The sequence below is a fragment of the Rathayibacter sp. SD072 genome (assembly GCF_017355185.1).
Taxonomy (GTDB): Bacteria; Actinomycetota; Actinomycetes; order Actinomycetales; family Microbacteriaceae; genus Rathayibacter.
Map to the genome: position 1 here is coordinate 1 of NZ_JADILJ010000010.1, position 98173 is coordinate 98173.

Genomic DNA, 98173 nt, shown 5'->3' on the forward strand with positions numbered 1-98173 from the left:
CGGTGGGCAGGCTCGACCCGGTGACGTACGCCAGGCGCGTGCCGACCCAGGAGCTCACCGCGGCGAGGAGGTCGGCCCCGGCGAGGCCGGCGAACTCGGCCCGCGCGGTCGCCCACAGCACGTCCGACTCGGCGTAGCGGCTCGGGCGGAGGTAGCGCAGGCGGTCCACCTCCTCGCCCGCGATCGGCTCGAGGCGGCCGAGGATGCGGGCGGAGTAGTCGATGACGAGCTCGCCGACCCCGGGTTCGAGCACGTGCAGCCGGGTGCCGTGCTGGTCGAGCACCTCGCGGGGGCGCAGGGGCCGACCGTCGAGCGAGACGGTGAGCGACTCCTCGGCCGCGTAGGCGTCGGCCACCGCGATCGAGAGGACGAGCGACGCGGGTCGCGCCACGTCGAGGGTGAGGTGGGCGGTGACGTCGCGCTTCATGGTCGCTCTTCCCGGCTGATGGAGTGGACGGTGCAGGACGGTGCAGGTCTCTCGAGCGAGGCCGGGGCCTAGGGGCTCTGCTCGCCCTTGGGGGGCGGGGTCGGAGCCGCGTCGGGCTCCTGCACGAGCTGGAGTCCGCCGGAGGAGTTCGCCGAGACCGTCAGCAGATCGATCCACGTGCGGTTGATCGAGGGCACCCGGCCGCCGAAGTACTTGAAGTAGAGCGGCACGGAGGGATCGAGCCAGATGCTCGAGCGCCCGTCGCCGACCGCCGGGTCGTCGCGCCACGAGAAGAAGAAGCTCTCGCGGCGGCGCAGCTTGTTGGCGATGACGATCTGGACGTGCGTGAGCGTGCGGTCGTCGAATTCGATCTCGACGCCCGAGGCGCCGTAGAGCAGCTTCCCCATGGAGGTCTCCTGCCGCCCGTCTCCGGGCGGTGCGGTACGGTGCCCTGCGGCACGAGAAGAGGACGGAGCCGTACGGCCTCGCCCTCCGATGATACGGGCGATCCCGGCTCCCCGAGTGAGTGCGCACGCGCGATCACGGGCGTGGAACCGCCCGGCCACGACTCTATTCGAGAGGCACGGGGCGGATCCGGTGTTGACGGGCGGCGTCCTGACGGGTAGCCGCATCTGCACGCCGGCCCCGGATCCCCGGACCCGCCGAGCGGCGCCCCGGCGATGTCGGTGGTCGGACGTACGGTACCCGCATGATCGAATGCACGAGCTGTGGAACCGATGCCGTCGTCCTCGACCGCTCCGGAGCGGACGAGTCCTCCCCCGAGGACCTGGTGGTCCTCTGCGCCGACTGCGCCCCCGGCGAGATCACCGAGGTGCTCGCGGCGGCGCTCCTGGCCGGGTCACCCGGACTGCGGAGCGAGCACGCGCGAGCCGCCTGAGCGCGCATCGGTGCGGGCTCCCGGCCGCCCGGGCACCTGCGGTACGTCGACCTTCGGGTGGACCGGTGCTCGCCCCCGCCGAGACGATGTGAACCGGGGCCGGACATCCGGTCGAGGCCCATTCCGAGTCCCTTCGGTCTTCGGAGCACTCCTGAGACGACACGGACGGGGGTACGAGGTCCGGTCAGGGCCCGCCCCGAGTCGCTTCGGGCAACGGGACGTCTTCGAGACGTCACGGATCGGGGCCCGTCGTGAGGTCGCAGCCCGTTCCGAGCCCCTTCGGTCTACGCGCCGTCCCCGAGACGACAAGGATCGGGGCCCGACGTGAGGTCGCGGCCCGTTCTGCGACGCTTCGGCGAGCCATCCTCGAGACGACGCGGGTCGCGGCCCGGGGTGCGATCCGACGTGCGCCGGAACGTCCGCCGCCGCGGAGTCGGACGGAGAAGCGTCAGGACGGATGCGATCTCCACCCGCTCGGGCGACGATCCCTGGAGTGCCCCCACTGGGACTCGAACCCAGACTGAGACGATTTTAAGTCGTCTGCCTCTGCCGATTGGGCTATGGGGGCGGCTTCCGCGGGGCGCGATCAGTCACGCCCGGCGGGAGCGGGGGTCAGGACTTGGCGGGCTCTCCGCCGACGGTCACGGGCGCACCGGCGGGACCGGGGGTGCCCGCCGCGGGAGCGGCAGGAGCGGCGGCCGGAGCGGCCTTCGGTCGGGACGCGTAGGTCTCGAAGGAGCCGCGCGGGTACTCGCGCGCCTCGATCGACACGATGTCGCGGCCGAGCCAGAGGTTGTTCCACCAGCCCCACACCACGCGGAACTTGCGCTCCCACGAGGGCATGGCCAGGCCGTGGTAGCCGCGGTGCATCACCCAGGCGGGGAAGCCCTTGATCGCGATCTTGCCGGACTGGAAGACGCCGATGCCGATGCCGAGACCGGCGACGGCTCCGATGTTCTTGTGGAAGTAGTCCTTCGGCTTCTCGCCGCGGAGCACCGCGACGATGTTCTTCGCCATGAGCTTGCCCTGGCGCACCGCGTGCTGGGCGTTCGGGACGCAGTAGCCGCCCACTCCGCCGCCCGTGAGGTCGGGGACGGCGGTCGCGTCGCCGGCGCCCCAGGCACCCTCGACGAGGACGTCGTCGTGGCCGACGCGCAGGTCGGGGCGCACGCGCAGACGTCCGCGCTCCTCGATGGGGAGGTCGGAGTTCTTGATCGACGGGTTCGCCATGACGCCCGCGGTCCAGATGATGAGGTCGGACTCGAAGGTCTGACCGGTCGACAGCTCGATGACGCCGTCCTGGGCCGACTTCAGCTGCGTGTCGAGGTGGACCGTCGCTCCGCGCTGGTCGAGGTTCTTCAGCACCCAGTGGCTGGTCTCGAGCGCGACCTCGGGCATGATGCGCCCCATGGCCTCGACGAGGTGGAACTGCGTCTCCTCGAAGTCGATCTCGGGGTAGCGCTTGAGCAGCGCGCTCGCGAAGGAGCGGAGCTCGGCGAAGACCTCGATGCCGGCGAAGCCTCCGCCGACGACGGTGACGGTCAGCAGGCGCGAGCGCTCGGGACCGGCGGGCAGCGTGGCCGCCTTGTCGAAGTTGGTGAGGATGCGGTCGCGGATCGCGGTCGCCTCCTCGATCGTCTTGAGACCGATCGCGTTGTCGGCGACGCCCGGGATCGGGAAGGTGCGCGAGACGGACCCGGCCGTGACGACGATCTGGTCGTACTCGAACTCGTAGGGCTCGCCCACCGTGGGGGTGATCGTGGCGGTCTTCGCGGCGTGGTCGATCTTGGTGACCTTCGCGGCGAGGATCGCGGTCTTCTTCAGGTGGCGGCGGAGCGACACGATGGCGTGGCGGGGCTCGATCGAACCGGCGGCCACCTCCGGGAGGAAGGGCAGGTACGCCATGTACGGCAGCGGATCGGCGATCGTCACCTCGGCCTCGCCGGGGCGCAGGTACTTCTCGAGCTTCCACGCGGTGTAGAAACCGGCGTAGCCGCCACCGACGATGAGGATTTTGGGCACGGTGAACTCTCCAGAGGGATGGACTGTGCGAACACCCTACTACTCGCGAAGTGCCCGCTCTCGACGGCGGGTGGCAGCACTGACCCCGACGAATCCGAAGTCTAGCGAAGTGCGGGCCGATCGAGGCGGCCCGCCCTCCCTCCCCCCTAGGAGGCGGCGGAGTCGTCGAACGGACGGCAGACGCAGCGCTCGGGCGACCAGTCGGCGCGCGCGAGGGCGAGGTCGCCGATCGGGTTCACTCCCGGACCCGCGGCGAGCGAGTGGGCGGCCACTGCGTGCAGGCACTTCACGCGGGAGGGCATGCCCCCGGAGGAGATGCCCGCGATCTCGGCGACGGAGCCGACGCTCTCGCGGTCCGCGAGGAACGCGCGGTGCGCGGCGGCGTACGCCTCCCGCAGCTGCTCGTCCTCGGCGAGGAGGTCGTTGTACTCCGCCATCACCTGGGTGGCCTCGAGCTGGGAGATCGCGGCAGTCGCGGCGGGGTGCGTGAGGTAGTAGAAGGTGGGGAACGGCGTGCCGTCCGCCAGACGGGGGCTCGTCGAGACCACGGTGGGGTTGCCGCAGACGCAGCGGGCGCTGATGCCGACCACGTCGCGGGCGGGGCGCCCCAGCTGGGCGGAGACGACGGCGACGTCGCGCTCGCTGGGCGGATCGAAGGGGGGCGTGGTCACGAGGGCTCCAGGGGGACGTCGACCGGACGGAACGGTCCAGTCTACGCCGGGGCGCTCACGGGGCGGGCGGAGCCGGCTCGGCGGGCGCGAGCTCCTCGGTCGTCGGCTCCCCGAGGCCGGCCACCGCGATCGAGGACAGCAGCGAGCCCGCCCAGTCGACGGGCGTCTCCTGCACGGAGTCGCTCGCCGGCTGCTCCGCCTGCTGCGCCACGGCGATGTCGTCGAGCACCAGGTAGCTGACCTCGCCCGGCATGACGAAGTAGAGGCGCTCGCGGGCCTGCGCACGGATGAACGCGGGATCCGACCAGCGCGTGCGCTCCTCGTCGAGGTTCTGAGCCTGGGTCTTGGCGGCGTCGACCGTGCGCTGGAGCTCGGCGATCTCGGCGCGCTGCTCGACGAAGGTCTTCACGCTCGGGGCGAGCACCACGACGGCCATGATCATGATCCCCATCACGAGGAGGGTGAAGCCGGAGCCGCGGACGCCGGCGATCCACGCGGACGACGGCGCGGCGGGCGGCTGCTTCGGGCGGGCGGGACGGGACGCACCGGAGCGGCCCGGCGCGCCGGCGGGGCGGCTGCGCGTCGAGCCGGACGCCGCTGCGCTCCTCGTCCCCGAGGCGGGCTTCGACGCCGCGCCCGGCCTCTTCGCCGCTCCGGACTTCTTCGCCGCACCGGCCGACGACGCCGCACCGGACGCGGCGGCACCCGAGGACGCGGTCGGAGCCTCCGACTCCTGCCGACGCGGGGCGCTGCCGGGAGCGGAGGGACGGCGGGGCGGTCGAGCCATGGCGGAGGCCTCCTCGGCGGTGCTGGGGGAACGGGAGCGGCCCCGGTGCCCGCACCGAGGTGCGGGACGACCGGGGCCGCTGGGCGAGGCTACGCCGAGAAGCGCGGGAAGGCGGAGCGACCCGCGTAGGTGGCCGCACCTCCCAGGATCTCCTCGATGCGCAGCAGCTGGTTGTACTTCGCGACGCGGTCCGAGCGGGCGGGGGCGCCCGTCTTGATCTGGCCGCCGTCCACCGCGACCGCGAGGTCGGCGATGGTGGTGTCCTCGGTCTCGCCGGAGCGGTGCGAGAGGATCGCGGTCATGCCGCTGCGCTGGGCGAGGGCCACCGCGTCGAGCGTCTCGGTGAGCGTGCCGATCTGGTTCACCTTGACCAGGATCGAGTTGCCCGCCTTCTCGGCGATGCCGCGCGCGAGGCGCACCGGGTTGGTGACGTAGAGGTCGTCTCCGACGAGCTGCACCTTGTCGCCGATCTCGGCGGTGAGGTGGGTCCAGCCGGCCCAGTCGTCCTCGTCCAGCGGGTCCTCGATCGAGACCAGCGGGTAGTTGGCGACGAGGTCGGCGTAGTACGCGGAGAGCTCCTCCGCGGTCAGCTTCTTGCCCTCGAAGGTGTAGGCGCCGTCGTTGTAGAACTCGGAGGAGGCCACGTCGAGCGCCAGTCCGATGTCCTTGCCGGGGGTGAAGCCGGCGGCCTCGACGGCCTTGAGGATGAAGTCGAGCGCCTCGCGGTTGGTGGGCAGGTCGGGGGCGAAGCCGCCCTCGTCGCCCAGGCCCGTGGCGAAGCCGGCCTTCTTCAGCTGCGCCTTGAGCGCGTGGTAGATCTCGACGCCCCAGCGCAGGCCCTCCGAGAAGGACTCGGCGCCCAGCGGGACCGCCATGAACTCCTGGATGTCGACGCCGGTGTCGGCGTGCGCGCCGCCGTTGATGATGTTCATCAGCGGGACGGGCAGCGTGTGGGCGTTCGGGCCGCCGACGTAGCGGAAGAGGTCGAGGTCGGCCGACTGCGCGGCGGCCTTCGCGACCGCGAGGCTGACGCCGAGGATCGCGTTGGCGCCCAGGCGCGACTTGTTCTCGGTGCCGTCGAGCTCGATCAGCTCGGCGTCGACGAGGCGCTGGTCGGTGGCGTCGAAGCCCTCGATGGCCGGGCCGATCTCGTCGATGACGGCGTCGACCGCCTTCTGCACGCCCTTGCCGAGGTAGCGCTCGGAGTCGCCGTCGCGCAGCTCGTACGCCTCGAAGGCACCGGTGGACGCGCCGGAGGGCACGGCCGCTCGCGAGGACGCGCCGTCCTCGAGCAGGACCTCGACCTCGACCGTGGGGTTGCCACGGGAGTCCAGAATTTCTCGGGCGACGACTGCCTCGATAAGGGCCACAACTATCTCCTCTTGACGGGTGCGCCCCCGGAGGGTGGGAGCGGTCGGGAAGGAGTCTACTGACCGCCCCCGAACGGCAGGGGAACGCAGGGCGTGCGTAGACTTCCAGGGCCCTGAACACAGCAGCGCGCCCGCGCGCGAGCCGATCCGGAGGATCCCGTGACCACGACCGCCGCCGCCCTCGTCGAGCGCCTCACCGAGGTCGTCCCCGACTTCCCCGAGCCCGGGATCCTGTTCCGCGACCTCACCCCCGTCTTCGGCGACGGCGAGGCGCTGCGGGCGGTGGCCGACGCGCTGCTGGAGCCCTACCGCGGCCGGATCGACGCGATCGCCGGAGTGGAGGCGCGCGGCTTCCTGCTCGCGGCGGCCGCCGCCTACTCGGCGGGGCTCGGCGTCGTCACCATCCGCAAGCCCGGCAAGCTCCCTCGGGCGGTGCTGCGCGAGGACGCGACGCTGGAGTACGGCACGACCACGCTCGAGGTGCACGAGGACGCAGTGCCGAAGGGCGCGCGGCTCCTCCTCGTCGACGACGTGCTCGCCACGGGCGGCACGCTCGATGCGAGCCGGAAGCTGATCGAGCGGGCCGGCTGGAGCCTCGAGGGCATCGCCGTCGTCATGGAGCTCGACGGTCTCGGCGGCCGCGAGCTGCTCGCCGGCAGCCGCGTCGACGCGCTCGTCACCGTCTGAGGCGTCGGCGCCCGGGCGCGTCGCCCCGGGGCCGACGCGCGCTCAGTTGAGCGAGAGCGACATCCGCGAGAGCACGAAGGTCTCGATGACCTGCACGACCGTGTAGAGCACGAGCGAGACGCCCGTGACGAGCACGACCGCCGACCAGACGTCGTCGAAGCGCGCCTGCGCCGACCAGCCGGAGATCGAGCCGCCGATGCCGTTGCCGGTCGAGAGCCACTCGGCCAGCAGGGCGCCCGTGATGGCTCCCGGCACCGACACGCGGATCGCCGCGAACAGCGACGGCAGCGCGCCGGGGATCGCGACCTTGCGGATCGCGGTGAGGGTCGATCCTCCGTAGACCGAGACGACGTCGAGCATCTGCGGCGAGGCGTTGTTCAGTCCGAACGCGATCGTGACCAGGGCGGGGAAGAGCACCACGATGCCGCCGACGACCGCGACGGACGCGACCGTGCCCTGGCCGAACACCAGGATGATCAGCGGCGCCATCGCGATGAGCGGCACCGAGCGCAGCAGGAGCGCGAAGGGCATCAGGGCGTGCTCGACGCCCTTCGAGAGCCGGAACAGGATCGCCACGACGATCGCGACCGCGAGACCGGCGGCGAAGCCGATGAAGGAGTCCCACAGGGTGACCGCGAAGAGCGCGCCCAGCTCGGCGCGGTGCTCGGCGGCGCTCTCGCCGGTGACCAGGTGGTCCCAGACGTCCCACGGCCCCTTGATCACGTAGGGCGAGACGCCGCTGAAGAGGATGACGCCGATCCAGATCGCGAGCACGATCACGATCGTCGAGAGCGCGATCAGGGCGCTCTTGCGCAGGCTCTTGAGCGTTGCGCCCAGCGCCGCCGAGCGCAGCTGACGGCGGAGCTCGTCGACCGCGAGGATCGACGTGTCGGTCGACTGCTCGGTCCTGCCGCGGGTGAGGGTCATGAGCGCGCCTGCTTTCCGGAGGACCAGGGCGCGACGAGGCGGCCGATCAGTCCGACGATGCCGTAGCCCAGGAGCGCCACTCCCGCGCAGAGCAGGAAGAGCGCCCAGACGCGCGGCGAGTTGAGCGAGACCTGCGCGGCGACCAGGATCGGGCCGACTCCGGTCTCGATCTTGCCGAAGTACTCCCCCAGGATCGCGCCGAGGAAGGCCGCGGGGACCGCGATCTGCAGCGCCGAGAGGATGTTGGGCAGGGCCGCGATGATGCGCACCTTGCGCAGCTGCGTGAGCCTCGTGCCTCCGTAGACCGTGACCACGTCGAGCGAGGCCTTGTCGGCCGCCTTGAGCCCGAGGAGGCTGCCCACGACAGTGGTGAAGAAGACCGAGAGGCCGGCGAGGAACACCGCGGTGGCGCTCGGGAGGCCGGGAGCCTCGGCGCCGCCCATGATCAGGAGGACGAGGGTGCCGATCGCGACGATCGGGACGCAGTACGTGACGACCGCGAGCTGCGAGACGATCCCCTCCAGCCACGGCACGACGAGGACGAGGGCCGAGAGCACCAGGGCGATGAGATTGCCCCAGAAGTAGCCCACGGCCGCCTCGCCGATCGTGACGGAGAAGTTGCGCCAGTAGAAGCCGAAGCCGTCGTCGATCGCGACCTGCACGACCTGCACGGGCGTGGGTACGACGGCGTAGGTCGAGGAGCCGGTGGGTGCGCTGACGAGCGCGATGGCCCACCAGACGGCCACGATGCCGACGACCCCGAGGAGTCCGGACGCCCAGGGCGGGAGGGAGAAGGAGCGCCGCTCGAGCGCCGGAGAGGGGGAAGCCGTGGCCACGGTGCGCGTCCTAGTGCTCGTCGGCGGCCGCGCCGCCGTCGCCGAACAGCAGCTCGGAGGCCTGGTCGACGTACGCGTGGAACTCGGGGGTGCGCTGCATCTCGGGCGTGCGCGGACGGGGCAGGTCGATGTCGATGATCTCCTTGACCCGGCCTGGGCGCGGGCTCATCACGGCCACGCGGTCCGACAGGAAGATCGCCTCCGAGATGCCGTGCGTGACGAGCAGCGTGGTGGCGGGCTTCTCGGTCCAGATGCGCAGCAGCTCGAGGTTGAGCTTCTGCCGCGTCATGTCGTCGAGCGCGCCGAACGGCTCGTCGAGCAGGAGCACCTCGGGCTTGAGGATGAGGCACCGCGCGATCGAGACGCGCTGGCGCATGCCGCCCGAGAGCTGAGCGGGCTTGGCCTTCTCGAAGCCGCGCAGGCCCACCAGGTCGATGAGCTCGTCGATGTAGGACTGGTCGACCTTCTTGCCCGCGATCTCGAACGGGAGGCGGATGTTCGACATGACGCTGCGCCACGGCAGGAGCGCGTGGTCCTGGAAGGCGATGCCGAGCTTGTTGTCCCGGCGCAGCTCCTTCGGGGTGCGGCCGTCGACCCGGATGGAGCCGGACGTCGGCTCCTCCAGCCCCGCGAGGATGCGGAGGATCGTCGACTTGCCGCACCCCGAGGGGCCCAGCAGCGCGAGGAAGCTGCCCTGATCGGTGTGCAGATCGGTGTCCTGCAGCGCCGTGACGCTGCGGGCGCCCATCCGGAACGTCTTCGACAGGCCGTGGATCTGGATGCCGGTGCCGCCGGCGTCCTGCTCGCGCAGGAGGCCGGCGTCGGTCGTGTCGGTCACGGGTGGTGCCCTTCGTGGAGGTGGATCGGCGCCGGGATCAGGCGGCGTAGTCGACGAGCTCGGGGTTCTCCTCGTAGACCTCGGCGAGGAGGCTCATGTCGAAGAGGTCGTCGGCGGCGATGTCGATGCCGGCGCCCGCGAGCGAGGCGATGGTCTCGCTCTGCAGCTCGTCCGAGATCGTGAAGAGGCCGTTCGACGCGGTGTCGTCCGAGACCACGAGCTGCTCGGCCTGGATCGTCGCGCCCTCCTTCGAGGAGGCCTCGTCCAGACCCAGGTCCTTGCCGTACTCCTCGACGGCGAGCATCGCGCCCGCCTCCGGGTCCTGCACGGCGTCGGTCCAGCCCTTGATCTCGGCGACCAGGAACGCCTTCAGCGCGTCGCGCTTCTCGGCGATGGCCTGCTCGGTGACCGTGAAGGTCTCGGCGACGAACGGCAGTCCGTTGTCGGCGAAGGGCAGGTTGACGACCTCGTAGCCCTCGTTCGCGACGGTGATCGACTCGTTGGTCAGGTAGGCGATGAAGCCGTCGACGGTGCCGTTGATGAGGACGGAGGGGTCGTACTCGACCGGCACGACGGTGAGGTCGGACTCCGAGAGGCCGTTCGCGGCGAGGAGCGCCTGGAACAGCGACGTGTTCGACGCCTGGACGCCGATCTTCTTGCCGGCCATGTCGGCCGGGGTGGCGATGTTGCCCGCGGTCGCGATCGAGAGGACCGTGAAGGGGTTCTTCTGGTAGGTCGCGCCGATGATCTTCAGCGGAGCCTCCTGCTGGGCGATCACGGTGCCGACCGAGACGGCGTCGCTGAGCGCGACGTCGGCGGAGCCCGAGAGCAGCTCCGCGGTGCCGGTCGAAGGCCCCGCGGTGAGGGTGACGCCCGAGAGGCCCGCCTCGGTGTAGTAGCCCTTCGAGTCGGCGAAGAACTCGCCCGAGAACTCCTCGTTCTTGATCCAGGAGAGCTGGACCTTCAGGGTGCCGAGGTCGCCGCCCTCGCCGGCGCCGCCGGTCGAGCCGGAGGCGTCGGAGGAGCAGGAGGCGAGGACGGAGGCGCCGCCGAGGGCGAGGCCGGCCACGCCCGCCATGCGGAGGAGGCTGCGGCGGTCGAAGGCCGGGGTGCGGAAGGGCGACAGGGTCAAGGGGGACTCCTCGGGTCGAGATCGTCGGGGCTGCTGGGAGCGGCCGCGGTGATGCTGCTGCTGTGGTGCGCGGGTGGCGACGGGTGCCCGTCCAGGCGCGCCAAGTCGCGCCGATCGGGTGCCTCGACGCTATCCTCGGGAGATTTCTCGGGTGTGTCCGCAGATTTCGCGGGTATTAAGGCTCTCACGGATCCGCCAACGAATGCGCCACTCAGGCGAACCCGTCCGGCGGATCGGGTGGAGCCCCTCCCGAGTCCGCTCGATCAGCCCAGCGGCTTGAACGTCAGGGAGTCGACGTCCGCGCCGTCGCGCGGAACGAGGGCGAAGCGGGTGAAGCCCGCCGCAGCGGCCCGGTCCAGGAGCGGAGTGAGGTTCTTGCTGCGGCGCTCCAGCCGCACCCGGGAGCCGCGCGCGATCAGCTCCTGCTTGAGCGCGAGCAGCGTCTCGGGTGCCGCGTCGCGCTCGTGCACGAGCACGACCGCATCCGGGCGGTCGTCGACGGGCACGTCGATCAGCTCGACGATGCGCTCGAAGCCGATCGAGAAGCCGCACGCCGGCACGTCCTGGCCGAGGAACCGGCCGATCATGCCGTCGTAGCGTCCTCCTCCGCCCACGGAGGAGCCGGAGGACGGGTGCGCGATCTCGAAGATCGTGCCGGTGTAGTAGCCCATGCCGCGCACGAGGGTGGGGTCGAAGCGCAGCGAGACGCCCGCCGGCAGGGAGCGCAGCGCGCGCGCCAGGGCCTCGAGGGCGAGCACCGCCTCGGGGTCGACGCCCTCGGGCAGGATCCCGAGGATCGCGGACTCCTCCATGGGCACTCCCCCGCCGCTGACCGCCTCCTCGATGCGCGCGAGGTAGCCGCCGAGGACCGCCGCGGCGTCCGCTCCGTCGGCCTCGAGCTCGGCGACGACGCCCGCGGCGCCGATCTTGTCGAGCTTGTCGATCGAGATCAGGGCCGGCCCGAAGCGCTCGGGCGCGAATCCGCAGTGCTCGAGGATGCCCAGCAGGAGCCGTCGGTCGTTGATCCGGATCGTGCAGTCGCGCAGCCCCAGGGTGTCGAGCGCCGATGCGGTCGCGGTGATCAGCTCGACCTCGGCCAACTGGCCGGGCTCGCCGATGATGTCGATGTCGCACTGCACGAACTGGCGGTAGCGGCCCTTCTGCGGGCGCTCGGCGCGCCAGACCGGAGCGATCTGCACCGAGCGGAAGACGGTGGGGAGCTCGGCCCGGTGCGTGGCGTAGAAACGGGCGAGCGGGACGGTGAGGTCGAAGCGGAGCCCCAGATCGGCGAGCGCCGACGGGTCGTCGGACTCGGCGGCCGCGGCGAGGTCGTCGTGGGAGAGGCCGCGGCGCAGCACGCTGAAGGCGAGCTTCTCGTTGTCGCCGCCGAGGCCCGAGTGCAGTCGCTCGAAGTCCTCGACGACGGGGGTCTCGATCTCGTCGAAGCCGTGCGACGCGTAGACGCGGCGGATGACGGCGAGCGCGTGCTCGCGCTTCGCCTTGTCGGCCGGGAGGAAGTCGCGCATGCCGCGGGGCGGGGTGATCGAGGAGGCCATGGGCTCGATTGTCCCAGACCCCCGACCACGCGTCCGGCGCCGCCGAGCCGTCCGACACGGGCGTCGGCTAGGCTCGCCGCGCCCGGACGGTCGAGGGGACCCCCGGGCGGCGACGGACGGGGACCGGATGCACGCGGACCAGCACGACTTCGACCAGGACGGGTTCGACCAGGACGGGTTCGCCCGCTACGACGACGTGCCCGAAGCGGTGCCCCGCGGCTTCCGCTCCGGATCCGGGATCGGCGGCATCGTCGCCGAGGGCGTCTCGCGCTCCTTCGGGTCCGTGCACGCCGTGCGGGACGCGACGTTCGAGGCGCGCCCCGGCGAGGTGACAGCGCTGGTCGGCCCCAACGGAGCGGGCAAGACCACGCTCATGCTCCTGCTCGCCACGCTCCTCCGGCCCGACGCGGGCCGACTGCTCGTGGCCGGGCACGACCCGGTCGCCGAGCCGGCCGCCGTGCGGGCGTCGCTCGGCTGGATGCCCGACGTGCTCGGCTCCTGGGCGGCACTGACCTCGCGGGCGACGCTGCGCACCACCGGCATGCTCTACGGACTGCCCCGCGCCGACGCCGAGGCGCGCGCCGACGAGCTGCTCGGCCTGGTCGACCTCGTCGAGCTCGCCGACCGGCCCACCCGCGTGCTCTCGCGCGGGCAGAAGCAGCGCCTGAGCCTCGCGCGGGCGCTCGTGCACGACCCCGCCGTCCTCGTGCTCGACGAGCCCGCCTCGGGCCTGGATCCCGGGGCGCGGATCGCCCTGCGCGACCTCGTCCTGCGGCTCGCGGGCGAGGGACGGACGGTGCTCGTCTCCAGCCACGTGCTCGCCGAGCTCGACGAGATGGCCGACGCGGCCGTGTTCCTCGACGCCGGCACCACGGCGTCGCAGGAGGCGGTCTCGCACGCGGCGGGATCGCTCCGCACCTGGCGCATCGAGGCGGTGTCGATCGGCGGGCGCGAGCTCGCCGGCCTCGTCGCGCGGGTGACCGGCGCCGCCGCCCGGGAGGATCGCGACGCGGTGCTCGTGGCCGTCGCCGATGACGCGGCCGCCGCGGCACTCCTCGCGGCACTGGTCGGCTCGGGGGTCGCGGTCAGCCGCTTCGCCCCGGCCGTCGGGGAGCTCGAGCACACCTTCGCCGACCTGCGGCGAACGGGCACGGCGAGCACCGAGGAGTCCGCACGATGACCACGACGACCGCTCCCGAGCCCGTCCGCGCCCTTCCGTTCCTCCGGGGCGTGGGCCTCGTCGTCCGGCTCGAGCTCGCTCAGCGCGTCCGCGGCGTCTCGTCCTTCGTGCTGCTCGGACTGTTCTTCCTGCTCGTGGGAGCCGTCACAGGGCTCCTCGTCGTCGCGAGCGGCGTCCTGTCGGGCAGCGGCGCCCAGATCGGCGGCTGGATCTACTCCGTCCTCGTCTACTTCGTGCTGCTGCTGGGCAGCCTGGTCACGCCCGCGCTGTCCGGTGCCGCGATCAACGGAGAACGCGACGCGGGAACGCTGGCCACGATGCAGGTGACGCTCCTGACCACTCCGCAGCTGGTGCTCGGCAAGCTCGCCTCGGCCTGGCTGGTCGCCCTCGCGTTCCTGGTCAGCACGCTGCCGTTCCTGCTCGTGGCGGTGCTGGTGGGGGGCGTCTCGGCGGTCTCGGCGCTCGTCTCGGTGCTCGTGCTCGCCGTGCAGCTCGGAGTGGTCGCGGCGATCGGAGTGGGGCTCAGCGGGATCCTCGATCGGCCGCTCATGTCGGTGGTCACCACCTACCTCGTGGTCGCGGCGCTGAGCGTCGGATCGCTGATCGCGTTCGGCCTCCTCACGACGGTGACGACGTCCGAGACGCGGACCGTCTTCGTCGACGGCGAGGGGAACCCCGATCCCTCGTGCGGCTCGGGGTACGACAGCGTCGCTCCGCGCTACGACTACTACTGGGGGCTGCTGGCGCTCAACCCGTTCGTCGTCCTCGCCGACGCGGTGCCTCCGCGACTCGATGACTACGGGCAGCCCTCGGACCTGTTCGGGAGCATCGCGCTCGGGGTCCGCCAGGCGCAGATCCCGCCGGAGCTGGAGGTCGAGATCGACTGCACCGGGACGTCGGAGCAGGAGTACCGCGGGCCCGCGGAGACGTTCGCCGAGACGGTGCCGTCGTGGTTCGTCGGCCTCGCTCTGCAGCTGGTGCTCGCGGTCGGACTGGTGCTCGGAGCGATCCGGCGCACGGCGACGCCGGCCGCACGGCTGCCGAAGGGGCGCCGCGTCGCCTGACCGCGGCTAGTCGGCGGCGCGCTCGCGCTCGACGGCCCGGATCTCGTCCTGCAGGTCGCGGGTCGCGGTGCGGAGGGCGCGCTCGGCGTCCAGGCCCTGCGCCCGAGCGGAGGCGACGATCGCGAGCAGCAGGGGTCCGAGGTCGTCCTCGGACTCGATCGGCAGCGGCCCCTCCCCCGCGTCGACGATGCCGAGGGTCGTCGCCTTGCCGATCACCTTGTCGGCCAGGGCCAGCGCGGGCATGCCCTGCGGGATGCCGTCGAGGACACTGGTGCGGTGCGGCTTCTCGGTCCTCTTCAGCTCGTCCCAGACCGCGATGACGTCGTCGGCCGTCTCGGCCGTGGCGTCGCCGAAGACGTGCGGGTGGCGGCCGATCATCTTCGCGTTCATGTGCGCGGCGACGTCCTCGATGGTGAACGGCTCGGAGCCGTCGGCGGCGAGATCGGCGTGGAAGAGCACCTGGTAGAGCACGTCGCCGAGCTCCTCGATCAGATCGGCGCGGTCGCCCGCCTCGATCGCGTCGACGAGCTCGTGCGACTCCTCGATGAGGTAGCGCACGAGCGACTCGTGGGTCTGCTCGGCGTCCCACGGGCAGCCGCCCGGAGCGCGGAGGACGTGGACGGTGCGGATGAGCTCGTCGAGCCGGGGATGCGCGGTCACCCGGCCATCCTCGCATCCGCGGCCGACGGCGCTCCTCAGGCGTGGGCGAGGCGGTGCCGCGCGGTGAGCAGGCATGCCGGCACCGCGAGCGGCACCGCGACGGCGAGACCGGGGGCGGTCGCGACTCCGACGGCGGCGGCGCCCGTCACGAGCACGCCGGCCAGGTTCCAGAGCAGCACCATCGCTCCGGCGCCGTCGCCGATCGGCAGCGGCACAGGAGCCAGGAGCGCCGGGGGCAGAGACCCGCGCGTGGCGTCCATCGCGCGGGCGGCGACCGCCACGACCGCGACGGCGACGGCCGGGGCCGCGGGTCCGGAGGCGACGACCGCGGCGCCCAGGACCAGGGCCGTGACGAGGATCAGCGGCAGGATCCCGTGCAGCAAGAGCAGATCGAACGGAGCCGGGGCGAGCAGCGCGGGCTGCCCGGCCGTCGCGGCGGCGTGCCGGAATCCGTCGCTCCACACTCCTGCACCGCAGTAGGCGAGGATCCCGGCGAGCACCGCCGGGACCGCCATCAGCGAGGGCGGTGCGACGGTCGCGGCGGCCAGAGCGACGCCGGCGCCGGCGAGGGCGGCTGCTCCCGCGGCGGAGCGCGCCGGAGTGCGCAGGGCCCCGACGGCGTCCCGGATCGGCACCGCGAGGACGAACGGTGCGAGGCGCACCGCGGCGACGCGGCGGAGCCGGGCGGGCCGGGGCCGGTAGCCCTCGAGCGCATCGGCGAGCTCGCCGATCGCTCCCCTGCCCCGGGCCGCGCGCCACTGGCGCGACTGCGCCACCACGACCGGGCCACGCACCGTGTCGAGAAGGCGCGGAACGGCGGCGAGCGCGAGCACAGCCAGGGCGAGGAGCACCGCGAGGGTGCGCCCCTGCAGCGGCCCGGTCCCCGCGACCGCGCCGGCGACCAGCGCGCCGAGGACCGCGCCTGCGACGACCGAGACGGCGGCCAGTGCCGCGGAGGATCGCGGCGCCAGGCACTGCCCGGCGAGCCAGGCGACGGTGGCGAGGACGCCGAGTGCGGCGCCGGCTGCCGCGGCGAGCGCCCAGGAGGACCCGGTCACGAGGGCGGCCAGGAGCGCGGCGGCGACGCCCGCCAGGACGACGACGGCACCCGAGACAGCCACGGGCCGGCGGAGGACGAGGCGTCGGGGCAGCTCGGTCGCGAGCAGCACGGCCGTGGTGTGCGGCTCCCCCACCGCGGGGCCGCGGACCCGGCCCAGGAGGACCGCGGCGGGCAGGAGGAGCGCCGCCGCGACTCCGACGACCAGGGACGGATCCAGGGAGGCGAGGGCCGGTCCGGGGTCGCCGAGCAGCAGCACGAGGGCCCGCAGCACCGGCAGCACCACGACGAGGAGGGTCAGAGCTGCGAGGTAGCCGGCGTAGGCGCCGCCGCCGTGATCCGCTGCGGAGCGGGAGCGGTGCAGCGCGCGGACGGCGCGGATCCGGGACGCGCTCATCGGGCGCCCAGCTCGATCACCCGCGTCGCCAGCCCCTCGGTCATGACCGAGCTGTGCGTCGCGAGGAGCACAGCACGCCCGCGCGCGGCCTCGCGGAGCACCTCCACGGCGAGCGGCACGCGGTCGACGTCGAGCCGCTGCTCCGGCTCGTCGAGCAGCAGCACCTCGCTCGGGCGCGCGAGGACGAGGGCGAGCGAGAAGAGCTGGGTCTGACCCGAGGAGAGCTCGTGGGGGAAGCGGAGGGCGAGCGGAGAGAGTCCGAGGGCGTCGAGGCCCCGGGACGCTTCGGCGCGGGCGTGGTCCAGCGATGCGCCCCACGAAAGAGCGACCATCGCCAGGTGCTCCTCGAGGGTGAGGTCCCGCTCGACAGGCGGTGTGCCGAGGAGGGCTGCGACGCGGCGGCGGTGCTCACGGGAGCGCTCGTCCACCGGAGCGCCCGCGACCTCGACGGTGCCGGCGGTAGGAGGGGTGAGCCCGGCGATCACGCGGAGCAGGGTGGTCTTGCCGCTGCCGTTGGGACCGGTGACCGCGACGACCGCCCCCGCCTCGACCTCCAGCGAGAGCGGCGCCAGCAGCTCGGCCTCGGCCGTCCGCACGGCGACGTCGCGGAGCCGGACGAGCGGAACGCCGGCTGCCGAGGGGGCGGAGCGGCGACGACGGGCGAGCAGCGGCATGCCTTCATCCTGTCGGCGCCCCGCGGCCTCCGCATCCGCCGGTCAGCGGAGTCCACATCCGTCGGTCATCGGGCCGTAACACGACGCGGCTATCGTCGCCGCGGGGCGCACCCGGCGACCCGGAACAGGATCACCGTGCCCGACACCACTCCCCTCGACCGAGGCGCCCCGCCGAGCGCCGAGCTGCACATCCACATCGAGGGCACGATCGAGCCCGAGCACATCGTCGAGATGGCACGCCGCAACGGAGTCGCCCTGCCGACCGAGGACATCGACGCCCTGCGCGCCCGGTACGCCTTCACCGACCTCGGCTCGTTCCTCGACCTGCACTACTCGAACCTCACCGTGCTGAAGACCGAGCGCGACTTCTTCGAGCTCGCCACCGGCTACCTCGACCGCGCGAAGCTCGCCAACGTGCGCCGCGCCGAGATCTTCTTCGACCCGCAGACGCACCTCGGCAACGGGGTCGCGCTCGAGACCGTCATGGCCGGTCTCACGCGGGCTCTCGGGCCCAGCGTCGAGACGCACGGCATCTCGACGGACCTGATCATGTGCTTCCTGCGCGACCTCGGCGCGGAGGCCGCCGACGAGATGCTGACGGCGATCCTCCCCTACCGCGAGCACATCATCGGGGTCGGGCTCGACTCGAACGAGGTCGGCTTCGGACCGGAGCTCTTCGTCGACGTCTACGCACGCGCGGCGGCCGAGGGGTTGCGGCTCGTCGCGCACGCCGGCGAGGAGGGCGGCCCGGAGACGGTGGCGGCGACGCTCGAGCTGCTGAAGGTGGAGCGGATAGACCACGGCATCCGCTCGATGGAGGACCCGGCGGTCGTGGCGATGCTCCGAGTGCAGAAGGTGCCGGTGACCGTCTGCCCCCTGTCGAACGTCGCTCTGCGGGCGGTCGACACGATGAAGGACCACCCGCTGCCCGAGATGCTCCGGCAGGGCCTCGTCGCGACGGTCTCGAGCGACGACCCGCCCTACTTCGGCGGCTACGTCGATGCGAACTACCGGGCGCTCGTCGAGGAGCTCGGCATGGACGACGCGCAGCTCGAGCAGCTCGCGCTGAACTCGTTCGACGCCGCGTTCATCGACGCGGACGACCGCGACCGCTGGAAGGCGGAGGTCCGGGCGCACTTCGGGCACTGACACGCTCCGCGAGATGCCACTCCGGTACGCCGCCCACGGCGTGTCGCGTACCGGAGTGGCATCTCGCGCGGGCTCGCTAGGAGTGGTCGTCCACGTCGGGCTCGGCCCGGGCGAGGTCGGCGACCTCCTCCTCGGGGCGCGGGGCGACGGTCTCGTCGTCCTCGAGCTCGGGGATGCTGGGCTCGTCGGGCGCGGGGACGCGGGGCGGGACGGAGTGCTCGTCGGGTGCGGTCACGGTGATCCTTCGTTCGGGGTCGGGTGGCGGACGGTCAGCTCGCGACCGCGACCGGCTCGGGGAAGAGCGCCTCGAGGAGGTTCGCGACCCAGTCGATGAGGGCGCGGTCGTTCAGCGGCACGCCGTCGACGACGGGCATCGGGACGACGACCGCGTTCGCCTGCTGGAGGTACTTGGCGCTCGGGTACATGCGGCGCAGCCGGACCTGGATCGAGTCGGCGAGGTGCGCCGGCGCGACGCGGACGTTCGAGCCCATGGCGACGACGTCGCTGAGCCCGGCCTTCTGAGCGCGCATCCGCAGCCGCGAGACCAGGATGAGGTTCTCGACCGCCTCGGGCAGCTCGCCGTAGCGGTCGGTGAGCTCCTCGACGACCAGCTCGACGCTGCCCTGCTTCGCGGTGGGCGAGGACGCGGCCGACAGCTTCTGGTACGCCTCCAGGCGCAGCCGCTCGCTGTCGACGTACTCCTCCGGGATGCGGGCATCGACGGGCAGCTCGAGCCGCAGCTCGGTCTGGCCCTCGGCGACGTCTCCGCGGAACGTGTCGACGGCCTCGCCGATCATCCGCAGGTAGAGGTCGAAGCCGACGCCCTGGATGTGACCGGACTGCTCGCCGCCGAGCAGGTTGCCGGCCCCGCGGATCTCGAGGTCCTTCAGCGCGATCTGCATGCCGCCACCGAGGTCGGTGTTGGCCGCGAGCGTCTGCAGCCGGTCGTGCGCCGTCTCGCTGAGCGGCGTGGTCTCGTCGTAGAGCAGGTAGGCGTAGGCGCGCTCGCGTCCGCGGCCCACGCGTCCGCGCAGCTGGTGGAGCTGCGAGAGCCCGTACTTGTCGGCGCGGTCGACGATGAGGGTGTTGGCGTTGGGGATGTCGAGGCCGGTCTCGACGATGGTCGTCGAGACGAGCACGTCGAACTTGCGCTCCCAGAAGTCGACGATGATGCGCTCGAGCTGCGCCTCGCTCAGCTTGCCGTGGGCGACGGCGATCCGCGCCTCCGGCACCAGCTCGGCGAGCTGCGAGGCGACGCGGTTGATCGTGGAGACGCGGTTGTGCACGAAGAACACCTGGCCCTCGCGCAGCAGCTCGCGACGGATCGCGGCGCCGACCTGCTTCTCGGAGTACGGCCCGACGAAGGTGAGGATGGGGTGCCGCTCCTCGGGCGGGGTCGCCAGGGTCGACATCTCGCGGATGCCGGTGACCGCCATCTCGAGCGTGCGCGGGATGGGGGTCGCGCTCATCGAGAGGATGTCGACGTTCTTCTTCAGCGCCTTCAGCTTCTCCTTGTGCTCGACGCCGAAGCGCTGCTCCTCGTCGATCACGAGGAGGCCGAGGTCCTTGAAGGCGATGTTGTCCGAGAGGAGCCGGTGGGTCGCGATGACCATGTCGACCGTGCCGTCGGCGAGGCCGTCGATCGTCTCCTTCGACTCCTTCGCGCTCTGGAAGCGGCTCAGGGCGCGCAGGTGCACGGGGAACCCGGCGAAGCGCTCCTGGAAGGTCTCGAGGTGCTGGCGCACGAGCAGCGTCGTCGGGACGAGCATCGCGACCTGCTTGCCGTCCTGGATCGCCTTGAACGCGGCGCGCACGGCGACCTCGGTCTTGCCGAAGCCGACGTCGCCCGAGAGCAGGCGGTCCATCGGGATCGGCCGCTCCATGTCGGCCTTCACCTCGTCGATGACGGTCAGCTGATCGGGCGTCTCGGCGAAGGGGAACGCCTCCTCGAGCTCGCGCTGCCAGGGGGTGTCCGGCGGGAAGGCGTGGCCGGGCGACGCCATGCGGGCGGAGTAGAGCTTCACGAGCTCCACCGCGATGTCGCGGACCGCGCGGCGCGCCTTGCTCTTGGCCTGCGCCCAGTCGCTGCCGCCCATCTTGCTCAGGGCGGGCGCCTCTCCTCCGACGTAGCGCGAGAGGAGGTCGAGCTGGTCGGTGGGCACCAGGAGCTTGTCGCCCGGGAAGCCGCGCTTGCTGGGCGCGTACTCGAGCACGAGGTACTCGCGCTTGGTCTTCACCGCGTTGCGCCCGCCGCTGGAGACCTCGCGCTGCGAGAGCTCGACGAACCGGCCGATGCCGTGCGTGGCGTGCACGACGTGATCGCCCGGAGTGAGCTGCAGCGGATCGACGACGTTCTTGCGGCGCGACGCGAGCTTCTTCACGGCGCGGGAGTCGTAGCCGACGGTGCGCCCGTAGAACTCGGTGTCCGTGAGCAGCGCGAGCTTCGCCTCCGGCACCTCGAAGCCGTGGTCGACGGACGCCTGCAGCACGTAGGCGAGACCGGGCTCGACGCTCTCGGGCAGGTCGGGCACGATCCGCGCGGCGAGCTCGTGCTCGGCGAGGACCTGATCGGTGCGCTCGACAGTGCCCGTGCCGGGCGCGGTGAGGACGACGGTCCAGCCGTCGGCGAGGCGCGAGCGAACGTGCGCGAGCGCGCCCTCGACGTTCGCCCCGAACCCGGGGACGGGCTCGCCCTCGACGCGCACGGCGAGGATCTCGTCGATCCCGAGGTCCTCGGGGAGCACCTCCGCCTCGCCCGCGGCCGGGCCCTGGCGGAAGGTGCTCATGGTCCACCACGGGTGGTCGGGAGCGGCGGCACCGGGGGCGCTGAACTTCACGGAGTCGCGCAGCGCGCCGAGGGAGATGAACTCGCCCGACGCGAGGTCGATCGGCGCCTCCGCCCCGGCCGTGGCGGCGCTCCACGCGGCCTGCAGGAACTCGCGGTTGGTCTCGGCGAGGCTGATCGCGCGGGTGGCGACCCGCTCGGGGGCGAGGACGGCGACCGCCGCTCCCGCGGGGAGGTAGTGCGAGATCGGCACGAGGCGCTCGAGCAGCGCCGGCGCCAGGGACTCCATGCCCTCGACCGGGATGCCCTCGGCGATCTTCGCGAGCATCCCCGACAGGCTCGGGAACTCGTGCAGCATCTCGCGGGCACGCTGGCGGACGGCCGGGACCAGCAGCAGCTCGCGGCTGGGCGGCATGACGACCGAGTCGGACTCTCCGGGGAGCGAGCGCTGGTCGGCGACCGAGAACGCGCGGATCGAGTCGACCTCGTCGCCGAAGAAGTCGACGCGGCTGGGGTGCTCGGCGACGGCCGGGAAGACGTCGAGGATGCCGCCGCGGACCGCGAACTCGCCGCGGCGGGTGACCATGTCCACGCGCGCGTAGGCGAGGTCGACCAGCTCGGCGGCGATGCGGCCGAGGTCGTAGCCGCGCCCGCCCTTCTCGAGGCGGATCGGCGCGATGTCGGCGAGGTTGTCGGCGACGGGCTGAAGGGCGGCGCGCACGGACGCGACGACGACCAGCGGCTTCTCGGCGCTCCACGTCTTCATGCGGCGCAGGGCGTCGAGGCGGCGCCCCACGATCTCGGCGCTCGGGCTCAGCCGCTCGTGCGGCAGCGTCTCCCACGCGGGGAACTCGACGACGTCGGCGCCCGGCAGCATGCAGCTGAGCGAGGCGCGGACGTTCTCGGAGTCGCGGCCGGTGGCGGTGACGACGAGGGCGGCCTGGGGGCGGCCCGCCTCGGCACGGCGCTCGAGCAGGCCCGCGAGCAGGGGCACGCGGAGTCCGTCGGTCAGGGAGAAGTCGGCATCGCGCACCGCGTACGCCAGTGCGTCGTCGAACGTGGAGGCGCGCGAAAGCGCCGAGATGATCTCGTTGAGGGGCACTGTCCGAGTTTACTGCGGACCCCCGACAGGGAGCCGTGCTCGGCGGCGGCCGGTCCGTCCGTGAGGGAACCCCGGACGGTCGAAGGAGCCCGCTGCTCCGGGTTCCCCCGACGGTCCGGGGTTCCCTCGGTGAGGCAGGCTCAGGCGCTCGTGTGGAACTTGAGCTGCGCGGCGGCGAGGCCGGAGTCGGCGATCAGCTCGACGGCGTCGGCCGCGTCCTGGATCAGGATCGGCAGCGTCTCGCGCTCGGGGCCGGCGAAGTCCTTCAGGACGAAGTCGGCCGCGGGCTGGCGGCCGGGCGGGCGGCCGATGCCGACCCGCACCCGGAGGAACTCGGCACCGTCGGTCGCGGCGAGGATGTCGCGGATCCCGTTGTGGCCGCCGTGACCGCCGCCCTGCTTGAGGCGGAGGGTGTCGAAGGGGATGTCGAGCTCGTCGTGCACCACGATCAGTCGCTCGGGAGCGAGCGAGTAGAAGTCGAGCAGCTGCGAGGTGGGTCCGCCCGAGAGGTTCATGAAGCTGTTCGGCTTGCCGAGGACGAGCTTCGGTCCGCCGGGGCGGAGGAACCCCTCGGCCACCGTCGCGTTCGCCCGCGTGTGCCGGCGGAACGAGCCGCCGATCCTCGACGCGAGCTCGTCGAGCACCATCTGGCCCACGTTGTGGCGGTTCCGCGCGTACTGCGCGCCCGGATTGCCGAGCCCGACGACGAGCCAGGTGTCGCCCATGGTGGTCCTCTTCTCGTGCCGATGCGGGGGACTCCGGGGTGCGCCCCGGATGCGGAACGGGCCCGCTCGCTCTCGCGGCGGGCCCGTCCGGTGGTGCGGGTGGGGAGACTACTCGGCGGTCTCGGCGACGACGTCGCCCGAAGCCGGGGTCTCGTCCTCGTCGCCCAGGTCCTGCTCGACCTCGGCGGTGACGTTGACGACCAGCACGTCGGCCTCGGTGACGAGGGTCGCGCCGTCGGGCAGCACGACGTCGCCGGCGGCGATCTGCGTGCCGGCCTCGAGACCCTCGACCGAGATGACGATGTTCTGCGGGATCTTGGTCGCGTCGACCTCGAGCGAGAGCGTGTTGGCGTCGATCGACACGAGGGTGCCGGGAGCGGCCTCGCCCTCGACGTGCACGGGGATGTCGACCGAGACCTTCTCGCCGAGCTGGATGACCACGAGGTCGATGTGCTCGATGATCTGGCGCACCGGGTCGCGCTGGATGTCCTTGACCAGGGTGGTCTGGGGGGTGCCGTCGATGTCGAGCTCGAGGATCGCGTTCGCCTTGCGGGTCAGCAGCAGGACCTGGTGGCCCGGCAGCGTGACGTGCTGGGGCTCGGTGCCGTGGCCGTAGAGGACCGCGGGGATCTTGTCCTGGGCGCGGATCTTGCGCGCCGCTCCCTTGCCGAACGAGGTGCGGAGCTCCGCGACGACCTTGTTGGTGAGTTCAGCCATGATGTGTCTCCTTGGGCGGCGCAGCACGCCACCGGATCGGGGTCGTGGCCGGGGCCACGGACGGGGTTTCGACTCGAACGCATGTCAGCGTGAGGAAAAGTCCGCGGCGCCCCTCTCGGGGCCTCGCCTGCTTCCACCGCGTCGATCACGGATGCGTGGTGCATCCCTCGCCGAAGTTCAGCTGCCCACCCTACCGGCCGCTCCCCTCCTCCGCCACCCGCGGAGCCCTGACGGGAGGTGGTCAGGAGCACTCGTTAGCGTGCGGACCATGACTGACGACGACTTCGGCTCCTACGTGGAGAAGAACGGGTTCCACCGCGACACGAACTACATCCCCACGCGGATCACCGCCGACGGGAGCGACGGCTTCCCCGTCGAGGCGGGCCGCTACCGGCTCGTGGTGTCGCGGGCCTGCCCGTGGGCGAACCGCGCCGTGATCGTCCGGCGCCTGCTCGGACTCGAGGACGCCCTCTCGATGGGCATCTGCGGTCCGACCCACGACAAGCGCAGCTGGACGTTCGACCTCGATCCGGGCGGCGTCGATCCGGTGCTGGGCATCCCGCGCCTGCAGGACGCGTTCCTCGAGCGCTTCCCCGACTACCCGCGCGGCATCACCGTGCCGGCGATCGTCGACATCCCCTCCGGCGAGGTCGTCACCAACGACTACCCGCGGATGACCCTCGACTTCTCGACCGAGTGGACCGCGTTCCACCGCGACGGAGCGCCGGAGCTCTACCCGGACCACCTCCGCGACGAGATCGACGAGGTGGCCGAGCTGGTCTTCCAGGACGTCAACAACGGCGTCTACAAGTGCGGGTTCGCGGGGTCGCAGAAGTCGTACGAGCGCGCCTACGACGCGCTCTGGGCCCGTCTCGACTGGCTCGAGGAGCGCCTCGCCACGCAGCGCTACCTGGTCGGCGACACCATCACCGAGGCGGATGTGCGCCTGTTCACGACGCTCGCCCGCTTCGACGCCGTCTACTACAGCCACTTCAAGGCGAACCGGAACCTGCTCTCGGCGATGCCCGCGCTCTGGGGCTACGCGCGCGACCTGTTCGCGACTCCGGGCTTCGGCGACACCATCGACTTCACCCACATCAAGTCGCACTACTACGAGGTGCAGCGCGACATCAATCCGACCGGAGTGGTCCCGAAGGGCCCCGATCTGTCGGGCTGGCGGGTCCCCTCGCACCGCGAGGAGCTGGGCGGCCGCCCGTTCGGCGACGGCACCCCGCCGCCCCCGCCGATCCCCGCGGAGCGCGTGCCGGCCGACCACACGGTTTGAGCGGCCGCGCACGGCCGTGAATCCGGGCCGCGACCGATGTGCAGTCGCGGACCCGGGTTCCCGGAGGGGTGCTTCGGTACCCTGGGCGCGTCCCTGAACGCGTACGTCGAGGAGAACCGTGTCTGACAAGCCCACCGCCACAGCCAACATCGGAGTCGTCGGTCTGGCGGTGATGGGCTCGAACCTGGCCCGCAACCTCGCCAGCCGCGAGGGCAACACCGTGGCCGTCTTCAACCGCTCCTACGGGCGCACCGAGACGCTGATCACCGAGCACCCCGAGGCCGGCTTCGTCGCCTCGGAGACCATCGAGGACTTCGCCGCCTCGCTCGCCACTCCGCGGACCGCGATCATCATGGTCCAGGCCGGCCGCGGCACCGACGCCGTCATCGACCAGCTGACGAAGGTCTTCGAGCCCGGCGACATCATCGTCGACGGCGGCAACGCGCTCTTCACCGACACCATCCGCCGCGAGAAGGCGGTCCGCGAGACCGGCATCCACTTCGTCGGCACCGGCATCTCGGGCGGCGAGGAGGGCGCGCTCAAGGGTCCCTCGATCATGCCCGGCGGCTCGGTCGAGTCGTACAAGACCCTCGGACCGATCCTCTCCTCGATCGCGGCGGTCGCCGAGGGCGAGCCCTGCGTCACCCACATCGGCACCGACGGCGCCGGCCACTTCGTCAAGATGATCCACAACGGCATCGAGTACGCCGACATGCAGCTCATCGCCGAGGCCTACGACCTCCTCCGCACGGTCGGCGGCCACGAGCCCGCCGCCATCGCCGAGGTCTTCGACGCGTGGAACAAGGGCGACCTCGAGTCGTACCTGATCGAGATCACCGCCGAGGTGCTCCGCCAGGTCGACGCCGAGACCGGCTCGCCGTTCATCGACGTCGTCCTCGACCAGGCCGGCTCCAAGGGCACCGGCGTCTGGACCGTGCAGAACGCGCTGGACCTGGGCGTGCCCGTCGGCGGCATCGCCGAGGCCGTCTTCGCCCGCGCGGTCTCGTCGAAGCCGGAGCAGCGCGCCGCGGTGCAGAACCGCGTCACGTCGCGTCCGACCCCGGTCGCGCTCTACGACGGCTTCGAGGACGACGTCCGCGCCGCCCTCTACGCCTCGAAGGTCGTCGCCTACTCGCAGGGCTTCGACGCGATCATCGCCGGTGCCGAGAAGTACGGATGGGAGATCGACAAGGGCGCCGTCGCGAAGATCTGGCGCGCGGGCTGCATCATCCGCGCGCAGTTCCTCAACCGCATCGTCGACGCCTACGCCGAGAACGCGGGCATCACGACGCTCCTCGAGGACCCGTACTTCGCCGAGGCCGTCGCCAACGGCGAGGCCGCCTGGCGCCGCATCGTCTCGACCGCCGCGCTCTCGGGCGTGCCGATCCCCGGCTTCGGCGCCGCGCTGTCCTACTACGACTCGCTCGCCTCGAAGCGCCTCCCCGCCGCCCTCGTCCAGGGCCAGCGCGACTTCTTCGGCGCGCACACCTACCAGCGCGTCGACAAGCAGGGCACCTTCCACACGCTGTGGTCGGGCGACCGCTCCGAGGTCGAGCAGGACCCGTCGACGCACTGACCCCCTGACACGCCGGAGCGCCCCCGCACCTCGATCCTCGGATCGGGTGCGGGGGCGCTCTCGTCGTTCAGCGGTTCAGCGCAGCCAGACCGTGGTCTCGGGAGGCAGGACCCCGTCCGTCAGAGGTCCGCTCGCCAGCAGCACCTCGCCGGCGGGCAGGTCGACCGGGACCGCGCCCAGGTTCGTCACCGAGCGCCAGCCGTTCGGGCGCGCGAAGTGCAGCACATCGGCTCCGGAGTCGAGCCACTCGAGCTGCTCGCCGGACTGCAGCTCGTGCCGCAGCGCGAGCGCCCGGCGGTAGAGCGCGAGCGTCGACTCCTCATCGCGCTCCTGCGCCTGGACGGAGGAGTCCGCGAACCACTCCGGCTGCGGCAGGTGCGCGCCGCCGGAACCGAAGCCCAGCGACTCGCCCGTCTCCGCCCAGGGCAGGGGCACGCGGCAGCCGTCGCGGCCGACGTCGGTGCCGCCGCTGCGGAAGAACGTGGGGTCCTGGCGCTGCGCATCCGGGATCGCGGGCACCTCGTGCAGACCCAGCTCCTCGCCCTGGTAGAGGTAGGCGGACCCGGGCAGCGCGAGCAGCAGGAGCGTCGCGGCGCGGGCTCGGCGCAGACCCCGCTCGGCGTCCAGCTGGGGCTCCACTCCCCCGCTGAGCAGCCACTGCTTCGCGGGGGCGGTCGGAGCGTCCCCGCGGGCCGGCAGCCCGTAGCGCGTCGCGTGACGCACCACGTCGTGGTTCGAGAGCACCCAGGTCGTCGAGGAGCCCGACTCGGCGGCGAGCGCGAGGTTGAACGAGATCAGCCGGCGGAACTCCTCCGCATCGAAGTCGGCCTCCAGCAGGTCGAAGTTGAACGCCTGGCCCAGGCCCTCCGGGCTCGCGTACCGGGCGCGGCGCGACGCGTCGACCCAGGCCTCGGCGACGGCGGTGCGCGGCGGGTCGTAGGAGTCGAACAGCGCGCGCCACTCGGCGTAGACCTCGTGGACCTCGTCGCGATCCCAGAACGGGTGCGAGCCGTCGAGGCGCTGCTCCTGGATCTCGGCGGCCGCGGGGAGCGGCTCGCTGAGGTCCTTCACGAGCGAGTGCGCCACGTCGATCCGGAAGCCGTCGACCCCGCGGTCGGACCAGAAGCGGAGAGTGTCGAGGAAGTCGTCGCGGATCTCGCGGTTCGCCCAGTTCCAGTCCGGCTGCTCCTTCGCGAACAGGTGCAGGTACCACTGGCCGTCGCCGACCGGCTCCCACGCCGACCCGCCGAACACCGACTCCCAGTCGCTGGGCGGGAGGGAGCCGTCGGTGCCGCGGCCGTCGCGGAAGACGTAGCGCTCGCGCTCGGGCGAGCCCTTCGGTGCCGCGAGCGCCTCCTGGAACCAGGGGTGCAGATCGGAGGAGTGGTTCGGCACGATGTCGACGATCACGCGGATGCCCGTCTCGTGCAGCCGCCGCGTCATCTCGTCGAAGTCGGCGAGGGTCCCGATCCGCGGGTCGACGTCGCGGTAGTCCGCCACGTCGTAGCCGCCGTCGGCCAGCGCCGACGGGTAGAAGGGGCTCAGCCACACCGCGTCGATCCCGAGCTCGCGGAGGTAGGGGATGCGCGCGATGATCCCCTTCAGGTCGCCGATCCCGTCCCCGTCCGCGTCCGCGAAGCTCCGCGGGTACACCTGGTACACCGCCGCCTGCCGCCACCACTGCGCGTCCTGCGCCGTGCCGCTCCTGGTGAGCAAGGTCTCCGTCATGCCGTTCCTTCCGTTCGTTGTGTCGTGTCGGTTGCGCCCGCCGTCTGGCGGACGTGGATCTCGATACGCCCGCTCCGCGGGCTACTCGATCAGCAGAGGTGGGCCCCCGCTCCTGAGCAGCTGCTCGTACGCAGCACGGCCCCTCCCCCTCGGCTCGTGCGCAGCACGGCCCTCTCCGCGCCTCCAGCAGAGGTCGCGGGTCTCGGGGTGGTGAGCTGCAAGGCGGAGGAGGGAAGGCGTAGCGGAGCTACGACGACCGACGACAACGCCGCAGATCGCCGCTCCGAGGCCCGCGATATCTACTTGATCGCCCCTTGAGTCACGCCGGACATGACCCAGCGCTGGGTGAAGAGGTAGACGATGATCGCCGGCGCCATGGCCATCAGGTAGGAGGCGAAGGCGACGTTGTAGTCGTTGCTGAACTGCGTCTGGAAGATGCTCTGGAGCACCGGCAGCGTCTGCAGCGAGGGGTCGGACGTGATGAGCGAGGGCATCATGAAGTCGTTCCAGGAGGCGAGGAAGGCGAAGATGCCGACCGTGGCGCTCATGGGGGCGAGCAGCGGGAACACCAGTCGCCAGAAGACCTGGTTGGTGGTCGCTCCGTCGAGCCGTGCGCTCTCCTCGAGCTCCTCGGGCAGCGAGCGGAGGAACGCGGTGAACAGCATGACGCTGAACGAGAGCTGGAACATGATGTGCAGGATCGCGACGCCGATCGGGTTGTCGAGGCCGACGAGTCCGGTGAGCGAGACCTGCGAGAGCGCGAGGACGGGGAACGGCAGGAACATCGCGGCGAGCAGGTAGAAGAACGAGAAGCGGTAGAACCTCCTGCTCCAGTTGCGCGAGATCGCGTAGGCGGCGAGGGCGCTGAGCACGATGGTGCCGCCGACGGTGATCGCGGCGACGAGCAGCGAGATCGCGAAGCCGCGGGGGAAGTCGGTGAGGGTCCACGCCTGCACGAAGCCGTCGATCGAGATCGGGGCGGGGATCGAGAAGGCGTTGCCGTCCACGGCCTGAGCGGTGGTCTTGAACGCCATGGTCACGGTGACCCAGAGCGGAGCGATGACCGTCAGCGCGCAGATCGCCAGGACGATCGTGAGCAGGAGGTTCGAGCGGCTCCGGCGGCCACCGCGTCGGGCGTCCGCGTCGACGGCGGGGCGGGTGCCGGGCAGCGCCGGCGAGAGGGGGACCTGGCTGGTCATCAGAAGGCCGCCTTTCCGCGCGAGATGCGCAGTTGCACGAGCGCGATCACGAGCGCGATGAGGAAGAAGATCGTGGCGTTGGCCATCTGGTAGGCGTAGTCGCCGCTGGTGAAGCCCGAGAAGATCGTCATCGCGACGCTGCGGGTCGAGGTGCCCGGTCCGCCGTTGGTGAGGCCGACGATGATGTCGTACGAGTTGAGGAAGTTCTTGAAGCCGATGACGAGATTGATGACCACGTAGCCGGCGACGAGCGGCAGCGTGATGGAGCGCAACTGCCCCCACGTCGAGGCCCCGTCGAGCGACGCGGCCTCGTAGACGTCGCCGGGGATCGAGAGGACGCCCGCGATGTAGATCAGCAGGGCGGAAGGGACCGACTGCCAGGCGGTGACGATCACGATCGCGAGCCACGCGAGGTTCGGGTCGGCGAGCATGCTGCTCGCGAGCGGCGTGAATCCGATCGACGCGGCGAAGCCCGGCAGCGAGTTCGAGAAGAGGAAGTTGAAGACGAACGCGATGATGATGCCCGAGACGACCATCGGCAGGACGAAGACGGCGCGGAGGGCGACCTTGCCCCGGGTCTGCGTCGTGAGGGCGATGGCGAGCAGGAACGCGATCACGTTGACCAGGAGCACCGTCACCAGCGCCAGAGCGACCGTGAATCCGTAGGACGCGGCGATGGCCGGATCCGAGAACAGCGCCACGTAGTTCGTGAAGCCGATGAAGCTCCACTCCCCGAAGCCGATGGAGTCGGTGAAGCTGAAGAAGATGCCCATGAGAGCGGGCAGGGTGATCGCGAGCGTGAAGAGGATCAGCGCGGGGAGCAGGAAGAGCGGGAACGTGAGGTCCCGGCGCCGCTTCGGCGCGGTGCGCACGACGGGGCGGGCGGCGGCGGGGCGCCGCTCCCGCGTCCGTGCGGGGAGGGTGGTGGCCATGGTGTCTCGTCTCTGAGAGTGGTCGGCGGGAGGAGGGGGATCAGGAGCGGAACGCGATGCGCGCCCAGTCGGCGTCGATCGTGCGCAGCGTGCGGTCCGGGTCGGAGCCGAGGACCATGCCCTGCACGTAGTTCTGCAGTGGGATGTTCTGCGGGACGAGCTGCGAGGCGCCGAGGCTGAAGGCGGCGCGATCGTAGAACTCCTGGAGCTCGACGAGCGTGGGCTGGGTCACGGCCGGGGCGTCGGTGGTCACTCCGAAGGCGTTGTTGTCGGCGTTGTAGGCGTCGATGATCTCGGGCTGCATCAGGAACGCGAGGAACTCGCGCGCCGCCTCCTTCTTGGTGGAGGCCTCCGGGATCCAGAGGGCGAGGTCGACGTTGACGCGCACGCGGCGGTCCTCGGGGTCGTCCGTCATCGGCAGCGGGAAGGCTCCGACCGAGAGGTCGGGGGCCGTCTTCGCGATCTCGCTCAGCGCCCACGGCCCCTGGAAGTACATCGCGGCCTCGCCGTTCGAGAACGCGAGGTTCCCGTCTCCGTAGGCACGGCTGGCCGCATCGGGGTTCGAGTACGCGGCGATCTGCAGCATCTGCTCCATCGGCGCGGCGAGGTCCTTCTGGAACGAGACCGGCGACCCGGGTCCGACGTCCGGGCCCTGCTCCTTCAGCTGCGAGAAGAACGACTCGAGGTCGACGGTGCCGCCGACGGAGTAGTCGAAGAGGCCCTGCGAGACCGTCCACGGGTCCTTGTAGGTGCTGTAGAGCGGAGTGATGCCCGCGGCCTGCAGCGCGTCGCAGACCGCGAGGAACTCCGTCCAGGTCGTCGGCACCTCGAGCCCCTGCTGCGCGAAGATGTCGCGGTTGTAGAGCACGGCCGACATCATCAGCGAGTACGGCAGCACGCTGGTCCGGTCCGGGTACGACGCGGTCTGCTCGATCAGCGGCTGCAGCGCCGGGTTGATGCGCTCCGCCTCCGGCATGTCCGACAGATCGCTGAACGCCCCCCGCTCGACGAAGCGCGCGACCTCGAAGTTGTAGTTGAGGCAGCCGAGGTCCGGCGGGTTGGTCCGCACGAAGCCTGCCGAGAGGTTGGAGGAGAAGTCGTGGACGACCCGCACGCGCGACTGCGCGGCGTGGAACTTCTCGATCACCTCGTCGAAGTAGCCGATGACCTCGGGCTTGGACTGGTGGAACACGATCTCGGTCGCACCTCGGGCGCCCGAGGGGGACGCGCACGCGGCGAGGCCGAGCGCCGCGGCGCCCGCTCCTGCGGCGGTGAGGAGGGTCCGTCGGCGCAGGCCGCCGCTGAGTGGGGTGGTGAGGGGCACGTCGTCGTCTCCCGGTCTGGCAGGTGGATCTGGCGGGGATAAGTTGCTTCGTCGACTAAATCTAGGAAGAAAATCTAGTACGCGATGTACTGTTGCAGCCGATCCCGCTCGGGTCAAGAGGGAGGCGGAACCGATGTCCGAGAACGTGTTCTCGTTCCAGCGCCGGCGCAACGCCCTCGAGATCCTGCAGGGCGCGTGGAGCGGCGAGCCGATGACGGCGTCCGATCTGATCGAGCGCACCGGGCTCACGCGGTCGACCGTGATCGCGGTCTGCGACGACCTCATCGAGCTCGGCTGGCTCGAGGAGCTCGAGAACCAGCGCGCTGCGGGCGACTACGTCAAGGGCCGCCCCGCCCGCCGCTACGCGCTGCGGCGCGAGGCGGGCGTGATCGTGGGGGTCGACGCCGGTCAGCACAGCGTCGGAGTCGACGTCGCGGACCTCCTCGGCGACTCGATCGCGCACCGCGTCGAGCCGGTCGAGCACGAGCCCGTCGAGGAGCTCCCGCACGAGCGGCGCCTCGCCGACATCGAGCGGATCCTCGACCGCACACTCCAGCAGGCGGGAGTGGCCGATGCCGGGGTGCTGGCGATCACCTTCGGCGTCCCGGCACCGGTCGACGCCGACGGCCGCTCCCCCGCCGACGACAACGGCTTCTGGAGCGCGATGAACCCCGGTCTCGCCGACCGCTTCGCCGATCGGGGCTGGCGCCCGGTGGTCGACAACGATGCCAACCTCGCGGCCCTCGCCGAGGGCTGGCGGGGTGCGGCCGTCGGATGCTCCGACTATCTGACCCTGCTCTCGGGCGAGCGCCTGGGCGGCGGTGTCGTCCTCGGCGGCACGCTGCTCCGCGGCGCCCGGGGCCTCACCGGCGAGATGCGCTACCTCGACCTGGTAGAGGGGGTCGGCTCGGCAGAGGGCGTCGCCGCGCTCGCCCGGACCTGGGCGCAGGAGGCCCTCGCTACCGAGGACCGCGCGCCCTCGCTCCTGGATGCGGCGCCGCTCCCGGGCGCCGAGCAGGTGCTGGCCGCCGCGGCCGCCGGGGACGCCCTCGCCCTCGAGATCGTCGATCGGCTCGCCGTCCGCCTGACGAGCGTCGCCGCGACCCTCGCCAACCTGCTGGACGTCTCGCTCCTCGTGGTCGGCGGGGCTCTCGCCGAGTCGGCCGGCCCACTGCTGGCAGACGTCTCGGAGCGCATCGCGCCCCTCGTCCACGCCCCCGCGCCCCGGATCGTCCCCTCGACACTGGGCGACCGCGCCGTCGCGCTCGGCGCCGTCCGAGCGGGTCTGGACCGCGTCCGCGCGGATCCGCTCGCCCTCCGCCTGGCTGCCGCCTCGATCGACACCGCGGCCGCACCGCTCTGAGCTCGGGGCGCCGACGGGACTTCAGCGCCGGAACGCCCGCACGATCAGCAGCATCGCGAGCAGCACCGCCACCGCCGCCGCCGTCGCGGCCGGCAGCGCGAGCAGCAGCACCAGCGCGCCGACCGCCGACACCACCGCCGACCAGCTGCGCAGCTCGGCCTGGTCGATCCGGCGCAGGAGGAGCACCAGGAGGCCGGCGCCGACCGCGAACGCGAGCAGCGCATCCGCGTCGAGGATCACGACCGAGAGCACCGAGACCAGGCAGACGAGCAGCTGGGGAGCGACCGGCGCGCCCGTCCTGGCGCTGATGCCCGCGAGAGGACCGGGGATCTCGCCGGCGCGCACCAGTCGCACGAGGGCGCTCGCGTCGCGCCGGAGCAGCACGACGAGCGCGAGGACGCACGCGAGCACGGCGGCGATCGCCACGAGCGGCTGGGCCGCGGTCCCCGCCGCGGCCGCCAGCAGAGGGGTGGGCGTCGCGGCGAGGGCCGCGGGGCCGACGAGCAGCAGGAGCCCCGCACCGAGGGCGCTCGCGGCGAGAGCGACGGCGCCCGTCGTCACGAGTGCCGACCGGAGGCGCACGCGCACGCCGGAGGGAGCCGGTGCGACGAGGAACAGGGCGTACGCCGCGGCGGTGGTCGCCCCCTCCGCACCGCCGATCACCGTGTCGGCCGGAGGGACCACGGGCGGGGTGACGAGCACCGTCACGGCCGCCGCGGTCAGCAGGAGGAGGACCAGCAGTCCGAGCACCCGCGCGAGCGCCGGCCGCACCACGCCGCCGCGCAGGACGAAGACCGTGACCGCGACCAGGAGGAGCACCGCCGCGGGACGCGCGGCGGCCCCGAGGACGTGGTCAGCCGCCGTGAGGGCGAGGGCGGAGGCACCGAGCGCGCGGCCCGCGAGCGCGAGCCACTCCCCCGTGGGGCCGTCGTGCACCTCGCGACCGGAGTCGGCGATCGCCCCGATCACGGTCAGCGCGGCCGCGATGCCGATCCCGAGCAGCAGCCACCAGCCGGCCTCGAGCGCCGCGGGCGAGAGGACGAGGAACACTCCCGCGAGCGCGATCGCGCCGACGGGCTCCGCGGGACGCAGCGCATGCCGCTCACCGGTCTCGCGTCGCTCGGGCACCCGCTCACCCTAGGCCAGCACCCCTCGTGCGGGGGTTCTCCCGGTGGACACGGATTCGCGTGTCGCCCGGAACACGCCAGCCGCGCGGCTCGAAGACCTCGTCCGCAGGGCGCACGTGCACGCCACACTGGCGGTCGCACGCCCGAGGACGGCACGCCTCACCCGACCACCGGCACGGCTCGGAGGCGCACGCCCAACTCGACCGTCGGCGCGGCCCGGAGGCGTCGGCTGCAAGGCGGAGGAGGAAGCGATACCGGCGGTATCGCGCCCGACGACAACGCCGCAGACGGCGCCTCCGGGGCGTGCCGGCGCGGCTCGGAGGTGTCGTCTGCAAGGCGGAGGAGGAAGCGATACCGGCGGTATCGCGCCCGAGGACAACGCCGCGGACGGCGCCTCCGAGCCGTGCCGGGCTAGGCGTCGCCGTCGAACATGGAGGTGACGGAACCATCGTCGAAGACCTCGTGGATCGCGCGCGCCAGCAGCGGCGCGATCGGGAGGATCGTCAGGCGGTCCCACTTCTTCTCCTCCGGCAGCGGGAGGGTGTCGGTGACCACGACGGAGTCGATGAACTCGGAGCTCAGGAGCTCCCGCGCCGGGTCCGAGAACACCGCGTGGGTCGCGGCGACGACGACGCCGATCGCTCCGGCGTTCTTCAGCGCCTCGGCGGCCTTCGCGATGGTGCGGCCGGTGTCGATGAGGTCGTCGACGAGGAGGCAGACGCGGCCCTCCACCTCGCCGACGATCTCGTGCACGGAGACCTGGTTGGCGACCTTGGGGTCGCGGCGCTTGTGGATGATCGCGAGCGGCACGCCGAGCTTGTCGCTCCAGATGTCGGCGACGCGGACGCGGCCCATGTCGGGCGAGACGACCGTGAGAGTCGAGGGGTCGAGCTTCTCGCGGAAGTGCTCGAGCAGCACCGGCATGGCGAAGAGGTGGTCGACGGGGCCGTCGAAGAAGCCCTGGATCTGCGCGGCGTGCAGGTCGACCGACATGATGCGGTCGGCGCCGGCGGCCTTGAACAGGTCGGCGACGAGGCGGGCCGAGATCGGCTCGCGGCCGCGGCCCTTCTTGTCCTGGCGGGCGTAGGGGTAGAACGGCGCGACGACCGTGATCCGCTTCGCCGAGGCGCGCTTGAGCGCGTCGACCATGATCAGCTGCTCCATGAGCCACTCGTTGATCGGCGAGGTGTGCGACTGCAGCACGAACACGTCGCCTCCGCGCACGGACTCGCCGTAGCGCACGTACAGCTCGCCGTTGGCGAAGGTGCGACCCTCGGTGGTCACGAGCTCGGTGCCCAGCTCGTCGGCGACCGCTTCCGCCAGTGCCGGATGCGCCCTCCCCGAGACGAGGACCAGGCTCTTCTTGTTGCTGGCGGTGATGCCCGTCACTGTTCTCCGCTTCCTCCGGTCGGCTGGTCCGAGCCCTGCGGCTCCGCCGCCCCGGCGGCCTCGGCGGCGGTCGCCGCCGCGGTCCCGGGTCGATGGGTCTGCACCCAACCGGCCATGTTGCGCTGCGGAGCGACGGTGATGCCGAGGGCTCCAGCGGGGATGTCCTTGCGGACGACCGTGCCGGCGCCCGTGTACGCTCCGTCCCCGATTCTAACGGGGGCGACGAAGACGTTGTGCGACCCGGCGCGGACGTGGGACCCCACGATCGAGGACGCCTTGGTCATTCCGTCGTAGTTGGCGAAGATCGAGCCCGCGCCGATGTTCGACTCCTCGCCGATGGTCGCGTCGCCGACGTACGAGAGGTGCGGCACCTTCGATCCGGCTCCGATGACGGCGTTCTTCGTCTCGACGTACGTGCCGATCTTGCCCTTCGCGCCCAGCACGGTGCCCGGGCGGAGGAAGGAGAACGGCCCGACCTGGGCACCCGCGCCGATCACGGCGAGGGTGGCGTCCGAGCGCTTCACGACGGCGTCCTCGCCGATCTCGCAGGAGTCGAGGGTCGTGTCGGGGCCGATGATCGCGCCCGTCGCGATGACGGTCGGTCCCTTGATCTGCGTGCCGGGCAGGATCTCGACGTCGGGCGCGAGGACCGCGTCCACGTCGATCCAGGTCGTCGCCGGGTCCTGGATCGTGACGCCCTCGAGCTGCCAGCGGCGGACGATGCGGGCGTTCAGCTCGACGGCCGCGTCCGAGAGCTGCGCGCGGTCGTTGATGCCGGCGACGAGCCACCGGTCCTGCACGGGCACGGCCTCGATCGCGCGGCCGGCGGCCTTGAGCGCGGCGGCGGCGTCGGTGAGGTACATCTCCCGCTGCGCGTTGTCCGTGCCGATGCCGCCGATGACGGCTCGGAGGGCCGCGGCGTCGAAGGCGTAGACGCCGGCGTTGATCTCGGCGATGGCGAGCTGGTCGGCGTCGGCGTCCTTCTGCTCGACGATGGAGGCGAAGCCGCCGTCCTCGCCGCGGACGATCCGGCCGAAGCCGGTCGGATCCTCGAACACGCACGAGAGCATCGTCAGGGCGTTCGCCGCGCCGAGGTGCACGTCGACCAGGCGGCGCAGGGTCGGCGCGTCCAGGAGCGGCACGTCGGCGCTGAGGACCACGACGGTCCCGGCGAAGTCGGCGGGCAGAGCGGCGAGACCGAGCTCGACGGCGCGTCCCGTGCCCGGCACCTCGTCCTGGTCGACGACGAGCGCCGCGGGCGTGTGCTCGAGCACCGCCTCCGCGACGCGCTCGCGCTCGTGGCGCACGACGGTGACGACGTGCCCGGCCTCGAGCGAGGCCGCGGTGTCGAGGACGTGGCCGAGCAGCGGCCGTCCGGCCAGGCGGTGCAGCACCTTGGGTGTGCGGGACTTCATGCGGGTGCCCTGGCCTGCGGCCAGGATCACGACCGCGAGCGTGCTGTCGATGATCGCGTCTCCTCTTCGGCGGGCGCACCGGGACCGGTGCACCCTCGTCTTCCCCGCTCCGCCACCAGGATTCGAACCTGGACCGGACAGCTCCAAAGGCTGCCGTGCTGCCGTTACACCATGGCGGACCGCGCTCGCGCGCGTCGTCCATCCTGCCATCCGGCCGGGACCCCCATAGAACTCCGGAGCCGCCCGTTCACGACTCCCGGGGCGGACCCTCGCGGCCCGCACCCGCCACAATGGAGGGGTGAGCGCGAACGACGAGGTCGACGGCATCGTCGACGCCTGGGTGAGGGAACGACCCGATCTGGACTTCACGCCGCTGCAGGTCTTCTCCCGCATGCGGCGGCTGGCCAAGCAGCTCGAGCGCGCCCGCGGCATCGCCTTCGGCCGCTCGGAGCTCGAGACGTGGGAGTTCGACGTGCTGTCGGCGCTGCGCCGCGCCGGCGCCCCCTACCGCCTCTCCCCCAAGCAGCTGCTGCAGGCGACCATGGTCACCAGCGGCACCATGACCAACCGCATCGACCGCCTCGTCGAGCGCGAGCTGGTCGAGCGCCTCGACGACCCCAACGACGGACGCGGCGTCCTCGTCCAGATGACGCCGTCCGGGCTCGCGCGCGTGGACGCCGCGATCACCCGGCTGGTCGACGCCGAGCAGGAGCTGCTGGGCGCGCTGACGCACGCGCAGCAGGAGCGGCTGGCGCAGCTGCTCCGCAAGCTCTCGCTCGACTTCGGCTGAGGACGGGCCCGCCCCGGCTCAGCCCTCCAGCTGCTCCGAGAGCTCCAGCCAGCGCAGCTCGAGTTCGGCGGTCTCGTCCTCGTAGCCCCGGAGCGTCGCGTTGAGCGCCAGGATGCCGTCGTAGTCGTCCTGGTCGTGGGTCGCCATCTTCTCGTGCACCGTCTTCGCCAGCTGGGTCAGCTTGTGCAGGCGCCGGTCGATCGCCGACACCTCCTTCTCGGCGGTGCGCCGCTCGGCGCCGCCGAGTCCCGAGGGTGCCGCGGAGGCGGACGAGGACAGGGCCGCGGGCCCCGCCTTCTTGAGCGCGCGGCGCAGCTCCAGGTACTGCTCCACGCCTCCGGGCAGATGGCGGAACGCCCCCTCGAGCACGGCGTACTGCTGATCGGTGACCCGCTCGAGCAGGTACCGGTCGTGCGAGACGACGAGCAGCGTGCCCGGCCAGGAGTCGAGCAGGTCCTCGATCGCGGCGAGCATGTCGGTGTCGAGGTCGTTGGTCGGCTCGTCGAGGATCAGCACGTTCGGCTCGCTCAGCAGGATCAGCAGGAGCTGGAGGCGCCGGCGCTGACCTCCCGAGAGGTCCTTCACCGGCGTCGACAGCTGCGCGCTCGAGAAGCCGAGGCGCTCGAGCAGCTGCCCCGGCGTCATGTCCTTGCCGCCGATGGAGTAGCTGGTGCGCTGCTGCGCGATGATCTCGCGGACGGGCTGGTCCTGCACCTCCGTGAGCTCGCGCAGCTGCTGGTCGAGGATCGCGACGCGCACCGTGGTGCCGCGCTTCACCTTCCCGCTCGTGGGCTCGACGCTGCCGGCCACCAGGCCCAGGAGGGTCGACTTGCCCGCGCCGTTCACGCCGAGGATGCCGGTGCGCTCGCCGGGCGCGATCCGCCACTCGATGCGGTTGAGCACCGTCCGCTCGCCGTAGCGCACGGTCACGTCCAGCAGGTCGACGACGTCCTTGCCCAGTCGCGAGACCGCGAGCTGCGACAGCGAGACGGAGTCGCGCACGGGCGGCTCGTCCTCGATCAGCTGGTTCGCCGCATCGATGCGGAACTTGGGCTTCGCAGTGCGCGCGGGGGCTCCGCGGCGCAGCCACGCGAGCTCCTTCTTCATCAGGTTCTGGCGCTTGGCCTCCATGGTGGAGGCCATGCGGTCGCGCTCGACGCGCTGCAGGATGTAGGCCGCGTAGCCACCCTCGAAGGGCTCGACGATGCGGTCGTGCACCTCCCACGTGGCGGTGCAGATCTCGTCGAGGAACCAGCGGTCGTGGGTCACGACGGCGAGGCCGCCGGAGGCCGTGGCCCAGCGGCGCTTGAGGTGCTCGGCGAGCCAGGCGATGCCCTCGACGTCGAGGTGGTTGGTGGGCTCGTCGAGGAAGACCACGTCCCAGTCGCCGACGAGGAGCTTCGCGAGGGCGACTCGGCGGCGCTGGCCTCCCGAGAGCGAGCCGACGACTCCGTCCCACGGAACGTCGCGCAGGAGACCGGCGATCACGTCGCGGGTGCGCGCGTCGCCCGCCCACTCGTGCTCCTCGAGCCCGCCGACGACCGCCTGGGCGACCGTGAGCTCCTCGTCGACCGTGTCGGCCTGGTCGAGCATGCCGAGCGTGACGCCGCGGCGGTGCGTGACGCGTCCCGCATCCGGTTCGATGCGCTGCGCGAGCAGGCGCAGGAGGGTCGACTTGCCGTCGCCGTTGCGGCCGACGATGCCGATGCGGTCGCCCTCCTCGATGCCGAGCGAGACGTCGTCGAAGATGACCCGCGTGGGGTACTCGAGTCGCAGCGCCTCAGCGCCCAGGAGATGTGCCATAGGGATCGATTTTACGGGGCTCCGGAGCGGCCCGGCCGACCGCTAGGCGACGGTGATCGTCCTGAGGTGCCAGCCGGTGGCTCCGTCGGGAGCCGGCGGCGCCTCGTCCGAGGTCTGGGTGAGCCCCTCGGAGTCGGTGGCCCGCACGAGCAGTACGTGATCGCCGGGCAGGGCCTCCCACTCGTAGACCCACTGGATCCACGTGTCGGCGGTGACCGCCTCGGCCAGGCGAGCGCTCTGCCACACTCCCCCGTCGACCTGCACCTCGACCTTCGAGATGCCGGTGTGCGGAGCCCACGCGACTCCGGCGACCGCGACCGTGCCCGCGGCGACCGCCTGACCCTGGCGCGGCACGTCGATCCGCGACTCGACCTTGATCGGGCCGCGCTCCGTCCAGCCGCGCGTCGACCAGTAGGCCACGTCGTCGGCGAACGTCGTCACCTTCAGCTCGGTGACCCACTTGGTCGCGGAGACGTAGCCGTAGAGCCCGGGCACGACCATCCGCACCGGGAAGCCGTGCTCGACGGGCAGGGGCTCGCCGTTCATCCCGACGGCGAGGATGCTCGCCCGGTTCTCGTCGGCCAGCACCTCGAGCGGGCTCGAGGCGGTGAAGCCGTCGATGCTGCGCGAGAGGACCATGTCGGCGCCGACGGTCGGCCGTGCGCGGGCGAGCAGCTCGCGGATCGGGTAGCCGAGCCACAGCGCGGTGCCGATCAGATCGCCGCCCACCTCGTTCGAGACGCACGACAGGGTCACCAGGTGCTCCTCGAGCGGCAGGGCGAGCAGCTCGTCCCAGGTGAGCACGATCTCCTCCTCGACCATGCCGTGGATCCGGAGCGACCAGTCGGCGGGGTCGACGGAGGGGACCGACAGGGCCGTGTCGATGCGGTAGAACTCGGCGTTCGGGGTGACGAACGAGCTGACGCCCTCGACGTCGTCGAGGACGGCGGCGGCCGGGACGGGCGGGGCGGCGGCCGCGGCCCTCGGCAGCACCACGGCCTCGCGGACGGCGGTGACGGCCGCGGAGGCGGCGGTGGCCAGGCGGGCGCCGACGCCCACCACGACGGCGGCGGCTCCGGCGATGCCCACGAGGCGGAGGAAGGACCGCCGGTCGGTCCCACCCTGCGCGGGCTCCTCGTCCCAGGCGCGCAGCCGGGCCGAGGCGGTCCGGAGCACCAGCGCGCCGGCGACCATGCCCGCGATGCTCGGAGCGGCCGAAAGTCCGGTCGCACCCTCCCGTGTGACCGCGGCGAGGGCGCCGAGACCGGCGACGACCACGAGGAGCAGCGCGCCCAGCGGCGGGCGGCGGAACTCCAGCAGACCCGCCGCGACCGCGAGCAGCGCGACCGCGAACGCGAGCGAGGCGAGCAGCACGATCTTGTCGCCCGTGCCGAACAGCGCGATCACCGTGTCCTTCACGCCGGGCGGCACGATGTCGATGACGAAACCCCCGACCGCGACGAGCGGACCGCCTCCGGCGCCCGTGAACACGGCCACGAGCTCGGCGCTCGCGAGGGCGACGACGGCGGAGACGATCCCCGTGAGGATCGCGAGCAGTGCGGCTCTTCTGGGGGGCATGAGCCGCACTCTAAGCCACTGCGCGGGGTGCGGGCTGGGGCCCGCTCAGATCGAGAGGAGTCTCGCTCCGTGCACGGGGCCGGTCACGCGGAGGGCCTTGTAGCGCGCGGTCGTCAGCTCCAGCTGCAGCTCGAGCGCCGCATCCGCGTCCGCCGCGAGGAAGGCGACGGTGGGTCCCGAGCCCGAGACGAGCCCGCCGAGGGCCCCGCTCTCCTCGCCGCGCTCCAGGATCCGTGCCAGACCCGGCTGCAGATGCAGCGCCGGAGCCTGGAGGTCGTTGTGCATCGCGTCGGCGAGCATCGCCGCGTCGCCCGCCCTCAGCGCCTGCAGCACATTGGGGTCGACGCTCGGCGAGGCCGAGATGGGGCGGAAGTCGTGCAGGTGCCGCTCGCGGTGGCGGTCGAGCTCGCTGTAGACCTCCGGAGTCGAGAGCCCCTGCTCCGAGAGCACGAGCACCCACTCGAAGCGGCCCTTCGCGAGCGCGGGGCTCAGCTCGTCGCCGCGGCCCACTCCGATCGCCGTGCCCCCCGTGAAGGCGAAGGGCACGTCGGCGCCGAGGCTCGCGGCGATGCCGAGGAGCTGCTCCCGCGTGCAGGCCGTGCCCCACAGCGCGTCGCAGGCGAGGAGCGTCGCGGCCGCGTCGGCCGATCCGCCGCCCATGCCGCCCGCGATCGGGACGTTCTTCTCGATCTCGAGGTGCACGCCTCCGCGGTGGCCCGTCGCTCGTGCGAGCGCTCTCGCGGCCTTGACGGCGAGGTTGCTGCCGTCGACCGCGAGGCCGCTCGTGTCGATCGAGCCCGAGAAGGCGACCGAGAAGTCGTCGGCGGCGCTGGCGCGCACGTCCTCGTAGAGCGAGAGCGACTGGAACGCGGTCGCGAGCTCGTGGTAGCCGTCCTCGCGGACGGCCCCCACCTTGAGGAAGACGTTGATCTTGCCCGGTGCCCGCGCGTGGACCACGGTCGACGTCGCGCGAGCAGCCATGCCTCCAAGCTACAGGGTGGCGGAGGGGCCCTCGTGCCCGTCGGACGGGTCCGTCCCGGGGTCCTCCTCGACCGGGTCCGGCACGGTGCCGCCGCGGGTCGGCACGCGAGCGGGATCGAGCGTGCGGCCCAGCGCGACGAAGGAGTCGACGGTCAGCTCCTCGCCGCGAGCAGTCTGCGGGACGCCCGCCGATTCGAGGGCGGCGATCGCCGAGGCGCTGTCGCCGAAGAGCGGGGCGAGCGACTGGCGCAGCATCTTCCTCCGCTGGGCGAAGGCCGCGTCGACGACCGCGAAGACGGCCCGGCGCAGGGTCTCGTCGCCCGGCTCCTCGCCGCGCTCGAACGCCACGAGCACGCTGTCGACGTTGGGGACGGGCCAGAAGATCTGCCGCGAGACGGTGCCGCCGGTCGCGAACGAGCCGAACCAGGCGGCCTTCACGCTGGGGCCGCCGTAGACCTTGGAGCCCGGGCCCGCGGCGAGCCGGAGGCCGACCTCGGACTGCACCATGACCACTCCGGAGCGGATGCTCGGGAAGTGCTCGAGGAAGTGCAGCAGCACCGGCACCGAGATGTTGTACGGGAGGTTCGCCACGAGACGGACGGGATCGCCCGGCAGCTCGAGCACGCGCATCGCGTCGGCGTGCACCACGTGCAGGTCGGCGCCGGGCGCCATCAGCTCGACCGTGCGCGGGAGCTGCTCGGCGAGCCGCCCGTCGATCTCGACGGCCACGACCTGCGCGCCGGCCTCGAGCAGGCCCAGCGTCAGCGAGCCGAGGCCGGGTCCGATCTCGACCACGGTCTCGCCCGCCTGCACGCGCGCGAGCTTGACGATGCGGCGCACGGTGTTGGCGTCGTGCACGAAGTTCTGACCGAGCTTCTTGGTCGGCGTCACGTCCAGCAGCTGCGCGAGGTCGCGGATCTCGGCGGGGCCGAGCAGCCGCGGGACGGCGGGCGCCTCGGCGTCCGCCGCGTGGCGGCCGCTCATGCCAGCTGCCCCACGGGCTCCGTCGGCTCCGAGCCGACCTCGCCGCCCCACTCGCCGTAGACCTGCTCGGTGTTGGAGGCGATGGTCGCGGCGAGGTGCCCCACGTCGGTCTCGAGGTGCAGCGCCATCGCGCGCAGCGTGTGCGGGAGCAGGTACGGAGCGTTCGGGCGGCCGCGCAGCGGGCTCGGAGTGAGGAACGGGGCGTCGGTCTCGACGAGGATCAGGTGCCGCGGAGTGACCGACAGCGCCTCGCGCAGCGACTCGGCGTTCTTGAAGGTGACGTTGCCCGCGAAGGAGAGGTACCACCCCTCCTCGGCGCACATCCGGGCCATCTCGGCGTCGCCCGAGAAGCAGTGGAAGACGGTGCGCTCGGGGGCGCCGACACGGCGGAGCGTGTCCATGACCTCGCGGTGCGCGTCGCGGTCGTGGATCTGCAGCGCGATCCCGTTCTCCTTGGCGATGCGGATGTGCTCCTCGAACGAGCGGAACTGGGCCCCGCGACCGCTCTCGCCGGTGCGGAAGAAGTCGAGCCCGGTCTCGCCGACGGCGCGCACGCGCGGCTGCGTCGCGAGCTCGGCGATCACCGCGAGGGCGTCGTCGAGCTCGCCACGGGCCTCGAGCTCGGGCGCCTCGTTGGGGTGGATCGCGACCGCGGCCAGCATGCGCGGCTCGGCAGCGGCCATCTCGGCCGACCAGCGGCTCGTCGCCACGTCGGTGCCGACCTGGACGACTCCACGGACGCCGACCGTGGAGGCCCGGTCGAGCTGCTCGCGGTAGTCGAGCGGCTCGAGGCCGTCGGCGATCTCGAGGTGCGTGTGGTTGTCGTAGACGGGGACCACGAGGGCCTCGGGCAGCGGAGGGTACGTCAGGTCGCGGCCGGAGGTGTTCTCGCGGGCACGGACGTGCTGGCTGTCGCTCATGCGCTCCAGGCTACCGGGAGGGCTCCGGACGGCCGGCGTCCGGGGCGGCGGAGACCCCGAGACGCCCGCGCCCCTCTTGCTAGTCGAGCAGCCCCGCAGGGGCGTCTCGAGACCCGCCGACTGCGGACATCGGGGATCTCGATACGCCCGCAGAGCGGGCTGCTCGATCAGCAATGAGCAGGGCCGGTCAGCTCGCGGGGGCCTCGATGCGCGGGAAGAGGGCCTCGAGGGTGCCGACGGTCGTGCCGACGGGCAGGCGGCCCCACTCCCCGGCCTCGCGGATCCGCTGCGCGGCCAGCGCGCCGAGCGACTCCTCGACGCCGAGCGCCGTCCAGAGCTTCGCGGTCGCGCGGGGCACGACCGGCGAGAGCAGCACGGCCAGGGCGCGCAGGCCCTCCGTCGCCGTGTAGAGGACGGTGCCGAGCCGCTCGCGGTCGGCGTCGTTCTTGGCCAGGGCCCACGGCTCCTGCTCGGTGATGTAGCCGTTCAGCTCGTCGACGATCGTCCACACCGCGGTGATCGCGTCGTGGATCGCGAGGGAGTCGATCGCCGCGTCGGCGGTGGACGCCGCCTCGGCGACGGTGCGCTGGACGCGCTCCTCCGCCGGGGTCGCCTCGGCGGGTGCCGGCACGACGCCGTCGTAGTAGCGGTTGAGCATGGCGATGACGCGGGAGGCGAGATTGCCGAATCCGTTCGCGAGCTCGGCCTGGTAGCGCGCCGAGAGGTCCTCCCACGAGAACGAGCCGTCCTGGCCGAACGTGATCGCGCGCATGAAGTAGTAGCGGAACGCGTCGGAGCCGAAGGTGTCGGTGATCTGCTCGGGAGCGATGCCGGTGAGCTTCGACTTCGACATCTTCTCGCCGCCGACCAGCAGCCAGCCGTGGCCGAAGACCTGCTTGGGCACGTCGAGCCCGGCGGCCATGAGCATGGCGGGCCAGATCACCGCGTGGAAGCGGAGGATGTCCTTGCCGACGATGTGGGTCGCCGGCCAGCGGCGGGCGAACTCCTCGTCGTCCTGGCCGTAGCCGACGGCGGTGACGTAGTTGAGCAGCGCGTCGAACCAGACGTAGACCACGTGCGAGTCGTCCCACGGGACCTTCACGCCCCAGTCGAAGCTCGAGCGCGAGATCGACAGGTCGGCGAGGCCCTGGCGCACGAAGCTGACGACCTCGTTGCGGGCCGACTCGGGCTGCACGAAGTCGGGGCGCTCCTCGTAGAGCGCGAGCAGGCGCTCGGTGTACTCGCTCATCTTGAAGAAGTAGTTCTTCTCGCTGAGCAGCTCGACCGGCTTGGAGTGGATCTTGCAGACGTACTGGCCCTCGTAGTCGCCGGTGCCCTCGTCGAGGTCCGAGAGCTGCTTGTACTCCTCGCAGCCCACGCAGTAGTAGCCCTCGTACTCGCCGGTGTAGATCGCGCCGGCGTCGTAGAGCCTCTGCAGGAACTTCTGCACGTTGACCTCGTGCCGCTCGTCCGTGGTGCGGATGAAGTCGTCGTTGGCGATGTCGATCGTGCTGAGCAGCGGCTGCCACGCGGTCTCGACGAGGCGGTCGGCCCACGCCTTGGGAGTCGTCCCGTTGGCGGTCGCGGTGCGCAGGATCTTCTGGCCGTGCTCGTCCGTGCCGGTGAGCAGCCAGGTGTCGTCGCCCGCCTGACGGTGCCAGCGGGTCAGCACGTCCGCCGCGACCTCCGTGTACGCGTGCCCGATGTGGGGGACGTCGTTGACGTAGAAGATCGGGGTCGTGAGATAGAAGGAGGCGCCGTCGGACATGGCGACCATCCTATTCACCGCTCGGGCCGGCCCCTCCCGTGTGACGACGCGGTCAGCCGCGGCGCGACGCGAGCGCCGCCTCGTACAGCTCGCGCCGGGAGAGCCCCGTGCGCTCGGCGACCTCGGCGGACGCCTCCTTGAGCCGCGCCCCGGCGGCGACCCGCGCGAGGACATCGGCGAGGGCGCCCTCCTGCGAGGCCGCCCGCTCCGGCGCGCCCTGCACCACCAGGCAGATCTCGCCGCGGAGCCCACCGGCCGCCCACTCGGCGAGCTCGGCCGCGGTGCCCCGGCGCACCTCCTCGAACATCTTGGTGAGCTCGCGGCAGACGACGACCCGGCGCTCGGGACCCATCGCCTCGACGAGGTCGGCGAGCGCGTCGCCGATGCGGTGCGGGGACTCGAAGAACACCATGGTGCGGCGCTCGTCCACCAGCGAGCGGAAGGTCGACACCCGCTCGCCGTGCTTGCGCGGCAGGAAGCCCTCGAAGCTGAACCGGTCGGTCGGCAGTCCCGAGACGGCGAGCGCCATCAGCACGGCCGAGGGCCCGGGGAGCGCCGTGACCGCGACTCCGGCCGCCACCGCGGTCTCGACGAGGTGGTAGCCCGGGTCGGACACGGTGGGCATGCCCGCGTCGCTGAGCACGAGCAGGTCCTCCTCGCGGGCGAGCTCGACGAGCTCGGCCGCCCGCTGGCGCTCGTTGTGGTCGTGCAGCGCGTAGAGGGTCGGCCGGTTCTCGATGCCGAGCGCCCGCAGCAGCTGGATCGTGACGCGGGTGTCCTCGGCGGCGACGTGCTGCGCGGTCGAGAGCGCCTCCACGAGCCGCCGGGAGGCGTCGCCGAGGTTTCCGATGGGCGTGCCCGCGAGGATGATCATGCGGCCAGTCTCCCAGCCCCGATCCAGCGCAAGCCCCCTGCGGGGTTCCAGGAGCAGAGCGGAGGGTGGAGGTCCCGGGGCGATCGCGCCCGGGAGGGAGAAGGAGAACCGTGAAGGCAGTGCAGTACCGCGAGATCGGCAGCGAGCCCGAGGTCGTCGAGGTGGACAAGCCCGTGCCCGGACCGGGCCAGGTCCTGCTCCGGGTGACCGCGGCGGGGCTCTGCCACTCCGACTCGTTCCTGATGGGCCTCCCCGAGGACCAGTACACCTACGGGCTCCCGCTGACCCTCGGCCACGAGGGCGCCGGAGTCGTCGACGAGCTCGGCGAGGGCGTGACGGGGGTCGAGGTGGGCGACGCCGTCGCGGTCTACGGGCCCTGGGGCTGCGGCGTCTGCCGCACCTGCGCCTCCGGTCGCGAGAACTACTGCCCGCACGCGGCGGAGCTCGGGATCACGCCTCCCGGTCTGGGCTCGCCCGGCGCCATGGCGGAGTACGTCGTGATCGACGACGTCCGGCACCTGGTGCCGCTGGGCGACCTCGACCCGGTCGACTCGGTCTCGCTGACCGACGCCGGCCTGACTCCGTACCACGCGATCCGCTCGGTCGCCTCGAAGCTCGTGCCGGGAGCGTCCGCGGTCGTGATCGGGAGCGGCGGACTCGGCCACATCGGGATCCAGATCCTCAAGGCGATCTCGCCGGTCCGCGTGATCGTGCTCGACCTCTCGGACGAGAAGCTGGCCCTCGCCCGCGAGGTGGGCGCCGACGAGACGCTGCGCTCGGACGACGAGGGCGTCGTCGCCCGGATCCGCGAGCTGACCGACGGGGAGGGAGCCGAGGTGGTCCTCGACTTCGTGGGCGCGGAGCCGACGCTCGAGATCGCCCGCCAGGTGGTCGCGGCCGATGGAGCGGTGCAGATCGTGGGCATCGGCGGCGGCGTGCTCCCGACCGGCTTCTTCTCCACGCCGTACGGGGCCTCGGTGCGCGCGCCCTACTGGGGATCGCGGACCGAGCTGATGGAGGTGCTGGACCTGGCGCGCGCCGGACTCGTGCGCGTGCACACCGAGCGCTACTCCCTCGACGAGGCACCGGAGGCGTACCGCCGACTGCACGACGGGAAGGTGCGCGGACGGGCGGTCGTGGTGCCGTGAGGCCCCGTTAGCATGGCCGGGTGACGGACCGACCGCAGCGCGACTTCGACGACCTGCTCCTCGACTCCGCCGGAGCGACCCGGTCGGTGCCCGTCGAGCCCGCGGAGGACGTCGCCGCCGCACCCCGGGTGCGCGAGCCGCAGCCCGACGTGCCGCGCGGCTCCTGGTTCGACGACGTCTTCACCCGGCTGACCCTCACCCCGCTCCGGCGACGGCTGTGGGATCTCGGGCTGCCGATCGCCGTGGTCGTGCTCGCCGCCGTGCTGCGGCTGTGGAACCTCGGCCACCCCCGCTCGCTCGTGTTCGACGAGACCTTCTACGTCAAGGACGCCTGGACCCTCTGGAACCTCGGCTTCGAGGGCGCCTGGCCCGAGGACCCCGACCCGGGCTTCGCGGCGGGCGACGTCGACACCTTCACCGGCGCCCCCTCCTTCGTGGTGCACCCGCCGCTGGGCAAGTGGATCATCGGGCTCGGCATGGGCGCGTTCGGAGCCGACGACAGCGTCGGCTGGCGCGTCGCGACCGCGGTCGTCGGGATCCTCGCGGTCGCGCTCGTCATAGCGATCGGGAGGATGCTCTTCCGCTCGACGCTGATCGCCTCCCTCGCGGGCCTCCTCCTCGCCCTCGACGGCCACGCGATCGTGATGTCCCGCGTGTCGCTGCTCGACGGGATCCTGATGTTCGTCGCGCTGTGCGGAGTGGCGGCCGTGCTGCTGGACCGCCGCTGGGCGGAGCTGCGGCTCGCCGAGAAGGTCGCCGCGGGGGCCCTCCCGAGCTGGGGCCCCGTGCTCTGGTGGCGGCCGTGGCTCCTGGTCGCGGGCGTCGTCTTCGGCCTCGCCGCGGGCGTGAAGTGGACGGGGATCTACTTCCTCGCCGCCTACGGCGTGTACCTCGTCGTGGTCGACGCGCTGATGCGCCGCCGCGCGGGCGTGCCCTTCTGGGGCAGCGGAGCGGTGCTCAAGCAGGGACCGGTGACGTTCCTCCTCGTCGTGCCGATCGCACTCGCCGCCTACCTCCTCACCTGGACCGGCTGGCTCCGCACCTCCGGCGGCTGGGCCAGGCAGTGGGCGACGGAGGCCCCCGGCAACGCCTGGACGGGTGCTCTGGCCTGGGTCCCCGACTGGGCGCAGAGCCTCTGGCACTACCACGTGCAGATGTACGACTACTCGATCAATCTGCGCGCCACGCACCCGTACGAGGCGAACCCGCTGACCTGGCTGCTGATGACGAGGCCGACCAGCATGTACTTCGTCGACCAGGCACAGGGCGTCGACGGCTGCACGGCGGTCCGCTGCGACGAGGCGATCACCTCGGTCGCCAATCCGCTGATCTGGTACGCCGGAGTGGCCGCGCTGCTGTACCTGCTCTACCGCCTCGCGCGGTACCGGGAGTGGCGCGCGGGCTTCGTGCTGATGGGGATCGTCGCGGGGTACCTGCCGTGGATGCTCTACCTGGACCGCACGGTCTTCCAGTTCTACTGCGTCGTCTTCCAGCCCTACATGATGCTCGCGCTCGCGATGACGGCGGGGATCGTGATGGGCTCGCCGCAGGACGCGCGGCCGAAGCGGACCCGCGGCCTCGTGATCGTGCTGGTGTTCGTCGCGCTCGCCGCCGCGCTCACCGCCTTCTTCTACCCCCTCTGGACCGGGCAGCAGACCTCGTTCGCCTTCTGGCAGGCGCACATGTGGCTCCCGTCGTGGGTCTGATCGGGCGTCTCGGTCCCGGAGTCGCGGTCTGCACGGCCGCGGCGGTCCTCGCCGCACTCGTGCACGCTCTGGTGCCGGCGGTGCCGATGCTGACGGCCGCCGTCGCGCTCGGGATCCTCGTGGCGCAGGTGCCTGCCGCGCGTCCGGCCCTCAGCGGTGCGCTCTCGCCGGGTCTGAAGTTCTCGTCCCGCTCGCTGATGCGCACCGGCATCGTGCTGCTGGGGCTGACGCTCTCGCTCGTCGACATCGCAGCGCTGGGCTGGGCGGCGATCCTCGTGGTCGTGGGCATCGTGCTCGCGACCTTCGCGCTGACCTGGGCCCTGGGCCGCGCGGTGGGCCTGCCGGGGCGGGAGCCGCTCCTGCTCGCCGCGGGCTTCTCGATCTGCGGCGCCTCCGCGATCGGCGCGATGGCCGGGGCGACCCGGGCGAAGGAGTCGGAGCAGGCCGTGCCGGTCGCGCTGGTGACCCTCTGCGGCACGCTCGCGATCGCCGTGCTGCCGGCACTGCAGCATCCGCTGGGCCTCTCGGCCGATCAGTTCGGGCACTGGGTCGGCGCGTCGGTGCACGACGTCGGCCAGGTCGTCGCGACGGCCCAGATCGCGGGCGCCTCGGCCCTCGCGATCGCGGTGGTCGTCAAGCTGACCCGCGTCGTGCTGCTCGCCCCGATGGTCGCGGTCGCCGCGGCCGTCACGCGCAGGAGCGGATCGGGCACCGGACCGCGCCCCGCGATCGTGCCGCTGTTCGTGGTCGGGTTCCTCGCGGCGATGCTCCTGCGCACCTGGGCGCCCCTGCCGGAGGGCCTGCTCGAGGCCGCGGCCGTCGCGCAGACCTGGCTGCTCGCCGCGGCGCTCTTCGCGCTGGGAACCGGTGTGCGGCTCCGGGCCCTCGTGACGACCGGCTGGCGCGCCCTCGTCGTGGCGCTCGGCTCGTGGTTCGCGATCGCCGCGATGGCGCTGGCCGCCGTGCACGCGACCACCTGACGCACCGACTGTTACGGACTGCGACACCCTGCGCGCCGTGGTGTCGGAGGACGCGGGTAACGTCGATCGCATGGCAGATCGCGAGTACGGCTTCAAGACGCGTGCAATCCACGCGGGCAACATCCCCGACCCGGTGACCGGTGCGCGCGCGCTGCCGATCTACCAGACCAGCGCGTTCGTCTTCGACGACACGGCGGACGCCGCGGCGCGCTTCGCGCTACAGAAGTACGGCAACGTCTACTCGCGCCTCTCCAACCCCACCGTCGCCTCGTTCGAGGAGCGCGTCGCGAGCCTCGAGGGCGGCCTCGGCGCCGTCGCGACGGCGTCCGGCCTCTCGGCGCAGTTCATCGTCTTCGCGGCGCTGGTCGGCTCGGGCGACCACGTCGTCTCCTCCGCCAACCTCTACGGCGGGTCCATCACGCAGCTCGACGTCACCCTGCGCCGCTTCGGCGTCGAGACGACCTTCGTGCAGTCGAGCGATCCGGCCGACTACGCGGCGGCGATCACCGAGAAGACCAGGGTCCTCTACGCCGAGACCATCGCGAACCCGTCCGGTGAGATCGCCGACATCGAGGGCCTCGCCGCCGTCGCGCACGCGGCCGGCATCCCGCTCGTCATCGACTCGACCGTCGCCACGCCCTACCTGGTGCGCCCGATCGAGTGGGGTGCCGACATCGTCATCCACTCGGCGACCAAGTTCCTCGGCGGACACGGCACCACGCTCGGCGGCGTCGTCGTCGAGTCGGGGCGCTTCCACTACTCGCACGAGAAGTTCCCGCTGCTGCACGACTCCGTCGCCTCGTACGGCGACCTCTCGTGGGACGGCAACTTCGGCGAGTACGGGTTCCTCACCCGGCTGCGCGCCGAGCAGCTGCGCGACATCGGGCCGGTGCTCGCCCCGCATTCGGCGTTCCTCCTCGCCCAGGGCGTCGAGACGCTGCCGTACCGGATCCAGGCCCACGTCGACAACGCGCGCCGCGTCGCCGAGTGGCTCGACGCCGACCCGCGCATCGAGGCGGTCTACTGGGCGGGCCTGCCCGCGCACCCGCACCACGAGCGCGCGCAGAAGTACCTGCCGAAGGGGCCGGGCTCGGTGTTCAGCTTCGTCGTGAAGGGCGGCCGCGCGGTCGGCCAGACCTTCATCGAGTCGGTCGACCTGGCCAGCCACCTCGCCAACATCGGCGATGCGAAGACCCTGGTGATCCACCCCGCCTCCACGACGCACGCCCAGCTCACCGAGCAGCAGCTGCTCGACGCGGGCGTCCTGCCCGGCCTCGTGCGCCTCTCGGTCGGCATCGAGGACGCCGACGACATCATCTACGACCTCGACCAGGCGCTCACCGCGGCCGTCGAGAAGCACGGCACGCCGGACGCGCCGAGCGAGCTCCCGGAGGACGCCTCGGCCACCCTCCTCTCCCCCACCGTGGAGGTCTGAACCGATGAGCGAGACCGATACCGTCGTCCAGCTGTCCAACGGGCTGAGCTGCTCCGTCCCGACCAACTCGCCCCTGGCGAAGATGCTGCGCTCGCAGCGCACCTGGGTGGGGCCCGACGCGAAGCAGCGCCTCGACATCCTCCGCCGCGCGAAGACCGTGGCGATCGTCGGCGCGTCACCGAACCCGGCGCGCTCGTCGTACTTCGTCTCGACGTACCTGAAGCAGTCGAGCGACTACGAGCTGTTCTTCGTGAACCCCAACGCCACCGAGATCCTCGGGCAGCCGGTCTACAAGAGCCTCGCCGACCTCCCCGTCGTGCCCGACATCGTCGACGTCTTCCGCAAGGCGAGCGACATTCCCTCGGTAATCGACGACGTCGTCGCGATCGGCGCCCCGACCGTCTGGGTGCAGCTGGGCATCTGGAACCAGGAGGCGGCCGAGTACGGCGAGTCGAAGGGCCTGACGGTGGTGATGGACCGCTGCATCAAGGTGGAGCACGCCCGCTTCCACGGCGGCCTGCACCTGCTGGGCTTCGACACCGGGCAGATCACGGCGCGCAAGACGATCCGCTGACACGACGGGCCGGCCGGGACTCCCCGGACGGCCCGCTCCGCTCAGTCGCCCTTCACGTTCACCAGCTGGCGCAGCGTGTGCCGCACCTCGACCAGGTCGGCGGCATCGGCCATCACCCGGTCGATCGGCTTGTAGGCCGCCGGGATCTCGTCGAGGAACGCGTCGGTGTCGCGGTACTCGATCCCGGCCATCGCCTCGCGCAGCTGCTCGCGCGTGAAGGTCCGGCGTGCCGCCGAGCGCGAGTACTCGCGGCCGGCCCCGTGCGGCGACGAGTCGAGCGACATCGCGTCGCCGCGTCCGACGACCACGTATGACGCCGTGCCCATGGAGCCGGGGATGAGGCCAGGGCGCCCCGCGTCGGCCTGGATCGCGCCCTTCCTGCTCACCCAGACGTCGCGACCGAAGTGGTGCTCCCGCTCGGTGAAGTTGTGGTGGCAGTTGATCCGCTCGAGCTCGTCGACTTCGGAGCCGATCCACTCCGAGAGCTGCCGGACGACGCGGTCCATCATCTCCTCACGGTTGAGCAGGGCGTAGGACTGCGCCCAGCGGAGCTCGGCGATGTACCGGGCGAACTCCTCCGTGCCCTCCTCGAGGTGGGCGAGGTCCGGGTCGGGCAGGGCGATCCGCCGTCGCGCGCAGGATTCGCGGGCGATCCGGATGTGCTCGCTCGCGATCCGGTTGCCGACTCCTCTCGAGCCCGAGTGCAGGAACAGCCACACCGCTCCGCTCTCGTCGCGGCTCACCTCGATGAAGTGGTTGCCGCTGCCGAGCGAGCCCAGCTGCACCGCCCACCGCGTCGCGTACCGCGCAGGGTCGAAGCCCGCCGCGGCGGCGAGCGCCTCGAGCTCGGCGATCCGCGGTGCGGCGGTCTCGGCGATCCTCCGGTTGGCGGCTCCCGCCGACAGCGGCACGGCGCGCTCGATCCGCTCGCGCAGGGCGGCGAGGTCGGGGCCGGCCAGGTCGTCGCGGACGAACCCCGTGCGCACGGCGATCATCCCGCAGCCGATGTCCACTCCGACCGCCGCGGGGATGATCGCGCCGAGGGTCGGGATGACGGACCCCACTGTCGCGCCGCGACCCAGGTGGGCGTCAGGCATGAGCGCCAGGTGAGGGAAGACGAACGGCATCGCGGAGGCGGTGAGCGCCTGGGCGAGTGCGCCCTCGTCGAGGATGCTCGCCCAGGAGACGAGCCGGTCTGTGATCCTCTGCACGGTCCTTCCTCCCGAGAGGCCCGGCCGCGCCGGGGTGGAGATCTGTTCGGCGCGAGCCTAGGAGAGCACCGGAACGCCGCGCGGGAGGGTTGCGCGGAGCTCGCCAGGCCGGACGTATTCGAGCGCCCGCCCCTTCCGAGCGCGCCGGGCGTAGTCTCGCGTCATGAGCGCCTACGTCTCCGTCCTCGACCTGTTCAGCGTGGGGATCGGCCCGTCCAGCTCCCACACGGTGGGCCCGATGCGCGCCGCTCTCGACCTCGCCGGGCGCCTGCGCGCGGCCGGACTCCTGCCGCGGGTGAGCCGCGTCGGCTGCACCCTCTACGGGTCCCTCGGCTCCACCGGGATCGGCCACGGCACCCCTGACGCGGTCGTCGCCGGCCTGTCGGGGCTGGCTCCCGAGACGTGCGACCCCGAGCAGGTGCGCGGGGCGTGGCGGCGGCTCGACGACGAGGGGTCGATCCCCCTGGCGGGCGAGCAGCCCGTGCCGATGACGCCGGACGACGTCGGCTTCGAGCCGCGCACCCGCCTGCCCGAGCACCCCAACGCGCTCACCTTCAGCGTCTGGCTGGGCGAGGACGCCCTGCCCGCGTGGGAGGAGACCTACTACTCGATCGGCGGGGGATTCATCCGGCGCGCAGGGGAGCGGGCGCCCCTCGCGGCGCTGGCGGAGCATCCGCACCCCTTCGTGTCGGGCGCCGACCTGCTGGCCACCTGCGACCGCACCGGCGCGAGCATCGCCGGCATCGCGGCGGCGAACGAGGAGGCGCTGCATCCCGGCGTCGACGTCGACGCCCGGCTCGACGCGATCTGGGACGCCATGGCGGCGTGCGTCGACCGCGGACTCACGACCGACGGCGTCCTGCCGGGCGGGCTCGCCGTGCGCCGCCGGGCCTCGCTGATGCGGGAGCGGCTCGAGGCGCTCGAGCACGATCCGCTCGATGCCGCCCGGGTGACGGCGGTCGAGTGGCTGCACGCCTTCGCGCTGGCCGTGAACGAGGAGAACGCCGCCGGCGGGCGCGTGGTCACCGCGCCGACGAACGGAGCGGCGGGCATCCTCCCCGCGGTCGGCCACTACTACCTCCGCTTCGTGCCGGGGGCGGACCGGGCCGGCCTGCGGGACTTCCTGCTGACGGCCACGGCCATCGGCTCGCTCTGCAAGACGAACGCCTCGATCTCGGGGGCGGAGGCGGGCTGTCAGGGCGAGGTGGGCTCGGCGTGCGCCATGGCCGCCGGAGCGCTCTGCGCCGTGCTCGGCGGGACGCCCCGCCAGGTCGAGAACGCCGCCGAGATCGCGATGGAGCACCACCTCGGGCTGACCTGCGACCCGGTCGGCGGGCTCGTGCAGATCCCGTGCATCGAGCGCAACGCGATCGCCGCCTCGACGGCCGTCAGCGCGGCGCGGCTGGCGCTGCACGGCGACGGCACCCACCGCGTCTCGCTCGACACGGTGATCGAGACGATGCGGCAGACCGGCATCGACATGTCCTCGAAGTACAAGGAGACCAGCGAGGGCGGTCTCGCGGTCAACGTCATCGAGTGCTGAGGCCAGGGCCTGTCGAGCACGATCCCGGGTGCCGCGACGGCGACCCGTGTTCCGCAGGCCCAGGTGAAGCCGGGTTACGCGCCGGGGTGCGGCGGTGACGGCCCCGGCCTAGCGTGGGACGGGTGAGCAGCTCCCCCTACCTGGCCCGGCCGATCGTCTCGACGCAGTGGCTCGCCGATCAGCTCGGCCGCGACGGACTCGTCGTCATCGACGCCAGCGTGCTCTTCGTGCCCGCCTTCGACGGGCGCTACCGCTACCTCACGGGCGAGGACCAGTACCTCGTCGAGGGGCACGTGCCGGGAGCGGTCTTCGCCGACCTGCTCGAGCACCTCTCCGACTCCGAGGCGCCGCATCCGTTCACGAGGCTCGACGCCGAGCGGTTCGCCGCCGCGGTCGGGGCACTCGGCATCGACGACGACTCCGTGGTCGTCGTCTACGACTCCGCCGTCGGCCAGTGGGCGTCGAGGCTGTGGTGGCTGCTGCGCACCGCGGGGCTCGACTCGGTCGCCGTCCTCGACGGTGGTCTCACCGCGTGGCGTCAGGAGGCGCGCCCGCTCGAGACGGGGCACGTCGCGCCCGTGCCGCGCGACGGTCTCACGGTCCGCGAGGAGCGGCCGCTCTGGGTCGACAAGGCCGAGGTCGAGCGGATCGTCCGCGGCGAGGCTCCCGGTGCACTCGTCTGCGCCGTGCCGCCGAAGGAGTTCACCGGCGAGGCCGGCCAGCGTCCGCGCCGCGGCCACATCCCGGGCTCCCGCAGCGTGCCGGCGGCGCGACTGGTCGACCGCGAGACCAACACGCTGCTGCCCCTCGACCGGCTCCGCACCCTCTTCGGCGACGCGGTCGACTCCGAGCGCGTCGTCCTGTACTGCGGAGGAGGCGTCGCCGCCGCGGCCGACGCGCTCGCGCTCACGCTCCTCGACGTGCGCGACGTCGCGATCTACGACGGCTCTCTGAACGAGTGGGCCACCGATCCGGACGCGCCCCTGGTGGTCACGGCCGCCTGACGAGCTGCTCCGGGAGGCGCGTCGTCGGCAGCGCGCAGACGAACGCCTCGCAGGCGTAGGCGGTCGGCAGTCCGTCGCGCGACGTCCTGCCCTCGAAGAGCTCGAAGCCGGCGCCCGCCCAGGCGGCCGCCTCCCGATCGGTGACCAGCGCCAGCACCCCCACGTCGGTCGCGCGGGCACCCGTCGCGAGGCCGTCGAGCGAGGCGTCGTCCGGGGCGACCACGACGAGCTGCAGAACGGGCGCGGCGAGCGCCGAGGCCAGCGCGAGCACCGCTCCGAAGCCCATCGGCTGCCCGAGGGCGCCCGGAGCCACCGCGGCGACCACCGCCTCGGCCGCGTCGCGGTAGCGCCGCTCCCCCGTCAGCAGGAAGAGCTCGTGCGCGGCGCGCGCCGTCGCCGAGAGCCCGGAGGGGTACGCGCCCTCGGACGGATCCGCCGCGAGCAGCAGTCCGCGCGCGGCGAGCGCCGGGTCGCCGCCGCCGGGGAGCGCGAAGGGCGGCCATCCCGAGGCGGCGTCGAGCGCGCCGTCGAGGAGCGACCGGGCGGCCTGCGCGTAGCGGGGCGTGCCCTCGGCGAGCGCCAGCTGCAGGAGCCCGCCGGCGAGCATCCCGAGGTCCTCGAGGGCGGGGCGGGCGGTCGACACGCGCTCGTCGAGCGAGGCGCGGACGACGAGGACCCCGTCGACGACATGGCGGGAGAGCAGGAAGTCCGCGGCGCGGCGGGCGGCGTCGAGCCACTCAGGCCGTCCGAGGAGTCGACCGGCGCGCGCGAGCGCCTGGATCGCGAGGCCGTTCCATCCGGTGACGACCTTCTCGTCGAGCGCGGGCGGCTCGAGGCCCGAGCGGTCCTCGGCGAGGTAGTAGCCGCCCTCGGAGCGCCGGCCGTCGACGATGCTCTCGGAGTCCTGCGCGCTCGCGAAGCCGCCGCCGGGGCGCTGCAGGGTGGTGATCAGGAAGGAGGCGATGCCGTCCGCGACGCCCGCCAGGGCGTCTCGGTCCCGGACGTCGGAGCGGCCGAGCAGGAGTGCGGCGACGTCGAGCAGCTGCGCGTTGTCGTAGAGCATCCGCTCGTAGTGCGGCTCGCTCCAGTCGGGGCGGGTGGCGTAGCGGAAGAAGCCGCCGTCACGATCGCGCAGCGGCGAGGCGGCGAGGGCCAGGAGGGTGCGCTCGGCGAGCTCCGCACCGCTCGCCCGCGAGGCGAGGAAGCCGAGGACGGGGGCCACCGGGAACTTCGGCGCCCCGCCGAAGCCGCCGTGCTCGCGGTCCTCCTCGGCGGCGAGGCGTGCGACGGCGGCATCGAGCGCGCCGTCGTCCGGCAGCGCGCTCGCGGTGGGCAGCGCGGCGGTCGCCTCGCGCAGCGCGTTCGCCAGCGAGCCCGCCGTGGCGTGCACCTCGTCGCGCCGCAGCCGCCAGGCCTCGCCGACCGCGTCGAGGACGTCCGAGAACGCGGGGACCCCGCCGACCGCACGGGGCGGGAAGTAAGTACCGGCGTAGAACGGCTCGCCGGCCGGAGTCGTGAAGACCGTGAGCGGCCAGCCGAGGTTCCGCGTGAACGCACTCGCCGCGGTGAGGTAGGCCGTGTCGACGTCGGGGTGCTCCTCGCGGTCGACCTTCACGGCGACGAATCCGCCGTTCAGGCGCTCGGCGAGCACGGGGTCCGAGAACGACTCGCGGGCCATGACGTGGCACCAGTGGCAGGTCGCGTAGCCGATCGACACGAGCACCGGCACGTCCCGCCGCTCGGCCTCGGCGAACGCCTCCTCGCCCCAGGGGAACCAGTCGACGGGGTTGTCCGCGTGGGAGCGGAGGTAGGGGCTGACACTCGAGCGCAGTCGTTCGGCCATCCCTCCACGGTAGACGCGAGCCCGCGCACGGTCACGGGGTTGCAGAACCTCCGCCGGGAGCCGTGCTCAGCCGCGATCACGGCCGACGGGTCCTCTCAGCTGCGGTTCTGCTCCTCGACCTCGAGCGGCGGCACGAGCGGCAGCGCCAGGGCCGGTGTCAGCGCCACGATCGCGAAGGCGAGGGGATATCCGACCAGGCCGATCAGCGCTCCCACGGCGGGCGCCGCGATCGCCGCCGCCGCGAACTGCCCGGTGTTCTGCGCCCCGAGCGCCCGGCCCGACCAGAACGGCCCGGCGATCTCGGCGACGGAGGTGAAGGCGAGCCCGTTGTCGGCGACCGAGATCGTCGTCGCCGCGACGAACAGGACCGCGGCGACGGCCACCGCCCCGTCGACCGCGCTCGTGGCGGCCAGGAGGAGCAGCGCCGCGACTCCGGCCACCGCGACCCAGCGCAGTGGACGCAGCCGCGACCCGACGCGGTCGCTCAGCACCCCGACTCCGATGCGGCCGAACGCGCCGGCGAACTGCGCGACGGCCACCAGGACGCCGGCCGCCCACGGTTCCCAGCCCTGGTCGGCGATCAGCCAGACCAGGCCGAAGGTCGAGAGGGTGAACTGCGGCACGACCAGCAGGGCTGAGACGCCGTGGATCCGCCAGAGCGCGGCACCCGAGCGGTAGGGGTTCTGCACCGGAGCCGAGGCCCCGGTCCGGGGCGGACGGGGCGGATCGACGATGCCGATCGCGCAGGCGACGGCGAGCACGGCGAGCAGGACGACGGGCAGGGCCAGGGCGGCGGGCACCCCCGCGGCACTCGCGAGCGGCGGCACCGTGAGCGAGGCGACCGCGACTCCGAGCGGCTGGCTCATCTGCCGGATGCCCATGGCGAGCCCACGGCGATTCCGGGGGAACCAGCCGATCACGACGCGGCCGCTCGCCGCGTTGACGCTGCCGGACGCCATGCCTCCGAGGAGCAGGAAGACCCCGAGGAGCACGAGATCGCCCGTGAGCATCGCCCCGACGCCCGCGAGCGCCGTCGCGGCGACACCGGTGGCGAGGACGATCCGCTCGCCGTACCGATCGGCGAGAGCGCCCCACGCGACGAGGGTGAGCACGAGCCCCACGTTCGGCGCCGCGGCGAGCAGTCCCGCCTCGGCGAGCGAGTAGCCGTACTGCGTGTGCAGGAGGGGGATCAGGAACGGCGGCACGGACACGAACACGGTCGTCGCGGCCTGCGCGGCCACTCCGATCGCGAGCATCAGCCAGGGGCGGGGAGTGCGGGGCACGGTGCTCCAGGGATCACGGGCGGGACGGTGCCCAGGAGGCTACCGGTGCGACCAGGTGCGGCGAGGCGGGAGTCGCTCCGCGTCAGCGCTCGAAGAACCAGCCGCTCGGTCGCTGCGGCCCGCTCGGCGAGGCACCGCCTCCGGTCCGCCCGCCCCGGCGGCCGAGGACCAGGTACGCGATGCTCCCGACGAACGGCGCGATCACGATGAAGGCGACCCAGCCCACTTTGCCGACCCGGCCGAGGCGCGGGTTCGCCAGCACGCCCTGGATCGCGAACAGCAGCAGCACGATGTTCACGACCACGAGCAGGGACTGCGGATTCACGGCCGTGCTCTCCGCTCGGGGTCTGCACCCTCCGGCGGATCTCGCGGGGGGACCTGGGCATTGTGCCACGGCGCCGTAGGATGGAGGGCTCATGTCAGACGTCCTCAGCATCCGCTACCCGCCCGAACTCCCCGTCTCGGCGCGGCGCGACGACATCGCCGCCGCGATCCGCGATCACCAGGTCGTCATCGTCGCCGGAGCGACCGGGTCGGGCAAGACCACCCAGCTCCCCAAGATCTGCCTGGAGCTCGGACGCGAGAGCATCGCGCACACGCAGCCGCGGCGGATCGCCGCGCGCACGATCGCCGAGCGCATCGCGGAGGAGCTCGACGACGAGGTCGGCGGCCTCGTCGGCTACCAGGTCCGCTTCACCGACAAGGCGAGCGCGTCGACGCGGATCAAGCTGATGACCGACGGCATCCTGCTCAACGAGATGAACCACGACCGGCTGCTCGGCCGGTACGACACGATCATCATCGACGAGGCGCACGAGCGCAGCCTCAACATCGACTTCCTGCTCGGCTACCTGCACCGTCTGCTGCCGCAGCGGCCGGACCTCAAGGTGATCATCACCTCCGCGACCATCGACCCGCTCAGCTTCGCCGCTCACTTCGCCGACGCCGAGGGGAAGCCCGCGCCGATCATCGAGGTCTCGGGGCGCACCTTCCCGGTCGAGGTCCGCTACCGCCCCCTCGTGGCCGAGGAGCCGGAGGAGGACGACGACACCGACACCCCGGACGCCACCGCGGGCAGCCGCGACCTGATGACCGGCATCGCCGACGCGCTCGCCGAGCTCGCCCGCGAGGATCCGGGCGACGTGCTGGTGTTCCTCTCGGGCGAGAACGAGATCCGCGACGCCGAGGACGCGATCCGCGGGCTCGCCCTGCCGGGCACCGAGGTGCTGCCGCTCTACGGGCGGCTGTCGGCCGCCGATCAGCACCGCGTCTTCGAGCGCTCGCGCACCCCGGGCGTCCGCCGCCGCGTCGTGCTCGCGACCAACGTCGCCGAGACGAGCCTGACCGTGCCGGGCATCCGCTACGTGATCGACGGAGGAACGGCCCGCATCTCGCGCTACAGCGCGCGGTCGAAGGTGCAGCGGCTGCCGATCGAGGCGGTGTCGCAGGCGTCGGCGAACCAGCGCTCCGGCCGCTCGGGCCGCACCAGCGACGGCATCGCGATCCGCCTCTACTCGGAGGAGGACTACCTCCGCCGACCGGAGTTCACCGACCCCGAGATCCTGCGCACGGGTCTCGCGGCGGTCATCCTGCAGATGATCTCGCTGGGCCTCGGCGACATCGCCGAGTTCCCCTTCCTCACTCCGCCCGACTCGCGCGGGATCAAGGACGGCCTCGACCTGCTCACCGAGCTCGGCGCGATCCGCACGCCCGGCGCCGCCTCCTCCGATGCCGCCTCCTCGGGCGCCCCCTCGCGAGATGCCACTCCGGTCCGCGACACTCGGCAGAAAGCGGGCAGAGGTGGCATCCCGCGGAAGGAGCAGGGCCCGCAGCTCACCCGCATCGGCCGCGACCTCGCGCGCCTGCCCATCGATCCGCGGTTCGCCCGCATGGTGATCGAGTCGCGGACGCACCACACGAGCCGCGAGGTCATGGCGATCGTCGCCGGCCTCACGATCCAGGACGTCCGCGAGCGCCCGCTCGAGCGCCGCGCGCAGGCCGACCAGCAGCACGCGCGCTTCGTCGACCCGACCAGCGACTTCCTCACGCTGCTCAACCTCTGGAACTACGTGGAGGAGAAGCAGCAGGAGCTCTCCTCCAGCGCCTTCCGCCGGCTGTGCAAGGCCGAGTACCTCAACTACCTGCGGGTGCGGGAGTGGCAGGACGTGTTCCGCCAGCTCCGCCAGCTCGCGAAGCCGCTGCGCCTCGAGCTCGGCGAGCCGCGCGTGGACCCGGACGGCATTCACCGCTCGATCCTTGCCGGCCTGCTCTCGCACATCGGCGTCAAGGACACGACCTCGCAGCAGGCGCAACGGGCCGCCAAGAGCCGCGAGCGCCAGAACGTGCAGTACGTCGGGGCCCGCAACGCCAAGTTCTCGATCTTCCCCGGCAGCGCGCTCGCGAAGAAGCTGCCGGATGCGGTGATGAGCGCCGAGCTCGTCGAGACGAGCCGCCTGTTCGCGCGCTCGAACGCCGCCATCGACCCGGCGTGGGCCGAGGCGATCGCCGGCGACCTCGTGAAGCGGCAGTTCAGCGAGCCGCACTGGGAGAAGGCCCAGGGCGCCGCCGTCGCCTACGAGCGCGTCACCCTCTACGGGGTCCCGCTCGTCGCCCGACGCCGCGTCCAGTTCTCGCGGATCGACCCGTCCTACGCCCGCGAGCTCTTCCTCCGCCACGCGCTCGTCGAGGGCGACTGGGAATCGCGGCACGCGTTCGACCGCAAGAACCGGGCCCTGCGCGCCGAGCTCGAGCGCCTCGAGGAGCGCACCCGCCGCCGCGACCTCCTCGTCGACGACGAGGCCGTGTTCGACTTCTACGACCGGCGCATCCCGCGCGACGTCACCTCGGTCCGCTCCTTCGACTCCTGGTGGAAGACGAAGCAGCACGACGAGCCCGACCTGCTGACCATGACGCAGCAGACCCTGCTGCCCGAGGACGCGGAGGAGATCGACGAGACCGCCTTCCCCACCCAGTGGCGCCAGGGCGACCAGCGCTTCCGCCTCTCCTACCGGTTCGAGCCGGGCACGGAGGAGGACGGCGTGACCGTGCACGTGCCGCTCGCGCTCCTGCCGCGCGTCACTCCGCTGGGCTTCGACTGGCTGGTGCCCGGCCTGCGCGCCGAGCTCGTGACCGCGATGATCAAGGCGCTGCCCAAGCACCTGCGCCGGAACGTCGTCCCCGCGAACGACTGGGCGAAGCGGCTCACCGCCTCGCTGCCCCAGGACGTCCCGAACCCGCCGACGGAGTCGTTCGCCGCGACGCTCGCCGGTGCGATCCGCCGCGAGGCGGGCGTGGTGATCGACGCCTCCGACTTCGACCTCGAGCGGATCCCGGCGCACCTGCGGGTCACCTTCGCCATCGCCGACGAGCGCGGCCGCACGATCGCCGCCGGCAAGGAGCTGGCCCCGCTGGCCGAGCGCCTGCGCGGACGGGTGCGCGACGAGGTCGCCCGTGTGGTCGAGGCCCGCGTGCCGGACGCGCTGGAGCGCCGGGGCCTGAAGACCTGGGACATGCCCGAGCTGCCGCGCACCACCGACACCCGCCAGGGCGGCAACACGATCCGCGCGTACCCGGCGTTGATCGACGACGGCGACTCCGTCTCGATCCGCCTGATGGCGACGCCCGAGGACCAGGCCCGCGAGCACCCCCGCGGCGTCCGGCGGCTCCTCCTGCTCGCGACGCCCAGCCCGGTCGCGTACGTGCAGCAGCACCTCAGCTCGAACGAGAAGCTCGTGCTCGCGCAGAGCCCGTACCAGAACACGACGGCGCTCTTCAGCGACTGCCTGCTGGCGTGCGTCGACGCGGTGCTCTGGCGGATGAAGCCCGACGGCATGCTGTTCCTCCGCGCCGAGTTCGACGCCGTGCGCGACCGGGTGTCGGCGAGCGTCATGGACTCGATGTTCGAGACGGTCAAGACCGTGACCACGGTGCTCACGACCGCTCGGGCCGCCGAGAAGGCGCTGAAGAACTCGACCAGCATGGCCCTGCTGCCGGCGCTCACCGACGCGCGCGAGCAGCTCTCGGCCCTCGTGCATCCGGGGTTCGTCTCGGCGACGGGGCTGGAGTGGCTGCGGCACCTGCCGCGCTACCTCGCCGCGATCACCGAGCGCTTCGGCAAGATCGCCGAGAACGTGGGGCGCGACCGCGTCTGGCTCAACGAGGTGCAGGCGGCGCTCGAGCTGTACCGCTCGGCGGGCGGCGTCCTGCCGCTGCCCCCGCACTCCCCCGAGAACCTGCAGCGCGCACGCTGGATGATCGAGGAGCTGCGCGTGAGCTTCTTCGCGCAGTCGCTCGGCACCGCCGAGAGCGTCTCCCTCCAGCGCATCCGCAAGGTGCTCGCGGGCTGACGCCCGTCCTGCGCCGAGGGAACCCCGACCCGTCGAGGGAGCCTGCGGAAGCGGGTTCCCCGGACCGTCCGGGGTTCCCTCGCGGGGCGCTAGTGTCGTCCGGTGGGCAGCTACACCGAACTCCTCAGAACCCCCGGGGTGGGGCGCATCATCGCCGCGCAGCTCACCGCGCGCTTCCCGTTCGGGATGCTGTCGCTGGCCTTCCTGCTCCACGTCGAGCACGTGCACGACTCCTACGCGGCCGCAGGGCTCGTGCTGGGCTCCATGTCGATCGGGCAGGCGATCGCCGGGCCGCTGACCAGCCGCCTGATGGGCCGGCTCGGCATGCGCCGGGTGCTCACACTCACCCTGATCGTCTGCGCCGTCGCGATCATCGCGATGGCGGTGCTCCCCCTCGAGATCTGGCAGTTCGTCGCCGTCGCCTTCCTCGCGGGCCTCAGCATGCCGCCGGTGCAGCCGGCGGTCCGCACCATCTACCCCAAGATGGTGCCGAGCTCGCAGCTCACCCCGCTCTTCTCGCTCGACGCCTCCGCGCAGGAGATCATCTGGGTGCTGGGACCCGTGCTCACGACCTTCGTGTCGATCCAGGTCTCGACGGTGGCCGGCATCCTGACCGCCGCGGTGTTCCTCATCGGCGGCGGCATCTGGTTCATCGCCTCGCCCGAGGTCGGTCGCGTCCGCATCCCGCGCTCCCGGCGCAGGCTCGGCGTCGTGCTGACGAAGCCGCCGGTACTGCTGGCGACCGTGGTCGGCTTCCTGCTGGTGGGCGCGTGCGCCGCACTCGAGGCCGGCGTCGTGGCGGTGTTCGGCGAGGGCGGAGTGGAGTCGGGCGTCGTGCTCGCGATCTTCGCGGCCGGCTCCCTCGTCGGCGGTCTGACCCTCGGGCACATCCCGATCAGCCGCTGGGCGACCGCCCGCCGCATGCTGATCGTGACCGTCGGCATGGCGCTGGCCGCCTTCTCGACCGACTTCTGGTGGCTCTCGATCACACTGTTCCTGGCCGGCGTGGGGATCGCTCCGGCGCTCGCGGCGCTCTTCACGATCACCGCCGCCAGCGTCAAGTTCTCGGACACCGCCGAGGCCTACGGCTGGGTCGGCACCGGCCAGCTGATCGGAGCGGCGCTGGGCTCGGCGATCGCGGGCGTCCAGATCGACGGCAACGGCCCGACCGCCGCCGTCGTGGTCGCCGCGGTGTTCTCCTTCGTCGGCTTCGTGGTCCCCGCGCTCGGCCGCCGCTACCACCCCGACCTCCGCGGCCGCGACGCGAGCCCGCTGCCGGACACCGAGCCGGTGCAGCTGCCCACCTGATCCTTCCCAGCCGCCGTCGAGCGGGCATCCAGCGCCGCAGCCGTAGGGTGGGCCGCACCCGACCGGGAGCGAGGCGACCATGGGACTGCGCGAGGACGCCGAGGAGCTCGTCCGAGCCCACCGGCGTGCCGCCGAGCGGGCCGAGCGGACGGACCCCTGGTCGGATCCCGAGACGCCGGAGTGGTGCGGGGAGCTCACCGCGGCGCTGTGGCAGGGCTCGTACCGGCCGAGTCCCGTGTACTACCGGGCCGAGGACCTGTCGCACGCCTGGCGCGGACCGCATCCGGTGCGCCTGAACCACCTCGGCTTCGGCTGGCAGATCACGGCGCGGCGGATGCACGAGGGCGCTCTCGCGTCGAGCACGGCCGTCGTCCTCGAGACGGGATCGCTGTGGCTCGGCCTCGGACCCGGTCGACGCCCGCACCGCGGCCTCCTCGCGCTCGCCGACTCCGAGAGCGTCGAGGGCCTCCAGCCGGGTCACGACCACTACTTCGCCGTCCGCCGCTTCCCCGACGCCGACGAGGAGCAGGCCGCCGAGCGGCGCCTGCTGTTCGGAGTCGCGGGGCTCGCCGCGCTGATCGAGGACGCCGTCGCGATCGGACCGCAGGGCGAGCTCGAGTGGACCGTCTGAGCGGACCCTCCGCAGGGACCCTCGGTACGGTGCCCCAGGACCGCATGCCAGCATGGAGGGCATGAGCGTCCCCCTGATCCCCCTGAACGACGGCCGCGCGATCCCGCAGATCGGGCTCGGGGTCTACAAGGTCGACGACGACGAGGCCGCGCGCACCGTCGCGACGGCTCTCGAGGCGGGCTACCGCCACGTCGACACCGCCACGCTCTACGCCAACGAGCGCGGCGTCGGCGAGGGGATCCGCGCCAGCGGGATCCCCCGCGAGCAGGTGTTCGTGACCACCAAGGTCTGGAACGACGACCACGGCTTCGACGAGACGCTCGAGGCGTTCGACCGCAGCCTCGACCTGCTCGGGACCGACTACGTCGACCTCTACCTCGTGCACTGGCCGATCCCCTCCCGCGACCGCTACGTCGAGACCTACCGCGCCCTCGAGAGGCTGCAGCAGGAGGGCAGGGCGCGGTCGATCGGCGTGTCGAACTTCGCCGTCGAGCACCTCGAGCGCCTCTCGGCCGAGACCGCAGTGGTGCCCGCGGTGAACCAGGTCGAGCTGCACCCGCGCCTGCCGCAGGAGGAGCTGCGCGCGTTCGGCGACGCCCACGGCATCGTCACCGAGGCCTGGTCGCCGCTCGCGCGCGGCCGTCTGCTGCAGGAGCCGGTGCTCGAGCGGATCGCCGCGCGGCACGGCGTCTCCGCCGCGCAGGTCGTCCTCCGCTGGCACGTGCAGAACGGGGTCGTCGTGATCCCCAAGTCGGTCACCCCCGAGCGGATCCGGGAGAACATCGACGTCTTCGGCTTCGTGCTCGACGACGGGGATCTGGCAGGAATCCGCGCTCTCGCGACCGGCGAGCGCACGGGTCGCGACCCCCGCCTGGACTGACCCGCTCTAGCCTGGCGGCATGACGACGCGCACCGCTCTCCTCCTGCACGGCCTCGGCGGCTCCTCCGGCACCTGGTGGCGCGTCGCCGAGGCGCTGGGCAGCGCGGGATGGAGCGTCACCGTCCCGGATCTGCGGGGGCACGGAGCAGGGACGCGCGGCGGAGCATCCGGTCACGACGACTACGCCGACGACGCACTGGCTCTGCGCCCCGACTCGGGCGCGTGGGACCTCGTCGTCGGGCACTCGCTCGGCGGAGCGATCGCCGTGCGCGCCGCCGCCCGCGACGGAGGCTGGGCGGCGCGGTTGGCACTGCTCGATCCGGTCCTGCGCCTCGAGGGCGCGCAGCGGGCCGAGATCCGCGCCGGGGAGCTGGCCGATCTGGAGACCTCGGCCGAGGAGCTGGCCGCGGGGACCCCGCACTGGTCGGAGCGGGACCGGCAGGAGAAGCTGCACGCGGCTCGCGCCGCGGATCCGCAAGCCGTCGCCGCGACGATCGACGCGAACGACCCGTGGGATCTGCTCGAGGACGTGCCGCGGGTGGGCGCCCGGGTGCTCGTGCTCGCCGGCGATCCCCAGGTCTTCACGCTGTTCCCGCCGGAGCACGCCGCCGCCGTGCTGCGGGCGAACCCGCTCGTGCGCTACGCGGTGGTGTCCGGAGCCGGCCACAGCCCGCACCGGGACCGGCCGGACGCGATGCTCGCCATGCTCCGGGAGTGGGCCGAGAGCGACGCGACGGCCTAGGCGGGCGCCCGTGAGGAGCGGCCGTGACAGCCGCCGTTCCGTGTTTCGCCGGTGTGAAATCGGCCCCGGAAGGGTGTCCTTCCGCGTCTCCTGAGAATAGCCTCGCCAGAAGCGCCGCCCGTTCACAGGAGTTCGGGAGCGCCGGTCGCCGTTCCCGGCGGCCTCTGTCATCGACGAAGGGACACCCCTGTGGCGAACAGCACCTCAGGAGCACCAGGCGCACGGCGCCGCCGCTCACTCCTCGGCACCAGCGCGATGATCGGAGCAGGCGCGCTCGTCGCCGGCTTCGCATTCGCACCGACGGCCAGCGCCGTCGAAGCCTCCGACTTCGCCGATGCCGTCACGGTCGACGGCATCATGGAGCACCTCGAGGCGTTCCAGGCGATCGCCGACGCGAACGGCGGCAACCGCGCCATCGGCACCGAAGGCTACGAGCTCAGCGGCCAGTACGTCGAGGCGGTCCTGAAGGCCGCCGGCTACGAGACCGAGCGCCAGGACTTCACGACCACCACCCAGACCATCGACGAGTTCTCGCTCACCACGACCCCCGCGGTCGAGGGCATCCCGATGTCGTTCACGCCCTCCACACCCGAGGGCGGGGTGACCGGCGAGCTCATCCAGCCCGCCGACCCGCTCGGCTGCACGGCGGACGCCTGGGCCGGACTCGACGCGACCGGCAAGGTCGCCCTCGTCAGCCGCGGCACCTGCTCCTTCTCGGAGAAGAGCGCGGCGGCCGGCGCCGCGGGCGCCTCGGCGATCCTGATCTACAACAACGTTCCCGGTGAGGCCCTGAACGGAACGCTCGGCGCTCCGGACGACAGCTACATCCCGTCGGTCGGCATCACCCTCGAGGAGGGGCAGGCGCTCATCGCGGCGCTGCCGACGACGGCGACGCTGGTCCTCGAGCAGACGACCACCGACACCGAGACCTTCAACATCATCACCGAGACCGAGGGCGGCGACCACGACAACGTGGTCATGCTCGGCGCGCACCTCGACGGCGTGCCCGAGGGCCCCGGCATCAACGACAACGGCTCCGGATCGGCGACGCTCCTCGAGACGGCCGTCGAGCTCGCCGAGGCCGGCGAGACCACCAACGCGGTGCGCTTCGCCTGGTGGGGAGCCGAGGAGGTCGGCCTGGTCGGCTCCTACGAGTACGTCGACTCCCTGACCCAGGAGGAGGCCGACAAGATCGCGACCTACATGAACTTCGACATGGTCGCCTCGCCCAACTACGTCATCTCGGTCTACGACGCGAACGAGTCGACCTACGAGGCCCCCGTCGAGGTACCCGCCGGCTCCATCGCCACGGAGAAGGCGTTCACGGACTACTTCGACTCCATCGGCCAGCCGTGGATCGACACCGCGTTCGACGGACGCAGCGACTACGACGGCTTCATCTCGGTCGGCATCCCCTCCTCGGGTGTCTTCACCGGCGCCGACGACATCAAGACGGAGGAGGAGGCCGCGCTCTTCGGCGGCACCGTCGGCATCCCGCACGACCCGAACTACCACTCGGAGGGCGACGACCTGGCGAACATCAACCAGGAGGCGCTCGGCATCACCTCGAAGGCGATCGCGTACGTGACCGCCTCCTTCGCCGAGGACACCTCGGCGATCGACGAGGAGAAGAACCCGACCCCGCCGTCGCCGACCCCGACGCCGATCACGCTCCCGACGCGGGCCGAGGTGCTGCGACTGCTGACCTCCGGTCTGTCGTACCGCGAGATCGCCGCTGAGCTCGGAGTCACCGGCGACAACGCCGAGCAGTACCTCGATGCCGTCCTCGACGAGGTCGGCATCAGCCGCGCCACCGCCGAGCGCCTGGTCCGCGAGTACCTCGACGACCGCGGACTGCTGACGGGAGCCGCGCTCTAGCGCGCGACCGTCTCGTCCAGGGAACTCCGGGACGTCGAGACAGCCCCCTGCTGCGGGCTCCCTCGACGGACCGGGGTTCCCTCGCGTGAAGGGGGTGCCGCGTCAGGCGCGGCGGGCGCGGTCGAACGCCTCCTCGACGTCCTCCTCCGGATCGGCGAGGAGGCGGAGGGTGGCCAGGGCGTGGATCCGCCGCGGCTCCTCGGCGGACAGCGCGGCCGCCTCGAGGGGGGCGGCCGCGGACTCGCCGAGCATCAGCAGGGCGCGGGTGAGGCTCTTCTGCACCGGCCGGTCGCCGTCGCCCAGGTGCTCGGCGAGCTGCCGGGCGAGCGCGGGCCGCTCGTGCTCGGGAGCGAGGCGGGCGGCGGTCCGCCACGCGGCCAGCGCCACCTCGAGGTGCTCGTCGTGCAGCAGCGCGGGAGTGATGGCGGGCCACGCCCTCGCATCGCCCACCTTCGAGAGCGTGTGCAGCGCCTGGCTGCGCGCCTGCGGCACCTCCGACACCAGTTCGGGCAGGAGCAGATCGACCGTGCGCGACGGGTCGTGGCGGATCAGCGCCCAGGTGAGCATCTCGCGCACGCCGAAGTCGGGTTCGACGCGGCAGCGCTCGATCAGGACGGGGATGTACCCGTCGGCCGGGCGGGTGCCCGCGCTCATCGCGGACCGCAGCCTCGAGGAGGCGTCCGAAGCGTGCAGCGCCGCGCGGAGCCTGTCGGCCGGCTGTGTCAGGTCGCTCATGCGGCCATCCCACACCACGCCGCCGGGAGGACGGCGAGAGCGCGAGCGGCCCCGGGACCCCGCAAGGGCTTCCCGCGATGCGGCCGTCGGTGTTCACTGGTGCCCATGCGAGCGATCTGGAAAGGCGCGATCACCTTCGGCCTCGTCAACGTGCCGGTGAAGATCTACAGCGCCACCGAGGACCACGACATCGCGCTGCACCAGGTGCACGACCGCGACGGCGGGCGGATCCGGTACCAGCGCAAGTGCGAGGTGTGCGGCGAGGTGGTCTCCTTCGACCACATCGACAAGGCCTACGACGACGGCGAGCACACGGTGGTGCTCACCAAGGACGAGCTGAAGGCGCTGCCCGAGGAGCGCGACCGCGAGATCGACGTGGTGCAGTTCGTGCCGAGCGAGCAGGTCGACCCGATCATGTTCGACCGCGCCTACATCCTCGAGCCCGACTCCTCCTCCCCCAAGGCGTACGTGCTGCTGCGCCGCACGCTCGAGCAGACCGACCGCACCGCGATCGTGGAGTTCGCCCTGCGCCAGAAGACGCGGCTCGCCGCGCTGCGCGTGCGCGGCAAGCTGCTGATGCTGCAGACGCTGCTCTGGGCCGACGAGGTGCGCGAGGTCGAGTTCCCGTCCCTCGAGGGCACCACCCGCATCGCCGCCCGCGAGCTCGAGATGTCGTCGCACCTGGTCGACTCCTACTCCGAGGACTTCGACGCGTCCAAGTTCACCGACGCGTACCAGGAGGAGCTGCGGACCCTCATCGACGCGAAGATCGAGCAGGGCGACGCCCTCGACACGGCGGCCACCTTCGGCGAGAAGCCCGAGGAGGAGGGCGGCGGCGAGGTGCTCGACCTGATGGAGGCGCTCAAGCGCTCCGTCGAGCGCAGCCGCGGGGCGAAGGGGGCGGCGCCGAAGGACGACGAGGCTCCGAAGCGGAAGCCCGCCGCGAAGAAGGCATCGGCGAAGAAGAGCGTCGCCGAGGAGGCCGAGCCGGAGGCGGAGAAGCCCGCCGCGAAGAAGAAGACGGCCGCGCAGAAGAAGGCTCCCGCGACGAAGACCGTCGCGAAGAAACCTGCGGCGAAGCGCTCGAAGGCCGAGGACGCACCGGCCGAGAAGGCCGCGTCCTGACGGTCGGACGGCTCAGACGAGCTCGTCGACGTCGTCGAGATCGACCGACAGCGAGCTGACCAGCGCGAGGAGCGCCTCGGCGTAGGCGTTCTCGGCGACCTCGTCCTCGAAGACGCGCGTCGCTCCGGCCAGCTCGATCTCGACCGCGTAGCGCACGGGCTCCCCTGCGAGTCGGCGGAGCGAGCGGAACGTGCCGCGCAGGAGCTCGCGGAGCTGGTCCTCCCGCGGCAGCCAGAGCGAGTCGTCGAGCGAGACCGAGTCGAGCGCCCACTCGGTGGTGCCGTTGAAGCCGAGCACGGTGCCGCTGGGGTACTCGTGCGCCTCGATGGTCATGTCGCTCACGGTGAAGACGTCGCCGTCGAACCCCTCCCGCTCGATGCGGAAGCGGTCGCCGGTGACCGGGGACCAGCGCACGCCCGCGGTGCGCAGCGCCCGGGCCAGCTCGAAGGTGATCATCCCCCGATCATGGCCGCCCTTCCCGGACGTCCGCCGCGAGCGGGCCGAGGTCGTCCCGATCGCGCGCTCACAGCTCCGCGTCGAGCACGAGCGAGCGCACCCGCAGGTCGGCGCGCCGCGCGTCGTCCTCCAGGCCGTCGACGACGACGGCCGCGCCGACCCACTCCGCTCCGGCGAGCTCGACGAGACGACGGCACGCGGCCGCCTGGGTGCCGGTCTCGATCCAGTCGTCGACGAGCAGCACGCGGTCGCCGGGTCCGAGCAGCGCGCGCCGCACGCGGAACAGGAGCGGATCGTCGCGGTAGTCGAAGGCGATCGCCGACTCCCACCAGTCGGCCGAGTCCTCGACCGGGGCCGACGCCTTGCGCGCCTCGACGAGCCCGACGCCGCGGTGCAGGGCGGTGAGGGCGGCGAGTGGTGTGCCGCGCGTCTGGGGGCCCAGGACGGCGGTGATCTCCTCCTCGGCGAACAGATCGCCGAGCCCCGGACCCAGAGCGGCCAGCAGGCCCGGATCGCGCCACCAGCCCGTGACGTCGGAGGACGCGGAATCGCCCGCCCGATCCCGGGAGTCGCCGTGCGCGCGGACCAGGCGGCCGCGCAGATCGTGGGGATCGGTCATGGCTCGACCGTAGCGGCGCGGACCGTCGGGTCCGGCGCGACCGGGTGTCGGTGGCTGAGTTCACACTCATGAAACACCTGGTTCACGGATCGGGCATCTGAGCTGCATAGCGTGGCTGTTCGTGCCCCTTTCAGGGGCGCGCACACCGCGCCGACGCAGGCGCGACCGGCCGTCCCTCCCCGGACGGCGACCGAGAGGACAGCCATGAACGACGATCCGGTGCTCGACACCGCCACCCCTTTCCGCCGACGGAGGCGCTCCCTCGCCGTCGCCGCCCGCTCCGCCGCCGCGATCGGCGGTCTCGCCCTCGTCGCCGCTCCGCTCGTCGCGGCGCCCGCCTCGGCCGCGCCGTCCGGTGACGAGCTCGTGATCAGCGAGGTCTTCGCACGCGGAGGCTCCGCCGGCGCGATCTACAGCAACCGCTTCGTCGAGTTGCACAACCCCACCGGGTCCGACATCGCCCTCGGCGGCACGAGCCTGCAGTACCGCTCGGCCACGGGCACCGCGAACCCCACCACCACCATCGCGCTGCAGGGCACGGTGCCGGCCGGCGGCCACTTCCTGGTGCAGGGCGCGAGCAACGGGACCAACGGCGCCGCACTGCCCGCCCCCGACCAGATCGCGGGCGGCCTCAACCTGGCCGCTGCGGGCGGCACCGTCTTCCTCGTCGAGGGCACCGCCCCGCTCGTCGCTCCGCCCACCGGGGCGTCGCCGCAGCCCGAGGCCGTCCTCGACCTCCTCGGATACGGCACGTCCAACACCTTCGAGACGGCGGCGGCACCGGTGCCGACGCTCACCGAGTCGCTCTCGCGCGCCGACGGCACCGCCGGCGACACCGATGTCAACAGCGCCGACTTCACCGTCGGAGCGGCCACCCCGCGCTCCAGCGGCGGCGGCACCGCGCCGACCCCCGGCCCGACGACCGCTCCCACGACCCCGCCGACGACCCCGCCCGCTCCCGCCGAGAGGGCGACCATCGCCGAGATCCAGGGCACCGGAGCCGCGTCGCCGCTCGTCGGCCGCACCGTTGTGACCACGGGTGTCGTCACCGCCCGCTACCCCTCCGGCGGCTACAACGGCTACGTCATCCAGACCCCGGGCACGGGCGGGAGCACGACGGGCCGCACCGCCTCCGACGCGGTCTTCGTCTACTCCTCCGCCTCGGTCGGCTCCGTCGCGATCGGCGACCACCTCGAGATCACCGGCGCCGTGAGCGAGTTCAACGGCCTCACCGAGCTCACCCCCACCTCTGCCGCCACCGTCGTGCGCCTCGCGGCACCGGCCGCGCCGGTCGTCCCGGCCGCCGTCGAGCTGCCGCGCACGGCCGCGGAGCGCGAGGTGCTCGAGAGCATGCTGATCGCCCCGCAGGGTCCGTTCACCGTGACCGACACCTTCGATCTGAACAGCTTCGGCTCGATCGGCCTCGCCGCCGGCACCTCGCCGCTGCTCACCCCGACCGAGGTCGCGCGTCCGGGCTCCCCCGAGCTCGCGGCGGTCGTCGCCGACAACGCGGCCCGCGCGATCGTGCTCGACGACGGAGCCTCGATCAACTTCCTCGGCTCGGCCGCCAACAAGGCGATCCCGCTGCCCTACCTGACCCCCGCCGAGCCGATCCGCGTCGGAGCCCCCGCGACCTTCACCGGTCCCGTCGTGCTCGACTACCGCAACAACGGCTGGTCCTTCCAGCCGACCACGCAGCTGACCGTCGAGAACGCGGCGTCGGTGCAGCCGGCCGAGTTCGCCGACACGCGGACCGCCGCGCCGGAGAACGTGGGCGGCGACGTCGCGATCGCCTCCTTCAACGTGCTGAACTACTTCTCGACCACCGGCGACTCCGTCGCGGGCTGCACCTTCTACACCGACCGCGACGGCGACCCCGTCACCGTGAACAGCGGCTGCGACGCCCGCGGTGCCGCGAACGCCGACGACCTCGAGCGCCAGCAGGCCAAGATCGTCACGGCGATCAACTCGCTCGGCGCCGGCGTCGTCTCGCTCGAGGAGATCGAGAACTCCGCCAAGTTCGGCAAGCCGCGCGACGAGGCCCTCGCCACGCTGACCGCGGCCCTCAACGCGGCCGCAGGCTCGGAGGTCTGGGCCTACGTCGCCTCGCCCGCCGCGCTGCCCGCGCTGGCGGACGAGGACGTCATCCGCACCGCCTTCATCTACAAGAAGGCCGTGATCGAGCCCGTCGGCGAGTCGGTCATCCTGAACGACACCACCGCGTTCTCGAACGCGCGCAAGCCGCTCGCCCAGGAGTTCCGCCTGATCGGCGTCGCCGAGAGCGAGTTCGTGGCGATCGTGAACCACTTCAAGTCCAAGGGCTCCGGCTCGGGCGCCGACGCCGACCAGGGCGACGGCCAGGGCGCTTCGAACGCCTCCCGCGTCGCTCAGGCCACCGCGCTCGTCGCGTTCGCCGACCGTCTGCAGGCCGAGAAGGCCACCGAGCTCGTCTACCTGCTCGGCGACTTCAACGCCTACTCGCAGGAGGACCCGATCCGGGTCATCACCGACGCGGGCTACCTCGACCAGGGTGCGAAGGACGGCGGGGAGTACTCCTACTCCTTCGACGGCGCGGTCGGCTCGCTCGACCACGTCTTCGCCTCGCCGGCAGCCGACGCGATCGTCACCGGCGTCGACACCTGGAACATCAACAGCGGCGAGTCCGTGGCGCTGGAGTACAGCCGCTACGACTACAACGCGACGATCTTCTACGACACGTCGGCCTTCCGCTCGAGCGACCACGACCCGGTGATCGTCGGTCTCGACCTCCCCGAGGCCCCGACCACGAGCATCGACGTCGCGACCAGCGCCGAGACGGGTGCCCGTGGGCCCTTCGCGACGGTCACCGTCACCGCGGTGAACAACGGTCCGGAGGAGGTCGCCGTCGTCGTCTCGACCGACTACGGCACGAAGTCCACCAAGAAGCTCAAGCCCGGTCGCGAGTTCAGCGTCACCTTCAACACGCACGAGCGCTCGATCGACGCGGGAGTCGCGACCATCGACGTCACCGCGCGCGACGGGTCCACGTGCAGCTACGAGGAGGCGTACCCCGCTTCCTGAGTGGGCCTCCCTGAGAAGGGCAGGAGCCGCACCGCCTAGAGTGCGGCTCGTGCCCGAGGGAGACAGCGTCCACCGTCTCGCCGCCCGGCTCCGTCGGGCGGCGGACGGCCGCCTGGTGGAGGACGGGGAGCTCCGCTCGGGAGACGCCGCCGGAACCGCCCTCGCCGGCCTGCGGATCCTCCGCCACGAGACCCACGGCAAGCACCTGCTGACCCGCCTCGACGAGGGCTGGACCCTGCACACCCATCTGCGGATGCAGGGCTCCTGGACCGTCACCGCTCCCGGCCGCGCGATCCCCCGGCGGGTGCAGCCCGACGTGCGCGTCCGCCTCCGCCTCGACGACGGCACGACACTCTGGGGACTCGAGCTGCCGGTGGTCGAGCTGCTGCCCGATCGCGACCTCGCGACGGCGATCGGGCACCTCGGTCCCGATCCGCTCCGCGACGACTGGGACGCCCAGGAGGCGGTCGCCCGTCTCTCGCGCGATCCCGACCGCCCCGTCGTCGCCGCGCTGCTGGATCAGCGGAACCTCGCGGGCCTGGGCAACCTCTGGGTGAACGAGGTCTGCTTCCTCCGCGGCCTCTGGCCCTGGCGCCCGATCGGCTCCCTCGACGTGCGCGCCCTCGTCGCGACGTCGGCTCGAGCCCTGCGCGCCTCCGTCACGATCCCCGGCATGTTCCAGACCACGACCGGCGACACCCGGCAGGGAGAGCGGCACTGGGTGGTGGGCCGCGCGGGCCGGCCGTGCCTGCGCTGCGGCACCACCGTGCTCGTGCGCGCCGAGGTCCGCGACGATCCGGAGCGGCGCCGCACCTGGTGGTGCCCGCACTGCCAGCCGGAGGCGTCCCGACCCGGCGGCTCACGGGACGGGGCCTACCCGACTCCTCGGAGCGCGGCATAAGCTCGAGGAATCGGGCGCTGCGGAGCATCGCCCTGCGCAATGACAGGCGACTCGTCGAGGAGGAACCGTGTACGACCCAGCTCTCCTCCGGACCTTCCTCGCGGTGGCCGAGACGCGCGGGTTCACCCGCGCCGCGGCGCAGCTCGGGATCAGCCAGCCGACGGTGAGCCAGCACGTGCGCCGACTCGAGGAGGCGGCGGACCGCATCCTCGTGCTGCGCGACACCCGCGAGGTCGAGCTGACCGACAACGGAGTGGCCATGGCCGGCTTCGCACGGACGATCCTCGCCGCGCACGCCGCGGCCGAGAACTACTTCAGCGGCACCGCCATGCAGGGCCGGCTGCGCTTCGGATCGGCGGACGACCTCGCGATCACGCAGCTGCCCCGGATCCTCCGCCACTTCCGCCAGCTCCACCCGCAGGTGAAGCTCGAGCTGACCGTCGACCAGAGCGGGCCGCTGCGCCGCCGACTCGACGCGGGGCACCTCGACCTCGTGTTCGTGAAGACCGCACCGGGATCCACGGACGGCCGCCTCGTCCGCCGGGACGCCATGGTCTGGGTCGCGCACGAGAACACCGTCCTCGAGCACGACGAGACGGTGCCGCTCATCGCCTACCGGGGTCCGAGCGTGTCGCGGCAGATCGCGATCGACGCGCTCGAGGCCGCGGGCCGCACCTGGCGCATCACCTGCAACACGCGGGAGGTGAACGGCGTACTCGCGGCGGTCCGCGCCGGCATCGGCATCGCCGTCTTCCCGCGCTCGCTGATCCCCGGCGATCTGGTGACCGTCAGCGACCGGTTCGGCCTGCCCGAGCTCGAGGACATCGAGTTCCGGCTCCTGGAGAGCGCGTCCGCCGCGCGCGAACCGGTGGAGGCGCTGACGACGGCCATCATGGAGCGCACCCACGTCTAGGGCCCGGTGCGGCACTCCGTGCTCGTGCGTAGTCTGGACACGACGGAGGGGGCCGGATGAGCGACGAGTGGGGATCCCCGGATCCTGCAGCACGACGGGACGCGACGGGGGCCGCCGTCGAACCGGCCTCGGGATCGGCCGCCGCCGTCCCCGAGGCGGCGCGGGTCGAGGACGCCGACCGGGCGCTGGCCGTGCGCGAGATCAAGCGCCGACGCGACTTCGCCGGCACGGTGGGAGGCTGGGCGAGCGTCTCGGCGATCACCACGACCGTCTGGATCGCAGGCGGCGCCGACGGCTACTTCTGGCCGATCTGGCCGATGCTGGGCATCGGGATCGGAGTCGTCGCGCAGGCCGCCGCGATCTGGGGGCCGATGAAGAAGGAGATCACCGAGGACGACATCGCCGCCGAGATGCGCAAGCGGGAACTCCGCGGCCGCTGACCGACGATCGCCGGACAGCCTGGGCGTCCCTCCGGGAGCGGCTGCTAGGGTACAGACCGAGCGCTCCGACAGCCCGACGGTGGCGCTCACGGCACAGCGTTGCGCGCCGGACCTGCGGCGTGCCGCCTCCGGCACCGCCCACTGACGGTTTGGACACCCTTGGCCGACTCCACTCGCCTCCCGCCCGACGACGCCGACCACTCGGCCGACGCGACCCCGTTCGACGGGAGCTTCCACGAGCTCCCTCCGCGCAGGCCCAGCCGCCGCGCCGTGATCCTCGGCGCCGTCGGCACCGGCCTCGGCATCGCCGCGCTCGGCGGTGCCGGCTACGCCGCATACCGCGCCTTCGCGCCCGACACCGTGCGCGTCCCGGGCGACCCGGACGCCGAGGCCCGCGAGCTCGACCTGCTCGCCGGCGTGCCCGAGCCCGTCGCCTCCTTCGGCCCCAACGGCACGCACTGGCCCTCGCTCACCCCGTGGATCACGGGCGACGTCGACCTCGAGGTCGAGGTCGAGTGCTCGTGGGCCGCGATCAGCGAGGCCATCACGAGCGCCGTGTCCGAGGTCGGCCCGTCCGACACGGTGCGGATCCTCGTCGCGCCGGGCGAGCTGCCGGGAGGCGGCGCCGGCTCGAGCTCCTCGCCGATGATGCAGGACGTGGGGTCGCTGGAGCGCGAGAACCGCATCCTGGTCTACCCGCGCGACGGCTTCGGCACGGTCACCACCGCGAACTCGTGGCGGCTGCTGCGCGTGAACGGGGTCGCCCTCGGCGGCATCGTCACGAACGGCGCGTTCCTCGCGAGCGGCTGCAGCGGCTCCGCCTTCGCTCGCATCACGACGAACGCCTACAACGTCTACGGGGTCGACGGGGTCGAGTTCACCGAGAACGTCGAGCTCGTCGAGGTCGTGGTCCCGGACGCGCAGCTGCGCGACGAGGACGTCTCGAGCACGCGCACGCCGACCGAGGGCGCCGGCGGCCTGCGCTTCATCTACCGCATCGGCTGCTGGACCGCTCCCGCTTACAAGGAGAAGGGCTCGAACGCGCACACCGACACCGTGCAGTTCTCGGGTCAGGGCGGCAACTACTACGGCGAGATCACGAGCATCGACTGCATCGACTTCGCCTCGAGCAACACCGCCTTCCAGATCGGCTCCGCCTCGGGCGTGCGCTACGAGCACTGCCTCGTCGTGGGCGCCGACGTGGTCAAGCGCGTCTTCCCGCTGCCCGACGCGGCCGACACCGAGGGCGGCTTCGGCGCCTCGAACGGCCCGGGCACCGAGTTCGGCTGCTCCGCGGTCGACAGCACGTTCATCGGGCCGATGGGCGCCGCGACCTGGGCGTCGGTGACGAACTCGGTCGCCGGCTACGAGACCTCCGGCGCCGCTCCCGAGGAGGGCGAGTGGACCATCGATCCCTCGATCCTCGAGTGGACCGCCGACGACGTGCACGAGCGCAGCCCTCAGGTCACCGCCGAGTACCTCGCGCAGATCTGGGCCTGAGCGCTCGTCCGAGCGCCGCGTCCAGGCGTGAGCGCCGAGTGACTCAGCCCGCGTGCCGGCCGCGGCGCGCGGGCCGGGCGAGCGCGACGAGCGCCGCGGGCACGCTGAAGAGCGGGTCCGTCGGGATCCGGGCGAGCAGCGACCTGATCACGAGCGAGAGCGCGACGATCGCCGCCGTGACGGCGAGCGGGTAGGCGAGCTCGAGCAGCGGGTTCCGGAGGAGCTCCACGAGCCCGGTGCTCGCGGGCTCCGCGACCAGGGACAGCAGTCCGAGCAGCGGAACCTGCAAGAGGTAGATCGGCAGCGTGCGCCGTCCGATCGCCGATCCGAGCCGCGCGGCCGGCTCCCAGCGGCACAGGAGCGCTGCACACGCGATCGCCAGCGGGATCGCGCTCGCGCTCGCGACGAAGCCGAGGACGTCCTCGGCGCGCCCCTGGACCACGCGCCCTCCGACGACCGCGACGGCGAAGACGCCCAGCGGTGCGAGCAGGGCGATCGGGCGCGGCTGCGAGAACCAGCGCAGCCGCTCGGCTCCGAGCACGCCGAACGCGAAGAAGACGAAGTTCGCCAGCAGGGCGTCGCCGAAGAGGATCACGCGCAGATCCGCCGCCACGAACCACGCCGCGGCGCCCAGCAGCAGGATCCCCCACCACGGCACGCGCAGCGCCCGCAGCAGCACGAACACCACGGGGTAGACCGCCAGCGCGTAGAGGAACCAGAGCGTGGTCGTCGGCAGCACCGCCTGCAGCGCGAACTGCTGCAGGGTGTCGATCGAGTGGGGGAAGCCGGGGCGGGCCAGCACCGCGAAGAAGACGCCGTAGAGCACCACCCAGACGACGTAGAGGTAGCCGTTCGAGACCAGGCGCAGCCGTGCCGTGCCGCCGCGCCAGCCTCGCAGCAGCCCGCGGGAGGCGAGCAGCCCCGACAGCGCGAACAGGATCGGCATGCGGATCCGGCCGAGCGACCCGCCGACCTGGTCCCAGAGCCCGCTCACCGCGGAGCGGCCGTCGACCAGCAGGTCGTGGTTCCAGATCAGGACGTGGAAGAGGACCACCGCGAGGACGCCGAGCCCGCGCGTCGTGTCGACCCATGCGAGCCGCTCGCGGGCGGTCGCGCTCGCTCCCGTCTCCCCTGTCACCCTTCCGAGTATGCGGGAGTCGGGCCGCTGAGCAGGCATCGACGGGCTCAGGTCACTGTCCCCCGTCCAGGCGTCCTACGGCCGTGACCCGCACGACCGCGGCGCCGGCCTCGTCCGACTCGGCGAGGTCGACCCTCGCCGAGATCCCCCAGTCGTGATCGCCCGCGGGGTCGTCCAGGATCTGGCGGACCCGCCACTCGGTCGGCGTCTGCTCGACGAGCAGCATCGCCGGTCCGCGTGCATCCGGCCCCGTGCCGATCGTGTCGTGCTCGTCGTAGTAGTCGTCCAGGGCCTCGCCCCAGGCGTCGGAGTCGAACCCGGCCGCCGCGTCGAGCTCGCCGAGCGCCTCGTGGTCGTCGAGCGCCGCGAGGGTGACCCGGCGGAACATCTCGTTGCGCACGAGCACGCGGAAGGCGCGCTGGTTCGCCGTGAGGCGGCGCGGCGCAGGCGGCACGATCGCCTGGTCGGCGTCGTGCAGAGCGGGGTTCACCAGCTCCTCCCACTCGTCGACGAGCGAGGAGTCGACCTGGCGGACCAGCTCGCCCAGCCACTCGATCAGGTCGTGCAGCTCCTCGTTCTTGATCTCGTCCGGGATCGTCTGGCGGGCCGCGCGGAACGCGTCCGACAGGTAGCGCAGGACGAGACCCTCCGATCGCGAGAGCTTGTAGAACGCGGTGTACTCGCCGAACGACATCGCCCGCTCGTACATGTCGCGCACGACCGACTTCGGCGACAGCTCGAAGTCGCGCACCCAGGGCTGCGCCGCCGTGTAGGTCGCGAACGTCGCGTCGAGCAGCTCCTCGAGCGGCTTGGGGTGGGTGACCGACTCGAGCAGCTCCATCCGCTCCTCGTACTCGATCCCCTCCGCCTTCATCGCGGCCACCGCGTCGCCGCGCGCCTGGAACTGCTGGGCACCGAGGATCTGCCGCGGATCGTCGAGCGTCGACTCGAGCACCGAGATCACGTCGAGTGCGAAGGTGGGCGACTCGGGGTCGAGCACGTCGAACACCGCCAGGGCGAACGGCGAGAGCGGCTGATTGAGCGCGAAGTTGGGCTGCAGATCGACGGTCAGCCGGATGCGCACCACGCCGTCCGCGCCGACGCTCTGCTCGACCACGCCCGCCTCGCGCAGCGTCCGGTAGATGCCCAGCGCGCGCCGGGCCAGCTGGAGCTGCCGCTTCCACGGCTCGTGGTTGTCGAAGATCAGCGCGTGAACGTTCGCGAAGGCGTCGCCGCCGCGGGCGATCACGTTCAGCAGCATCGCCGAGGTGATCGTCATGTGCGAGGTGAGCGTCTCGGGCTCCGCGTCGACGAGCTTGCGGAAGCTGGGCTCGCCCCAGCTCACGAAGCCCTGCGGCGCCCGCTTCGCGACCCACTTCCTGCGCTTCTTGGGGTCGTCGCCCATCTTGTCGAGCGCCTTGCGGTTCTCGGACTCGTGCTCGGGCGCCTGCACGACCACGGTGCCCGCGGTGTCGTAGCCGGCGCGACCGGCGCGGCCGGCGATCTGGTGGAACTCGCGCGCCGAGAGCTGGCGCATCCGGGTGCCGTCGTACTTGGTCAGCGCGGTCAGCAGGACCGTGCGGATCGGGACGTTGATCCCGACGCCGAGGGTGTCGGTGCCGCAGATCACCCTGAGCATGCCCTGCTGGGCGAGCTGCTCGACGAGGCGGCGGTACTTGGGCAGCATGCCGGCGTGGTGCACGCCGATGCCCAGCCGCAGCAGCCGCGAGAGCGTCTTGCCGAACGCGGTGGTGAAGCGGAAGCCGCCGATCACCTCGGCGATGCGGTCGCGGTGCTCGCGGCTGGCGATGTTCGCGCTGGTGAGCGCCTGCGCGCGCTCGAGGGCGGCGGCCTGCGAGAAGTGCACGACGTAGACCGGCGACTGGTTCGTCGCGAGCAGCTCCTCGATCGAATCGTGGATCGGCGCGATCTCGTAGAAGTAGTGCAGCGGCACCGGACGCTCGACGCCGGTCACCCGCGCCGTCTCGCGTCCCGTGCGGCGGGTGAGGTCGGCGGCGAGCGCCGTCACGTCGCCCAGCGTCGCCGACATCAGCACGAACTGCACATGGGGAAGCGTCAGGAGGGGCACCTGCCACGCCCAGCCGCGCGAGGGGTCGGCGTAGAAGTGGAACTCGTCCATCACGACCTGGTCGACGTCGGTCTCGGGCCCGTGGCGCAGCGCGAGGTTGGCGAGGATCTCGGCCGTGCAGCAGATGATCGGGGCGTCGGAGTTGACGGAGGAGTCGCCCGTCACCATGCCGACGTTCGCGGCCCCGAAGACGTCGACGAGGGCGAAGAACTTCTCGGACACGAGCGCCTTGATCGGCGCCGTGTAGTAGCTGCGCTTCCCGGCGGCGAGGGCCGCGGCGTGCGCGCCGATCGCGACGAGCGACTTGCCGGTGCCGGTCGGGGTCGACAGGATCAGGTTCGCTCCGGAGGCGATCTCGAGCATCGACTCGTCCTGCGCGGGGTAGAGCGGCAGCCCGCGGGCCTCGGCCCACTCCGTGAACGCCAGGTACACGGCGTCGTCGTCCACGCGCCCGTCGGCGTCGGGCGTCGGCATCCGTTCGAGCAGCGTCGGGTTCATCCGTCCATCCTCCCAGGCCGCACCGACACCGCGGGCGGGAGAGGGATCCGCGTCGGCGGTGCGGGCTAGGCTCCCCGGATGCGCGCTGCGATCCCCGCTCCCCGACTCGATCCCCTCCGCCTCGACGCACTCGCCGAGGGGTTCGCCGGCGATCTCGGCGCCCGCGAGCACGCCGAGGGCCTGCGCTTCGACGGGGTCGACCTCACGGGCGCCGACCTCACCGCCGTCTCGATCAGCGAGTGCGTTTTCTCCGCCGCCCTTCTCTCAGGGGCTCAGCTGCGCGCCGCGTCCGTCGTCGACTCGCGCGTCGAGCGGATCGACGTGCCCGGCCTCTCCGCGGCCCGCAGCCGGTGGCGCTCGGTCGAACTGCTCGGCTCGAGGCTCGGTTCGGCCGAGCTCTACGAGAGCACCCTCGAGCAGGTGCGGATCGCCGACTGCAAGCTCGGCTACGTCAACCTGCGCGGAGCCGCGCTCCGGGACGTCCTGCTCGAGCGCTGCACGATCGACGAGCTCGACCTGGGAGGGGCTACCGGTGGCCGGGTCCGCCTCGTCGACTGCGACGTCCGCTCCCTCGAGCTCGGCGGAGCCCGCCTCGAGCACCTCGATCTGCGCGGCGCCGAGCTGCACGTGCTCGGCGGGCTCGACGGCCTGCGCGGAGCGGCGCTGACCGAGTTGCAGCTGAGCCTGATGCTGCCGCTGTTCGCTCAGCACTTCGGCGTGCAGGTGCTGGGCTGAGGGTCAGCGGCTCCTGACGAGCCTCGTGAGAGCCCGCCGCCCGAGGAGGAACGCACCCAGCACGAGCGCGGTGACGATCACGAAGCTCCACTGCACGCCCTGCTGCGAGACGATGCGCAGCAGGAGTCCGACGACGACCGCGCCCGCCCAGACGATCAGCCCGGTGGGCACGATCCGGTCGGGAGCGCGCCACGAGCGCGCGAGCGCCCAGCCCGCGAGCAGTCCCGCGAGGAACGGCCAGAAGGTGGTCAGGAAGCCCAGCAGCTCCGCGCCCTCCTCGTGGCTGCGACGGCCGATCAGGACGAACACCGCGACGAGGAGGACGTCGAGCGCGAGGGCGACCGCGACTCTCACGCCGGTTCCGTCACGAAGTCGATCAGCTGCTCCACCCGTCCCAGCAGCGCGGGCTCCAGGTCGCGGAACGTGGTGACCTTCGACAGGATCCGCTGCCAGGCGCGCGCGATGTCGGCCTGCTCCTCGTGCGGCCAGCCGAGCGCCGCGCAGATGCCGTGCTTCCACTCGATCGATCGCGGGATCTCGGGCCAGCGCTCGAGTCCGACGCGGTCGGGCTTCACCGCCTGCCAGATGTCGATGTAGGGATGGCCGACGACCAGGACGTGCTCGCCGTGCGGGCCGGCGGCGACGGTGTCGGCGATGCGCGACTCCTTCGACCCCCGGACGAGGTGGTCGACGAGCACTCCGATGCGGCGGCCGGGGCCGGGGCGGAACGCTCGGACCAGCTCGTCGAGGTGGTCCACGCCCTCGATGTACTCGACGACGACGCCCTCGACGCGCAGGTCGTGACCCCACACCTTCTCGACGAGCTCGGCGTCGTGCCGGCCCTCGACGTAGATGCGGCTGGGCAGCGCGACACGGGCCTTGGCGTCGGCGACGTGGAACGACCCGGAGGCGGACCGCGCCCGTCCGAGGTTCGCGTCGCGCTTGAGGCCCGGCGCCTTGAGCGAGACCGGCTTGCCGTCGATCAGGAACCCGGGACCGATCGGGAACACGCGGACCTTGCCGAACCGGTCCTCCAACCGCACCATCCGCATCTCGACGCCGAGCACGGCACCCACGAATCCGGAGGCGACCTCCTCGACCACGAGGTCGCGCACGGCCTCGACGACCGCCACCTCGACCTTGTGCTTCGCCCGCCAGTCCCCGGCGAGCACGTCCTGCCCGTACCTGTCGTCCATCCGACCGAGGGTAGCCGCCGCACGCGCGCGCCCCGCCGCGCCGCACCCGTCCCGGCTGATCGGGCAGCCCGCGCAGCGGGCGTCTCCCTCGCTGGTCGAGCAGCCCGCGCAGCGGGCGTATCGAGATCCACGTCCACCAGCAGGTCGGCTTCCGAACCGCTCCTGGCACGTTCCGCCTCCGGAGTGCGCGATCGCACCCGTGGTGTCGGTGGTCGCTGGTGTCATCCTCGTATGGTTCTTCTGGATGTCGAAGCGAGGCCCGCGGGCGGCGGTCCGAGCGTGCGCGAGTGCTTCGACGACGCCCTCGTCGCCGCCGTCAGAGCCGCCTGCGCGGTCGACGCGTTCCGCGCACGAGCCGAAGCGCAGCGGGCGGAGCTGATCGAGCTCGCCCGCCGCACGGCGATGACGCTTCCGGATGCGCTCGTCGATCCGAGCGTGCAAGCGCACGTCGAACGCGAGGAAGCCGCGATGCGAGCCCTGATCGCGGAGATCGCGACCGGCATGCGGGTCTCCGAATCCTGGCTGCTGTCCTCGTGGAGGAGAGCCGGATGCTCGTCAACGAGCTGCCGCAGACGCTGACGGCTCTGCGCGAGGCCGCGATCGCACCCGAGCACGCACGCGTGATCATCCGGGCCGCGCTGGATCTGCCGGTCGAGGCGCGCAGCCGCTTCGACGAGGCTGCGGCAGCGCTCGCCCGCGAGTGCACTCCTCCCCAGCTGCGGCGCCGGCTGCGGTCGCTGCGCGAGCGCCTGCACCCCGAGTCGCTCACCGACCGGCATGCGCGGTGCGCCGCCCGCCGCGGTGTGTGGCTCGACGGCGACCTCGACGGCATGGCCACCCTCCACCTGCACCTCCCCGCCCCCGACGCGCACGGAGCCTTCGACCGCATCGATCGCGCCGCCCGCAGCCTGCACGAGGCGCCGGAGGAGGAGCGCACCCTCGGGCAGCTGCGCGCCGATGTCGCCACCGCGCTCCTGCTCGACGGCGAGACCGCGCCGGGCCCGGATGGTTCCCAGCCCGCGACGGCAGTCCCGCGGGGCATGCGGCCGCAGGTCTCCGTCACCGTGCCCGTCCTGACCTTGCTCGGACACTCCGACGAACCCGGCGTCCTCGACGGCTACGGACCCATCGACCCCGCCACCGCCCGACGCCTGGCCGCCGACGCGCCCTCCTTCACCCGGATCCTCACCCACCCCGAGACCGGCGCGACCCTCTCCGTCGGACGCACCGCCTACCGCGTCCGGCCGATCTCCGCCGCGCGCTCGTCACCCGCGACGTCACCTGCCGCTTCCCCGGCTGCACCCGCTCCGCCCGTGACAGCGACATCGACCACGGCATCCAGTGGCAGCACGACGGACCGACGGACGCCGCGAATCCGGCCCACCTCTGCCGCCACCACCACCGACTCCGCCACACCACCACCTGGCGAGTCCGACACCGACCAGGCGGAGTCCTCGACCGGACCAGCCCCACCGGACGACACCACACCACCCGGCCACCAGCATCGGAAACCGCCTCACCGGAGCTCTTCCGACCGGACGACGATCCCGCCGATGCTCCGCCGCCGTTCTGATGTCCCGGCACCCCGGCACCCCGGTTCGCCGACCCGCGACCCGCCGGCCCGCTGAGTCGACGCCGCCCTCGCCTCTCCACCTCCGAGTGTGACGTGGGAATACGCGGCCCCCACCCGCGTTGTCCTAGGCTGAACGAGATAGCACGTGCTCCGGGGTCGGTGAGAGTCCGAACCGGCGGTGACAGTCCGCGAGCGGCCGACCACTTCGGTGGGGAGCTGCTGATCCGGTGGAATTCCGGGACCGACGGTTAAAGTCCGGATGGGAGGCAGCACGAGCGTCGCGCGCAAGCGCGGCGTCGAACGACGGTGCCCGCGCACCGACGATCGAGACCCCGGAGTTCGGCGACGAACGGAAGACCGGGAATGACGATCGATTTCGAGCACGCGATGCGCAGAGCGCTCGCGATCGCCGAGCACGGTCCCGCCCGCGGAGTGAATCCGCGCGTGGGCTGCATCCTTCTGGCGCCCGACGGCACCGTCCTCTCCGAGGGCTGGCACCACGGGGCGGGCACCGCGCACGCCGAGGTCGATGCGCTCTCGAAGCTCGCGCCGGGCGTCGCCGCGGGCGCGACCGCGATCGTCAGCCTCGAGCCCTGCGATCACACCGGCCGCACCGGTCCCTGCAGCCGAGCCCTCATCGAGGCCGGCGTCGCGCGCGTGGTCTACGCGGTGAACGACCCCGGCTCGCGCTCCGGTGGCGGCGGCGACACCCTCCGCGCCGCCGGCATCGAGGTGATCGAGGGCGTCCTCGCCGAGGAGGGCGAGGAGTTCCTGCACGTCTGGCTCACCGCCGCCCGCCGCCACCGCCCCTTCGTCACCCTCAAGTGGGCGTCGACCCTCGACGGCCGCACCGCCGCCGCCGACGGCAGCAGCCGCTGGATCACCGGCGCCTCCGCCCGGCAGCGCGTCCACGAGCAGCGCGCCGCGAGCGACGCGATCCTCGTCGGCACCGGCACCGTCCTCGCGGACGACCCGAGCCTCACGGCCCGCGGCGACGGAGGGGAGCTCCTCGCCCACCAGCCGGTCCCCGTGGTCGTCGGCACCCGCGCGATCCCCGAGGACGCTCACGTGCTCCACCACCCGCATCCGGCCCGCCTCGAACGCCATCACGACCTCGAGGCGGTCCTCGACCGCCTCTACGAGTCCGAGGTCCGCCACGTCTACGTGGAGGGCGGGCCCACCCTCGCCTCCGCGCTGGTCGCCGCGGGGCTGGTCGACGAGTACCTCGTCTACCTCGCTCCGGCGCTGCTCGGCGGACCCCGCCTGGCGCTCGGCGACATCGGAGTCACGGGCATCGCGGACGCCCGCCGTCTCCGCATCCACTCGGTCGAGGTCCTCGGCGACGACCTCCTCGTGACCGCGCGCCCCGTCGCGCACCCCGCGGGCGGCGCCGGCGAACCGGCCCGCCTCCCCCACGCCCTGCAGATGGAGACGCACTGATGTTCACCGGAATCATCGAGGAGATCGGCGTCGTCACGGCGATCGAGACGGGTGCGGATGCGATCCGGCTCACAGTGCGCGGTCCGCTCGCGGTCGAGGGCGCCCGCCACGGCGACTCCATCGCGGTCTCCGGCGTGTGCCTGACGGTCGTCGACCAGTCGGACGAGGGCTTCACCGCCGACGTGATGGCGCAGACGCTCCGCATGTCGACCCTCGACGGCGTCGCCGCCGGCGACTCGGTGAACCTCGAGCGGGCCGCCCGGGTCGGCGACCGGCTCGGCGGCCACATCGTGCAGGGCCACATCGACGGCACGGCGACGCTGCTCTCGATCACCCCGGGCGACGCGTGGCGCGTGCTGCGCTTCTCCCTGCCCGCCGCGGCGGCTCCGCTGGTCACCGACAAGGGGTCGATCGCCGTCGACGGCGTCTCGCTCACCGTCTCGGCGATCAGCCCCGCGGCAGAGCCCGAGCAGTGGTTCGAGGTCTCGCTCATCCCCGAGACCCTCGCCGCCACCACCCTGGGCGTCCTCGCCGTCGGCGGCCGGGTCAACATCGAGACCGACATCCTCGCCCGCCACGTCGAGCGCATGCTCGCACTGCAGGCCGTCGCGATCCCCGCGCACGCCCTTCCCGTCACCCTTCCCGGAGGTGGGGCATGAGCCTCTCCAGCATCCCCGAGGCCGTCGCCGCACTGCGCGAGGGCCGTCCGATCATCGTCGCCGACGACGAGGGCCGTGAGAACGAGGGCGACGTCATCGTCTCGGCGCAGCTCGCCAGCCAGGAGACGATCGCGTGGATGGTGCGCAACTCCTCCGGCTTCATCTGCGCGCCGATGACCAACGAGATCGCCGATCGGCTCGAGCTGCCGCTGATGGTCGTCGACAACGAGGATCCGCGCGGCACGGCCTACACGCTCTCGGTCGACGCCGCCGACCGCCTCTCGACCGGCATCAGCGCGTCCGACCGGGCGCACACCCTGCGGGTCCTCGCCGATCCTGAGGCGACGCCGTCGCGGCTGCACCGGCCCGGCCACATCCTGCCGCTGCGCGCGGTGGAGGGCGGCGTGCGCGAGCGCGACGGCCACACCGAGGCCGCGGTCGACCTGATGAAGCTCGCCGGGCTCTACCCCGTCGGCGCGATCTCCGAGATCGTCGCCGAGGACGGCGAGATGATGCGGCTCCCCGGCCTGATCGCGCTCGGCGAGCGCGAGGGCGTCCCGGTCACCACGGTCGCGGCCCTCATCGAGTACCTGCAGGAGTTCCACTGCGACACGGAGGTGCCCCTCACGGTCCCCGTGCCCGAGTCCTCGCGCGTGAGCTTCGAGGTCGAGACCACCGTGCCGACCACCCACGGCCCGTTCCAGGTGCGCGCCTACCGCGACCGCCAGACCGGTGCCGACCACGTCGCGGTCGTCGCGGGAGACCTCGGCGGCACCCGTCCGCCGCTGGTGCGGGTCCACTCCGAGTGCCTGACCGGCGAGGCCTTCGGCTCGCTCAAGTGCGAGTGCGGTCCGCAGCTCGACGCCGCTCTCGACACGATCCAGCGCGACGGCGGAGTCGTCGTCTACCTGCGCGGGCACGAGGGCCGCGGCATCGGCCTGATCAACAAGCTGCGCGCCTACCGCCTGCAGGAGGACGGCCTCGACACGCTCGACGCGAACCTCGCGCTGGGCCTGCCCGCCGACGCGCGCGACTACGGAGCCGCGGTCGGGATCCTCGAGGACCTCGGCATCCGCGACGTGCGCCTGCTCACCAACAACCCCGAGAAGGTCCGCCAGCTGACCGACCGCGGCATCACCGTCTCCGAGCGCGTTCCGCTCGTCGTCGGCGTCGGCGCGTTCAACGAGGGCTACCTCGAGACCAAGCGCGACCGCATGGGCCACGACATCGAGAACCTCGGCGATCTCGCCGGGCTCGGACACCTCGACGCCGGGATCGCCGGCGCGACGACGAAGGAGTGACAGCATGGCCGGTTCCGGCGCCCCCACCACCTCCCCCCTCGACGGATCGGGACTGCGCGTCGTCGTCGTCGCCGGGACCTGGCACACGCAGATCTCCGACGGTCTGATCGCCGGTGCTCGCGCCGCCCTCGACGAATCCGGCGCCTCGTGGTCGCTCGTGCGCGTCCCCGGCTCGTTCGAGCTGCCCGTCGCGGCGAAGGTCGCGCTCGACGCGGGAGCCGACGCCGTCGTCGCGCTCGGCGTGATCATCCGCGGCGGCACCCCGCACTTCGAGTACGTGTCGGACGCGGCCACCTCCGGCCTGACGACCGTCAGCATCCAGACCGGCAAGCCCGTCGGCTTCGGCGTGCTCACGCTCGATACCGAGCAGCAGGGCATCGACCGCGCCGGCCTGCCCGGGTCGAAGGAGGACAAGGGCCGCGAGGCGGCGGAGGCGGCGGTCGCGACCGCGCTGCTGCTGCGCGAGCTGCGCGGCTGACCCGCACGCGAGCGTCCGGCCCCCTTCCGCGGGCCGCTACAGCACGAAGCTGGGTGAACACGGAGTAAAGTGGTCGGGCCGTCACGAGCGGCCCGACTCCTCCTCCCCACCGCCATCCGGTCCGCGACGCCCGATCGACGCCTCGCCCGCCGGCACGGGGACCCCCTGTCTACCGGAGCAACTTCCCTCCCATGTCTCACGCACCCGCCACCGCCGACGCTCCCTCCGCCCCGCAGAACTCCCGCGGCCGCGTCATCCTCGCGAGCCTCATCGGCACGTCGATCGAGTTCTACGACTTCTACGCCTACGCGACCGCCGCCGTCCTGGTCTTCCCGGCCCTCTTCTTCGTGAACCAGGACCCGGCGACCGCGCTGCTCGCCTCCTTCGCCGTCTTCGGAGTCGCGTTCATCGCGCGCCCGATCGGCTCGATCGTCTTCGGCCACTTCGGCGACCGCGTCGGCCGCAAGGGCACCCTCGTCGCCTCCCTGCTCACCATGGGCATCGCGACCTTCCTCATCGGCTGCCTCCCCACCGCGCTCACGCCCGGCTGGGAGTTCCTCGCGCCGTTCCTGCTCGTCGTGATGCGCTTCTGCCAGGGCCTCGGCCTCGGCGGCGAGTGGTCCGGAGCGGCTCTGCTCGCCACCGAGAACGCCCCCGCGAACAAGCGCGCCATCTACGGCACCTTCCCGCAGCTCGGCGCACCGATCGGCTTCATCGTCGCGAACGTGCTGTTCCTCGTGCTCGCCACCTCGATGGACGACGAGACCTTCGCCGCGTGGGGCTGGCGCGTGCCGTTCCTCGCGAGCGCGATCCTCGTCATCATCGGCCTCTACGTCCGCTTCAAGCTCGTCGAGACCCCGGCGTTCCAGAAGGTCGTCGACAACGGCGAGGTCGCGAAGCTTCCCCTCGCCCGCGTCTTCGTGACCAGCTGGCGTCCGCTGATCCTGGGCACGTTCATCATGCTCGCGACCTACGTGCTCTTCTACCTGATGACCACCTTCACGCTGACCTATGGCACCAAGGCCACCGATGAGACGCCGGCCGGACTCGGCTACGACCGCAACGACTTCCTGATCATGCTGATCGTCGGCGTCGTGTTCTTCGGCATCTTCACCCTCGTCTCCGGCCCGCTCGCCGAGAAGTTCGGGCGCCGCAAGCTGCTCATCACGGTCACCTCGGCGATCATCGTGTTCGGCCTGCTCTTCGTGCCCCTCTTCGGCGGCGGCTTCGTCGGAGTGATGGCCGTGCTGATCCTCGGCTTCACCCTGATGGGCCTGACCTTCGGCCCGATGGGCGCGGTCCTGCCCGAGCTCTTCCCGACCAACGTCCGCTACACCGGCTCGGCCATGTCCTACAACCTCGCGTCGATCCTCGGAGCGGCCGTGGCGCCGATCATCGCGGTGGCGCTGTGGCAGGCGGCGGGCGGCAGCCCGGTGCTCGTGGGCCTCTACCTCAGCGCCGCGGGCGTTCTGACGCTCATCGCGCTGATCCTCTCGAAGGAGACCAAGGACCTCTCGTACACCGACAACGTCTCGTAGTCGTCGGCACGACCGCCGATCGCTCGGCACCCTCTCGTTCGGCCCGCCGGTCCTCCGGCGGGCCGAACGCGTCTCCGGAGCGTCAACCACTGTTGACGAGGAGGCTCGCGAACGCCTAAGGTCGTCAATCGAGGTTGACATCCGCTCGCTGCACGGACGGCGGGCTCGCAGCGACGAGGAGGCAGAATGGACGACGGCACGATCGCGACCCTGGCGCAAGGCGCGGACGCGGACGATCCGCTCGCAGCACTCCGGGCGATCCACCGCCTCCGCGGCGAGCTCGACCGCACCGAGGCGATCGCCGTCAGGCGGGCGCGCAACGCGGGTGCGTCGTGGCAGCTGATCGCGCTGTGCCTGGAGGTGAGCCGCCAGGCGGTCCACAAGAAGTACGGCAGGGCATGAGCGGGAACGGACGGTCGATGAGCACCAGCACTCGAAGCGCACGAGGCGGACGGCGCGGCGGACGCGGTGCCGACGACGGGCCCCGCGCCTCCTTCTCGCAGCTCGTCCCCTACCTCCTCGAGCACCGCGGCATCCTCGGCGTCGTCGTCGTGCTGAGCCTCTTCGGAGCCGCGGCGAGCCTCGCGCAGCCGCTTGTCGTCGGCCAGGTCATCACCCGCGTGCAGGAGGGTCTCGACCTCGGTCCGCTCGTCTGGGCGCTCGTCGCCCTCGTCGTCGCCTCCGGCCTCATCTCGGGCTTCGCCCACTACCTCCTCCAGCGCACCGGCGAGGGCATCGTCCTCTCGAGTCGGCGCCGCCTGGTCGCGCGCCTCCTGCGCCTGCCGATCCGCGAGTTCGACGCGCGCCGCACCGGTGACCTCGTCTCGCGCGTCGGCTCCGACTCCACGCTGCTGCGCGCCGTGCTCACCCAGGGCCTCGTCGACTCCATCGCCGGCTCGCTCGTCTTCGTCGGTGCGATCATCGCGATGGCGATCATCGACTGGGTGCTGCTGATCATCATCGTCGTGGTGGTCGCCGCCGCCCTCGGCCTCGCGCTGACGCTCGGGCGGGGCATCCGCGTCGCGAGCCGCAAGGCGCAGGAGAAGGTCGGCGACCTCGCCGCCGCGGTCGAGCGCGCCATCAGCGCGGTGCGCACCATCCGTGCGGCCGGCGCCACCGACCGCGAGATCGCGGTGGTCGACACCCACGCGACGGAGGCGTACCGCCTCGGCATCCGCGTCGCCCACATCTCGGCCCTCGTGGTCCCCGTCGCCGGCATCGCCCTGCAGGTCGCTTTCCTCGCCGTCCTCGGCGTCGGCGGCTACCGGGTCGCCTCCGGCTCGATCGACATCGCGCAGCTGGTCTCGTTCATCCTGTTCCTCTTCATGATGGTGATGCCGCTGGGCAACTTCATCGGCGCGATCACCTCGGTCAACTCCGCACTCGGGGCGCTGGGACGCATCCAGGAGATCATCGACCTCCCCGTCGAGGGCGACGGCGACCGCGCCGGAACGCTGAGCGGCCTCGGCGTCGGAGTGGGCGACGACGCCATCGCGTTCGAGGACGTCGTGTTCTCGTACGAGCAGACGGCGCCCGTCGACGGAGCCGAGCCGGTCTCGGAGGAGCGCGACCGCACCGTCCTGCGCGGCGTGTCCTTCACCGTCCCCCGCGGCAAGCGGACGGCGCTCGTCGGCCCGTCCGGCGCCGGCAAGAGCACGATCCTCGCCCTCATCGAGCGCTTCTACGACCCCGAGGCGGGAGTCGTCCGACTCGGCGGCGTCGACATCACCGCGGTCGACCGCGACGCGCTCCGCGCCCAGATCGGCTACGTCGAGCAGGACGCCCCCGTCCTGGCCGGCACGATCCGCGAGAACCTCGTGCTCGGCCGACCCGACGCCGACGACGCCGACTGCCTCCGCGTGCTCGAGGCCGTGAACCTCACCGACGTCCTCGAGCGCAACCCGCTGGGCCTCGACGCCCCGGTGGGCGAGAGCGGCGTGATGCTCTCGGGAGGCGAGCGCCAGCGCCTCGCCATCGGCCGCGCGCTCCTCGCCGCGCCGCCCATCCTGCTCCTGGACGAGTCCACCTCGAGTCTGGACGGGCTGAACGAGCAGCGCCTGCGCCTCGCGATCGACGCGGTCGCCGAGAACCGCACTCTCCTGGTCATCGCGCACCGCCTGTCGACCGTCGTCGACTCCGACCGCATCGTCGTGCTGCAGAAGGGCGAGGTCGTGGGCGTCGGCACGCACTCCGAGCTGGTCGAGTCGACTCCGCTCTACCGGGACCTGGCGAAGCACCAGCTCCTGGTCTGACGCTGCCGGTCCGGCGCCGAAGCGGGCTCAGCGCGGCGGCAGCCGCAGCGCCCCGTCGAGGCGGACGACCTCGCCGTTCAGCATCGGGTTCTCGACGATGTGGCGCACGAGCGCGGCGAACTCGGACGGACGGCCCAGCCGCGCCGGGTGCGGGGTCGCCCCGCCGAGCGACTCCCTGGCCGCCTCGGGCAGGGCCGCCAGCAGGGGCGTGTCGAAGGTGCCGGGAGCGATCGAGACCACGCGGATCAGCGTTGCCGCGAGCTCACGGGCCAGCGGCAGCGTGAGCGCCGCGACGGCGCCCTTCGACGCCGCGTAGGCGGCCTGGCCGATCTGGCCCTCGAACGCGGCGACGGACGACGTGGTGACGAGCACGCCGCGCTCCCCCTCGATCGGCTCGCGCTCGGCGATCGACGCCGCGGCGAGACGGAGCACGTTCAGGGTGCCGACCGTGTTGACCCGGAGCACCCGCTCGAAGTCCTCGAGGGCGAGGGGGCCGTCGCGGCCGAGCAGGCGGCCCGGCGTGGCGATCCCGGCGCACGACACCGCGATGCGCAGCTCCCCCGCGGCGGAGACGGCGCGGGCGACGGCCTCCGAGTCGAGCACGTCACCCGGCGTCGCCCGGACGCCCTCCGGCAGGTCCGCCCGATCGAGTGCGGCGGGCACATCCAGGACGTGGACCCGCGCCCCCGCCTCGTGCAGGGCGACCGCCGTCGCCGCTCCCAGCCCGGACGCACCGCCCGCGACGAGCACGGGCATCCCGTCGAGTCGCATGCTCAGGACCCCGGCACCGGTGCGGCCGTGGACAGCGCCTCGGCCGAGCAGGTGGTCAGCGTCTCGTCGTACTGCTGCGCGAGCCGGATCGCCTCGTTCCGCTCCTCCTCGTCGGCGGTCGCCGCGGGCGCCGGCGGGCGCTCGCCCAGCCCCCAGCGGGCGAGGCAGTCGGTGATGCGGCGGGTGACGGACGCGGTGTCGTCGAGGGCCGGGTCGACGGAGGGAGCGTCGTCGGAGGACTCGTCCGGGGAGGAGGGTGAGCTCGTGCTCGGTCGCGGCTCCGCATCGTCGGGCACCTCGGCGAGGGGGCTGCCGCACCCGCTCACGAGAGCGAGCACGAGGGCCGCGAGGGCCGGCAGCGCGAGCAGGCGGCCGAGCGGACGCGGGGCGCCGCGGTCGGCGACACGGGGCTGGGGCATGTCGACCTCGTTCGGACGCGGCGGGACGGGACGGCTGTCACGGTACCCCAGCGACGGCCGCCCGCGGGAGCCCGGCGCGCATCGGCGGATGCGTGCCGCACGATCCGCAGAGAGGACGGGCGGGCCGCTCAGTCCGGATCCGCGAGCGCCCACATCGCGACCGCGCTGGCCGCCGCCACGTTGAGCGAGTCGATGCCGTGCCGCATCGGGATCTGCACCGCGACATCGGCGGCGGCGAGCGCCTCGTCGCTCAGACCGGCCCCCTCCGTCCCCAGCACCAGGGCCACACGGTCCGGGGCCTGAGCGGCGAACGTCCGCAGCGGCACCGCGCCGGGCGTCAGCGCCATCGCCGCGATCGTGAAGCCCGCTGCGTGCAGGAGCGACGCCGTCGCGCTCCAGTCGCCCACGCGCGTCCACGGCACCTGCAGCACCGTGCCCATGCTGACGCGGATCGCCCGGCGGTAGAACGGGTCGGAGCAGCGCGGCGTGACGAGAACGGCGTCCGCGCCGATCGCCCCGACCGAGCGGAAGATCGCGCCGACGTTGGTCGGATCGACGACGTCCTCGAGCACCACGATCCGGCGCGCACCCGAGATCAGCTCGGCGGGATCGGGGAGGACGGGGCGGTCCATCGCCGCGATCAGCCCCCGATGGAGCACGTAGCCGGTCAGCTCGGCGAGGAGCTCCCCCGGACCGGTGAACACCGGCACGTCGTGGTCGCCCACGAGGCGCTCGGCCTCCGCCGCCGAGGAGCCCAGAGCGAGGACGGAGCGGGGGCGGTGCCCCGCACGCAGGGCGCGCTCGAGCACCAGCGCCGATTCCGCGATGTAGAGGCCCTGCGCCCCGCGCGCGTTCTTCAGCGCGACGTCCGTGGCGTGCGCGTAGTCGCGCAGGCGCGGATCCTCGAGAGAGGAGACCTCGACGAGCTCCACGGATCAGGCGAACGGATCGGGGGTGAGCGTGTACTTCGTGCTGAGGTACTCGCCGATGCCCTCGAGGCCGCCCTCGCGGCCGAGACCGGAGTGCTTCACCCCGCCGAACGGCGCCGCCGCATTGGAGACGACTCCGACGTTGAGCCCCATCATGCCGGTCTGCAGTCGCTCGATCATGCGCTGGCCCCTGGCGAGGTCGCGCGTGAAGACGTACCCGACCAGCCCGAACTCGGTGTCGTTCGCCAGGCGCACGGCCTCCTCCTCGTCGCGGAACGGCGTGATCGCCAGCACCGGCCCGAAGATCTCGGTGCGCAGCAGCTCGCTGCCCGCCGCGACCCCCGACAGCACAGTGGGCTCGTAGAAGTGCCCCGCACCCTCGATCCCGTGGCCGCCGACCCGCACCCGGGCGCCGCGCGAGACGGCGTCGTCGACGAGCGAGCCGGTCTTGGCGACCGCCCGGTCGTCGATGAGCGGGCCGATCCCGATACCGGGCTCGGTGCCGCGTCCGACCCGCAGCGCGCGGACCCTCTCCGTCACCCGGGCCGCGAACTCCTCCGCGATCGACTCGTGCACGAAGAAGCGGTTGGCCGCGGTGCAGGCCTGGCCGATGTTGCGGAACTTCGCGGCCATCGCGCCCTCGACCGCCCGGTCGAGGTCGGCGTCCTCGAAGACGACGAAGGGGGCGTTGCCGCCGAGTTCCATCGAGGTGCGGAGGACGTTCGACGCCGCCTGCTTCAGCAGCGTCTGCCCGACGGGGGTGGATCCGGTGAACGAGACCTTGCGCAGTCGGGGATCGGCGAGGATCGGCTCCGACACCGCCCCCGCGCTCGAGGTGGTGACCACGTTGACGACGCCGGCGGGGACCCCCGCCTCGGCGAGCAGCGCCGCGAACGCGAGCGTGGTCAGCGGAGTGAGTTCCGCCGGCTTCACGACGACGGTGCAGCCCGCCGCCAGCGCGGGCGCGATCTTCCGGGTCGCCATGGCGAGCGGGAAGTTCCACGGGGTGATCAGGTAGCACGGGCCGACGGGGTGCTGCGAGACGATCATCCGCCCCGTCCCCTCGGGGTTGACCCCGTAGCGACCCGAGATGCGCACGGCCTCCTCGCTGAACCAGCGGAGGAACTCGCCACCGTAGGCCACCTCGCCGAGCGCCTCGGCGATCGGCTTGCCCATCTCGAGCGTCATCAGCAGCGCGAACTCGTCCTTGCGCTCCTGGAGCAGGTCGAAGGCGCGACGGAGGATCTCCCCGCGCCGACGGGGCGCCGTCGCCGCCCACGCGTCCGCGGCGTCGGCAGCGGCGTCGAGGGCGCGCAGCCCGTCCTCCGGAGTCGCGTCGGCGATCGTCCGCAGGACCTCGCCGGTCGCCGGGTCCTCCACGTCGAGGGTCCCGCCGCCCGAGGCATCGATCCACTCGCCTCCGATGTACAGCTGCGCCGGGGTGCGCGCGAGGAGGGCCGTCTCGGAGGCGGCGCGGGTGTCGACGGAATCAGTCACAGTATCGCTCTTTCTCTGCGGATCGCGGCGCGGAGGGCGCTCGCGGGAGAGGATCACCTCTCCGATGGTACTCGCCGGCCCGCGGCTGCTCGGGGCGGAGCGGCGGATCCCGATCAGGCAGACGGCTCGATGCGGACCCCTGCGGCGGCGAGCTCGCGCAGCGCCGCCGCGCTCGCCTCCTCCGACACCCCGGCGACGAGATCGTCGAGGACCCGCACCTCGAGCCCCGCCGCCCGCGCGTCCAGCGCCGAGGCGCGGACGCAGTGATCCGTCGCGAGACCGACGATGTCGAGCTCGGTGACGCCCAGGCGCGCGAGGACCTCGGGCAGAGCATCGCCGTCCGACGTCGTGCCCTCGAACGCCGAGTACGAGGGACGGCCCTGCCCCTTCCAGACGTGCACGTCGACGGTGTCCGTCCGCAGCGCCGGGTGGTACTCGGCCCCGGGGGTGCCCGCCACGCAGTGCACGGGCCAGCTGTCGACGAAGTCGGGTGCGGAGGAGAAGTGGCCGCCGTTGTCGGTGCCGCCGTCGTGCCAGTCGCGCGAGGCGAGGACCGTCCGGTACCGCTCGGGGTGGGCGGTGAGGTAGGTGGAGACGTCCTCGGCGACCCGGGCGCCCCCGGCGACGGCCAGGGCACCGCCCTCGGTGAAGTCGTTCTGCACGTCGACGATCAGGAGCGCGGTGGTCATTCTGGGTCCTTCC

At 72.4% G+C, this 98173-nt stretch carries 85 protein-coding genes, 2 tRNA genes, 1 pseudogene and 1 riboswitch; of the genes and pseudogenes, 38 read left to right on the forward strand and 50 right to left on the reverse strand.

Features of this window, described 5'->3' with window-relative positions:
- Together IOC53_RS05930 and IOC53_RS05935 are read right to left on the reverse strand one after the other, a co-directional pair.
- Positions 1-427: pseudogene (locus IOC53_RS05930) on the reverse strand (transglutaminase); the annotation flags it as partial.
- A 68-nt stretch (positions 428-495) separates the two neighbouring features.
- Positions 496-834 (reverse strand): ATP-dependent DNA ligase, encoded by a 339-nt coding sequence (locus IOC53_RS05935; protein WP_207403445.1) that lies wholly within the window; start codon positions 832-834, stop codon positions 496-498.
- A gap of 302 nt (positions 835-1136) precedes the next feature.
- Here IOC53_RS05935 and IOC53_RS05940 point away from each other — a divergent pair, with 302 nt between their 5' ends.
- A complete protein-coding gene (locus IOC53_RS05940) occupies positions 1137-1325 on the forward strand; it encodes a hypothetical protein (RefSeq protein WP_207403446.1) in 189 nt (62 codons plus the stop codon).
- A 494-nt stretch (positions 1326-1819) separates the two neighbouring features.
- Here IOC53_RS05940 and IOC53_RS05945 read toward each other — a convergent pair.
- The 5 genes from IOC53_RS05945 to eno form a co-directional block, all read right to left on the reverse strand.
- Positions 1820-1893: transfer RNA gene (locus IOC53_RS05945), tRNA-Leu, on the reverse strand.
- Positions 1894-1937: 44 nt separating this feature from the next.
- Positions 1938-3347, reverse strand: coding sequence for an NAD(P)/FAD-dependent oxidoreductase (locus IOC53_RS05950; RefSeq protein ID WP_207403447.1), 1410 nt, complete (start codon positions 3345-3347; stop codon positions 1938-1940).
- 146 nt (positions 3348-3493) lie between these two features.
- On the reverse strand, positions 3494-4018 hold the full coding sequence (locus tag IOC53_RS05955) for a DUF501 domain-containing protein (protein WP_207403448.1): 525 nt from the start codon (positions 4016-4018) through the stop codon (positions 3494-3496).
- Positions 4019-4073: 55 nt separating this feature from the next.
- Positions 4074-4805 carry a septum formation initiator family protein gene (locus tag IOC53_RS18825; RefSeq protein WP_242682990.1) on the reverse strand — a complete coding sequence of 244 codons (732 nt, stop codon included), beginning with the start codon at positions 4803-4805 and terminating at the stop codon, positions 4074-4076.
- A gap of 89 nt (positions 4806-4894) precedes the next feature.
- Entirely contained in the window at positions 4895-6175 is a 1281-nt protein-coding gene (eno, locus tag IOC53_RS05965; RefSeq protein ID WP_055793720.1) for a phosphopyruvate hydratase, read from the reverse strand.
- Positions 6176-6334: 159 nt separating this feature from the next.
- Between eno and IOC53_RS05970 the strand changes: the two genes are divergently transcribed.
- Complete coding sequence (locus tag IOC53_RS05970) at positions 6335-6862, forward strand: adenine phosphoribosyltransferase (protein WP_207403449.1); 528 nt, start codon at positions 6335-6337, stop codon at positions 6860-6862.
- 42 nt (positions 6863-6904) lie between these two features.
- Here the strand turns inward: IOC53_RS05970 and IOC53_RS05975 are convergent, their stop codons facing one another.
- The 5 genes from IOC53_RS05975 to hisS form a co-directional block, all read right to left on the reverse strand.
- Positions 6905-7789, reverse strand: coding sequence for an ABC transporter permease (locus tag IOC53_RS05975; protein WP_207403450.1), 885 nt, complete (start codon positions 7787-7789; stop codon positions 6905-6907).
- Entirely contained in the window at positions 7786-8625 is an 840-nt protein-coding gene (locus tag IOC53_RS18830) for an ABC transporter permease (protein WP_207403451.1), read from the reverse strand. Before IOC53_RS18830 ends, IOC53_RS05975 begins: the two co-directional genes overlap by 4 nt.
- 10 nt (positions 8626-8635) lie before the next feature.
- Complete coding sequence (locus IOC53_RS05985) at positions 8636-9373, reverse strand: ABC transporter ATP-binding protein (RefSeq protein ID WP_207403519.1); 738 nt, start codon at positions 9371-9373, stop codon at positions 8636-8638.
- A gap of 127 nt (positions 9374-9500) precedes the next feature.
- Positions 9501-10595 (reverse strand): ABC transporter substrate-binding protein, encoded by a 1095-nt coding sequence (locus tag IOC53_RS05990; protein ID WP_242682991.1) that lies wholly within the window; start codon positions 10593-10595, stop codon positions 9501-9503.
- Positions 10596-10858: 263 nt separating this feature from the next.
- The gene (gene hisS / locus IOC53_RS05995; RefSeq protein WP_207403452.1) at positions 10859-12151 is read right to left on the reverse strand and encodes a histidine--tRNA ligase; all 1293 of its coding nucleotides are present in this window, start codon (positions 12149-12151) and stop codon (positions 10859-10861) included.
- Between the two features lie 127 nt (positions 12152-12278).
- On the opposite strand from hisS, the gene IOC53_RS06000 reads away from it, so the two are divergent.
- Both IOC53_RS06000 and IOC53_RS06005 read left to right on the forward strand, forming a co-directional pair.
- Positions 12279-13331: an ABC transporter ATP-binding protein gene (locus tag IOC53_RS06000; RefSeq protein WP_207403453.1), complete on the forward strand. Its 1053-nt coding sequence runs from the start codon at positions 12279-12281 to the stop codon at positions 13329-13331.
- Entirely contained in the window at positions 13328-14395 is a 1068-nt protein-coding gene (locus tag IOC53_RS06005) for an ABC transporter permease (protein ID WP_242682992.1), read from the forward strand. Before IOC53_RS06000 ends, IOC53_RS06005 begins: the two co-directional genes overlap by 4 nt.
- A 6-nt stretch (positions 14396-14401) precedes the next feature.
- On the opposite strand, the gene IOC53_RS06010 is transcribed toward IOC53_RS06005, so the two are convergent.
- The 3 genes from IOC53_RS06010 to IOC53_RS06020 are packed head-to-tail and all read right to left on the reverse strand — an operon-like array spanning position 14402 to position 17183.
- The gene (locus IOC53_RS06010; protein WP_307786082.1) at positions 14402-15055 is read right to left on the reverse strand and encodes a MazG family protein; all 654 of its coding nucleotides are present in this window, start codon (positions 15053-15055) and stop codon (positions 14402-14404) included.
- Between the two features lie 35 nt (positions 15056-15090).
- Entirely contained in the window at positions 15091-16509 is a 1419-nt protein-coding gene (locus IOC53_RS06015) for a hypothetical protein (RefSeq protein ID WP_207403455.1), read from the reverse strand.
- Positions 16506-17183 carry an ABC transporter ATP-binding protein gene (locus IOC53_RS06020; RefSeq protein WP_207403456.1) on the reverse strand — a complete coding sequence of 226 codons (678 nt, stop codon included), beginning with the start codon at positions 17181-17183 and terminating at the stop codon, positions 16506-16508. Before IOC53_RS06020 ends, IOC53_RS06015 begins: the two co-directional genes overlap by 4 nt.
- A gap of 135 nt (positions 17184-17318) precedes the next feature.
- Between IOC53_RS06020 and IOC53_RS06025 the strand changes: the two genes are divergently transcribed.
- A complete protein-coding gene (locus IOC53_RS06025) occupies positions 17319-18332 on the forward strand; it encodes an adenosine deaminase (RefSeq protein ID WP_207403457.1) in 1014 nt (337 codons plus the stop codon).
- A 76-nt stretch (positions 18333-18408) separates the two neighbouring features.
- On the opposite strand, the gene IOC53_RS06030 is transcribed toward IOC53_RS06025, so the two are convergent.
- The 4 genes from IOC53_RS06030 to IOC53_RS06045 form a co-directional block, all read right to left on the reverse strand.
- Positions 18409-18567: a hypothetical protein gene (locus IOC53_RS06030; RefSeq protein ID WP_207403458.1), complete on the reverse strand. Its 159-nt coding sequence runs from the start codon at positions 18565-18567 to the stop codon at positions 18409-18411.
- A 34-nt stretch (positions 18568-18601) separates the two neighbouring features.
- Entirely contained in the window at positions 18602-22219 is a 3618-nt protein-coding gene (mfd, locus tag IOC53_RS06035; protein WP_207403459.1) for a transcription-repair coupling factor, read from the reverse strand.
- A gap of 140 nt (positions 22220-22359) precedes the next feature.
- Positions 22360-22944 carry an aminoacyl-tRNA hydrolase gene (gene pth / locus IOC53_RS06040; RefSeq protein ID WP_207403460.1) on the reverse strand — a complete coding sequence of 195 codons (585 nt, stop codon included), beginning with the start codon at positions 22942-22944 and terminating at the stop codon, positions 22360-22362.
- 108 nt (positions 22945-23052) lie between these two features.
- Complete coding sequence (locus IOC53_RS06045) at positions 23053-23661, reverse strand: 50S ribosomal protein L25/general stress protein Ctc (RefSeq protein WP_207403461.1); 609 nt, start codon at positions 23659-23661, stop codon at positions 23053-23055.
- Positions 23662-23929: 268 nt separating this feature from the next.
- Here IOC53_RS06045 and IOC53_RS06050 point away from each other — a divergent pair, with 268 nt between their 5' ends.
- Together IOC53_RS06050 and gndA are read left to right on the forward strand one after the other, a co-directional pair.
- Positions 23930-24946 carry a glutathione S-transferase family protein gene (locus IOC53_RS06050; RefSeq protein ID WP_207403462.1) on the forward strand — a complete coding sequence of 339 codons (1017 nt, stop codon included), beginning with the start codon at positions 23930-23932 and terminating at the stop codon, positions 24944-24946.
- A gap of 172 nt (positions 24947-25118) precedes the next feature.
- Entirely contained in the window at positions 25119-26522 is a 1404-nt protein-coding gene (gndA, locus tag IOC53_RS06055) for an NADP-dependent phosphogluconate dehydrogenase (protein ID WP_242683003.1), read from the forward strand.
- A gap of 75 nt (positions 26523-26597) precedes the next feature.
- Here the strand turns inward: gndA and IOC53_RS06060 are convergent, their stop codons facing one another.
- The 4 genes from IOC53_RS06060 to IOC53_RS06075 all read right to left on the reverse strand — a co-directional run bounded on the left by IOC53_RS06060 (position 26598) and on the right by IOC53_RS06075 (position 31705).
- Positions 26598-28250 carry a glycoside hydrolase family 13 protein gene (locus IOC53_RS06060; protein WP_207403464.1) on the reverse strand — a complete coding sequence of 551 codons (1653 nt, stop codon included), beginning with the start codon at positions 28248-28250 and terminating at the stop codon, positions 26598-26600.
- Between the two features lie 299 nt (positions 28251-28549).
- Entirely contained in the window at positions 28550-29449 is a 900-nt protein-coding gene (locus IOC53_RS06065; protein WP_207403465.1) for a carbohydrate ABC transporter permease, read from the reverse strand.
- Positions 29449-30381: a carbohydrate ABC transporter permease gene (locus tag IOC53_RS06070; RefSeq protein ID WP_207403466.1), complete on the reverse strand. Its 933-nt coding sequence runs from the start codon at positions 30379-30381 to the stop codon at positions 29449-29451. The genes IOC53_RS06065 and IOC53_RS06070 overlap by 1 nt, the downstream gene beginning before the upstream one ends.
- 40 nt (positions 30382-30421) lie before the next feature.
- Positions 30422-31705 (reverse strand): extracellular solute-binding protein, encoded by a 1284-nt coding sequence (locus IOC53_RS06075; protein ID WP_307786083.1) that lies wholly within the window; start codon positions 31703-31705, stop codon positions 30422-30424.
- 133 nt (positions 31706-31838) lie between these two features.
- Between IOC53_RS06075 and IOC53_RS06080 the strand changes: the two genes are divergently transcribed.
- Complete coding sequence (locus IOC53_RS06080; protein WP_242682993.1) at positions 31839-33068, forward strand: ROK family transcriptional regulator; 1230 nt, start codon at positions 31839-31841, stop codon at positions 33066-33068.
- Between the two features lie 21 nt (positions 33069-33089).
- On the opposite strand, the gene IOC53_RS06085 is transcribed toward IOC53_RS06080, so the two are convergent.
- The 4 genes from IOC53_RS06085 to IOC53_RS06100 all read right to left on the reverse strand — a co-directional run bounded on the left by IOC53_RS06085 (position 33090) and on the right by IOC53_RS06100 (position 37178).
- On the reverse strand, positions 33090-34196 hold the full coding sequence (locus tag IOC53_RS06085; protein WP_207403468.1) for a hypothetical protein: 1107 nt from the start codon (positions 34194-34196) through the stop codon (positions 33090-33092).
- A gap of 410 nt (positions 34197-34606) precedes the next feature.
- Positions 34607-35584, reverse strand: a complete 978-nt coding sequence (locus IOC53_RS06090) for a ribose-phosphate diphosphokinase (RefSeq protein WP_207403469.1) — start codon at positions 35582-35584, stop codon at positions 34607-34609.
- A complete protein-coding gene (glmU, locus tag IOC53_RS06095; RefSeq protein ID WP_207403523.1) occupies positions 35581-37053 on the reverse strand; it encodes a bifunctional UDP-N-acetylglucosamine diphosphorylase/glucosamine-1-phosphate N-acetyltransferase GlmU in 1473 nt (490 codons plus the stop codon). The genes IOC53_RS06090 and glmU overlap by 4 nt, the downstream gene beginning before the upstream one ends.
- Positions 37054-37106: 53 nt before the next feature.
- Positions 37107-37178 (reverse strand) — tRNA-Gln (locus IOC53_RS06100).
- A 119-nt stretch (positions 37179-37297) separates the two neighbouring features.
- Here IOC53_RS06100 and IOC53_RS06105 point away from each other — a divergent pair.
- Positions 37298-37789: a MarR family winged helix-turn-helix transcriptional regulator gene (locus IOC53_RS06105; protein ID WP_251945203.1), complete on the forward strand. Its 492-nt coding sequence runs from the start codon at positions 37298-37300 to the stop codon at positions 37787-37789.
- 18 nt (positions 37790-37807) lie between these two features.
- On the opposite strand, the gene IOC53_RS06110 is transcribed toward IOC53_RS06105, so the two are convergent.
- The 7 genes from IOC53_RS06110 to rsmI form a co-directional block, all read right to left on the reverse strand.
- Positions 37808-39592, reverse strand: a complete 1785-nt coding sequence (locus tag IOC53_RS06110; protein ID WP_207403470.1) for an ABC-F family ATP-binding cassette domain-containing protein — start codon at positions 39590-39592, stop codon at positions 37808-37810.
- Between the two features lie 42 nt (positions 39593-39634).
- Positions 39635-41170 carry a molybdopterin-dependent oxidoreductase gene (locus IOC53_RS06115; protein ID WP_207403471.1) on the reverse strand — a complete coding sequence of 512 codons (1536 nt, stop codon included), beginning with the start codon at positions 41168-41170 and terminating at the stop codon, positions 39635-39637.
- Between the two features lie 45 nt (positions 41171-41215).
- Positions 41216-42151, reverse strand: coding sequence for a 4-(cytidine 5'-diphospho)-2-C-methyl-D-erythritol kinase (locus IOC53_RS06120; protein WP_207403472.1), 936 nt, complete (start codon positions 42149-42151; stop codon positions 41216-41218).
- A gap of 9 nt (positions 42152-42160) precedes the next feature.
- A complete protein-coding gene (gene rsmA, locus IOC53_RS06125) occupies positions 42161-43135 on the reverse strand; it encodes a 16S rRNA (adenine(1518)-N(6)/adenine(1519)-N(6))-dimethyltransferase RsmA (protein WP_207403473.1) in 975 nt (324 codons plus the stop codon).
- Complete coding sequence (locus IOC53_RS06130; RefSeq protein WP_207403474.1) at positions 43132-44055, reverse strand: TatD family hydrolase; 924 nt, start codon at positions 44053-44055, stop codon at positions 43132-43134. Before IOC53_RS06130 ends, rsmA begins: the two co-directional genes overlap by 4 nt.
- Positions 44056-44242: 187 nt before the next feature.
- Positions 44243-45823 carry a methionine--tRNA ligase gene (gene metG, locus IOC53_RS06135; RefSeq protein WP_207403475.1) on the reverse strand — a complete coding sequence of 527 codons (1581 nt, stop codon included), beginning with the start codon at positions 45821-45823 and terminating at the stop codon, positions 44243-44245.
- A 52-nt stretch (positions 45824-45875) separates the two neighbouring features.
- Positions 45876-46697, reverse strand: a complete 822-nt coding sequence (gene rsmI / locus IOC53_RS06140) for a 16S rRNA (cytidine(1402)-2'-O)-methyltransferase (protein ID WP_207403476.1) — start codon at positions 46695-46697, stop codon at positions 45876-45878.
- A gap of 110 nt (positions 46698-46807) precedes the next feature.
- Between rsmI and IOC53_RS06145 the strand changes: the two genes are divergently transcribed.
- From IOC53_RS06145 to IOC53_RS06165, 5 genes are all read left to right on the forward strand, one after another.
- Positions 46808-47845: an NAD(P)-dependent alcohol dehydrogenase gene (locus tag IOC53_RS06145; RefSeq protein ID WP_207403477.1), complete on the forward strand. Its 1038-nt coding sequence runs from the start codon at positions 46808-46810 to the stop codon at positions 47843-47845.
- A 20-nt stretch (positions 47846-47865) separates the two neighbouring features.
- Entirely contained in the window at positions 47866-49551 is a 1686-nt protein-coding gene (locus tag IOC53_RS06150; protein WP_307786084.1) for a phospholipid carrier-dependent glycosyltransferase, read from the forward strand.
- Positions 49530-50531 carry a YeiH family protein gene (locus IOC53_RS06155; protein ID WP_207403478.1) on the forward strand — a complete coding sequence of 334 codons (1002 nt, stop codon included), beginning with the start codon at positions 49530-49532 and terminating at the stop codon, positions 50529-50531. Before IOC53_RS06150 ends, IOC53_RS06155 begins: the two co-directional genes overlap by 22 nt.
- 70 nt (positions 50532-50601) lie before the next feature.
- Positions 50602-51966, forward strand: a complete 1365-nt coding sequence (locus tag IOC53_RS06160) for an O-acetylhomoserine aminocarboxypropyltransferase/cysteine synthase family protein (RefSeq protein ID WP_207403479.1) — start codon at positions 50602-50604, stop codon at positions 51964-51966.
- A 4-nt stretch (positions 51967-51970) separates the two neighbouring features.
- Complete coding sequence (locus IOC53_RS06165; RefSeq protein ID WP_207403480.1) at positions 51971-52540, forward strand: CoA-binding protein; 570 nt, start codon at positions 51971-51973, stop codon at positions 52538-52540.
- Positions 52541-52581: 41 nt separating this feature from the next.
- On the opposite strand, the gene IOC53_RS06170 is transcribed toward IOC53_RS06165, so the two are convergent.
- Complete coding sequence (locus IOC53_RS06170; RefSeq protein WP_207403481.1) at positions 52582-53751, reverse strand: RtcB family protein; 1170 nt, start codon at positions 53749-53751, stop codon at positions 52582-52584.
- 163 nt (positions 53752-53914) lie between these two features.
- On the opposite strand from IOC53_RS06170, the gene IOC53_RS06175 reads away from it, so the two are divergent.
- Positions 53915-55294 (forward strand): L-serine ammonia-lyase, encoded by a 1380-nt coding sequence (locus IOC53_RS06175; RefSeq protein WP_207403482.1) that lies wholly within the window; start codon positions 53915-53917, stop codon positions 55292-55294.
- Between the two features lie 122 nt (positions 55295-55416).
- Positions 55417-56298: a rhodanese-like domain-containing protein gene (locus IOC53_RS06180; RefSeq protein ID WP_207403483.1), complete on the forward strand. Its 882-nt coding sequence runs from the start codon at positions 55417-55419 to the stop codon at positions 56296-56298.
- Here IOC53_RS06180 and IOC53_RS06185 read toward each other — a convergent pair.
- The 3 genes from IOC53_RS06185 to IOC53_RS06195 all read right to left on the reverse strand — a co-directional run bounded on the left by IOC53_RS06185 (position 56285) and on the right by IOC53_RS06195 (position 59749).
- Positions 56285-58141: a thioredoxin domain-containing protein gene (locus IOC53_RS06185; RefSeq protein WP_207403484.1), complete on the reverse strand. Its 1857-nt coding sequence runs from the start codon at positions 58139-58141 to the stop codon at positions 56285-56287. The genes IOC53_RS06180 and IOC53_RS06185 overlap by 14 nt on opposite strands.
- 95 nt (positions 58142-58236) lie before the next feature.
- Positions 58237-59397: an MFS transporter gene (locus tag IOC53_RS06190; protein ID WP_207403526.1), complete on the reverse strand. Its 1161-nt coding sequence runs from the start codon at positions 59395-59397 to the stop codon at positions 58237-58239.
- A 109-nt stretch (positions 59398-59506) separates the two neighbouring features.
- Positions 59507-59749, reverse strand: a complete 243-nt coding sequence (locus tag IOC53_RS06195; protein WP_207403485.1) for a PLDc N-terminal domain-containing protein — start codon at positions 59747-59749, stop codon at positions 59507-59509.
- Between the two features lie 91 nt (positions 59750-59840).
- Between IOC53_RS06195 and hrpA the strand changes: the two genes are divergently transcribed.
- The 6 genes from hrpA (at position 59841) to IOC53_RS06225 (ending at position 69209) form a co-directional block, all read left to right on the forward strand.
- Positions 59841-63770 carry an ATP-dependent RNA helicase HrpA gene (hrpA, locus tag IOC53_RS06200; protein ID WP_207403486.1) on the forward strand — a complete coding sequence of 1310 codons (3930 nt, stop codon included), beginning with the start codon at positions 59841-59843 and terminating at the stop codon, positions 63768-63770.
- Between the two features lie 102 nt (positions 63771-63872).
- Entirely contained in the window at positions 63873-65078 is a 1206-nt protein-coding gene (locus IOC53_RS06205) for an MFS transporter (RefSeq protein WP_207403487.1), read from the forward strand.
- A gap of 79 nt (positions 65079-65157) precedes the next feature.
- Positions 65158-65709, forward strand: a complete 552-nt coding sequence (locus IOC53_RS06210; RefSeq protein ID WP_207403488.1) for a hypothetical protein — start codon at positions 65158-65160, stop codon at positions 65707-65709.
- Between the two features lie 61 nt (positions 65710-65770).
- The gene (locus IOC53_RS06215; RefSeq protein WP_207403489.1) at positions 65771-66589 is read left to right on the forward strand and encodes an aldo/keto reductase; all 819 of its coding nucleotides are present in this window, start codon (positions 65771-65773) and stop codon (positions 66587-66589) included.
- Positions 66590-66608: 19 nt separating this feature from the next.
- Positions 66609-67331, forward strand: coding sequence for an alpha/beta fold hydrolase (locus IOC53_RS06220; RefSeq protein WP_207403490.1), 723 nt, complete (start codon positions 66609-66611; stop codon positions 67329-67331).
- Positions 67332-67520: 189 nt separating this feature from the next.
- Entirely contained in the window at positions 67521-69209 is a 1689-nt protein-coding gene (locus IOC53_RS06225; RefSeq protein ID WP_307786086.1) for a M28 family peptidase, read from the forward strand.
- A gap of 102 nt (positions 69210-69311) precedes the next feature.
- Here the strand turns inward: IOC53_RS06225 and IOC53_RS06230 are convergent, their stop codons facing one another.
- On the reverse strand, positions 69312-69944 hold the full coding sequence (locus IOC53_RS06230) for a HEAT repeat domain-containing protein (RefSeq protein ID WP_207403491.1): 633 nt from the start codon (positions 69942-69944) through the stop codon (positions 69312-69314).
- A 105-nt stretch (positions 69945-70049) separates the two neighbouring features.
- Here IOC53_RS06230 and IOC53_RS06235 point away from each other — a divergent pair, with 105 nt between their 5' ends.
- Positions 70050-71069 carry a Ku protein gene (locus tag IOC53_RS06235; RefSeq protein WP_207403492.1) on the forward strand — a complete coding sequence of 340 codons (1020 nt, stop codon included), beginning with the start codon at positions 70050-70052 and terminating at the stop codon, positions 71067-71069.
- A 12-nt stretch (positions 71070-71081) separates the two neighbouring features.
- Here the strand turns inward: IOC53_RS06235 and IOC53_RS06240 are convergent, their stop codons facing one another.
- Both IOC53_RS06240 and IOC53_RS06245 read right to left on the reverse strand, forming a co-directional pair.
- Positions 71082-71525 carry a pilus assembly protein CpaE gene (locus tag IOC53_RS06240; protein ID WP_207403493.1) on the reverse strand — a complete coding sequence of 148 codons (444 nt, stop codon included), beginning with the start codon at positions 71523-71525 and terminating at the stop codon, positions 71082-71084.
- A 67-nt stretch (positions 71526-71592) separates the two neighbouring features.
- Positions 71593-72144 (reverse strand): phosphoribosyltransferase family protein, encoded by a 552-nt coding sequence (locus IOC53_RS06245; protein WP_207403494.1) that lies wholly within the window; start codon positions 72142-72144, stop codon positions 71593-71595.
- A gap of 204 nt (positions 72145-72348) precedes the next feature.
- Here IOC53_RS06245 and IOC53_RS06250 point away from each other — a divergent pair, with 204 nt between their 5' ends.
- From IOC53_RS06250 to IOC53_RS06270, 5 genes are all read left to right on the forward strand, one after another.
- Positions 72349-75204 (forward strand): ExeM/NucH family extracellular endonuclease, encoded by a 2856-nt coding sequence (locus IOC53_RS06250; RefSeq protein WP_207403495.1) that lies wholly within the window; start codon positions 72349-72351, stop codon positions 75202-75204.
- A 49-nt stretch (positions 75205-75253) separates the two neighbouring features.
- Positions 75254-76105, forward strand: a complete 852-nt coding sequence (locus IOC53_RS06255) for an Fpg/Nei family DNA glycosylase (RefSeq protein ID WP_207403496.1) — start codon at positions 75254-75256, stop codon at positions 76103-76105.
- A gap of 67 nt (positions 76106-76172) precedes the next feature.
- Entirely contained in the window at positions 76173-77018 is an 846-nt protein-coding gene (locus tag IOC53_RS06260) for a LysR substrate-binding domain-containing protein (protein WP_207403497.1), read from the forward strand.
- 56 nt (positions 77019-77074) lie between these two features.
- Positions 77075-77458, forward strand: coding sequence for a 2TM domain-containing protein (locus tag IOC53_RS06265; RefSeq protein ID WP_207403498.1), 384 nt, complete (start codon positions 77075-77077; stop codon positions 77456-77458).
- A 159-nt stretch (positions 77459-77617) separates the two neighbouring features.
- Entirely contained in the window at positions 77618-78958 is a 1341-nt protein-coding gene (locus IOC53_RS06270; RefSeq protein ID WP_207403499.1) for a hypothetical protein, read from the forward strand.
- Positions 78959-79001: 43 nt separating this feature from the next.
- Here the strand turns inward: IOC53_RS06270 and IOC53_RS06275 are convergent, their stop codons facing one another.
- Together IOC53_RS06275 and IOC53_RS06280 are read right to left on the reverse strand one after the other, a co-directional pair.
- Positions 79002-80096, reverse strand: a complete 1095-nt coding sequence (locus tag IOC53_RS06275; protein ID WP_207403500.1) for an acyltransferase family protein — start codon at positions 80094-80096, stop codon at positions 79002-79004.
- Positions 80097-80148: 52 nt separating this feature from the next.
- Positions 80149-82683, reverse strand: coding sequence for an RNA helicase (locus tag IOC53_RS06280; protein WP_207403501.1), 2535 nt, complete (start codon positions 82681-82683; stop codon positions 80149-80151).
- A 78-nt stretch (positions 82684-82761) separates the two neighbouring features.
- Here IOC53_RS06280 and IOC53_RS06285 point away from each other — a divergent pair, with 78 nt between their 5' ends.
- A complete protein-coding gene (locus IOC53_RS06285) occupies positions 82762-83418 on the forward strand; it encodes a pentapeptide repeat-containing protein (protein ID WP_207403502.1) in 657 nt (218 codons plus the stop codon).
- A 3-nt stretch (positions 83419-83421) separates the two neighbouring features.
- On the opposite strand, the gene IOC53_RS06290 is transcribed toward IOC53_RS06285, so the two are convergent.
- Positions 83422-83772, reverse strand: a complete 351-nt coding sequence (locus tag IOC53_RS06290; RefSeq protein ID WP_207403503.1) for a DUF3054 domain-containing protein — start codon at positions 83770-83772, stop codon at positions 83422-83424.
- Complete coding sequence (locus IOC53_RS06295; RefSeq protein WP_207403504.1) at positions 83769-84614, reverse strand: DUF3097 domain-containing protein; 846 nt, start codon at positions 84612-84614, stop codon at positions 83769-83771. Before IOC53_RS06295 ends, IOC53_RS06290 begins: the two co-directional genes overlap by 4 nt.
- A gap of 183 nt (positions 84615-84797) precedes the next feature.
- On the opposite strand from IOC53_RS06295, the gene IOC53_RS06300 reads away from it, so the two are divergent.
- The 9 genes from IOC53_RS06300 to IOC53_RS06340 all read left to right on the forward strand — a co-directional run bounded on the left by IOC53_RS06300 (position 84798) and on the right by IOC53_RS06340 (position 93855).
- A complete protein-coding gene (locus tag IOC53_RS06300) occupies positions 84798-85193 on the forward strand; it encodes a hypothetical protein (protein WP_207403505.1) in 396 nt (131 codons plus the stop codon).
- Positions 85163-86242: a DUF222 domain-containing protein gene (locus IOC53_RS06305; RefSeq protein WP_207403506.1), complete on the forward strand. Its 1080-nt coding sequence runs from the start codon at positions 85163-85165 to the stop codon at positions 86240-86242. Before IOC53_RS06300 ends, IOC53_RS06305 begins: the two co-directional genes overlap by 31 nt.
- Positions 86243-86330: 88 nt before the next feature.
- A riboswitch (FMN riboswitch) is annotated at positions 86331-86462 on the forward strand.
- Between the two features lie 88 nt (positions 86463-86550).
- Entirely contained in the window at positions 86551-87627 is a 1077-nt protein-coding gene (gene ribD / locus IOC53_RS06310; protein ID WP_207403507.1) for a bifunctional diaminohydroxyphosphoribosylaminopyrimidine deaminase/5-amino-6-(5-phosphoribosylamino)uracil reductase RibD, read from the forward strand.
- Positions 87627-88286 carry a riboflavin synthase gene (locus IOC53_RS06315; protein WP_207403508.1) on the forward strand — a complete coding sequence of 220 codons (660 nt, stop codon included), beginning with the start codon at positions 87627-87629 and terminating at the stop codon, positions 88284-88286. The genes ribD and IOC53_RS06315 overlap by 1 nt, the downstream gene beginning before the upstream one ends.
- Positions 88283-89587: a GTP cyclohydrolase II gene (gene ribA, locus IOC53_RS06320; RefSeq protein WP_207403509.1), complete on the forward strand. Its 1305-nt coding sequence runs from the start codon at positions 88283-88285 to the stop codon at positions 89585-89587. The genes IOC53_RS06315 and ribA overlap by 4 nt, the downstream gene beginning before the upstream one ends.
- 4 nt (positions 89588-89591) lie before the next feature.
- Positions 89592-90065, forward strand: a complete 474-nt coding sequence (ribH, locus tag IOC53_RS06325) for a 6,7-dimethyl-8-ribityllumazine synthase (protein WP_207403510.1) — start codon at positions 89592-89594, stop codon at positions 90063-90065.
- A gap of 191 nt (positions 90066-90256) precedes the next feature.
- A complete protein-coding gene (locus tag IOC53_RS06330) occupies positions 90257-91603 on the forward strand; it encodes an MFS transporter (RefSeq protein ID WP_207403511.1) in 1347 nt (448 codons plus the stop codon).
- Positions 91604-91789: 186 nt separating this feature from the next.
- Positions 91790-92005 (forward strand): hypothetical protein, encoded by a 216-nt coding sequence (locus tag IOC53_RS06335; RefSeq protein ID WP_207403512.1) that lies wholly within the window; start codon positions 91790-91792, stop codon positions 92003-92005.
- A gap of 17 nt (positions 92006-92022) precedes the next feature.
- Positions 92023-93855, forward strand: a complete 1833-nt coding sequence (locus tag IOC53_RS06340) for an ABC transporter ATP-binding protein (RefSeq protein WP_207403513.1) — start codon at positions 92023-92025, stop codon at positions 93853-93855.
- Positions 93856-93882: 27 nt separating this feature from the next.
- Here IOC53_RS06340 and IOC53_RS06345 read toward each other — a convergent pair whose 3' ends face one another.
- The 5 genes from IOC53_RS06345 to IOC53_RS06365 all read right to left on the reverse strand — a co-directional run.
- Positions 93883-94611 carry an SDR family NAD(P)-dependent oxidoreductase gene (locus tag IOC53_RS06345; RefSeq protein ID WP_307786087.1) on the reverse strand — a complete coding sequence of 243 codons (729 nt, stop codon included), beginning with the start codon at positions 94609-94611 and terminating at the stop codon, positions 93883-93885.
- Between the two features lie 17 nt (positions 94612-94628).
- Positions 94629-95045 (reverse strand): hypothetical protein, encoded by a 417-nt coding sequence (locus IOC53_RS06350; protein WP_207403515.1) that lies wholly within the window; start codon positions 95043-95045, stop codon positions 94629-94631.
- A gap of 128 nt (positions 95046-95173) precedes the next feature.
- Positions 95174-95977: an RNA methyltransferase gene (locus IOC53_RS06355; protein WP_207403516.1), complete on the reverse strand. Its 804-nt coding sequence runs from the start codon at positions 95975-95977 to the stop codon at positions 95174-95176.
- A 3-nt stretch (positions 95978-95980) separates the two neighbouring features.
- The gene (locus IOC53_RS06360; protein WP_207403517.1) at positions 95981-97471 is read right to left on the reverse strand and encodes an NAD-dependent succinate-semialdehyde dehydrogenase; all 1491 of its coding nucleotides are present in this window, start codon (positions 97469-97471) and stop codon (positions 95981-95983) included.
- 113 nt (positions 97472-97584) lie between these two features.
- A partial coding sequence (locus tag IOC53_RS06365) for an isochorismatase family protein (RefSeq protein WP_374070377.1) occupies positions 97585-98173 on the reverse strand: 589 nt, incomplete at its 5' end.

Excerpts from the sequence above, each read along its gene's own strand:
- IOC53_RS05935 (WP_207403445.1), bottom strand. The coding sequence starts at position 834 with ATGGGGAAGCTGCTCTACGGCGCCTCGGGCGTCGAGATCGAATTCGAC.
- IOC53_RS05940 (WP_207403446.1), top strand. The coding sequence starts at position 1,137 with ATGATCGAATGCACGAGCTGTGGAACCGATGCCGTCGTCCTCGACCGC.
- IOC53_RS18825 (WP_242682990.1), bottom strand. The coding sequence starts at position 4,805 with ATGGCTCGACCGCCCCGCCGTCCCTCCGCTCCCGGCAGCGCCCCGCGT.
- IOC53_RS05975 (WP_207403450.1), bottom strand. The coding sequence starts at position 7,789 with ATGACCCTCACCCGCGGCAGGACCGAGCAGTCGACCGACACGTCGATC.
- IOC53_RS05985 (WP_207403519.1), bottom strand. The coding sequence starts at position 9,373 with ATGGGCGCCCGCAGCGTCACGGCGCTGCAGGACACCGATCTGCACACC.
- hisS (WP_207403452.1), bottom strand. The coding sequence starts at position 12,151 with ATGGCCTCCTCGATCACCCCGCCCCGCGGCATGCGCGACTTCCTCCCG.
- IOC53_RS06000 (WP_207403453.1), top strand. The coding sequence starts at position 12,279 with ATGCACGCGGACCAGCACGACTTCGACCAGGACGGGTTCGACCAGGAC.
- IOC53_RS06005 (WP_242682992.1), top strand. The coding sequence starts at position 13,328 with ATGACCACGACGACCGCTCCCGAGCCCGTCCGCGCCCTTCCGTTCCTC.
- IOC53_RS06015 (WP_207403455.1), bottom strand. The coding sequence starts at position 16,509 with ATGAGCGCGTCCCGGATCCGCGCCGTCCGCGCGCTGCACCGCTCCCGC.
- IOC53_RS06020 (WP_207403456.1), bottom strand. The coding sequence starts at position 17,183 with ATGCCGCTGCTCGCCCGTCGTCGCCGCTCCGCCCCCTCGGCAGCCGGC.
- pth (WP_207403460.1), bottom strand. The coding sequence starts at position 22,944 with ATGGGCGACACCTGGCTCGTCGTCGGGCTCGGCAATCCGGGCGCGCAG.
- IOC53_RS06045 (WP_207403461.1), bottom strand. The coding sequence starts at position 23,661 with ATGGCTGAACTCACCAACAAGGTCGTCGCGGAGCTCCGCACCTCGTTC.
- IOC53_RS06050 (WP_207403462.1), top strand. The coding sequence starts at position 23,930 with ATGACTGACGACGACTTCGGCTCCTACGTGGAGAAGAACGGGTTCCAC.
- gndA (WP_242683003.1), top strand. The coding sequence starts at position 25,119 with ATGGGCTCGAACCTGGCCCGCAACCTCGCCAGCCGCGAGGGCAACACC.
- IOC53_RS06060 (WP_207403464.1), bottom strand. The coding sequence starts at position 28,250 with ATGACGGAGACCTTGCTCACCAGGAGCGGCACGGCGCAGGACGCGCAG.
- IOC53_RS06065 (WP_207403465.1), bottom strand. The coding sequence starts at position 29,449 with ATGACCAGCCAGGTCCCCCTCTCGCCGGCGCTGCCCGGCACCCGCCCC.
- IOC53_RS06070 (WP_207403466.1), bottom strand. The coding sequence starts at position 30,381 with ATGGCCACCACCCTCCCCGCACGGACGCGGGAGCGGCGCCCCGCCGCC.
- IOC53_RS06080 (WP_242682993.1), top strand. The coding sequence starts at position 31,839 with ATGTCCGAGAACGTGTTCTCGTTCCAGCGCCGGCGCAACGCCCTCGAG.
- IOC53_RS06110 (WP_207403470.1), bottom strand. The coding sequence starts at position 39,592 with ATGGCACATCTCCTGGGCGCTGAGGCGCTGCGACTCGAGTACCCCACG.
- IOC53_RS06115 (WP_207403471.1), bottom strand. The coding sequence starts at position 41,170 with ATGCCCCCCAGAAGAGCCGCACTGCTCGCGATCCTCACGGGGATCGTC.
- IOC53_RS06120 (WP_207403472.1), bottom strand. The coding sequence starts at position 42,151 with ATGGCTGCTCGCGCGACGTCGACCGTGGTCCACGCGCGGGCACCGGGC.
- rsmA (WP_207403473.1), bottom strand. The coding sequence starts at position 43,135 with ATGAGCGGCCGCCACGCGGCGGACGCCGAGGCGCCCGCCGTCCCGCGG.
- IOC53_RS06130 (WP_207403474.1), bottom strand. The coding sequence starts at position 44,055 with ATGAGCGACAGCCAGCACGTCCGTGCCCGCGAGAACACCTCCGGCCGC.
- metG (WP_207403475.1), bottom strand. The coding sequence starts at position 45,823 with ATGTCCGACGGCGCCTCCTTCTATCTCACGACCCCGATCTTCTACGTC.
- rsmI (WP_207403476.1), bottom strand. The coding sequence starts at position 46,697 with ATGATCATCCTCGCGGGCACGCCCATCGGAAACCTCGGCGACGCCTCC.
- IOC53_RS06160 (WP_207403479.1), top strand. The coding sequence starts at position 50,602 with ATGGCAGATCGCGAGTACGGCTTCAAGACGCGTGCAATCCACGCGGGC.
- IOC53_RS06165 (WP_207403480.1), top strand. The coding sequence starts at position 51,971 with ATGAGCGAGACCGATACCGTCGTCCAGCTGTCCAACGGGCTGAGCTGC.
- IOC53_RS06175 (WP_207403482.1), top strand. The coding sequence starts at position 53,915 with ATGAGCGCCTACGTCTCCGTCCTCGACCTGTTCAGCGTGGGGATCGGC.
- IOC53_RS06185 (WP_207403484.1), bottom strand. The coding sequence starts at position 58,141 with ATGGCCGAACGACTGCGCTCGAGTGTCAGCCCCTACCTCCGCTCCCAC.
- IOC53_RS06190 (WP_207403526.1), bottom strand. The coding sequence starts at position 59,397 with ATGCTCGCGATCGGAGTGGCCGCGCAGGCCGCGACGACCGTGTTCGTG.
- hrpA (WP_207403486.1), top strand. The coding sequence starts at position 59,841 with ATGTCAGACGTCCTCAGCATCCGCTACCCGCCCGAACTCCCCGTCTCG.
- IOC53_RS06210 (WP_207403488.1), top strand. The coding sequence starts at position 65,158 with ATGGGACTGCGCGAGGACGCCGAGGAGCTCGTCCGAGCCCACCGGCGT.
- IOC53_RS06215 (WP_207403489.1), top strand. The coding sequence starts at position 65,771 with ATGAGCGTCCCCCTGATCCCCCTGAACGACGGCCGCGCGATCCCGCAG.
- IOC53_RS06220 (WP_207403490.1), top strand. The coding sequence starts at position 66,609 with ATGACGACGCGCACCGCTCTCCTCCTGCACGGCCTCGGCGGCTCCTCC.
- IOC53_RS06230 (WP_207403491.1), bottom strand. The coding sequence starts at position 69,944 with ATGAGCGACCTGACACAGCCGGCCGACAGGCTCCGCGCGGCGCTGCAC.
- IOC53_RS06235 (WP_207403492.1), top strand. The coding sequence starts at position 70,050 with ATGCGAGCGATCTGGAAAGGCGCGATCACCTTCGGCCTCGTCAACGTG.
- IOC53_RS06240 (WP_207403493.1), bottom strand. The coding sequence starts at position 71,525 with ATGATCACCTTCGAGCTGGCCCGGGCGCTGCGCACCGCGGGCGTGCGC.
- IOC53_RS06245 (WP_207403494.1), bottom strand. The coding sequence starts at position 72,144 with ATGACCGATCCCCACGATCTGCGCGGCCGCCTGGTCCGCGCGCACGGC.
- IOC53_RS06250 (WP_207403495.1), top strand. The coding sequence starts at position 72,349 with ATGAACGACGATCCGGTGCTCGACACCGCCACCCCTTTCCGCCGACGG.
- IOC53_RS06265 (WP_207403498.1), top strand. The coding sequence starts at position 77,075 with ATGAGCGACGAGTGGGGATCCCCGGATCCTGCAGCACGACGGGACGCG.
- IOC53_RS06280 (WP_207403501.1), bottom strand. The coding sequence starts at position 82,683 with ATGAACCCGACGCTGCTCGAACGGATGCCGACGCCCGACGCCGACGGG.
- IOC53_RS06285 (WP_207403502.1), top strand. The coding sequence starts at position 82,762 with ATGCGCGCTGCGATCCCCGCTCCCCGACTCGATCCCCTCCGCCTCGAC.
- IOC53_RS06295 (WP_207403504.1), bottom strand. The coding sequence starts at position 84,614 with ATGGACGACAGGTACGGGCAGGACGTGCTCGCCGGGGACTGGCGGGCG.
- IOC53_RS06305 (WP_207403506.1), top strand. The coding sequence starts at position 85,163 with ATGCTCGTCAACGAGCTGCCGCAGACGCTGACGGCTCTGCGCGAGGCC.
- ribD (WP_207403507.1), top strand. The coding sequence starts at position 86,551 with ATGACGATCGATTTCGAGCACGCGATGCGCAGAGCGCTCGCGATCGCC.
- IOC53_RS06315 (WP_207403508.1), top strand. The coding sequence starts at position 87,627 with ATGTTCACCGGAATCATCGAGGAGATCGGCGTCGTCACGGCGATCGAG.
- ribA (WP_207403509.1), top strand. The coding sequence starts at position 88,283 with ATGAGCCTCTCCAGCATCCCCGAGGCCGTCGCCGCACTGCGCGAGGGC.
- ribH (WP_207403510.1), top strand. The coding sequence starts at position 89,592 with ATGGCCGGTTCCGGCGCCCCCACCACCTCCCCCCTCGACGGATCGGGA.
- IOC53_RS06330 (WP_207403511.1), top strand. The coding sequence starts at position 90,257 with ATGTCTCACGCACCCGCCACCGCCGACGCTCCCTCCGCCCCGCAGAAC.
- IOC53_RS06335 (WP_207403512.1), top strand. The coding sequence starts at position 91,790 with ATGGACGACGGCACGATCGCGACCCTGGCGCAAGGCGCGGACGCGGAC.
- IOC53_RS06340 (WP_207403513.1), top strand. The coding sequence starts at position 92,023 with ATGAGCACCAGCACTCGAAGCGCACGAGGCGGACGGCGCGGCGGACGC.
- IOC53_RS06345 (WP_307786087.1), bottom strand. The coding sequence starts at position 94,611 with ATGCCCGTGCTCGTCGCGGGCGGTGCGTCCGGGCTGGGAGCGGCGACG.
- IOC53_RS06350 (WP_207403515.1), bottom strand. The coding sequence starts at position 95,045 with ATGCCCCAGCCCCGTGTCGCCGACCGCGGCGCCCCGCGTCCGCTCGGC.